Source organism: Mesorhizobium hawassense (assembly GCF_003289945.1).
GTDB classification, from domain to species: Bacteria; Pseudomonadota; Alphaproteobacteria; order Rhizobiales; family Rhizobiaceae; genus Mesorhizobium; species Mesorhizobium hawassense.
Genome location: NZ_QMBP01000014.1, coordinates 113,354 through 203,979, shown reverse-complemented (window position 1 = coordinate 203,979; position 90,626 = coordinate 113,354). Strand labels below are relative to the sequence as shown.

General features: G+C 63.8%; 91 protein-coding genes, 3 tRNA genes, 1 pseudogene and 1 riboswitch. Of the genes and pseudogenes, 65 read left to right on the top strand and 30 right to left on the bottom strand.

Going from position 1 to position 90,626, the window contains the following annotated elements:
• From DPM33_RS37495 to DPM33_RS25810, 4 genes are all read left to right on the top strand, one after another.
• Positions 1 to 1,778: DUF5801 repeats-in-toxin domain-containing protein (locus DPM33_RS37495; protein ID WP_146770319.1), on the top strand; the 1,778-nt coding region annotated here is incomplete at its 5' end.
• A 72-nt stretch (positions 1,779 to 1,850) separates the two neighbouring features.
• Positions 1,851 to 2,219 carry a hypothetical protein gene (locus DPM33_RS25820; protein ID WP_112100207.1) on the top strand — a complete coding sequence of 123 codons (369 nt, stop codon included), beginning with the start codon at positions 1,851 to 1,853 and terminating at the stop codon, positions 2,217 to 2,219.
• 293 nt (positions 2,220 to 2,512) lie between these two features.
• Positions 2,513 to 3,106: a lytic transglycosylase domain-containing protein gene (locus tag DPM33_RS25815; protein WP_342634370.1), complete on the top strand. Its 594-nt coding sequence runs from the start codon at positions 2,513 to 2,515 to the stop codon at positions 3,104 to 3,106.
• Positions 3,107 to 3,308: 202 nt separating this feature from the next.
• The gene (locus DPM33_RS25810; protein ID WP_167449213.1) at positions 3,309 to 4,610 is read left to right on the top strand and encodes an ABC transporter substrate-binding protein; all 1,302 of its coding nucleotides are present in this window, start codon (positions 3,309 to 3,311) and stop codon (positions 4,608 to 4,610) included.
• Between the two features lie 7 nt (positions 4,611 to 4,617).
• Here DPM33_RS25810 and DPM33_RS25805 read toward each other — a convergent pair whose 3' ends face one another.
• The 7 genes from DPM33_RS25805 to DPM33_RS25775 all read right to left on the bottom strand — a co-directional run bounded on the left by DPM33_RS25805 (position 4,618) and on the right by DPM33_RS25775 (position 10,920).
• Complete coding sequence (locus DPM33_RS25805) at positions 4,618 to 5,286, bottom strand: methyltransferase family protein (RefSeq protein ID WP_112100204.1); 669 nt, start codon at positions 5,284 to 5,286, stop codon at positions 4,618 to 4,620.
• A gap of 89 nt (positions 5,287 to 5,375) precedes the next feature.
• Positions 5,376 to 6,410: a phosphatase PAP2 family protein gene (locus DPM33_RS25800; protein WP_146770318.1), complete on the bottom strand. Its 1,035-nt coding sequence runs from the start codon at positions 6,408 to 6,410 to the stop codon at positions 5,376 to 5,378.
• A 48-nt stretch (positions 6,411 to 6,458) separates the two neighbouring features.
• Positions 6,459 to 6,989 carry a prepilin peptidase gene (locus DPM33_RS25795; RefSeq protein WP_112100202.1) on the bottom strand — a complete coding sequence of 177 codons (531 nt, stop codon included), beginning with the start codon at positions 6,987 to 6,989 and terminating at the stop codon, positions 6,459 to 6,461.
• Positions 6,986 to 7,540: a tetratricopeptide repeat protein gene (locus DPM33_RS25790; RefSeq protein WP_167449221.1), complete on the bottom strand. Its 555-nt coding sequence runs from the start codon at positions 7,538 to 7,540 to the stop codon at positions 6,986 to 6,988. The genes DPM33_RS25795 and DPM33_RS25790 overlap by 4 nt, the downstream gene beginning before the upstream one ends.
• A gap of 54 nt (positions 7,541 to 7,594) precedes the next feature.
• Positions 7,595 to 8,545, bottom strand: a complete 951-nt coding sequence (locus tag DPM33_RS25785) for a type II secretion system F family protein (protein ID WP_112100201.1) — start codon at positions 8,543 to 8,545, stop codon at positions 7,595 to 7,597.
• Between the two features lie 18 nt (positions 8,546 to 8,563).
• Positions 8,564 to 9,535, bottom strand: coding sequence for a type II secretion system F family protein (locus DPM33_RS25780; RefSeq protein ID WP_112100200.1), 972 nt, complete (start codon positions 9,533 to 9,535; stop codon positions 8,564 to 8,566).
• Positions 9,535 to 10,920: a TadA family conjugal transfer-associated ATPase gene (locus DPM33_RS25775; protein WP_112100199.1), complete on the bottom strand. Its 1,386-nt coding sequence runs from the start codon at positions 10,918 to 10,920 to the stop codon at positions 9,535 to 9,537. Before DPM33_RS25775 ends, DPM33_RS25780 begins: the two co-directional genes overlap by 1 nt.
• Before the next feature lie 499 nt (positions 10,921 to 11,419).
• Between DPM33_RS25775 and DPM33_RS25770 the strand changes: the two genes are divergently transcribed.
• From DPM33_RS25770 to DPM33_RS25725, 10 genes are all read left to right on the top strand, one after another.
• Positions 11,420 to 11,635: a Flp family type IVb pilin gene (locus DPM33_RS25770; RefSeq protein ID WP_112100198.1), complete on the top strand. Its 216-nt coding sequence runs from the start codon at positions 11,420 to 11,422 to the stop codon at positions 11,633 to 11,635.
• Between the two features lie 89 nt (positions 11,636 to 11,724).
• Entirely contained in the window at positions 11,725 to 12,765 is a 1,041-nt protein-coding gene (cpaB, locus tag DPM33_RS25765; RefSeq protein WP_112100197.1) for a Flp pilus assembly protein CpaB, read from the top strand.
• 53 nt (positions 12,766 to 12,818) lie between these two features.
• Positions 12,819 to 14,264, top strand: a complete 1,446-nt coding sequence (locus DPM33_RS25760; RefSeq protein WP_112100196.1) for a type II and III secretion system protein family protein — start codon at positions 12,819 to 12,821, stop codon at positions 14,262 to 14,264.
• Positions 14,251 to 14,553, top strand: coding sequence for a hypothetical protein (locus DPM33_RS25755; protein WP_112100195.1), 303 nt, complete (start codon positions 14,251 to 14,253; stop codon positions 14,551 to 14,553). The genes DPM33_RS25760 and DPM33_RS25755 overlap by 14 nt, the downstream gene beginning before the upstream one ends.
• Before the next feature lie 68 nt (positions 14,554 to 14,621).
• Positions 14,622 to 16,181, top strand: a complete 1,560-nt coding sequence (locus tag DPM33_RS25750) for a TadE/TadG family type IV pilus assembly protein (RefSeq protein WP_112100194.1) — start codon at positions 14,622 to 14,624, stop codon at positions 16,179 to 16,181.
• 5 nt (positions 16,182 to 16,186) lie between these two features.
• A complete protein-coding gene (locus DPM33_RS25745) occupies positions 16,187 to 16,717 on the top strand; it encodes a TadE/TadG family type IV pilus assembly protein (RefSeq protein ID WP_281004815.1) in 531 nt (176 codons plus the stop codon).
• 2 nt (positions 16,718 to 16,719) lie between these two features.
• Complete coding sequence (locus DPM33_RS25740) at positions 16,720 to 17,358, top strand: TadE/TadG family type IV pilus assembly protein (protein ID WP_112100233.1); 639 nt, start codon at positions 16,720 to 16,722, stop codon at positions 17,356 to 17,358.
• Positions 17,355 to 18,518 carry a CpaE/TadZ family protein gene (locus DPM33_RS25735; RefSeq protein ID WP_112100192.1) on the top strand — a complete coding sequence of 388 codons (1,164 nt, stop codon included), beginning with the start codon at positions 17,355 to 17,357 and terminating at the stop codon, positions 18,516 to 18,518. Before DPM33_RS25740 ends, DPM33_RS25735 begins: the two co-directional genes overlap by 4 nt.
• Positions 18,505 to 19,098, top strand: coding sequence for a L,D-transpeptidase (locus DPM33_RS25730; RefSeq protein WP_112100191.1), 594 nt, complete (start codon positions 18,505 to 18,507; stop codon positions 19,096 to 19,098). Before DPM33_RS25735 ends, DPM33_RS25730 begins: the two co-directional genes overlap by 14 nt.
• Entirely contained in the window at positions 19,095 to 19,655 is a 561-nt protein-coding gene (locus DPM33_RS25725) for a hypothetical protein (RefSeq protein ID WP_112100190.1), read from the top strand. The genes DPM33_RS25730 and DPM33_RS25725 overlap by 4 nt, the downstream gene beginning before the upstream one ends.
• 42 nt (positions 19,656 to 19,697) lie before the next feature.
• Here the strand turns inward: DPM33_RS25725 and DPM33_RS25720 are convergent, their stop codons facing one another.
• Complete coding sequence (locus DPM33_RS25720) at positions 19,698 to 20,234, bottom strand: hypothetical protein (RefSeq protein ID WP_112100189.1); 537 nt, start codon at positions 20,232 to 20,234, stop codon at positions 19,698 to 19,700.
• Between the two features lie 204 nt (positions 20,235 to 20,438).
• Between DPM33_RS25720 and DPM33_RS25715 the strand changes: the two genes are divergently transcribed.
• The gene (locus tag DPM33_RS25715; RefSeq protein WP_245442375.1) at positions 20,439 to 21,149 is read left to right on the top strand and encodes a thermonuclease family protein; all 711 of its coding nucleotides are present in this window, start codon (positions 20,439 to 20,441) and stop codon (positions 21,147 to 21,149) included.
• Positions 21,150 to 21,410: 261 nt separating this feature from the next.
• Positions 21,411 to 22,157 (top strand): GGDEF domain-containing protein, encoded by a 747-nt coding sequence (locus DPM33_RS25710; RefSeq protein ID WP_245442374.1) that lies wholly within the window; start codon positions 21,411 to 21,413, stop codon positions 22,155 to 22,157.
• A 67-nt stretch (positions 22,158 to 22,224) separates the two neighbouring features.
• On the opposite strand, the gene DPM33_RS25705 is transcribed toward DPM33_RS25710, so the two are convergent.
• Positions 22,225 to 22,299 (bottom strand) — tRNA-Cys (locus DPM33_RS25705).
• A gap of 75 nt (positions 22,300 to 22,374) precedes the next feature.
• A tRNA-Thr gene (locus DPM33_RS25700) sits at positions 22,375 to 22,449 on the bottom strand.
• Between the two features lie 222 nt (positions 22,450 to 22,671).
• On the opposite strand from DPM33_RS25700, the gene DPM33_RS25695 reads away from it, so the two are divergent.
• From DPM33_RS25695 to DPM33_RS25575, 25 genes and pseudogenes are all read left to right on the top strand, one after another.
• On the top strand, positions 22,672 to 22,872 hold the full coding sequence (locus DPM33_RS25695; RefSeq protein WP_112100188.1) for a hypothetical protein: 201 nt from the start codon (positions 22,672 to 22,674) through the stop codon (positions 22,870 to 22,872).
• 139 nt (positions 22,873 to 23,011) lie between these two features.
• Positions 23,012 to 24,304: a UDP-N-acetylglucosamine 1-carboxyvinyltransferase gene (gene murA, locus DPM33_RS25690; protein ID WP_112100187.1), complete on the top strand. Its 1,293-nt coding sequence runs from the start codon at positions 23,012 to 23,014 to the stop codon at positions 24,302 to 24,304.
• A gap of 197 nt (positions 24,305 to 24,501) precedes the next feature.
• The gene (locus DPM33_RS25685) at positions 24,502 to 24,936 is read left to right on the top strand and encodes a DUF2948 family protein (protein WP_112100186.1); all 435 of its coding nucleotides are present in this window, start codon (positions 24,502 to 24,504) and stop codon (positions 24,934 to 24,936) included.
• 6 nt (positions 24,937 to 24,942) lie between these two features.
• On the top strand, positions 24,943 to 26,235 hold the full coding sequence (gene hisD / locus DPM33_RS25680) for a histidinol dehydrogenase (protein ID WP_112100185.1): 1,293 nt from the start codon (positions 24,943 to 24,945) through the stop codon (positions 26,233 to 26,235).
• 2 nt (positions 26,236 to 26,237) lie between these two features.
• Positions 26,238 to 26,723 carry a UPF0262 family protein gene (locus DPM33_RS25675; protein ID WP_112100184.1) on the top strand — a complete coding sequence of 162 codons (486 nt, stop codon included), beginning with the start codon at positions 26,238 to 26,240 and terminating at the stop codon, positions 26,721 to 26,723.
• Between the two features lie 100 nt (positions 26,724 to 26,823).
• On the top strand, positions 26,824 to 27,273 hold the full coding sequence (locus DPM33_RS25670) for an arsenate-mycothiol transferase ArsC (RefSeq protein ID WP_281004814.1): 450 nt from the start codon (positions 26,824 to 26,826) through the stop codon (positions 27,271 to 27,273).
• Between the two features lie 88 nt (positions 27,274 to 27,361).
• Entirely contained in the window at positions 27,362 to 27,580 is a 219-nt protein-coding gene (gene infA, locus DPM33_RS25665; protein WP_006200926.1) for a translation initiation factor IF-1, read from the top strand.
• Between the two features lie 28 nt (positions 27,581 to 27,608).
• The gene (locus DPM33_RS25660) at positions 27,609 to 28,235 is read left to right on the top strand and encodes a Maf-like protein (protein WP_112100183.1); all 627 of its coding nucleotides are present in this window, start codon (positions 27,609 to 27,611) and stop codon (positions 28,233 to 28,235) included.
• Positions 28,232 to 28,453, top strand: a complete 222-nt coding sequence (yacG, locus tag DPM33_RS25655; RefSeq protein WP_112100182.1) for a DNA gyrase inhibitor YacG — start codon at positions 28,232 to 28,234, stop codon at positions 28,451 to 28,453. Before DPM33_RS25660 ends, yacG begins: the two co-directional genes overlap by 4 nt.
• A gap of 245 nt (positions 28,454 to 28,698) precedes the next feature.
• Positions 28,699 to 28,774: transfer RNA gene (locus tag DPM33_RS25650), tRNA-Phe, on the top strand.
• A 171-nt stretch (positions 28,775 to 28,945) separates the two neighbouring features.
• Positions 28,946 to 30,133, top strand: a complete 1,188-nt coding sequence (locus tag DPM33_RS25645; RefSeq protein ID WP_112100181.1) for a tyrosine-type recombinase/integrase — start codon at positions 28,946 to 28,948, stop codon at positions 30,131 to 30,133.
• A gap of 344 nt (positions 30,134 to 30,477) precedes the next feature.
• Positions 30,478 to 30,807, top strand: a complete 330-nt coding sequence (locus DPM33_RS25640; protein WP_112100180.1) for a hypothetical protein — start codon at positions 30,478 to 30,480, stop codon at positions 30,805 to 30,807.
• 85 nt (positions 30,808 to 30,892) lie between these two features.
• Positions 30,893 to 31,165, top strand: a pseudogene (locus DPM33_RS25635) (IS110 family transposase); the annotation flags it as partial.
• A 671-nt stretch (positions 31,166 to 31,836) separates the two neighbouring features.
• Positions 31,837 to 32,058, top strand: coding sequence for an antitoxin MazE family protein (locus DPM33_RS25630; RefSeq protein ID WP_112100179.1), 222 nt, complete (start codon positions 31,837 to 31,839; stop codon positions 32,056 to 32,058).
• Complete coding sequence (locus DPM33_RS25625; RefSeq protein ID WP_112100178.1) at positions 32,055 to 32,414, top strand: type II toxin-antitoxin system PemK/MazF family toxin; 360 nt, start codon at positions 32,055 to 32,057, stop codon at positions 32,412 to 32,414. The genes DPM33_RS25630 and DPM33_RS25625 overlap by 4 nt, the downstream gene beginning before the upstream one ends.
• A gap of 183 nt (positions 32,415 to 32,597) precedes the next feature.
• Positions 32,598 to 32,813, top strand: coding sequence for a helix-turn-helix transcriptional regulator (locus tag DPM33_RS25620; protein ID WP_112100177.1), 216 nt, complete (start codon positions 32,598 to 32,600; stop codon positions 32,811 to 32,813).
• Positions 32,814 to 33,255: 442 nt separating this feature from the next.
• Positions 33,256 to 34,224, top strand: coding sequence for an NUDIX hydrolase (locus DPM33_RS25615; RefSeq protein ID WP_112100176.1), 969 nt, complete (start codon positions 33,256 to 33,258; stop codon positions 34,222 to 34,224).
• A gap of 66 nt (positions 34,225 to 34,290) precedes the next feature.
• Complete coding sequence (gene nadA / locus DPM33_RS25610; protein WP_112100175.1) at positions 34,291 to 35,265, top strand: quinolinate synthase NadA; 975 nt, start codon at positions 34,291 to 34,293, stop codon at positions 35,263 to 35,265.
• Positions 35,262 to 36,815 (top strand): L-aspartate oxidase, encoded by a 1,554-nt coding sequence (locus DPM33_RS25605; RefSeq protein ID WP_112100174.1) that lies wholly within the window; start codon positions 35,262 to 35,264, stop codon positions 36,813 to 36,815. Before nadA ends, DPM33_RS25605 begins: the two co-directional genes overlap by 4 nt.
• Positions 36,816 to 36,817: 2 nt before the next feature.
• Positions 36,818 to 37,666, top strand: coding sequence for a carboxylating nicotinate-nucleotide diphosphorylase (gene nadC, locus DPM33_RS25600; protein WP_112100173.1), 849 nt, complete (start codon positions 36,818 to 36,820; stop codon positions 37,664 to 37,666).
• A gap of 133 nt (positions 37,667 to 37,799) precedes the next feature.
• Entirely contained in the window at positions 37,800 to 38,798 is a 999-nt protein-coding gene (gene bioB / locus DPM33_RS25595) for a biotin synthase BioB (RefSeq protein ID WP_112100172.1), read from the top strand.
• Between the two features lie 11 nt (positions 38,799 to 38,809).
• Positions 38,810 to 39,937 (top strand): 8-amino-7-oxononanoate synthase, encoded by a 1,128-nt coding sequence (locus DPM33_RS25590; protein WP_167449212.1) that lies wholly within the window; start codon positions 38,810 to 38,812, stop codon positions 39,935 to 39,937.
• Positions 39,934 to 40,572, top strand: coding sequence for a dethiobiotin synthase (bioD, locus tag DPM33_RS25585; protein WP_112100229.1), 639 nt, complete (start codon positions 39,934 to 39,936; stop codon positions 40,570 to 40,572). Before DPM33_RS25590 ends, bioD begins: the two co-directional genes overlap by 4 nt.
• Positions 40,569 to 41,834, top strand: a complete 1,266-nt coding sequence (locus DPM33_RS25580; RefSeq protein ID WP_112100170.1) for an adenosylmethionine--8-amino-7-oxononanoate transaminase — start codon at positions 40,569 to 40,571, stop codon at positions 41,832 to 41,834. Before bioD ends, DPM33_RS25580 begins: the two co-directional genes overlap by 4 nt.
• Positions 41,831 to 42,814 carry a beta-ketoacyl-ACP synthase III gene (locus DPM33_RS25575; RefSeq protein ID WP_112100169.1) on the top strand — a complete coding sequence of 328 codons (984 nt, stop codon included), beginning with the start codon at positions 41,831 to 41,833 and terminating at the stop codon, positions 42,812 to 42,814. Before DPM33_RS25580 ends, DPM33_RS25575 begins: the two co-directional genes overlap by 4 nt.
• A 108-nt stretch (positions 42,815 to 42,922) precedes the next feature.
• Here the strand turns inward: DPM33_RS25575 and DPM33_RS25570 are convergent, their stop codons facing one another.
• Positions 42,923 to 44,578: an NAD-dependent succinate-semialdehyde dehydrogenase gene (locus DPM33_RS25570; protein ID WP_245442373.1), complete on the bottom strand. Its 1,656-nt coding sequence runs from the start codon at positions 44,576 to 44,578 to the stop codon at positions 42,923 to 42,925.
• A gap of 43 nt (positions 44,579 to 44,621) precedes the next feature.
• Positions 44,622 to 44,733, top strand: a riboswitch (TPP riboswitch).
• A 112-nt stretch (positions 44,734 to 44,845) separates the two neighbouring features.
• Here DPM33_RS25570 and thiC point away from each other — a divergent pair.
• The 6 genes from thiC to thiD are packed head-to-tail and all read left to right on the top strand — an operon-like array spanning position 44,846 to position 49,944.
• The gene (thiC, locus tag DPM33_RS25565; RefSeq protein WP_112100168.1) at positions 44,846 to 46,663 is read left to right on the top strand and encodes a phosphomethylpyrimidine synthase ThiC; all 1,818 of its coding nucleotides are present in this window, start codon (positions 44,846 to 44,848) and stop codon (positions 46,661 to 46,663) included.
• The gene (gene thiO / locus DPM33_RS25560; protein ID WP_112100167.1) at positions 46,660 to 47,643 is read left to right on the top strand and encodes a glycine oxidase ThiO; all 984 of its coding nucleotides are present in this window, start codon (positions 46,660 to 46,662) and stop codon (positions 47,641 to 47,643) included. Before thiC ends, thiO begins: the two co-directional genes overlap by 4 nt.
• Entirely contained in the window at positions 47,627 to 47,824 is a 198-nt protein-coding gene (gene thiS / locus DPM33_RS25555; RefSeq protein WP_112100166.1) for a sulfur carrier protein ThiS, read from the top strand. Before thiO ends, thiS begins: the two co-directional genes overlap by 17 nt.
• A 4-nt stretch (positions 47,825 to 47,828) precedes the next feature.
• Positions 47,829 to 48,602, top strand: coding sequence for a thiazole synthase (locus DPM33_RS25550; RefSeq protein WP_112100165.1), 774 nt, complete (start codon positions 47,829 to 47,831; stop codon positions 48,600 to 48,602).
• Complete coding sequence (locus tag DPM33_RS25545; RefSeq protein WP_112100164.1) at positions 48,599 to 49,204, top strand: thiamine phosphate synthase; 606 nt, start codon at positions 48,599 to 48,601, stop codon at positions 49,202 to 49,204. Before DPM33_RS25550 ends, DPM33_RS25545 begins: the two co-directional genes overlap by 4 nt.
• Entirely contained in the window at positions 49,174 to 49,944 is a 771-nt protein-coding gene (gene thiD / locus DPM33_RS25540; RefSeq protein WP_245442371.1) for a bifunctional hydroxymethylpyrimidine kinase/phosphomethylpyrimidine kinase, read from the top strand. Before DPM33_RS25545 ends, thiD begins: the two co-directional genes overlap by 31 nt.
• A gap of 223 nt (positions 49,945 to 50,167) precedes the next feature.
• Here thiD and DPM33_RS25535 read toward each other — a convergent pair whose 3' ends face one another.
• The 4 genes from DPM33_RS25535 to DPM33_RS25520 form a co-directional block, all read right to left on the bottom strand.
• Positions 50,168 to 51,268, bottom strand: coding sequence for an alcohol dehydrogenase family protein (locus DPM33_RS25535; RefSeq protein WP_112100163.1), 1,101 nt, complete (start codon positions 51,266 to 51,268; stop codon positions 50,168 to 50,170).
• 8 nt (positions 51,269 to 51,276) lie between these two features.
• Entirely contained in the window at positions 51,277 to 52,656 is a 1,380-nt protein-coding gene (locus tag DPM33_RS25530; RefSeq protein WP_112100162.1) for an aspartate aminotransferase family protein, read from the bottom strand.
• Positions 52,657 to 52,686: 30 nt separating this feature from the next.
• Positions 52,687 to 54,180: an NAD-dependent succinate-semialdehyde dehydrogenase gene (locus DPM33_RS25525; protein WP_112100161.1), complete on the bottom strand. Its 1,494-nt coding sequence runs from the start codon at positions 54,178 to 54,180 to the stop codon at positions 52,687 to 52,689.
• A gap of 130 nt (positions 54,181 to 54,310) precedes the next feature.
• Positions 54,311 to 54,802 carry an Lrp/AsnC family transcriptional regulator gene (locus DPM33_RS25520; protein ID WP_112100160.1) on the bottom strand — a complete coding sequence of 164 codons (492 nt, stop codon included), beginning with the start codon at positions 54,800 to 54,802 and terminating at the stop codon, positions 54,311 to 54,313.
• A gap of 84 nt (positions 54,803 to 54,886) precedes the next feature.
• Here DPM33_RS25520 and ehuR point away from each other — a divergent pair, with 84 nt between their 5' ends.
• The 10 genes from ehuR (at position 54,887) to doeB (ending at position 64,644) form a co-directional block, all read left to right on the top strand.
• Positions 54,887 to 56,272, top strand: coding sequence for a MocR-like ectoine utilization transcription factor EhuR (ehuR, locus tag DPM33_RS25515; protein WP_112100159.1), 1,386 nt, complete (start codon positions 54,887 to 54,889; stop codon positions 56,270 to 56,272).
• Between the two features lie 125 nt (positions 56,273 to 56,397).
• Positions 56,398 to 57,183, top strand: a complete 786-nt coding sequence (gene ehuA / locus DPM33_RS25510) for an ectoine/hydroxyectoine ABC transporter ATP-binding protein EhuA (RefSeq protein ID WP_112100158.1) — start codon at positions 56,398 to 56,400, stop codon at positions 57,181 to 57,183.
• Between the two features lie 92 nt (positions 57,184 to 57,275).
• A complete protein-coding gene (gene ehuB / locus DPM33_RS25505) occupies positions 57,276 to 58,127 on the top strand; it encodes an ectoine/hydroxyectoine ABC transporter substrate-binding protein EhuB (RefSeq protein ID WP_112100157.1) in 852 nt (283 codons plus the stop codon).
• 209 nt (positions 58,128 to 58,336) lie between these two features.
• The gene (gene ehuC / locus DPM33_RS25500) at positions 58,337 to 58,996 is read left to right on the top strand and encodes an ectoine/hydroxyectoine ABC transporter permease subunit EhuC (protein ID WP_112100156.1); all 660 of its coding nucleotides are present in this window, start codon (positions 58,337 to 58,339) and stop codon (positions 58,994 to 58,996) included.
• On the top strand, positions 58,996 to 59,655 hold the full coding sequence (ehuD, locus tag DPM33_RS25495; protein ID WP_112100155.1) for an ectoine/hydroxyectoine ABC transporter permease subunit EhuD: 660 nt from the start codon (positions 58,996 to 58,998) through the stop codon (positions 59,653 to 59,655). The genes ehuC and ehuD overlap by 1 nt, the downstream gene beginning before the upstream one ends.
• Positions 59,656 to 59,660: 5 nt before the next feature.
• Entirely contained in the window at positions 59,661 to 60,437 is a 777-nt protein-coding gene (gene eutA, locus DPM33_RS25490; RefSeq protein ID WP_112100226.1) for an ectoine utilization protein EutA, read from the top strand.
• 5 nt (positions 60,438 to 60,442) lie between these two features.
• Positions 60,443 to 61,432, top strand: coding sequence for a hydroxyectoine utilization dehydratase EutB (gene eutB, locus DPM33_RS25485; protein WP_112100225.1), 990 nt, complete (start codon positions 60,443 to 60,445; stop codon positions 61,430 to 61,432).
• Positions 61,429 to 62,421, top strand: coding sequence for a cyclodeaminase (locus DPM33_RS25480; RefSeq protein WP_112100154.1), 993 nt, complete (start codon positions 61,429 to 61,431; stop codon positions 62,419 to 62,421). The genes eutB and DPM33_RS25480 overlap by 4 nt, the downstream gene beginning before the upstream one ends.
• A 37-nt stretch (positions 62,422 to 62,458) precedes the next feature.
• The gene (doeA, locus tag DPM33_RS25475; protein WP_112100153.1) at positions 62,459 to 63,637 is read left to right on the top strand and encodes an ectoine hydrolase DoeA; all 1,179 of its coding nucleotides are present in this window, start codon (positions 62,459 to 62,461) and stop codon (positions 63,635 to 63,637) included.
• Between the two features lie 5 nt (positions 63,638 to 63,642).
• Complete coding sequence (doeB, locus tag DPM33_RS25470) at positions 63,643 to 64,644, top strand: N(2)-acetyl-L-2,4-diaminobutanoate deacetylase DoeB (protein ID WP_112100152.1); 1,002 nt, start codon at positions 63,643 to 63,645, stop codon at positions 64,642 to 64,644.
• Positions 64,645 to 64,658: 14 nt separating this feature from the next.
• Here doeB and DPM33_RS25465 read toward each other — a convergent pair whose 3' ends face one another.
• The 7 genes from DPM33_RS25465 to cyoA are packed head-to-tail and all read right to left on the bottom strand — an operon-like array spanning position 64,659 to position 71,517.
• The gene (locus DPM33_RS25465; RefSeq protein WP_167449210.1) at positions 64,659 to 65,192 is read right to left on the bottom strand and encodes a response regulator transcription factor; all 534 of its coding nucleotides are present in this window, start codon (positions 65,190 to 65,192) and stop codon (positions 64,659 to 64,661) included.
• On the bottom strand, positions 65,182 to 66,528 hold the full coding sequence (locus tag DPM33_RS25460) for an ATP-binding protein (protein ID WP_112100150.1): 1,347 nt from the start codon (positions 66,526 to 66,528) through the stop codon (positions 65,182 to 65,184). The genes DPM33_RS25465 and DPM33_RS25460 overlap by 11 nt, the downstream gene beginning before the upstream one ends.
• Positions 66,525 to 67,325: an SURF1 family protein gene (locus DPM33_RS25455; protein ID WP_112100149.1), complete on the bottom strand. Its 801-nt coding sequence runs from the start codon at positions 67,323 to 67,325 to the stop codon at positions 66,525 to 66,527. The genes DPM33_RS25460 and DPM33_RS25455 overlap by 4 nt, the downstream gene beginning before the upstream one ends.
• Entirely contained in the window at positions 67,322 to 67,696 is a 375-nt protein-coding gene (gene cyoD, locus DPM33_RS25450; RefSeq protein ID WP_112100148.1) for a cytochrome o ubiquinol oxidase subunit IV, read from the bottom strand. Before cyoD ends, DPM33_RS25455 begins: the two co-directional genes overlap by 4 nt.
• Positions 67,693 to 68,319, bottom strand: a complete 627-nt coding sequence (gene cyoC, locus DPM33_RS25445; RefSeq protein WP_112100224.1) for a cytochrome o ubiquinol oxidase subunit III — start codon at positions 68,317 to 68,319, stop codon at positions 67,693 to 67,695. The genes cyoD and cyoC overlap by 4 nt, the downstream gene beginning before the upstream one ends.
• Before the next feature lie 9 nt (positions 68,320 to 68,328).
• The gene (cyoB, locus tag DPM33_RS25440; protein ID WP_112100147.1) at positions 68,329 to 70,326 is read right to left on the bottom strand and encodes a cytochrome o ubiquinol oxidase subunit I; all 1,998 of its coding nucleotides are present in this window, start codon (positions 70,324 to 70,326) and stop codon (positions 68,329 to 68,331) included.
• 9 nt (positions 70,327 to 70,335) lie between these two features.
• On the bottom strand, positions 70,336 to 71,517 hold the full coding sequence (cyoA, locus tag DPM33_RS25435) for a ubiquinol oxidase subunit II (RefSeq protein WP_112100146.1): 1,182 nt from the start codon (positions 71,515 to 71,517) through the stop codon (positions 70,336 to 70,338).
• Positions 71,518 to 71,757: 240 nt separating this feature from the next.
• Between cyoA and DPM33_RS25430 the strand changes: the two genes are divergently transcribed.
• A complete protein-coding gene (locus DPM33_RS25430) occupies positions 71,758 to 73,065 on the top strand; it encodes an MFS transporter (protein ID WP_112100223.1) in 1,308 nt (435 codons plus the stop codon).
• Between the two features lie 21 nt (positions 73,066 to 73,086).
• On the opposite strand, the gene DPM33_RS25425 is transcribed toward DPM33_RS25430, so the two are convergent.
• Positions 73,087 to 74,106, bottom strand: a complete 1,020-nt coding sequence (locus DPM33_RS25425) for an NAD-dependent epimerase (protein ID WP_167449209.1) — start codon at positions 74,104 to 74,106, stop codon at positions 73,087 to 73,089.
• A gap of 406 nt (positions 74,107 to 74,512) precedes the next feature.
• On the opposite strand from DPM33_RS25425, the gene DPM33_RS25420 reads away from it, so the two are divergent.
• The gene (locus tag DPM33_RS25420; protein WP_112100145.1) at positions 74,513 to 74,953 is read left to right on the top strand and encodes a hypothetical protein; all 441 of its coding nucleotides are present in this window, start codon (positions 74,513 to 74,515) and stop codon (positions 74,951 to 74,953) included.
• 7 nt (positions 74,954 to 74,960) lie between these two features.
• Here the strand turns inward: DPM33_RS25420 and DPM33_RS25415 are convergent, their stop codons facing one another.
• Positions 74,961 to 76,103 carry an NAD(P)/FAD-dependent oxidoreductase gene (locus DPM33_RS25415; protein WP_112100221.1) on the bottom strand — a complete coding sequence of 381 codons (1,143 nt, stop codon included), beginning with the start codon at positions 76,101 to 76,103 and terminating at the stop codon, positions 74,961 to 74,963.
• A 138-nt stretch (positions 76,104 to 76,241) separates the two neighbouring features.
• Positions 76,242 to 76,907, bottom strand: coding sequence for a peroxiredoxin (locus DPM33_RS25410; RefSeq protein ID WP_112100144.1), 666 nt, complete (start codon positions 76,905 to 76,907; stop codon positions 76,242 to 76,244).
• A gap of 114 nt (positions 76,908 to 77,021) precedes the next feature.
• Between DPM33_RS25410 and DPM33_RS25405 the strand changes: the two genes are divergently transcribed.
• From DPM33_RS25405 to DPM33_RS25395, 3 genes are all read left to right on the top strand, one after another.
• Entirely contained in the window at positions 77,022 to 78,725 is a 1,704-nt protein-coding gene (locus DPM33_RS25405) for an AfsR/SARP family transcriptional regulator (protein ID WP_112100143.1), read from the top strand.
• Between the two features lie 31 nt (positions 78,726 to 78,756).
• The gene (locus DPM33_RS25400; RefSeq protein ID WP_245442370.1) at positions 78,757 to 79,299 is read left to right on the top strand and encodes a hypothetical protein; all 543 of its coding nucleotides are present in this window, start codon (positions 78,757 to 78,759) and stop codon (positions 79,297 to 79,299) included.
• An 88-nt stretch (positions 79,300 to 79,387) separates the two neighbouring features.
• Positions 79,388 to 80,152 carry a pseudouridine synthase gene (locus tag DPM33_RS25395; RefSeq protein WP_112100142.1) on the top strand — a complete coding sequence of 255 codons (765 nt, stop codon included), beginning with the start codon at positions 79,388 to 79,390 and terminating at the stop codon, positions 80,150 to 80,152.
• A gap of 6 nt (positions 80,153 to 80,158) precedes the next feature.
• Here the strand turns inward: DPM33_RS25395 and DPM33_RS25390 are convergent, their stop codons facing one another.
• The gene (locus tag DPM33_RS25390) at positions 80,159 to 80,740 is read right to left on the bottom strand and encodes a histidine phosphatase family protein (protein WP_112100141.1); all 582 of its coding nucleotides are present in this window, start codon (positions 80,738 to 80,740) and stop codon (positions 80,159 to 80,161) included.
• A gap of 131 nt (positions 80,741 to 80,871) precedes the next feature.
• Entirely contained in the window at positions 80,872 to 82,209 is a 1,338-nt protein-coding gene (locus tag DPM33_RS25385; protein WP_112100140.1) for a dicarboxylate/amino acid:cation symporter, read from the bottom strand.
• Between the two features lie 237 nt (positions 82,210 to 82,446).
• On the opposite strand from DPM33_RS25385, the gene DPM33_RS25380 reads away from it, so the two are divergent.
• From DPM33_RS25380 to DPM33_RS25370, 3 genes are all read left to right on the top strand, one after another.
• Positions 82,447 to 84,312, top strand: a complete 1,866-nt coding sequence (locus DPM33_RS25380) for a sensor histidine kinase (protein WP_245442368.1) — start codon at positions 82,447 to 82,449, stop codon at positions 84,310 to 84,312.
• A complete protein-coding gene (locus tag DPM33_RS25375) occupies positions 84,309 to 85,664 on the top strand; it encodes a sigma-54-dependent transcriptional regulator (RefSeq protein ID WP_112100138.1) in 1,356 nt (451 codons plus the stop codon). Before DPM33_RS25380 ends, DPM33_RS25375 begins: the two co-directional genes overlap by 4 nt.
• A 158-nt stretch (positions 85,665 to 85,822) precedes the next feature.
• On the top strand, positions 85,823 to 86,170 hold the full coding sequence (locus DPM33_RS25370; RefSeq protein ID WP_167449208.1) for a hypothetical protein: 348 nt from the start codon (positions 85,823 to 85,825) through the stop codon (positions 86,168 to 86,170).
• 156 nt (positions 86,171 to 86,326) lie between these two features.
• On the opposite strand, the gene DPM33_RS25365 is transcribed toward DPM33_RS25370, so the two are convergent.
• The 3 genes from DPM33_RS25365 to rhaI form a co-directional block, all read right to left on the bottom strand.
• Positions 86,327 to 86,959 (bottom strand): hypothetical protein, encoded by a 633-nt coding sequence (locus DPM33_RS25365; protein WP_112100137.1) that lies wholly within the window; start codon positions 86,957 to 86,959, stop codon positions 86,327 to 86,329.
• Positions 86,960 to 87,492: 533 nt separating this feature from the next.
• Positions 87,493 to 89,232, bottom strand: a complete 1,740-nt coding sequence (ggt, locus tag DPM33_RS25360; protein WP_112100136.1) for a gamma-glutamyltransferase — start codon at positions 89,230 to 89,232, stop codon at positions 87,493 to 87,495.
• 99 nt (positions 89,233 to 89,331) lie between these two features.
• Positions 89,332 to 90,624, bottom strand: coding sequence for an L-rhamnose catabolism isomerase (gene rhaI / locus DPM33_RS25355; protein WP_112100135.1), 1,293 nt, complete (start codon positions 90,622 to 90,624; stop codon positions 89,332 to 89,334).
• Positions 90,625 to 90,626: the final 2 nt, after the last annotated feature.

Here is a 90,626-nt window from a genome sequence, read left to right as displayed (position 1 = left end):
GCCAGGCCGTGGTGCTGTCGCAGAGCGGCAACACGGTGTCGGGCTATGTGACCGGCCACAGCGGCGACCCGGCCTTCCTGGTGTTCACGCTTTCGGTCAACGCCTCGACCGGCGCCGTGACGCTGACGCAGGACCGCGCGGTGCACGAGAACACGATCGACAATCCGACCGACAGCTCCGAAGGCATCAGCCTGACCTCGGGCCTGGTGACGCTGACGGCGACCGTGACCGACAATGACGGCGACAAGGCTTCGCAGTCGCTCGACCTCGGCTCCAAGGCCACCTTCCACGACGACGGCCCGGTCTTCAACTCCGTGATGGATGCGATCGTGGCCAACCAGGCCGGCACCAGCTTCACGGGGAGCTACAACGCGGCTTTCGGCGCCGACGGGCTCGATCACCTGTCGCTCGCGCTGCTGGCGAGCGGCACGTATAGCGGCAGCGCGGTCACTTTCGCCCAGGCCACCAGCGCGGGCGTCACGACCGTTCAGGTTCAGGATGCAACCACGCACGCCGTGATCTTCACCTTCTACTACACCGAGACCGCACAGGCCGACGGCGGTGTGCTGATGCATGCCTATTCGGACTCGAGCAATCCAGCAGGCAGCGCCTTCTTCACGCTCGATCTCAACGCGAACGGCACCTACGACTACACCTTGAACTCGCCGTCGGTGATCACCACGACGACCGTGACCGGGGATTCCGCGTTCTCGTCTTCCGGCGGTAGTCAAAATTCGCTTACCTCGCCGGACGGCCAGCTCGTCATCACCGGCGATCTCAACGGCGTTGCGACGCAGGTCAAGGCTTCCAACGTGGGCATCGCGGTCGGCAGCAGCGGGCAGCAGATGGATCCGCATGAGACGCTGCACCTCAACTTCACGCAGGATCAGACGGCCGTCAGCTTCGTTCTCAACAAATGGGGCGGGAGCAACGGCAGCGTCGCCGACATCCAGTTCCATGTTCTCGACAATGGCGGCTCCGTGAAGGATTTCGATCTTCAGATCACGAAGCCCTCTACCGACATCACGATCAAGATCGTGGAGACCTCGGACAACACGCTTCTGACCACCAATGGCGGCGTCGCCTTCAACGCAGCGACCAGCACCTATACGCTCTATGTCAACCACGCCTACGACGACATCAACGTCACCTATGACCATTCGGTCAGCGGCAATGCGACCTTCGCCTTCAACAACATCACCTATGGCGAGGTGACGACGATCCACGATCTGACGATGAACTTCGGCCTGTCGGCAACCGACCGCGACGGCGACACCTCGACGCTTTCCGATCCGCTGACGATCGCCACAACCTCCGCGCTGACGCTCGATGCGCATAACGCAGCCTTTGCCCCTGTCGACGGCAATGACGGCGTCGTCATTGCCGGCAGTTCAGGCAACGACACGCTGATCGGCGGTGACGGCAACGACCTCCTGATCGGCGGCGCCGGCCAGGATACGATGACCGGCGGCGCGGGCGCGGACACGTTCAAGCTCGATCATCTCGACATCAAGGATCTGATCACCGACTATAGCGGGGCGGGCGGCCAGGGCGACAAGATCGACCTGACGGCGTTGTTCGACACAGCACTCAACGGCAACATCAACAACTACGTGCATTACAACAGCACGACGCACGCCGTTAGCGTGGACACCAGCGGCTCCGGCAACGCGGCCAACTTCGTCGATGTTGCCGTGCTGCAGAACGCACCAGCCGCCGGCACGATCAACATTCTGTACGACGACACGAACCATGTGCAGCACACGGCCACGATTTAGCACTTATGCGTGGCCGTGCTTCCATGCTATGCATTAGCGAACCGTGAATTCGCAGTTTGGAGAGGGACTTACATGAAGCGTTGTGCAAGATCGCTGGCTTCGGCCACGGCGCTGCTGCTCGCCGGGTCGACGGGCTTCGCCGCCGACATCATCGGCGAACCGGCGATAAACTATTGCCGCACCGTCGGCACCTCGGACCTGGTGCTGACCGACAATATGGTCGAGCTCAAGGACCATGTGGTGAAGCTGATGGACGAATCCGTCGCCGTCGCGAACAGCCCGGAATGGATCAACTCGTCGCGCCCCGCCTTCGTCTGGGCTTCGGAAGCCAAGGTCGCCTGCGGCATGGCCTATGGCTACCTCAAGACGAACTACAAGGACGAGGATACGCTCAACAAATGCGAGTGCTTCCACGACCGCATGGTCGAGTATATGCACTGAGCTGACGGCCCATAGAGCACCAGCTGGCTGCGATGGTGGCCGACGGAAAGCTGCTCAAGGGGATCGCGCTAGATCGTTTCGGCGTTTCACGCAAACGGCGAAACGATCTAGCTTTTTGTTTTGACGCAATTCCGAACGGAAGGCTACGGCGAAGTCGCCGAGCCCAACCACTAGGCACTTTTCCTGGAATTGCTCTAGCGGTCGGCTTGTTTGGTGCGGGTCAGACTCCCGTCCACGCCAACTGGCTCGAACGGCCGCAATTGCAACAGGCTCGGCCCGTGCAATGTAGCGCGGTGCCGGAGCGGACCCGCGAGACATTCAAGGCATTCGCAACCTGTCAGGCGTCGCGCTATGGCCTCGAGCCGGTGCTGGCGCATGCGGTGATGGAGATCGAAAGCGGCTTCGATCCCGGCGTGCGCGGCGCCGACGGCGAAGTCGGCCTGATGCAGGTCATGCCGGCTACGGCGCGGATGCTCGGCTTTCGCGGCTCGCTCGACGAACTCGGCGAGCCGGCGACCAACATCGCGCTCGGCGTCAAATATCTGGCGCGGGCGAACAGGCTCGCCGCGGGTGATCTTTGCACCACCGTGATGAAGTATCGGGCCGGGCACGGGGAAACCCGCTTTTCGGTCCGCTCGGTCAATTACTGCCAGCGCGCCCGCTCGATCCTGGCAAGGGAAGGTTTCAATGTGGCCGGGCCGTTGCCGGTGGCGACGATCGGCTTTTCCGACGGTCCGGTGGACGAGGCTGTCGCCGGCGAGGGGAAACGCGTTTGCGTGCGCCGCTTCTTCGTGCCGGGGCCGCGCTACATGAGATGCGCCGAGTATCGCAGCCCGGCGCAGGCAAGGACGATCAAGGCGCTCAGGGCGCGGCTGTTCGACGGCTAGGCCGCGGCTCAAGAATTACGCGGCGGCCGGACTAGAGCGTTTCACCGTTTCGCGGAAACGGCGAACCGCTCTAACTCTTTGTTTTTGCGCAATTCCGACCGGAAAACCGCTCACACTTTTCCTGGAATTGCTTTAGCAAGACGTTAAGACCAAATTGAAGATAGACCGGGACAATACCTGGCGACACTCGGGTGGAAGCATGATGAGACTTGATCGGCACGATCCGCGAATCTGGGCCATTGCTTTCGGCCTGGTTGCGACGCTGAGCGGATGCCAGTCCAAGAGCGGCGCGTCGGATGTGCTCGATCCGTCGGCGATTGCGGCACCCGCCGGACAAGCCAGCAGCCCGGCGGCGCCCGCTCAGCAGGCAAGCAGCCCGACCCAGGGCAGCCCGACCCAGGGCAGCCCGACCCAGGGCAGCCCGACTCAGGGCACCACAACCGTGGGCGGCCCGACCTCGGTCGCCGCCGCGCAAGCCAACCTGACGCTCGGCTCAGGGCCGACCAAGGTGGCCATGCTGCTGCCGCTTTCGGCGCCTGGAAGCACCGGCGAGAACGGCCGCAAGATGTATGACGGCGCGCGGCTCGCGATGGTCGATCTCGGCGACAAGCTGTTGACGCTGACGATCCAGGACACGCGCGGCGACAGCGCCTACGCCAAGGACCTCGCGGTGAAGGCGATCACGTCGGGCGCGGCCAGGGTCATCATCGGACCGTCCGAGCTTGCGGCCACGCAGCATCTTGCCAAGCTCTCCGGCTCGAAGCGGCCGCCGGTGCTGGCACTAGCCGACAATTTCGCCGGCGGCCCCGGCGTCTATTCCGTGCGGCTGAGCGAAGCCGACAGCGCCGCGGCGGGCGCCGCGGCAATCGCCAGCAAGGGCGCCAAGAAATTCGTGCTGATGGTGCCGGCAGGCACCGACGGCAGCGCCATCGAATCGCGAGTCGCCAACGCGCTCAGCATCTATGGCGCCGCACTTGCGGTGACGCTGCCCTATTCCGTGGCGGACGGCGCCAAGGTGGTGTCCGACATGGGCTCGCTGGTCGACGCGCCCGACGCCGTGGTCGTGGCCAGTGGCGACGGCAGCCCGGCCCCGGTGCTTGCCGCGCTCAAGGCGAAAGGCATTCCGGGCAAGGCCGTGACGCTGATCGGCACCGACCGCTGGCTCGAACGCCCGATGGACCCGCTCTACGAAGGCACCTATATCGCGACCCTCGACCAGAGCGAGACCGGGCCGATCGCCGACCGCTTCAAGGCGACCTACAACTACCAGCCGGACATGAACGTGGCCTATGCCTACGACATGGTGGCGCTGAGCGCGGGCATCGCCAGCTCCGTCGGGCCTGACGGCTTCAGCAAGCAGGTGCTGGAAAACGCGAGCGGCTTCCGCGGCTCGACCGGCCTGTTCCGCTTCCGCGCCGACGGCTCGAGCCAGAGGTCGATGCCGTTCTTCAAGGTGGAAAAAGGCCAGCTGAAGCTGGTGGAGAAGTCGATTTCGGGGTTTTGAGGATCAGCTAATCCCGGGAAGACGCAGGCCGCGCCGCAGGAAAGAACCTTGGCACCAGCATCGGCACGCGACGGGCATATTCTTCATATTCAGGAAAAGTCTGCCGCAGAATCGCTTCCTCGTGCCTGGCGCGGCGATATTGCAGCGAAAACTGCAGAATGCCCAAGGCAATCATCAACATCGAAAAGTGCGAGAGGATCATACCAGAAACGAAGACGGCTTCGCAGATGTACAGCGGATGGCGCACAATCGAGTAGGGGCCTGAAGTAACCAGGCGGCGCGCCGTTGCCATGATCGAGAACGAACGACCGAGCCAGTAGAGGCAGAAAATCGAACAGACCGTGCCTATGAAGACCAAGCAGAGAGCTATCAGTTGGACAGATTCGCTCTCCACCGCAGGCGTTAGAAACAGCGCCACCAATATCAAGAAGGCGCCAGCTATCGACGTCAGCCTCGGCTCGATCCCCTTCGCCGTTCCTTTTGGAGGGATGCGGCCAACCGTCATAACAAGCTGCAACGCAAGAAAAGCCGTAGAAGCGACCTGAGTGAAAACGGCAAGGGCATCTGCCGAAATGTCCCGGTAGAAATGAGCCAACAGAGGCGCACCGCTAAATATCACCAGGACCGTCATGACGATCACGATGGCAATCCGACCAAGGAAGTCTTCCGTGAGCATCTTTCTCTCCGAATGAGGCTCAGCGAGGCCTATTGCTTCGCCAGAAAATCCAATCAACGACTGATGATACGATACGAACGTTACCGTATTTATTTCAGCTGAGCCCGACAGAACCAGCCGGCGAACACCCAAATGATTGGCGTGGCGAGGAGCGAGGCATAGCCGTCGATCCCGTAGTGCCAGGCAAGGTGCACGGATCCCAATTGAATCAGGAGCAGAAAGGCAATGCCGGCCCACCGCAGGAAGCCGCCGAAGCGCCAAAAATAGATGGCATTCAGGGTCGCCACGGCGACGTGAATCGAAGGAAACGCCGATATTCCGCTTCCCACCCTCGGGCCAATCGAAGCTGCATTGGCGAGCAGCAGCTTCTGCGTCCTGAGCGCCCAGACGGGATAGTTCATGTCAGTCGCCTGGAGAAAGTTCATCAACGGTGAGAAGGTCTCGTCGCCGTAAAACGGACTGACGTAGACCGGGCCGACCGACGCGAATAAGGTTGCGACGAAGTTTCCCAGCAGGCCCCACACGATCACGAAGGCCACCAGATACTGTGCCCTGGCTCTCTCGTTTCCTATCGAGAACGCCACGCAAAACAGCACGACGAACATCACGATAAACCAGCTGTTGTAGACAAAATTCAATGCGAATATGGCCGGTCCATTCCCCAATAGCGGGTGCAATGTCTGCCAGGCATCCATGCCGCCATGGATCTTCCGATCGATGGTGATCAGCGCAGGGTCGGCATAAAAAGGCACCATCTTGCTGAGGCCGTTCTTCACGCTGGTGAACAGCGAGAAGAAGATAGGCAACGCCAGCGCCACGGGCAGGCCGATCACGAGGCGATTGGGAAAATCGTTTGCAAAGAAACTATCGACGAGGGCGGGAAGCAGACGCTTCGGCTTCTGCAACATGACCCCGACCGACATCACGACAAGCACGAGGACGGAAATTGCAACCCCGAACAGGACGAACAGCATGCCGTAGAGTTCGGGGTCGAGCGCAAGGTGCCAATGCATCGCGGCGACAAGCACCGTCAACGCATAGAAAATGAAGACCAGGAAAAATGGCTGATTGCTGCGCCAAGCTGCCGGGCTTCTGCGAACTTCAGTTTCCACTTTCGGCGTCATCGGCGAGAACTTCGGAGCCAAGTCAGTTAACGTCCGGAAGGGCGATTTTCAGATCGCGGGGCCTGGGTGCGGCATTAGATTTGCGTAGATCTGAAACGCTATCGTGCAGATCGACGCCATCGAAATCACCACGCCAAACGGCACAACGCGCTTGCGATCCAAATGCTCGACATAAAAGCGAAAAGCGCCTTCGGGCAGCAGGAAAGGGTTTTTCACGATCACCGCCACGGCAATGGCGAATACGAGCAGGAGAATGGAAAACACGGTCAGATCGCCACTCCCGATCAGGAGTGGCATAACCGCCATCAGCTTGACGTCTCCGGCACCGACCTTGCGCAGGGCCCAGAACGGGAACAGAACGACAAACAGGAACAGTCCGGCAAACGCACTCAGCCCCATGTTCCACCAGGATCCGAGGTGGAGTGACAGGAGCAGCAGCGATCCGAGCGCGATACCAAGCAGCAAGAGCACGGCGCGGTTGGTTATCTTCTGCGTCGTAAAATCGACCCAACCGATTCTTGCCAGCAGCGGGATAGCCAGCGCCTTCAGTACAAGCGATGCCGCGAGCAAAAGGCTCATGACCGCTCTATGTTGCGCACGCTGGAAGACAGAAGCTTCAGATTGTTGGCCACGGTCGGATCGTTAGGCGCGAGTTCATAGGCCTTGAGGAAGTTGCTGCGCGCATCCTGCAGCTTACCGCGCAGCAGATAGGAATAACCGAGATTGTTGTAATATTCCGGGGTTGCGCCGAGCAGCCGATAGGCCTTGGCATAAGCCATGTCGGACAGATCGAAACGCCTGATGCGATCGCAGGAGGCGGCGAGGCCCAGCCAAGCCACCCCGTCATTGGGTGCAAGGCGGGTGCCCTTGTAGAACAGCGCGCCGGCATTGCCATAGTTTTCCGACCGGAACTGGGTCTTGGCCTCGGCAACCGCCTGATCCGACGCATAGTAGTCGACATCGCTGACGGTCTTCAGCCCGTCGAAAGCATCGCCAAAGGCGGTGTAGTCACCCTTGGCGGGCTCGTTGGTCCGCACGACGCCGTTGCCCTTGTCATCGACCGACTGGCAACCGGCAAGCAGGACCATCAGCACGCTGGCTGCGGCGGCGAGGCGCAACGGCCTTGTCAATTTCTGCCCCAAGGAGCCCTCCGATTCTATTTTAGAACCTAATCATACGACAGCTTAGAAGAAAATGCCTCTCATGCGAATGATCACCGGAAGCATGATGATCATAAGCACGACAGGGAAGATGCATAGCCCCAAAGGAACCATCATTTTGACGGGCAGCGCATTGGCACGCTCTTCAGCCCTCAGGATTCTCTGGCTGCGCATCTCGTCGCTGTAGACGCGCAGTGCCTCCGTCAGGCTGGTGCCGAGCTCCTCGGACTGCCGAAACAGCACCGCCAAGGCCTTGGCTTCCTCAAGTCCGATACGGTCGGCGAGTTCGCGCAATGCGTCACGCAGTGGCTTGCCGGCGCGCAGCTGCAAATTCATGATGGCAAGCTGAATGCCGAGCCATTTGTGTGTGCCCGCCAGTTCATTGCTGACCCGCTCGACCGCGGCCTCCAGGCTCATGCCCGCGTCGGCGCAGGTGATCATCATGTCCATGAAATCGGGAAAGCCACGTTGATAGATCTGCTTCTGGGCATTCTCGAACCGGTCAAGCATGATGCTCGGGACAACCAGGCAGGCGAGCCCGAAGAGAGCGGCGGCGGCCAATGCAATGAAACCAGGAACCTGCGGGGGAATGATCCTGGACAGGAGTGCGTAGATCAGAAGAAAGCCAACGCCGACCGCGCAGATTCGCGCCAGGGTATAGATCAGGGGCGCGCTCGAATGATAGAAGCCGGCCCGAAAGAGCTTGGCCTCGAGGGCGTTCGGCTCGCCCCGCTCCTTCTCGACAGTGCGGAAATAGGCGTCGATCGGCCGTTGCGCGGAAATCCTGGCAAGCTGCTCTTGGCCGGCAAGCGACCGACGATCGGTGATCCCCTCGGCCATCAGGCTCCGCGTGACCAGCCTTCGCGTCTGTAAGGCCGGCGAGAGGATCAGCGCACCGACCAGGAAAAGCGCCACTGCCGCCAGGAAGACCGCGATGGAGATCAGGAAGCTTAGATCCGGTGTATTTGAAAACAGGCTGATGGCGAGCTCCCGTCAGAAATCGAAATTGACCATTCGGTACATGATGTAGTCGCCCAAAAGCGCCCAGACCCCGAAGACCACGAACACCGGAAAGACGACCGGGTTGTGCCAGATCGTGCCGTAGTAAGCCGGCGCAAGGACCTGGAGGATCAGGAACATGACGATCGGGAACAGTGAGATCATCCAGGCGGAGAGCCGACCTTCGGCCGACAACGCCTTGATCTTCATTCTGAGTTTTTGCCGCTCGCGCAGCACCTTGGCCAGATTGTCGAGTATCTCGGTGAGATTGCCGCCGGTCTTCGATTGAATGGACAGCGAGATCGAAAGCAGGTTCAGACCCTCGAAGCCCACGCGCTGCGACAGCTTGCGGACAGCGTTTTCGAGACTGAGGCCAAACGTAATCTCATCGGAAACGATGCCGAATTCGGTCCCAAGCGGGTCGGGCATCTCTCGAGCGACAAGGCTAATCGCCACCGATGCCGGATGTCCGGCCCGCAAAGAACGAACGATCATGTCGAGCGCGTCGGGCAGTTGCCTGGCGAATTTTTGAATGCGCTTGTTGCGGGAACGCCGAAGCACGAGCAACGGCAGCACGACCGCGACAAAAAGGAAAATGAGCAGCGCCAGGCCGATGGAGAAATCGAGAAGGAGCGAAGACGCAAGCGCCAGCACGAGGCCCGCCAGCGCGAACATCCCGGCAAAGGCGACAGGACTGCCTGTGATGCCGGATTGCGTATAGAGCCGGTTCAGGCCGATCATGCGAAAGACAAAGTCGCCTTTTTCAGTCAGGCCACGCTCGCGCAACAGACCCTGCAAGGTCTCCACCGCGGGCGCCTCCTCCGCGAGACGCTTGAGCCGCCGGTTGATCGTGCCAGCCCTGGTGCGTCGACCGGCATAGGATACGTAGAGCGACTCAGCTGCCAGGATCACCGAGGCAGCCGCCAGAACATAGATAAGATAAAGCAACGACTGGCCGGTCGGCATCAGAGTGGCACCTGCGGATTGAATGCGTCCTTGCCGAAGTGAAGGCCGAGCGTGGCCGCTTCCTGGGCAAAACGCGGGCGGATGCCGGTGGCGCGGAATTCGCCAACGATCTTGCCCTCCGACGTCACCTCGCGGCGGACGAAATGATAGAGTTCCTGGAGCTGAACGACGTTGCCTTCCATGCCGGTCAATTCGGATATGGAGACCACACGCCTGCCCCCGTCCGAGAGACGTTGCGTCTGCACGATGATGTCGATGGCGGAAGCGATCTGCGCCCGGATCGACTCATGGGTCATGGGCATGCCGGCCATGCCGACCATCTGTTCCAAACGAGACAAAGCATCGCGCGGCGTGTTGGCATGGATGGTGGTCATCGAGCCTTCATGGCCGGTGTTCATGGCCTGCAGCATGTCGAAGGCCTCTTCGCCGCGCACTTCGCCGACGACGATGCGGTCCGGCCGCATGCGCAGCGCATTCTTGACGAGTTCGCGCTGACGCACCTCGCCTTTGCCCTCGACATTGGGCGGGCGCGTTTCCAGCCGGCCGACATGCGGCTGCTGCAACTGCAGTTCGGCCGCGTCCTCAATGGTGATGAGGCGCTCGGTGGCCGGAATATAGCTCGACAGCGCGTTGAGCAGGGTCGTCTTGCCGCTGCCGGTGCCGCCCGAAACCAGGATCGACTTGCGCGTCTGCACGGCGATCCGCAGCAAATCGACCATCGGCGGGCGGATGGAATTGAACGCGATCAGCCGCTCCAGCGAATAAGGATTCTTGGAGAATTTTCGTATCGACACCAGTGGACCGTCGACCGAGATCGGCCGCACCGCGATGTTGACGCGCGAGCCGTCCTCCAGGCGGGCATCCGCCATCGGCGATGATTCATCGACACGCCGGCCAATGGCCGACACGATCTTGTTGACGATCCGCAGCAGATGCGCCTCGTCGCGAAAGCGGATCGAGGTTTCCTCGATCACGCCGCGCCGCTCGATGAACACGCGCTTGTGGGTGTTGATCAATATGTCGGCGATCGAATCGTCCTTGAGAAGTGGTTCGATCGGACCGAGGCCGAGCATCTCGTCGGCCGTGTCGCTGGTCAGCTGATCGAGTTCGCGCGCGTTCAACGGCACATTTCGGCCGCGAACGAATTCGCGCACGATCGGCCGGATCTCATTGAGGATCTCGTCCTTGGAGGCGGTTTCCAGGGCAGAGAGGTTGAAACGGTCGATGAGATGGCGATGCAGGTCGACCTTGAGCGTCAGGAAATCGTCGCCTTGCATTTCGCCATCCGCGACGGGAGCCGCAGGCAAACTATGCACCGTCACAGCTCCCGCCGACGACTGCGCTGTCTTCTGCTCGTTCGATCCTTTGATGAAGCGACCCAGCATGCTGCCATGCCCCCTTGCAATTTCCCCCGACGTCGAAACTAAGCGTTAACCACGAGAGGCACAAGCAGCGGCGGTGCCCCAAGCGTGTATTACTTGCAACATAGTTAAAAAATCGACTTCCCGAAAAATCGTTTTATTTCCATAACATCCCATCCATGGACCAAAGTCCTACGACTTATGTCGCAGCACAAGCGAATATGCACTCCTAAGCCATTAGATATAAACAGCTATGTAACCTTACTAATGGAATCCGGCCAAAGGCGCATGTGTGGCCAAATTGTGAATGAATGGTTAAGAAGGGTTGAAAAGTGAGGCGAATCAAGCTCTTGTCGAAGCTTAAAATCCTTTTGCCTAGGTATTGAAAGGTTAAGGGACTGTTAATCCGTTTGACTTCGCTTTTTCACGCGACCTAGGATTGAATTCGACGGGGGATGCTATGGTATGGGTTCATCCTTGGCTCTGTCTCGTCGGGTTCAAACCTCCAGAGGGAGAAATTGGCATGAAAAAGCTCATGACGATGGCCCGGCAGTTCCGCGACGATGATAACGGCGCTGCTATGGTCGAATATTCGATTCTCATCGGCATCATCGCTGCGGCCTCGATCCTGGTGATCATCGCCATCGGCGGCTGGGTCGGCGGCCAGTTCACCGGCCTCTGCGCCTCACTGAACGGTCACGGCGCCACCGGCCACACCGCCTGCGCGGCGGCGACTTGATTTTTTTGAATTCAGGCCCGGGTCGGGCGACCCGGGCCTGAAGTAAGCGGGCAAAGCGCCCGCATCATGGATATGGGGCTTTGGGGTCCATGCGCGCAAACACACTCATAATGATTGTCCTCGCCGGAGTGTTCGGCATCCTGGCGGTCGTGCTTGCCAATATCTGGCTTGCCAATCAACGCAGCGCGATGGCGCGGACTGAAGACGTTCCGCGCGACACTGTGGTGGTGGCGGCGGTGCCGCTCAAATTTGGCGACACGCTGACCTCCGACAAGCTGCGCGAAATTCCATGGCCCGCGGGCGCCGTTCCCGCAGGGTCATTCAAAACCGCAAAGGACCTGCTTGCCGGCGACGGCACGAAGCAAGCTTTGCAGGCGATCGGCCCCAACGAGCCCGTGCTTGCCAGCAAGATTACCGGTCCCGGCCAGCGCGCTACGCTTTCAGCGGTACTGACCGAGGGCATGAAAGCGGTTTCCATACGAGTCAACGACGTGCTCGGCGTGGCCGGCTTCGTGTTTCCCGGGGATCGCGTCGACATATTGCTGACACGCACCCAGCATGACAGCGAGGGAGCGGACAAGAGCTTCGTCGACGTGCTGTTGCAGAGCGTGAAGGTTCTCGCGGTCGACCAGGTCGCGGACGAAAGCAAGGACAATCCGACGGTCGTGAAAGCGGTGACGGTTGAGGTCAGCACCAAGGATGCGCAGAAGCTGACGCTTGCCGCCGGCGCGGGCCAGTTGTCACTGGCGCTCCGCCAGGCCGCGGCCAACAAGGGGGAGAGCACCGAGCGCATCACGCTTTCGGATCTGACCGGCGAAACGCCGGAAGACGTCGCCAAGAGGCAGGCGGAACTCGAGAGGCAGAAGGCCGCCGACGCGGCCGCCGCCGAAGACAGAAAGCGTGCCGACGCCAAGATCGATGGATTGGCCCACGCCGTGGAGCGGGTTGGAAGCCAGATCGACGAGTTGAGCAAGGTCAAGCCTGCGCCGGTTGTTGCTTCGGCGCCGCAGCCGCAGGAAGTCGTAAAGGAAGTGGTCAAATTTGTGCAGCCGGAACCACCGGCGCGTGCTACGGTGGGTGTGTTCCGTGGCGTGAAGCTGGAAACTTACGACGTGCCGCGACAACACTAGAAGCCAAGCGGCAAGACGAGGGTCGCCATTTGGCGGCAAGAGGGGAGACTTGGATGCAGCGCTTTTGGGTAAGGATGGCGGCGGCTGCGCTATCCTTTGTGTCGTTGGCAGCGATCTCGGATTATCCGGCCAGGGCGGCCGATCGCTTCGTCGACGTGACCAGTCCTTCTCTCCACCGGGTTTTCGTGCCGATATCGCAATCGATCACTCTCCAGGTGAATGCTACCCTGGGCGATATCGTCGTCGGTGACGAGAAGATCGCCGACGCCCAACCGATGACCGACAAGACGCTCTACATCATCGGCAAGAGCGTCGGCACGACCACCGTCAACCTTTTCTCCGACGACAAGCGATCGCTCGGCACCATCCAGATCGAGGTCGGCCAGGACGTCAGCGACATGGCGGCCGCGATCCGCCAGGTGGCGCCGCGGGCGCGTATCGAGATCGGTTCTATAAACGGCAAGATCAGGCTTTCCGGCCACGTCAAGGACGCCGCGACGCTGGCGCAGATCGTCGAGGTGACCCAGCAGTATGGCCCGGATTCCATCATCAATGCCGTGACGATCGATGATAGCGAGCAGGTCAATCTGTCGGTCCGTATCCTGGAGGCCAAGCGCAACGCGGGCCGCGATCTCGGGGTGTCGATCAGGAGCACAAACTCGAGGGGTACGACGCGAACCGGAACCGGCATTGCCGCAGTCGACAAGGACAATGTGGTGCTCGGTCCGGGCGATCTTGTGAGCGGCCTGCTGTCGACGGCAAGTCCGTTTGGAGCACTGATCACCCGAGTTATCGACAGCAACATCAAAGTTGACCTGATCATTGAAGCGCTTGAGTCCAAAGGTGTCGTTCGGCTGCTGGCGGAACCCAATCTAACAACCGTTTCAGGTGAAACCGCCAGCTTCAACGCTGGTGGCGAGGTGCCCATCCGCAGTGTCAATGCACAAGGCGAAGTCGAGATCGTCTTCAAGCAGTTTGGCGTTAATTTGAACTTCACGCCGGTGGTGCTGGATGACGGCAAGATCCACATTAAGCTGGCGCCGGAAGTCAGTGACTTAACCGGCTTCACCGCAGCTGGCGATCCGATCTTCACCAACCGCAAACTGTCGACCGTAGTTGACCTCCGCGACGGTCAGAGCTTCGCCGTAGGCGGTCTGCTCTCCAGCAAGAACACCAGGCTGCAAGATCAGGTGCCGTGGCTCGGCCAGGTTCCGATTATCGGGGCACTGTTCCACAATTCGAGCACGCAAAAGGAAGAAACCGAACTGGTGGTGATCGTCACGCCGCATCTCGTGCGGCCGGTGAAGCCCGGCGAGCAACTGGCGACACCTTTCGACAAGACGAAGCCAGCCAACGACCCGGAGCTCATGCTGCTCGGCCAGCTCGAAGTCAGCAAGGACATGATTCGGATGTATGAGCACGGCGACGGCGTCACCGGGCCTTACGGCCACATGCTGGATGTCAAATCGAAGGACAAGCTGGTCTATGTCAAGAAATAAGCTCCTGTTCGTCCTTCTCAGCTCGAGCCTGCTTGCGGGCTGCGCGGCCGACTATCTGAACAACTACGACACGATGACGCTGGCGTCGGGTGACTCGCAAAGAGCCAACGAGCTGCTGCAGACGGTCAACCCGTACAATCCGGCTTCGAACAACACGAAGATAGAAGGCGACGGCGCGCGTTCGGTTGGCGTCGTCCAGAAATACAAGATTCCACCAACTCCGCCGGCAACGACAACAAGCATGACGGTCAACACCAGCCCGGCGGCAGCAGGCACGGCAACGCAGTAAATAAAGCGAAAGGAAGCGGCGTATCGGGCAGGCGAGGAGCCCGACACGAAGGGGTAAGGGGTAGGGCCATGTTGGGAATCGTTCGCGCGTTTTGGAACGATCAGAGAGGCGTTGCGCTGATTTTGCTCAGCATCATGCTGCCTGCGATCATTGGCTTTTCGGCACTCACCATCGATATGAGCAGGGTCAACAACCTGCACAACGACATGCAGAAGGCCACCGATGCGCTGGCGCTAGCCGCCGCGGCCGAGTTGAACGGCAGGACCGACGCATGGACCCGGGCCGAGAACGCCCTTGCCAATTTGCTTTCGAACGACACCACCTTTTCGGACGCGGGAATCGTTACCCTGCCCGGAACCGGAACAACGACAGTCGACGCAACCTATTCGGCCTGCCGTTCGAGGGGACAGATATCCTGGTGCTTCCTCGCCAGCATACCCGCAAGCGATGCCTCGATGATTACGTCGGCGAACTATGCGGCCTCGGCTTCCCTGACCCGGTTCATCATGGTGGAGGCTCAGCCGGAGACGTTCTCCACCATCTTCCCGGCCTCGTTCCTTTCGGGGAACACGGCTGACGACCGCATCCGTTTCGGTGCTGTTTCGGTGGCCGGCTTCACGTCCGGGGTCTGCAACTACACGCCTGTGTTCATGTGCAACCCGTATGAGATGGTGAACGGCACCAACAGCGCGGGCGGTGTAACCCTCGAACAAGCAGTCACGGATCCGGCGGCGCACCGACGACTGATCGAACTTCGGCTGGTGGGAAACAACGCCGCCTACGGCCCGGGCAATTTCGGCTTCCTGCAGCCGCCGGACGGCGTCGGCAATGGCGCCCAGGCACTGGCGCAGACGATTGCCACGTCCAGGCCGCAAGGTTGCTACTCCGCGCAGGGCGTCAGCACCAAAACCGGCCAGAACAACGGCCCGGTCCAGGATGCCTTCAACGTGCGCTTCGGAATCAATGCCAGCGGCAATGCCTTCAACAGCGCCGAGTATGGCCCGGCCTCGAATGTGCGAAAAGGAGCATCCACTGGAGGCAATGGTAACGGAAACGGGAATGGCAACGGGAACGGGAACGGGAACGGGAACCAGTGCCCAAATTACAATCAGCTGACGTTCAATGGGACGGGCAATATGGGCCTGCCGCGCGACGCCACCACGCCGTATATGGGCGGTCGGATGGGGGACGGAAACTGGAACCTTTCCGGCTACTGGAGCACCAATTTCCAATCCACCAGCTACCCTTCTTCGTGGGACACCACCAAGCCAACCCGATACCAGGTTTACAGATACGAGATCGCGAACAATCTGGTTGGGCGCGCCTCGACGGGTGGAGAAGTGGGTACGCCGCCGAGCTCCTGCCAACCGCCCGTCACCACCGTCGACCGCCGGTTGATCTATGGCGCGATCCTGAACTGCAACGCGCTGCAGGCGGCCGGAAACAACCTTAATGGCAACAGCACCAACCTTCCCGTCGAGGCCTTCGCCAGCTTCTTCATGACGGAGCCTGTTCCAGGCGCCAATGCGGGCGGCTCCGTCTTCGTCGAGCTCGTCGACATAACGGGTCGCGGCGGCGCTGGAACGCTGGACAATTTCCTGCGCAACGAAGCGCAGCTCTATCGGTGACGGCAATGAGAAAGACGCTTTCACATTGCCTTCGACACTTCCGCCAGGACCAGGGCGGCACGGTCCTGGTCGAGATGGCGCTGATCGTTCCGCTGATGGTTGTGCTATCCGCCGGCATATTCGAATTCGGCCGGTTTCTGCACGACAAGCTGCTTGTCGAGGCCGGACTGAGCGACGCAGCCCGCTTTGCTGCGCGTTGCAACAGCCAACTCTATACCGACAATGGGCTCACCGCGATCAACTGTGCGACGCTTGCGGCAAGCATCGCCGTGTACGGAAAGATCGGCGGCACGACAACGGATACGCCGCGCGTCGTCGGCTGGCAGGCTTCCGACGTGACGATCAACAGCAGCACTTGCGTGAATGCGGTCGATCCGGGCACCGGCACGGTGCTTTATCTCTCCACCACCTCGCAGGTATGCGTCGTAACGGCCTCGACCAATTTTCACTATCAGGACCTGGGCATGCTTTCGCTCGTCGGCGTCAGCTCCATCACGGTCGGTGGCCAGCATCAGGAGCGGTTGATCCGGTTTTGATGATGTTCAAGCGTTTCACGACATCAGAGGACGGTACCACGATGGTCGAGATGGCCATCGCGATGACCCTGCTTTTCACCATAACCCTGGGCTTCGTCGACTACGGCTACGCGCTCTACCAATGGAACGCGGCAACCAAGGCCGTGCAGGCGGGCGCGCGGATCGCCTCCATTTCCGACCCGATTGCTCCGGAGATTTCGACGGCCGGCGCCACGACGTCGCCGGGAGCGCCGATTGTCGCGGGGTCCTATGACTACACCTGCAACGGCGCCACTTCGACCTGCAGCTGCGCGGGGGCAAACTGTGTCAACGGCACCTGGACGGCGGCGAATTTCAACCGGATCTTCCAGGGGGATGCGAGCGGCACGGGCACCTGCCCCGCGCTGGCGGCGAACCAGCGGCCGGGCATGTGCCACTTTTATCCCTTCCTGACCCCCGCGAATGTCCTCATCCACTACACGGCCACCGGCCTGGGCTATCAGACGCGCCTCGGCGGCGCCGTGCCGACAATCACCGTCAGCCTCCAGAACGTGAACTACCACTTCTTCTTCCTGGGCGGACTGCTTGGGCTCGACGATATGGCAATGCCCGACATGCTGAGTACGGTAACGGGTGAAGATTTGAAGAGTACATCGCCATGAACGCCATCGACACCAGAGTTCTCCCAACGAAGCGAAAGCAGGTGGCGCTGTTTTCGTCGGATCCGAATTTCAAGCGCGATGTGACGACACGCCTCGACGCACTGGCGATCTATGACGTCAAGGTGTCAGACGCGGCCGAGTTCCTGAAGGGGCCGCCGGTCGACAGCCGGCCCGGCATCATCATCCTCGATCTCGGCAATGGCGAGCTGCTCGGCAATCCGGGGATCGTCGAGGCGCGCACGGCCTGGTCCTCGGTGCCGCTGATCGCAATTTCCGACGAGCTAACCTCCGAGCAGACGCGCGTTCTGGTGCGCATGAACGCTTCCGACTGGCTGCACAAGCCGCTCGATCCAAAGGAACTGCTCAACGCCGTCACCTTCCACGACACCGGCAACCAGGGCACAAAGAGCCGCATCGTCACCTTCATCGCCGCCAGCGGCGGCGCCGGCGCCACCACGCTGGCGATCTCGGCCGCGGAGCACCTGGCCTCGAAGTCGGCCGAGCGGGCGGCCTCGACCTGCCTCGTCGACCTCGACTTCCAGAGCGCCAATTGCGGCGCCTATCTCAACCAGTTCAACCAGTTCGACCTCGCCGGCATCATCGGCCAGCCGGACAGGCTAGACGTCGAGCTCATGGACGTCATCAAGCTGGAACGGCCGTCCGGCCTCACGCTCTATTCCTTCGAGCGGCCGCAACTGCCGTTCGAGCCGCACGGCTCCGACTTCGTCTTCCGGCTGCTCGATCTCGTCGCCTACCGCTTCGACGACATCGTCATCGACCTGCCCAACATCGAGACGCCGTGGCATGATTCGGTGCTGCGCACGAGCGACGAGATCTTCATCGTCTTCGAGCTCAACGTCGCCTCGCTCAGACAAGGCAAGCGGCTCTACAAGAAGATCCGCGAATTGCGCGGCAACAAGGTCAGCATCACGCTGGTCGCCAACAAGCACAAGCGCAAATGGTTCGGCAACCACTTCTCGCGCAGCGAGCTGGAGAAGATCTTCAAGGCGCCGAACATCAAGTCGCTGGCGTTGGACAATGCGCTCTTGGCCGACGCGCTGAATCGCGCCATCCTGCCTTCCGAGGTGGACAAGCGCGCGCGCTTCAACAAGGATCTGAAGGCGATGTTCAAGGAACGGCTGGACAATGCCCAGCGCTAGAACCATCGCCGGGAAAGCGCGCGGCGGCAGCGCCGGCTTGGCCGGCGCCTTGCTGATCGGGATCGTGCTGGCGTCGGGTTGCGATGTGGCGATGGCCGGATCGGGCCTGCCGCCGTTGCCGGCCATGGGCCCCAGCCTGCGCAAGGCGGTTGCCTTGCAGACCAGCGAGCAACCCGGCACGATCATCATCCGCAAGAACGAGAAGGCGCTCTATCTGGTGACGGGCCAGGGCCAGGCGCTGCGCTACCAGATCAGTGTCGGCCGCGACGGCTTCGGCTGGACCGGAACGGTCAAGGTTGCCTCCAAGACCGAATGGCCGGAATGGCGCCCGCCCAAGGAGATGCGCGCACGGCAGCCGGAATTGCCAGCGATGGTGCCAGCCGGTCCCTACAATCCGCTCGGCGCCAGGGCGCTTTACCTTGCGCGCGACGGGCGCGACACGCTCTATCGTATCCATGGCACCAACGATCCCAAGGGCGTCGGTTTCGACGGCACGTCCGGATGTTTTCGGTTGACGAACACCGATGTGATCGATCTCTTCAAACGCGTCGCGGTGGGCGCAAAGGTGGTGGTTGAATGACGATGATCAGCGCGCCGGACGCTCCGGCAATCGAACTCGGTCTACGGGAAGCCGCTCCGGAAAAGCCCAGCCGGGCCAAGCTCATCGCTGCCGTCGCGGTTGGCGCTGCGCTCGTCACCGCCGTCAACGTGACGGCCGCCGTCTATCTCTACCGGGGCGTCAACGACCTCAGGACGATGGAGGCGCGGCTGGAACAGCTCGGCCAGTTCGAGCAGCGGATCGGCGCCCGCATCGATACCGTCAACAACGGTTTCCAGAGCCGGTTCGAGACGCTGGACCGCCAGTTGCAGGCGAGTTTCGGCCAGATCAACGGCAACCTTGCCAAGCTGGAGCAAGGCCAACCCGTTGCAGCGAGCGAGCCGGCGCCCAGCGCGCCCGAGCCGACCATGCTTAGCAATACTACGATGGCGGAGGCTTCCGCTGTAGACGACAGCAGCGCCGATCCTGTCGATGGGCAGCGCTCGTTCAAGAGGAAGGTCGCGCCTCCCGGCCCCAACCCGTCCTACCAGCGCATCCAGCAGGCGGACGGCAAGGTCTATTACAAGAAGATCAACTGAGCCGCCGACGAATTGGCCATTTCGACCTGTGATGGCCGGGTGTCAGAGATCGCGCTGCAGCGCCAGGATGTGGATGGCGCGGGCTTCGGCGCGCAGCCTCGCTTCGCGCAGGAAGGCGACGTGGCAATAGGCGCAGGCGGCGAGGCCGAGGCAAAGCACCAGGCTGTTCTCCCAGCTGAAATCGATCATCAGCGAGAATTGCATGCCGCGCGGCGCGGTGAACGACGCGATCGTGCTCGCCGTTTCCGAATGGCTGCCTAGCGCGATCATCAGCCCGGCGAAAAGCAGGGCGACGTGATTGGCCAGGAAGAAGCCGGTGGACCGCTTTGCCTGGCAGGCCATCCAACAGGCGGTCGTAGCGACAAGGATGACAGCGGCATTGAGGACCATCGATCCACCGAGGTAGAAATCCGCCTGCTGCCAGAACATCGTCGAGAACGGGCGCAGTTCCAGCCAGGCATGCCACACCGCGGGGCTCGCCGGATAGAAGCCGAGAAGCATTGCCGCCATTCGCTCCGCCGCCAGCAGAAGCAGCATCAGGGCCGGAAAGGCAAAGAGCAGTATCGGCTTGCGCGTCATATCATCCCCTCGAAACCCGATGGCCGATTCTATGCCGCATTCGTTGCCCGACACTTAACGCAACGCCTTGCTTTTCAAGCGATGTCGCTCGCGTCTAATGTATGATCGGGTTCAAAGAGCGGGGGGCGCCGTGTTGACAGGATCCAGCGGATTGGGCTCGGGCGCCATCACCGGCAATCGGCGCGGCCCCGCGAAGGTCCGCGCGTGAGCCAGGCGAAACCGCCCGGTCGCCCGCGGCTGGCGCCGGTGCTCGGCGGGCTCGGGCTGCTCGCCGGCATGTTGCTGATCGCCGAGAGCGCGCGCTGGCTGCCGCCCGAGCCGCTTTCGAGCACGCCGGCTCAGAACGATGGCGAGATGACACCGGCCCCCCAGGGCCCGATCCACGACGCACGGCCAAGCCAACCGGCGCGCAGGATCGCCGAGGATCTCATCGCGCCGCCGCCGCTCGACCCATCCGGGACCCAACGCATCGAGCCGCGCCCTCCGCTCGGCGAACTCGGGCTCGCGCAATGGCCGAAGACGCCGATGCCGCAGGATTGGCGCGAGACGCTGCTTTTCCGGCCGGTCGCGACCTCCTCGGCGGTCTTCGAAGCCATGGGACGCACGGTCGCCATCAGCGGGACGGTCGACATAGACCCGGGCAGGACCTGCTCGTTCGACAACAGCGCCTGGCCCTGCGGCCAGCGCGCCCGCGCCGCCTTCAACGCCTGGCTGCGCGGCCGGGCACTCAAATGCCTGCTGCCGCCGGATGTCGATCGCTTCGCCATCGCCGCGCCCTGCGTGCTCGGCAAGCAGGATGTCGGCGCCTGGCTGGTTTCCAACGGCTGGGCGATGGCCGCGCCCACCGGCATCTATGGCAAGGCGGAAGCGGTGGCCAGAGACGCCAGGATGGGCATCTTCGGCCCGCCGCAATAGCGCAATTTGCATGAAAATCCGCGGCTGGTTCCGCTCCCGAATTGCGTGAAAGCAGAATGGTCAGAGCGCTTCCGTTTTCCTAAAGACCGTAGACAGTTCCAACGTCCGGGCGGGTCATCGAACGCGGAAGCCGCGGCGCCCGCCGGATCCAGCGCTTCCCGTGGAGAAGATGCCGATTTTGCATCAAATTGTACGTTTTCCTGACACCGAAATCGTAACGGACCTCCTGTAAAGCCAGTGCGTCGAACAGGAGATTGGCCCTTGCCCACGAAAACGCAGACCGCACCGGTTCGGACATGGACGCAGGTCATCTGGCTGGCCGTGCTTGGCACCGCCGCCTGCGTGGCTCTTTCACTCGCATTGAACTACCTGCTGATGTTCAGCGACAGCCTGACGCCGTTCGTGCGCGGGGCGGTTACGGCCATTGTCGTGCCGATCGCCATAGGCCTGCCGCTGTTTGCCCTGCTCGGCTGGCAACAGATCGAGATCCGCCGCTACCGGCAGGAACTCACCAGGTCCGGCACCTTTGACCAGTTGACCGGTTGCCTGAACGGCAAGGTGTTCACGTCGATGGTCGACAGGAGGGCGGCGAGACCGGTCGGTCCGCGCTCCGGCGCCTTTCTGGTCATCCATCCGGAGCATCTGGCATCGATCAACCTGCGCTTCGGTCTCGAATGGGGCGACGAGGCCTTGCGGCTGATCGCATCGGCCATCCGGTCCGCGGTGCGCAAGGACGATCTGATCGGCCGGCTCGGAACCTCGATGTTCGGCGTCTTCCTCCCGGGCGCGAGCGACCAGGATGCCAAGGAGATCGGCGAGCGCATTCGCGGCGCGGTCGGCGAGATCTATTTCGCGCCGAAAGGCGACAAGGACGTCCTTGCGATCAGCGTCGGCGGCGTCGTTTTCGAGCATGAGCTGGATTTCGAGGACATGTACCGCTTCGCGGAGGAAGGCATGGCCGAGGCCCCGGACGAAACCGGCATGCGGCTGTCGCATGTCAACAACTGAGCCGGCGCGATCCAGTTCGCGTGTTGGCCCGGCTAGCGAATTCGGCCGGGCAATTGTGGGCGGGAACTGGAGTCCTCGCCCGGAATCGAACCGGGAATGAAGGATCTGCAGTTCTCCGCGTGAACCATTCCGCCACGAGGCCTGAATGCGAGGCATCGCAATAGGTCGGCGCCAGACCATCGTCAAGCGCCGCGCAATCAAGCAGTTGCGGGAATTCTGGTGCTGCGAGAGAGGATTGAACTCTCGACCTCTCCCTTACCAAGGGAGTGCTCTACCACTGAGCTACCGCAGCCTGCGATGGCGGCTTCTGCCATATCGAACCGGCAAGCGCAAGGCCAAGAAAAACCCAAAGCGTCGCATGTGATTCCAGGCAACCGTCTGGCCTTTTACGGCGGCGTGCGCGGTTGATCCACAGCGCAGAACCGGCTCCCGGCCTGCTTTCATGACATGGCCGCGCTAAAATGCTAGCGATTGCGGATTCGCGGGCCGGCTGACACCGGTCAGGAATTGGACGATGAACGACAAGGCAAATCCACCGAAAAAAGGCGACGGACAGCGCAAGGACCGGCTGGCCGAGGCGTTGCGCGCCAATCTGCAGAAACGCAAGGCGCAGGCCCGCTCGCGACGCACAGGCGACACTGAAAGCCAGCGCGCCGGCGGTGCCGATCAGCGGTCGGAAGGGTTGCCGGCTGCTGGAAAAATGCACAAGGACTGACCAAATCAGCCATACTGGCCGGTCATGGTCGGTTCGGTTTTAAGAAAATCCTATTTCTTGAACCAAGCCGGCCAATGGTCTAAGCCGGGCACACTCAACCGATTGAAGCGGCCCGTTCGGGCCGAGGGGACGTTTTCTCATGGATCGCATCAGAATTGTCGGCGGCAATGAGCTTGCCGGTACCATTCCGATCTCGGGCGCCAAGAATGCGGCATTGCCGCTTATGATCGCCTCGCTGCTCACCGACGACACGTTGACCTTGGAAAACGTGCCGCATCTGGCCGATGTCGAGCAGCTGATCCGCATCCTCGGCAATCATGGCGTCGACTATTCCGTCAACGGCCGGCGCGAAAAGCAGCAGGAAGGCTATTCGCGCACCATCAATTTTTCCGCCCGCAACATCGTCGACACCACCGCTCCCTATGAGCTGGTCTCCAAGATGCGCGCCTCCTTCTGGGTGATCGGGCCGCTGCTTGCCCGCATGGGCGAAGCCAAGGTGTCGCTGCCGGGCGGCTGCGCCATCGGCACGCGCCCTGTCGACCTGTTCCTCGAAGGCCTGCAGGTGCTGGGCGCCGATCTCGACGTCGACAACGGCTATGTCATGGCCAAGACCAAGAATGGCCGCCTCACCGGCAACCGCTATGTCTTCCCGAAGGTCTCGGTCGGCGCCACGCATGTGCTGATGATGGCGGCCTCGCTCGCCAAGGGCGAGACGGTGCTGGAAAACGCCGCCCGCGAGCCGGAGATCGTCAATCTCGCCGAATGCCTCATCGCCATGGGCGCCAAGATCCATGGCGCTGGCACCTCGACCATCACCATCCAGGGCGTCGAGGCTCTTTCCGGCGCCCGCGTGCGCGTCATTCCGGACCGTATCGAGACCGGCACCTATGCCATGGCGGTCGCCATGACCGGTGGCGACGTCATGCTCGCCGGCGCCCGGCCCGATTTGTTGCAGAGCGCGCTCGACATTCTCGTCCAGACGGGCGCCGAGATCACGCCGACCAACGAGGGCATCCGCGTCAAGCGCAACGGCGCCGGCATTGCGCCGGTCGACGTCGCGACCGCCCCCTTTCCTGCCTTTCCGACCGATCTGCAGGCGCAGTTCATGGGCCTGATGACCATGGCCAAGGGCAAGTCGCGCATCACCGAGACCATCTTCGAGAACCGCTTCATGCATGTGCAGGAGCTAGCTCGCCTCGGCGCCCACATCACGCTTTCCGGCCAGACGGCGATCGTCGACGGCGTAGCCAAGCTGAAGGGCGCGCCCGTGATGGCGACCGACCTGCGCGCCTCGGTGTCGCTGGTCATCGCCGGCCTTGCGGCAGAGGGCGAAACCACGGTCAACCGCGTCTACCACCTCGACCGCGGCTTCGAGCGGCTGGAAGAGAAGCTCTCCGGCTGTGGCGCGATGATCGAGCGGATTTCGGGCTGACGCTTTGCGGGCAATCCTGTCGGGCGGTTGCACCGACGGCAAAGACCCACTAGAGCGTGGTTGAACTCGACCTAGCCGAGTTCAACCACGCTCTAGCTTTTTGTGTGAGCATGATCTTTGCCGAAAACCGGTTTCCACTTTTCGGGGTCATGCTCTAACAGAACGCTGAATTGTCAACGTTCAGGTGCGCATTCCGCATGGCAGCTCTCAAGCTCATCGCGCTCGACGACCAGGATCTGAGCATCGTCTCGGCGCATGTACAGGACGCCGTGATGAAGGTCTCGGACCTCGAATACCTGCCGGCGGCCAAACGCTTCGTGCTGACCATGAACCGCTTCGTCTGGGAAGCGAAGTCCGGCTTGTTCCGCCAGCACAATGAACGGCGGCAGGCCGTCCTGCATTTCGACCGCGTGCTCGGCGCCAAGACCAACGGTATTCCGAGAGACAAGCCGGCCGAGGTGCTGTCGCTGCTGGCGGTCAGCTTCATCGCCATCAGCAAGCCGGCCGGGATCGTCGAGCTGGTGTTTTCCGGCGGCGGCACCATCATGCTCGACGTCGAATGCATCGAGGCGCGGCTTGCCGATATCGGCGGCTCCTGGGAAGCCACTTCACGACCGGCGCACAGGGGCTGAGCCGCAATGGCTATTACACTCCGCCAGCAGGACGCCGATTTCGAACAGCGTTTTTCGGCCTTCCTCACCACCAAGCGCGAGGTGTCGGCCGATGTCGAGGCCGTGGTGCGTGACATCATCGCCCGCGTGCGCGCCGAAGGCGACAAGGCGCTCGTCGACTATACGTTGAAGTTCGACAAAGCCGATCTCGGCGCGCTCGGTATCGCCGTGTCCAAGGACGATATCGCCAAGGCCTATCAAACGGCCGATCCGGCCACGATCGAGGCGCTCAAATTCGCGCGCGACCGTATCCGCTCGCATCACCAGCGGCAGAAGCCGAAGGACGACCGCTACACGGATGCCGCCGGCGTCGAGCTCGGCTCGCGCTGGACGGCGATCGAAGCCGTCGGCCTCTACGTGCCGGGCGGCACGGCAAGCTATCCGAGCTCGGTGCTGATGAATGCCGTGCCGGCCAAGGTCGCCGGCGTCGAGCGCATCGTCATCGTCGTGCCGGCCACGCGCGGCGTCATCAACCCGCTGGTGCTGGTGGCCGCCGACCTGGCCGGCGTTTCCGAAATCTACCGCGTCGGCGGCGCTCAGGCCGTCGCCGCTCTCGCCCATGGCACCGAGACGATCATGCCGGTGGCCAAGATCGTCGGGCCGGGCAATGCCTATGTCGCGGCGGCCAAGCGGCAGGTTTTCGGCACGGTCGGTATCGACATGATCGCCGGGCCGTCGGAAGTGCTGGTCGTGGCCGACGCCGACAACGATCCCGACTGGATTGCCGCCGACCTGTTGGCACAGGCCGAGCACGACGTTTCGGCGCAGTCGATCCTGATCACCGACAACGCCGAATTCGGCAAGGCGGTCGAGCAGGCGGTCGAACGCCAGCTGAAGGTGCTGCCGCGCGCCGAAACGGCGGCCGCGAGCTGGCGCGATTTCGGCGCGGTGATCCTGGTGCCTGCGTTAGAGGCCTCGCTGCCGCTGGTCGACAGGATCGCGGCCGAGCATGTCGAGCTCGCTTTCGACGATGCCGAGAGCTTCCTTGGCAGGATGCGCAACGCGGGCGCCGTGTTCATCGGCCGCCACACGCCGGAGGTCATCGGCGACTATGTCGGCGGCTCCAACCACGTCTTGCCGACGGCGCGCTCGGCGCGTTTCTCGTCGGGACTGTCCGTGCTCGATTTCGTCAAGCGCACCTCGATCCTGAAGCTTGGCCCGGAGCAGCTCAAGCTGCTGGCGCCCGCCGCGATCGCGCTTGCCAAGGCGGAAGGGCTCGACGCGCATGCCCGCTCCGTCGCGATCAGGTTGAACATGTAGCGATGTCCGGCCACCACCAAACCCGCAACAGGCTGATCGACGTCGAGCTCGACGAGACGATCGGACGTTCGACGCCCGACGTCGAGCACGAGCGGGCGGTGGCCATCTTCGACCTCATCGAGGAGAACAGCTTTCGGCCGGTCAGCGACGACGGCGCGGGCCCCTACAAGCTCAAGCTGTCGCTGGCAGAGTCGCGCCTGGTCTTCGCCGTCAGCCGCGAGGATGGCGCCGACGTGGTCACCCACATCCTGTCGCTGACGCCGCTGAGGCGCATCGTCAAGGACTACTATCTCATCTGCGAAAGCTACTACGAGGCCATCCGCTCCTCGACGCCCAGTCATATCGAGGCGATCGACATGGGCCGACGCGGCCTGCACAATGAGGGCTCGCAGACGCTGATGGACCGGCTCGCCGGCAAGATCGAGATCGACTTCGACACGGCGCGCCGGCTGTTCACGCTGGTCTGCGTGCTGCACTGGCGGGGTTAGATCAGGATGATGTTTCGTTGAAACACCATCCTGGTCCAGCTCTCTGTTGGAGCATGATCTTTCCCAAAAACCGGTTCCCACTTTTTGGGATCATGCTCTAGTGGCCGCCCTGCCGCATTCGATCCTGTTCCTGTGCGGCATGAACGCCGTGCGCTCGCCGATCGCGGAGCAGCTGGCGCGCCGCATGCTGCCCGCCACCTCTTTCGTCGCCTCGGCCGGCGTGCGCGCCGGCGAGCGCGACCCGTTCGTCGATGCCGTGCTGGCCGAGGAAAGCCTGTCGCTCGGCGAACGCCAGCCAAGGGCGCTGGAAGAGCTGGAAGACGATTATTTCGACCTGATCGTCACGCTGGCGCCGGAGGCGCATCATACAGCGCTCGAGCTCACCCGCTCGCTCGCCGTCGAGGTCGAATATTGGCCGATGCCCGACCCGACCGACACCGGCGGCACCCGCGAGCACATCTTGGCTGCCTATCGCGACGTGCGCGAGCGGCTGAAGGCGCGCATAAGCCGACGTTTCCTGCTTCCAGAGGCAAAAAACGCCACGGATTAAGCGTGTTCACAAGCGGACGATTATCATATAGGTTCCGCCGCAAATTCCGGCCGGATTGCCGGAACGCCCATCCAAGCAAAGGTATCGAATGCCGAAGGAAGAAGTCCTCGAGTTTCCAGGTGTGGTCACCGAACTGCTGCCCAATGCGATGTTCCGCGTGAAGCTCGAAAACGAACACGAAATCATCGCCCACACGGCCGGCCGCATGCGCAAGAACCGCATCCGCGTGCTGACCGGCGACAAGGTCCTGGTCGAGATGACGCCTTACGACCTGACCAAGGGCCGCATCACCTACCGTTTCAAGTAAGACCGCCAGGTTTCGACCGGGAAGCGCGATGAGCCTTTTGCAGAAGCTGGTGCTTGCCTCTGGTTCGCCGCGCCGCATCGAATTGCTTCAGCAGGCCGGCATCGAGCCGGACCGGGTGCTGCCAGCCGACGTCGATGAGACACCGTTGCGCGCCGAGCATCCGCGCTCGCTGGCCAAGCGCCTGTCCAAGGACAAGGCCGAGAAGGCGCTTGCCTCGCTGAAGAGCGAGGACGATTACGCGCCCGCCTTCATCCTCGCCGCCGACACGGTGGTGGCGGTCGGGCGGCGCATTCTGCCCAAGGCGGAGACGATCGACGACGCCATCAATTGCCTCGGCCTGCTTTCCGGCCGCTCGCACCGGGTCTATTCCGGCATCTGCCTGATCACGCCGGGCGGCAAGCTGCGTCAGCGGCTGGTGGAGACCAGGGTTCGTTTCAAGCGGCTGCCGCGCGAGGAGATCGACGCTTATGTCGCCTCGGGCGAATGGCGCGGCAAGGCCGGCGGCTATGCCGTACAGGGCCTAGCCGGCTCGTTCGTCGTCAAGCTGGTCGGCTCCTACACCAACGTCGTCGGTCTGCCGCTCTATGAAAGTGTCGCGCTGCTTTCGGGCGAAGGGTTCAAAGCGCACCAGAACTGGCACGCTGCGCGCTCATGAGCCTGGACGACAAGGTGACGCCGCTTCGGCCAAAGCGGCCCTGCCCCGAATGCGGCAAGCCCTCGGCGCGCGAGCACTACCCGTTCTGCTCGACGCGCTGCAAGGACATCGACCTCAATCGCTGGCTGAAGGGCGCCTATGTCATTCCCGGCCGCGACGGCGAGGAGGACGAAGACGACAGCCCGAGGCCGGGACCCTCGCCTAAGGACGAGGGGTGAGCGCTGGCGACAAGCCGCCGTTCCGAGGTGCTGGCGGGTAATCAGATCCCGGCTTTGCCGGCAACGAGATTGCTCCTTTGCCGACGTCGCTTGCGTCCTGTCATGTGCCTGCGACAATTGCCCCGGAAAATCGCCCCTTAGGCGCTGGACAGCCAAGATTCCCGTGCTATAACCCACGCGCTTTCAAGGGGCGCCACTTGGCGCTTCCCTGAAATCCGGCGGGCGGACCCCGTTAGCCGGCACAGGCCCAGATAGCTCAGTTGGTAGAGCAGCGGACTGAAAATCCGCGTGTCGGTGGTTCGAATCCGCCTCTGGGCACCATTTGCCTTTCCCAGGACTTCCCACCACTTCTCATAGCGCTCCACATATCTAGATAAATCAAATACTTGACTGGTCCAGCCTGCTCATGGCGACCCGCCGTGTACCGTTGCAACGCATCAGTTTGTGGGTAACGATCCGGGTATTACCCATTACCCGGGAGGCCCGTTACCCATGTCGCTCTCCGATTTAGCCTGCAAAAACGCGCAGCCCAAAGACAAGCCGTATCGCCTTGCTGATGGCGACGGGCTCTATCTACTCGTCCAAAAAGGCGGCTCGAAGCTCTGGCAGCTGCGTTATCGCTATCTGGAGAAGGAAAACATCCTATCCTTTGGCAAATATCCGCTGGTGTCGCTTCTCGACGCGAGAGAGAGGCGGGACAATGCCAAAAGATTGCTGGCCGCCGGTATCAACCCCTCCACCAAACGCAAGGAGGAGAAGGTCACGGCTCTCACAGAAGCGCGCACCACTTTCGGCCTGATTGCCGAGGAATACGTCACACGGATGAAGGAACGGGACGCCGCGACGGCCACCGTCACCAAAACCAAGTGGCTACTCGAAGACCTGGCCAGCCCGCTCGCCAAGCGTCCCATCAAAGAGGTCACCGCAGCCGAAATTCTCCAACTCCTCCAGAAGATCGAGAAGAGCGGCCGACGGGAAACGGCGCGACGTTTGCGCGGCGTGATCGGCAGTGTCTTTCGGTTGGCGATTGTCACCCTCCGGGCCGAGACCAACCCCACCTTGGCCCTCCAAGGCGCCCTCCAGCCGCCGAAAGCCAACGGCCGTGCTGCGATCACCGATGCGAAGAAATTCGGCCAGCTCCTCGTCGCGATCGATGAGTACGACGGTTGGCCGACCCTCAAAGCCGCGCTCCAGTTCCTGGCTCTTACGTGTGTCCGTCCCGGGGAGGTGCGGGGAGCGACCCGCGACGAGTTCAACCGAGAGGAGGCTGTCTGGCACATCCCAGCCAAGCGCATGAAGATGCGTGCTCCGCACGATGTGCCGCTATCCAAACAGGCGCTCCGGGTCTTGGGAGAGGTCTGGCCGCTTTCCGAACACGGCAGCCTGGTCTTTCCTTCGATCCGGTCGACCAAGCGTCCGCTTTCCGAGAACTCTATGAATTCCGCCCTGCGGCGCATGGGTTACGGCAAGGACGAAGTGACAGCCCACGGCTTCCGGGTGACCGCCAGCACCATCCTCAACGCCAACAACTGCGATCCAGATGTAATTGAGGCGGTGCTGGCGCACCAGGACAAGAACGCAATCCGGCGGACCTACAACCGCGCCACCTATTGGGAGCAGCGAGTGACTCTGATGCAGGAGTGGGGCGATTTGCTAGACGCAGTAAAGGCAGGCGGTTAGACAAATTCTGCGGCCGCCTTGACAGGTGATGACGAGAACTATGTCTACGCTATAGCCCTCCCTTGAACGAGGGATGCAGTGGGAGGGCGCAGGACCGGCTGGTCGCCGGATACGGACACGGCCCCGGTCGGGGCCGTGAGCTATCTCTCTCTGACTGCCCATTGTGGCACCGCCTCTCCGGCGTCAAGGACGAGCGGTCCCCCCAATTTTGCCACCGGACGCTGAAGCGCGCCCGCCGACAAAATCGGCTCCCCCGCTCGCCGCGTAGCGGTCGCTAACGCGATCCTTGACCCCTCGATGCGCCGGTGCGGGCTCCTTCCGTCAGAGATCGAAAGGAGACTTCCATGACACATCGCGACATCGTCACCATCGACGGCGGCAGCGCAGAATACTGGCGGCAACGCAAGCAGGCCTTCCGACTCATCCACGAGGCGGAGTGGGCGCTTTCGCGCCTGACGCGGGAGCCGATGTATCTCCACGGCGGCTACGACGAGAACGGCGACGTCATCCCCATCGAAAACCTCGGGCCGTATGACGACATGGAGGACGCGGTCCGGGCGATCGAGGCGAATGAGACGGCCGTCAGCATCCTGGTCGCGCAGCGCCGCACCAAGATTGGCGACTATGAGCTCAAAGCGGTGATCCGGGAGCTCAAGGATCCGGACCGCGGTTAAGTCGAGAAGAGAGGCGGCATCCGCCGCCTCTCTGAAGCTCTCCCCGTGAAGGGGTGGCGCAGCCCCTGAGACGATGCATGTGCAGGGCGGCGCCGACGTGCGAGCGCGCTCTACGAGGCCGCGTCGGATCTGATGGCGCGCTTCAAGGGCTCCGACAACGTCAAGAGTTGGGGCCAGGCGATCGCCAAGCGCTTCCTGTCACCGCGAGGCCTGCGTCGCGGTAGCGCGCAAGCTGCCGTGATCATGCACGCGATCTGGACCGACGGGGCGTTCTACGTCGGCGATCCGGCGGGAAGCCAAGCGGACGCTGGGCGGCGCGCATGGCAAGGCCCGCAAGCTTCTGGGAGCGCATCAATGAGCAGATGACCGACAGTTAAAACGCATGGCACCGGCACTCTGACCGGCGCCGTCTAAGCTAAGGAGATCCGCTCCGGCGGATGGATGAGGAACGACGGAACGCACGTTACCCTGCCTGCTGCCGCGCCGATCGACGGACGGCCGGACCACGCTCGACTGCCTTTGATGATGCTCTGTCAGTCCGACGGAAAAGTGCGCCGCGACCGCTCGAGCGCTGCCTTCGTGCAGCCACAACACCCCCAAGCAAAGCGCGGAAGACTGCACGGCACATCGGAACCTGACGCCAAACGGTGGAATCGTAGCCTGGAGAATAGAATCGTGCATTATCGCAATATTGAGGAGTAATTTCGATATCGGCGAAGTCTCCCAAGGCACCACAGACTAGGATGGCTAGATAAAAGCGCGCACATTGCGCGTCGGTCGGTCGGTTGATTTTGTCGGCTTTTCTGGTGCCATGCGCACATTGCCGCCGTTCGGCGCAATGTGCGTCGAACGCCTAAGGGTTTGTACCTGCGTCCTGTTTTCCACATTGTAGGATCCAGGCATGACAGGTGAGCGACTTGCGTACTCGGCTTGGCCACACCGTTCGCAAGGCTCGGGCTTGCGAGAAAATTCTGGCTGCGGAGAGAGTCGCGTGATAGGTTACATGTAACTATTGATACGCAGGCCGATATGACCACAGCACCGAAGCCGAAGGCGGTCCGCGTGAAGGTGCGCGAGCATCGCGAGCGGCTGCGCGCGCAAGGGCTGCGGCCGATCCAGATTTGGGTGCCGGACGTCCGTTCTTCCTCTTTCCGGGCACAGGCACATCGCCAGTCGCAGGCAGTCGCCTCCAGTGCTCACGCTCGCGAGGATCAGGACTTCATCGACGCTGTGTCGGATTGGAACGAATGAGGCGCGGCGAGGTCTGGACGGTCTCAGGCGCTAAGGACTATGCGGGCAAGCCGCATCCCGCCGTCATCGTCCAGGATGACAGCTTCGATGCAACCGACTCGATCACGATCTGCGTCTTTACGACCGACACGACCGAGGCCCCCTTGTTCCGTCTGGTCGTGGACCCGAGCGAGCGCAATGGCCTGCGCGCGACCTGCCGACTGATGGTGGACAAAATCACCTCCGTTCCGAAGGCGAAGATGGGGATGCAGATCGGACGGCTTGATGACGAGGACATGTTGCGGCTCAATCGAGCCATGACCGTGTTTCTCGGCATGGCGGCTTCTCCCCGAATTGGAAGGGGGGAGGCGCCCTGAGAAGGCGAACCGCGCTCCGGTCAGGCAAAAGGACTGCAAACAGCGGCACATGGGCCGAGCAAGAGTTCCGCCTATTTTCCGACGCTCCTACGCCACTGTGCGACGCCAGTTGAATACCTCTTGCACGACCAGAAATCCTTAGTCTGTCTGGATCAGGAGTAACCAACAAGAGGCAAGACGGCTATGCAACAACCAGACCGTATCATCCGCCTGGGAATCGTCCTCGCCCGCAGCGGTCTCTCTCGCTCCACCATCTATCGCAAGATCGCAGAAGGCTCGTTCCCCGCCCAGATCAAGATTAGCGTCCACGGCGCAGGGTGGCGGGAATCCGACATCAATCGCTGGATCGAAGATCCCGTGTCGTGGAGACCGAGGCGAGAAGAGGATGAAGTCCGATAAGGCCCCGAGGTTGCGGGGCGATAGTATCATGCAATCCAATTTCCTGTGGAAAATGGAATCGAACCCGGCGGCAATATTTTTGGTTGGGTAATTTTGCGGGTATCAGTGGTTTCTCGCACTGAAGATTTATCAATAAATTCAATCCAATACGCCAAAATTTCGAATCCGCCTCTGGCACCATCCTCTCTTCTCCCGAGATTTCCTTTCGCCGAAGCTCGTACGCTTCGGTCGCCGTAAATAGCTGAATTTGCTTATCTTTTCGGCACGGAAAGTGCATTTGAGCGAATTTCGCCGCGGTTCGGCAGATTTTACCAACGGGGCGAGGTGTTGATGGCATGGCCTCGCTTCGTCCTGAAACATTGACGGGTGAATAAGCGCAGTCCAACTTCGCGCGATCTGATTCAGCCTCCCAGACCGGGTCGGCTGAACAGCCCGGGGCACAATGAAAGGCCAAGCAGCAGCAGGCGGAAAAGAAGCGCCCTCAGGCAAGGCCCACGATGCGAACGTGGACCTGATCGCGGTCGTGGTGGCTGTGACCGATCACGCACCGAGCGTTCTCACCGTCGGGCCGGCCAACGCCCTGCCCTCTGGTCCGTTCGAGCTTGGGCATCGTTCCCTTCAGTTCGGCCTGAGGACCTGGGTGGAACAGCAGACCGGCCATCAGCTTGGCTACATCGAGCAGCTCTACACGTTTGCCGACCGCGACCGGATCGGCGAAGAGCGCCAACAGCGGGTGATTTCGATCAGCTATCTTGCTCTGACGCGCGCGGAGCATGCCGCAGGCTCAGCCAAGCGCGCCTGGCGGAGCTGGTACGATTACTTCCCCTGGGAAGACCACCGTTCTGGCGCCCCCTCGCTTATTTCGGGCATTCTGCAACCGCGCCTGCTGGCCTGGGCGAACGGAGCTGGCCAAGACGTTGAGAGGCGCGAACGCCTGCAGCGGGCAGCAATCGCCTTTGGCTTCGACGGCCGCGACTGGAACGAGGAACTCGTCCTGCAGCGCTACGAACTCCTCTACGAGGCAGCCCTCGTCGAAGAGGCGACGCGCGCGTCGGAGCAAGGCGGCTCTATCCTGATATCCGGAACCTCGATGATCGCCGACCATCGCCGCATACTGGCGACGGGGATCGCGCGGCTGCGCTCGAAGATCAAATACCGGCCCGTGGTGTTCGAGCTGATGCCACCCGTCTTCACCCTGCTTAAGTTGCAGCGCACCGTGGAAGCGCTCTCCGGACGGCTGCTCCACAAGCCGAACTTCCGGCGCCTCGTCGAGCAGCAGGATCTGGTCGAGGAGACAGGTGAGACGACCGCCGATACCGTCGGACGGCCGGCGAAGCTGTTTCGCTTCCGCCATGCCGTCCTGGACGAGCGGGTTGCCGCGGGGACGAAATTGCCACTATCGCGGGCTTGACATCCCTTATTCTCAAAGTAAGTATATATCTCTATTATACTCACTTGGAGCATAATTGAAGCGCCGATGTCCGTTTCGCTGCCTACCGCCGCATCGCTCTATGACCGTGTTCGACGGGTCATCCCGCCGATCGAATGGCCTGTTTTCACCGACGACATCGAAGCCATCCTGGCGCTGAAGCGCGAACGCAACGCCGTCATCCTGGCGCATAATTACCAGACGCCGGAGATCTTCCATTGCGTGGCCGACATCGTTGGCGACAGCCTGGCGCTCGCCCGCAAGGCGATGACGGTCGATGCGGATGTCATCGTGCTCGCCGGCGTGCATTTCATGGCTGAGACAGCCAAGCTACTCAACCCCGGCAAGAGCGTGCTCATTCCGGACCTCGGCGCCGGCTGTTCGCTGGCCGACTCGATCACGGCCTCGGATGTGCGGCTGATGCGGCAGCGCTATCCCGGCGTTCCGATCGTGACCTACGTCAACACCTCCGCAGCCGTGAAGGCAGAATCCGACATCTGCTGCACGTCGGGCAATGCGCTGGCAATCGTGGAATCGCTCGGCGTGCCACGGGTGATCATGCTGCCCGACGAATATCTGGCCAAGAACATTGCGGCGCAGACAAAGGTCGAGATCATCGCCTGGAAGGGGCATTGCGAGGTGCATGAGCGCTTCAGCCCCGCCGACATACGCGAACTGCGCGAGGCGCATCCGGGCGTCACGGTGCTTGCCCATCCCGAGTGCCCGCCGGAGGTCGTCGCCGAAGCGGATTTCGCCGGCCCGACGGCGGCGATGTCCGACTATGTCGGACGGCACAAGCCGGCACGCGTCGTGCTGATGACCGAGTGCTCGATGAGCGACAACGTCGCCGTCGAGCATCCCGAAGTCGAGTTCGTGCGCCCATGCAATCTCTGCCCGCACATGAAGCGCATCACGCTCGCCAACATCCGCGCGGCACTCGAGGAGAGCCGCCACATCGTGACCATCGATCCTGGCGTCGCGGATCGGGCGCGCCGGGCCGTGGAGCGGATGCTCGCCATATGACCATAAACGACCTCCACGGCCGGCCGGTCATCATCGGCGGCGGCATTGCGGGGCTAATGACGGCGCTCCATCTCGCCCCGGAACCGGTGGTCCTCATCTCCAAGGCCACTTTGGGAGACGAAACCTCCAGCACGCTCGCGCAGGGCGGGATTGCAGCGAGCCTCGGCAGCGACGACAGCCCGGACCTGCATCTTGCCGACACGCTCGCGGCCGGCGACGGGCTTTGCGACGACATCGCAACGCGCCGCGTCGTCGAGGCCGCGTCCCGGGCGATCGAACATCTGGAGCGGCTGGGCGTCGCCTTCGACCATGCGCCAGACGGCACGCTGCTGCTCGGGCTGGAAGCCGCGCATTCGCGACGCCGGATCGTGCATGCAGGCGGTGACGGCACCGGCCGCGAAATGGTCCGCGTACTTACGGCCGCGGTACGACAGACGTCTTCGATCACGGTTCTGGAGGGCGTCGAAGTCCGACGCCTGCTCGTCGAGGACGGCGAAATCGCCGGCGTGCTGGCCGTCGGCAACGGCGAGGCGATGACGCTTTCGACGAACCGCGTGGTGCTGGCGACCGGCGGCATCGGGGGCCTTTTCGATCATACGACGAACCCGCTCGGTTCGTTCGGCCAGGGTCTGGCGCTTGCCGCGCGTGCGGGCGCCGACCTCAGCGATCTCGAATTCGTCCAGTTCCACCCGACCGCGCTCGACGGGTCGCTACGCCCGATGCCGCTGATAAGCGAAGCGGTGCGCGGTGAAGGCGCGGTGCTTGTCGACGAGCGCGGCGATCGCTTTCTCGCCGATACACCGGGCGGCGAACTCGCGCCGCGCGATGTCGTGGCACGGGCGGTCTGGCGTCAGCATGTCTCGGGGCACCGCGTGTTCCTCGACGCGCGGCGGTGTCTCGGATCGAGGTTTGCCGGGCGCTTCCCGGCGATTGCTTTGCTTTGCCGCGCGGCTGGCATCGATCCTGCCGTGGAGCCGATCCCCGTCCGTCCGGCGGCGCACTATCACATGGGCGGCGTGGCTGTGGATGCAGAGGGCCGCAGTTCGCTGCGCGGCCTGTGGGCCTGCGGCGAAGTCGCCCGCACCGGGCTGCACGGCGCCAACCGGCTAGCCAGCAACTCGCTGCTTGAAGCCATTGTGTCGGCCGCATGGGTAGCGACCAGCGTTACCGCCGCGCCGCCGTTCAGATCCAGACGGCTGAAGCCCGCGATCGTGCCGCCGCGTCCGGATGCCTCGCGCATCCGTCCAATTGTTTCGCGCGCGCTCGGTATCGAACGCGACGGCGAGATGCTGTGCAAAGCGGCAAAGAGCCTGGTTTCGATTGCCTCCGGCCATGATGCCGGCGCCGACCCTGCACTGGTCGCGCTGACGCTGACGATCGCGGCCCTGCGTCGCGAGGAGAGCCGAGGCTCGCATTTCCGCGCCGATTTTCCGCGACGAGATGGCCGGTCTCAATCGCTGCGGCTGACGCTGGACGAGACCATCAAGGCCGCAACGGCCTTCTCAGACACTGCATTTGCCGCCGAAGCGCTGCCCGTCAGGAGGGCTTGATCATGATGCCGACGCCACTGCCGCGCGTGATGGTCGAGCCGCTGGTGCGCGCCGCCCTGCTCGAGGATCTGGGGCGCGCCGGCGACCTTACCACCGACGCGTTCGTTCCGGCGGATGCAACCGCGACGATGGTGCTCGCGGCAAGACAGCCGGGCGTGATCGCCGGCCTCGATGTCGCTGCCCTCGCCTTCGAACTGATCGATCCACGAACAGGGATCACGGTGGACAATGCTGATGGCTCCGCTGTCTCGGGCGACGATGTCGTCGCGACGGTGTGCGGACCTGCGCGCGCGCTGCTGACCGCCGAGCGGACGGCGCTCAATTTCCTCTGCCATCTCAGCGGCATCGCGACGCAAACCGCCACGGTCGTCGAAGCCGTGCGGGATTATAGGGCCAAGATCGTCTGCACGCGAAAGACCACACCTGGCCTGCGCGCCCTGGAGAAATATGCCGTGCGCGCCGGTGGTGGCGCCAATCATCGCTTCGGCCTCGACGACGCCGTGCTCATCAAGGACAATCACATCGCGATCGCAGGCGGTATCCGCACGGCAATAGAGCGCGCGCGGGCGGCGACAGGCCACATGGTGAAAATCGAGGTCGAGGTCGATACGCTCGATCAACTCGACATGGCGCTGGCGGCAAACGTCGATGTCGTACTGCTGGACAACATGTCCGTCGAGCAACTGACAGAGGCGGTGGCAATGGTCGGCGGCCGCGCGATTACCGAGGCGTCGGGCCGGGTGACAGCTCAGACGGCGCGTGCGATTGCCGCGACGGGCGTCGACCTGATTTCAGTCGGCTGGGTCACGCATAGCGCGCCGATCCTTGATATTGGACTGGATTGCCGGTAGCGAAACATGCCCTTGACCGGCGCGCGCGGCCTTGAACAGAAACCGGCGCTCGTGAGCCGGCAAAAACTGGTCGGGTTGGCCAATGGTTTCGATGCTCGTTGGTCGAAATGGATATCCAGACGATGGAGGTGGCATGAACGCCGAATTGCACCTGAACGCGGACGCCGGATCGATCCAGGGGGCCTCGCCGCAATGGAACCGTGAAGCGGCGCAGGCTGTCTACGACCTGCCCTTCAACGACCTGCTGTTCCGGGCCCAGACCATTCATCGCGAGAATTTCGATCCCAATCGGGTGCAACTGTCGCGCCTGCTCTCGATCAAGACCGGTGGCTGCCCCGAGGATTGCGGCTATTGCAGCCAGTCCTCGCATCACCAGTCCGGCCTCAAGGCCTCGAAGCTGATGGAAGTCAAACGCGTCATCGCCGAGGCGACGAAGGCGCGCGACGCGGGCGCCACGCGCTATTGCATGGGCGCCGCCTGGCGCAACCCCAAGGAGCGCGACATGGAAGCCGTGGTCGCCATGGTCGAAGGCGTGAAGGCGCTCGGCATGGAGACCTGCATGACGCTCGGCATGCTCGACCTCGGCCAGGCACAGCGCCTCAAGCAGGCTGGCCTCGACTATTACAACCACAACATCGATACCTCCGAGCGCTACTACTCAGAGGTCATCTCGACCCGGACCTTCACTGAGCGGCTGGATACGCTGGCCAACGTCCGCGACAGCGGCATGAAGGTCTGCTGCGGCGGCATCGTCGGGATGGGCGAGGAGAAGGTCGACCGCATCGACATGCTGGTGACTTTAGCCAACCTGCCGGAGCCGCCCGACAGCGTGCCGATCAACATGCTGATCCCGATCGAAGGCACGCCACTCAGCGAGGCCGACCCCATCGAACCGATCGAATTCGTGCGCACCATCGCGCTGGCCCGCATCATGATGCCGAAATCGCATGTGCGGCTTTCGGCCGGCCGCACGGCGATGAGCGACGAGATGCAGGCGCTGTGCTTCTTCGCCGGCGCCAACTCGATCTTCGTCGGCGACACTTTGCTGACCGCCGGGAACCCCGGAGAAGACAAGGACAGCGCGCTGTTTCGCCGGCTGGGCATCAAGCCGATGGAGCGCGACGCCCAGTGAATGGGCGAGCCATGCTCGACCGCTACGAGACCAGCCTGCGCGGGCTGGCCCGCAAGGACCGGTTACGGAGCCTCAGCGGCCGCTCAGGCGCCGACTTCGCCTCCAACGACTATCTCGGCCTCGCGGGCTCGAAGCGCATGGCCGAGGCGGTCTCGGCCGCGCTCGCCGCAGGCACGCCCGTCGGGGCGACCGGCTCGCGGCTGCTGCGCGGCAACGACCCCGAACACGAGGCGCTCGAAGCCAAGGCCGCCAACTTCTTCGGCGCCGAGCGCGCGCTGTTCTTCGGCGGCGGCTATGTCGCCAATTTCGCCGTGCTCACGACCTTGCCCCAGAAGGGCGATCTAGTGGTACTCGACGAACTCATCCATGCCAGCGCGCATGAGGGGGCGCGAGCCGGCCGCGCCGAAGTGGCGCAAGCCGCGCACAACGATGCGAACGCCGTAGACGACGCGATCCAGACCTGGCGTGAGAGAGGCGGAGTGGGCCACGCCTGGATCGTGGCCGAGAGCCTCTACAGCATGGACGGCGACCAGGCTCCGCTCGGCGGATTGATCGAGGTCGCGGACCGCCACGATGCATTCCTGTTCATCGACGGAGCGCATGCCACGGGCGTCTACGGCCCGAATGGGCGGGGCCTCGCACACGATCTCGAAGGCCGCGACAATGTCGTGGTGCTGCATACATGCGGCAAGGCGCTGGGCGCCTCCGGCGCGCTCGTCACGGCGCCTGCGGTACTTTGCGACTATCTGGTCAACCGCTGCCGGCCCTTCATCTACGCCACCGCGCCCTCGCCGCTGATGGCGGTGGCGGCGGCAACGGCCCTCGACATCGTCGCCGATGAACCGGAACGTCGCGAGCGGCTTGCGAGGCTGGTCGCGCTTGCAGGCAAGAAGGCCGAGAGCCTTGGCTTGGCTCCGAGCGGTTCTCAGATCCTGCCGATCATCGTCGGCGACAATGCCCGCGCCATGGCGCTGGCGGCGGCGTTGCAGTCGCGCGGTTTCGACGTGCGCGGCATCCGTCCGCCGACCGTGCCCGAGGGTACGGCGCGGCTGCGTATCTCTTTGACGCTCAATGTCGGCGAGGCCGACGTTTCGGCGCTGTTCGATGCGCTGGCCGAAGAATGGGAGCGCGCGCGATGACGCTTCAAGTCGTCGTGACCGGCACCGACACCGGCATCGGCAAGACAGTGTTCGCGGCCGGCCTGACCGGCCTGCTCGACGGCATCTATTGGAAGCCGGTGCAGGCGGGCATCCAGGAAGGGACCGACAGCGAAACCGTCTCCAAGCTCGCGGGATTGCCGGCGGCTCGGGTGCTGCCGGAAGCCTGGCGCCTCAACGAACCGCTCTCGCCGCACCGCGCCGCCGAGCTGGATGGCGTGGAAATCGATGCGGAGACACTCGCACTGCCCACGACCGACCGGCCGCTTGTCGTCGAAGGCGCCGGCGGGCTGATGGTACCAGTCAACAGGCGCGCGCTCTATATCGACGTCTTCGCGCGATGGCATGCACCGGTGGTGCTCTGCGCCCGCACCGGGCTTGGCACCATCAACCACACTCTGCTCTCGATCGAGGCGTTGCGCGCGCGCTCGATACCCCTGCTCGGCGTCGCGTTCATCGGCGAAGAGATGGCGGATACGCAAAGGACGATCGGCGAGATTGGCAAGGTGCGCGTGCTCGGCCGCCTGCCACGTCTCGACCCGCTGACGCCCGAGGCGCTTTCCGCGGCCATGCGGACCGCGTTCAATGTCGCCGACTTCATGGAGGTCCGGCAATGAACCGCTCCGCTGTCTGGCATCCCTTCACCCAACATGCCACCGAACCGGTGCCGCCGACGATCGCGCGCACTGAGGGCGCCTATGTCGAGACGCGCGAAGGCAAGCGCATACTCGACGCGATCTCCTCCTGGTGGGTCATTACCCACGGCCACCGCCATCCGAAGATCGTGGAGGCGATTCGGCAAGCGACCGAGGCACTCGACCAGGTGATCTTCGCCGGCCTCAGTCACGAGCCGGCCGAGCGCTTGGCGTCCGCATTGGTCGACATGGCGCCGGCGGGCCTCGACTGGGTCTTCTATTCCGACAGCGGCTCGACCAGCGTCGAGGTGGCGCTGAAGATGGCTCTCGGCTTTCATCGCAACAACGGGACGCCACGCTCGCGCATCGTCGTCATGGAACACAGCTATCACGGCGACACCATCGGCACGATGAGCGTCGGCGCGCGCGGCGTCTTCAACGCCGCCTACGAGCCGCTGCTGTTCGAAGTCGACACCATCCCCTTCCCCGCTACGGGCCGCGAGCAGGAAACGCTCGACGCCTTCGAGCGGCTGGCGCGCGACCGTGGGGTGGCCGCATTGATCGTCGAGCCGCTGGTGCTCGGTGCCGGCGGCATGCTGATGTATCCGGCTTCTATTCTCGCCGAACTCAAGCGCATTGCCGAGCGCTCCGAAACACTTTTCATCGCCGACGAAGTCATGACCGGCTGGGGCCGCACCGGCACCCTATTCGCCTGCGAACAGGCGGCGATCGCTCCCGATATATTGTGCACCTCCAAGGGGCTCACGGGCGGCTCGCTGCCGCTCGCGGCCACGCTTGCCACCGACGCGATCTTCCGCGCGCATTACGCTAGCGATCGGTCCAAGACCTTCTTCCATTCGAGTTCCTACACGGCAAACCCGATCGCCTGCGCTGCGGCGCTTGCCAATGTCGGTATCTGGAACGACGAGCCTGTGGCCGAGCGCGTGGCCGCGCTGTCGCGGATGCAGGCGGAGAAAAGTGCGCGGTTCAACGGGGATCCGCGTTTCGAGAATGTGCGCACGGCCGGCACCATCGCCGCGCTCGACCTCAGCGTCGGCAATGCCGGCTATCTTGCCGAGGTCGGCCCAAAGCTGCGCGCCTTCTTCCTCGAGCGCGGCTTGCTGGTGCGACCGCTCGGCAACGTCATCTACCTGCTGCCGCCCTATTGCGTGACGTCCGACGAGCTTGACCACCTCTACGATGCTATCGACGAGGCGGCCGGCCTTGCGAGCGACAAAAGATGAACCGCACGGCGCGCATCGTGGGCCTTGGCCATCACGTCCCGGCCCGAAAAGTCGGCAATGCCGAGATCGAGGCAAGCCTCGGACTGGAGGCAGGCTGGATCGAGGGGCGCACCGGCATCCGGACGCGGTTCTGGGCGGAGCCAGGCGACACGCTTTCCGGACTGGCGGCCAAGGCAGGCGAGATGGCGCTGCAGGCAGCCGGCATCGACCGCAAGGAGATCGGCCTGCTTTTGCTCGCCACGTCGACGCCTGACCATCTCCTGCCCCCGAGCGCGCCGCTGGTGGCGCACAGGCTCGGCCTCGAAAAGGCCGGCGGGGTCGACCTGGCGGGTGCCTGCGCGGGGTTCATCTACGCCATGACCTTCGCCGACGGCTTTGTTCGCCTGCACAACAAGCCGGCCATCGTGATTGCCGCCAACATATTGAGCCGTCGGATCAATCCGGCCGAGCGGGCGAGCGCCGTGCTGTTCGCCGACGCCGCCGGCGCTGTGGTGCTTGCCCCCTCCAGCGATCCCGGCCACGGCATTCTCGGCTCGTCTTTTGCCTCGGATGGATCCGCCTACGGCCTGATCCACATCCCGGCGGGCGGCAGCAACCGTCCGTTCGCGCAAGAAATCGACATTGCCGAAACCCGCATGACCATCGCGAATGGCCGCGACGTCTTCGCCAAGGCTGTGGATATGATGAGCCGCTGCTCCGTCGAGGCGCTGGAAGCGGCCGGCCTTTCAGCGCCGGAGATCGCCCGTTTCGTGCCGCACCAAGCGAATGCCCGCATCTTCAACGCGGTCGGCAAGTCGCTCGGCATCGAGGACGGACGCATCGTCAAGACCATCGCCGACTATGGCAACTCGTCGGCGGCAACGATCCCCCTATCCCTATCGGTGGCGCACGGGGCAAAACCCTTTCGACCGGGCGAGAAGCTGCTGCTGGCAGCCGCCGGCGCAGGCCTTACCGGCGGGGCGCTGGTGGTCGGCATTTAACTTTGCGTTAGAGCAATTCCAGGAAAAGTGTGAGCGGTTTTCCGTCCGGAATTGCGCAAGAACAAAGGGATAGAGCGGTTCGCCGTTTCCGTGAAACGGTGAACCGCTCTAGAGTCCGCCCATACAGAGATACTTCATCTCGAGATATTCCTCCAAGCCGTGGCGCGAGCCTTCGCGACCAATCCCCGATTGCTTCATGCCACCAAAGGGAGCGGCTTCCGATGACATCCGGCCGGTGTTGATGCCAATCATGCCGTATTCGAGCTTCTCGGCCACATGCCAGACGCGCTTGAGATTGGAGGCATAGAAATAGGCGGCGAGGCCATAGATCGTATCATTGGCCTCTCGCACGACCTGATCGGGATCCTCAAAGCGGATGATCGGCGCGAGCGGCCCAAAGGTCTCTTCCTGCGCGAGCAGCATTTCACTGGTGATATCCGTCAGAACCGTCGGTTCGAAAAAGGTGCCGCCGTGACCTGCCTGGCGTCCGCCGCAGCAGATCGCCCCGCCTTTCTGGATCGCATCAGCAATGTGAGCCTCGATCTTGACGAGCGCCTGAGTGTCGATCAACGGTCCGATGGCGATACCTGGTTCGAAGCCGTCGCCGACCGAGAGCGAGCGAACCCGCGCCGTAAACTTCGCGGCGAATTCATCATGCACGCCTGATTGCACGTAAAGCCGGTTGGCGGAGACGCAGGTCTGCCCGGCATTCCGGAACTTTGCCTGGATTGCACCGTCGACGGCAGCGTCGACATCGGCATCATCGAAGACGATGAACGGCGCGTTCCCGCCCAGTTCGAGGCTGACCTTCTTCACCTGATCCGAGCACTGGCGCATGAGCAGCCGCCCGACTTCGGTCGAGCCCGTGAAACTGATCTTGCGCACTTTCCGATTGGAGCAGAGCTCCCGGCCGACCGCTGCACCGTCCGACGCATAGATCAAATTCACCACGCCATCCGGGAAACCCGCCTCTGCTGCCAGCGCGAACATCGCGCCGGCGACGAGTGGGGTTTGCTCGGCCGGCTTCAGGACGATCGCGCAACCGGCCGCCAGTGCCGGTGAAATCTTGCGGGCCACCATCGAAGCGGGAAAGTTCCACGGCGTGATGGTGCCGACAACGCCGATCGGCTGCTTGATGACCAGCATGCGCCGGTCCGTCGACGGCGCGGAAATCGTCTCGCCGTAGATGCGGTTGGCTTCTTCCGCGTACCATTGCAAGTAGGCGGCGGCATGGGAGACTTCCGATACTGCCTCGGGCAGCGGCTTGCCCATTTCGGCGGTCAGAATTGCAGCAAGGTCGTCGGTGTGATCGAGGATCAGCTGGTGCCAGCGCCACAACGTGTCGCTGCGATCCCGGGCGGTCCGAGCCGCCCATTCGGCTTGCGCGACATGGGCCCTGTCGATCGCAATCCTGGTTTGCTCGACTCCCATATCGGGGAGCTCGGCGAGCAATTCGCCGGTCGAGGGATTGGAGACCCGGAAGACGCGTCCATCCCACCGATCGCCCTGGCGTGCCACGCGATCCAGCGCGGCAAACCGCTCCGGCTGTTTGAGATGGCGAAGCAGCGAACTGTTTATGCCCGGCACAGAAGAGCTCCTCAGGATAAGGCGACATCTCGTCTTAGAAACATCGCGGAAAGCAGCGTAGCTGCAGCGTGACACTCGGCATTTGTCCAGCGCATCGTTTTTATCCGACCTAGGCGACAATGCCTGCGGATTTCGATCCAACCTTGATGCCGGCAGCCGATTGTCGAACAGGACCATCGTCACAAGAGTTGACAGGGCGGCTTCGCATCGTCCACCTTGGGTGCCTCACCAGGGGAGTCCCGGCAAGGGGCTGAGATACTGCTATCGCGCGCAGTGACCCGTTGAACCTGATCCAGTTCATACTGGCGTAGGGACGGTGCGAGGTTTCGCGGGTCGGCAATCCGACTTCGGTATTCGGGCAGTGCCCGCATCCTGCGCGAAGCGTCACTTCCTCCTCATCGCGTGGACTGGGTCTCCGTTGCACTCGAGCAAGGAGGCTCACTCATGAATGCCCACACCCCGACCGTCACCGTCGGCGAATTGCCCGCTTCGAAGAAAGTCCACAAACCCGGCCAGCTTCACCCGGAGCTGCGGGTGCCGATGCGCGAGATCTCGGTCCATCCGAGCGCCGGCGAGCCGCCGGTCACGGTGTACGACTCGTCCGGTCCCTACACCGACGCGATGGGGAAGACCGAGATCGAGCGCGGCTTGCCGCGGTTGCGCGAGGCGTGGATCGAGGCACGCGGCGATGTCGAGCGCTACGAGGGCCGCACGATCAGGCCCGAGGACAACGGCTTCGTCTCGGCTGATCGCGTAACGCCAGAGTTCCCGGTGCGCAACAGGCCGTTGCGCGCCACTGGCGGCCGTGCCGTCACCCAGCTTGCCTACGCACGCGCAGGCATGATCACGCCGGAAATGGAGTTCGTCGCCATCCGCGAAAACCTCGGCCGTGAGCAGTTGCGTTCGAAACTTCAACGCGATGGCGAGAGCTTCGGCGCGGCGATCCCGGACTTCGTCACCCCGGAATTCGTGCGCGAGGAGGTGGCGCGCGGCCGCGCCATCATCCCCTCCAACATCAACCATCCTGAAAGCGAGCCGATGATCATCGGCCGCAACTTCCTGGTCAAGATCAACGCCAATATCGGCAATTCCGCCGTCACCTCGTCGATGGCCGAAGAGGTCGAGAAAATGGTGTGGGCGATCCGCTGGGGCGCCGACACGGTGATGGACCTCTCCACCGGGCGCAACATCCACAATATCCGCGACTGGATCGTGCGCAACGCGCCGGTGCCGATCGGCACGGTGCCGCTCTACCAGGCGCTGGAGAAGGTCGGCGGGATCGCCGAGGATCTGACCTGGGAGGTCTATCGCGATACGCTGATCGAGCAGGCCGAGCAGGGTGTGGATTATTTCACGATCCATGCCGGCGTCCGGCTGCCCTACATCCCGCTGACCGTCGACCGCGTCACCGGCATCGTGTCGCGCGGCGGCTCGATCATGGCCAAATGGTGCCTGCACCATCACCGGGAGAGCTTCCTATACGAGCATTTCGAGGAAATCTGCGACATCTGCCGCACTTACGACGTCGCGTTCTCGCTCGGCGACGGCCTTCGCCCCGGCTCGATCGCCGACGCCAACGACCGGGCCCAGTTCGCCGAGTTGGAAACGCTTGGAGAGCTGACGAAGATCGCCTGGGCCAAGGACTGCCAGGTGATGATCGAGGGCCCCGGCCACGTGCCGATGCACAAGATCAAGCAGAACATGGACAAGCAGCTCGCGGTCTGCGGCGAAGCGCCGTTCTACACATTGGGGCCGCTCACCACCGACATCGCGCCGGGCTATGACCACATCACGTCCGGCATCGGTGCGGCGATGATCGGCTGGTTCGGAACGGCGATGCTTTGCTACGTCACGCCGAAGGAGCATCTCGGCCTGCCCGACCGCGACGACGTCAAGACCGGCGTCATCACCTACAAGATCGCCGCTCACGCCGCAGACCTCGCCAAGGGCCATCCGGCCGCCAAGGTCAGGGACGACGCGCTGTCTCGCGCGCGCTTCGAGTTCAGGTGGGAGGACCAGTTCAACCTGTCGCTCGATCCCGAGACGGCGCGCGCCTTCCACGACGAAACCCTGCCCAAGGAGGCGCACAAGGTGGCGCATTTCTGCTCCATGTGCGGCCCCAAATTCTGCTCGATGCGGATCTCGCACGACATCCGCGCGGAAGCGCAGAAGGAAGGGCTCGCGGCCATGGCGGCGAAGTACCGGGACGGCGGCGACCTCTACATGCCGGTCGAGAACTCTACAGAGAGCACGACCACATGAAGGTGCTCATTCGCGGCGCGGGCGTTGCCGGCTTGACGCTCGCGCACGAGTTGGCAACGCGCGGCATCGACGTGACCGTGGTCGAGAAGCGCATGGAGATCGCCGGCAATGCCTCCTGGCAGGCCGGCGGCATGCTTGCGCCCTGGTGCGAGCGCGAGAGTGCCGAAGAGGCGGTGCTGACGCTGGGACGTGGCGCGGCCGACTGGTGGGACGCAGCATTGCCCGGCCATGTCTCGCGCAGCGGCACGCTGGTCGTGGCGCCTGCGCGCGATGCCGGCGAGCTGGACCGGTTCGGCCGCCGTACATCCGGCTTCGGGCCGCTCGACGCCGATGAGATCGCGGCACTGGAACCGGCCCTCGCCGGCCGGTTCGGGCGCGGCCTGTTCTTCGGCGAGGAGGCGCATCTCGACCCACGCAAGGCGCTGCTTGCGCTAAGCGACAAGCTGCTCGGCATCGGCGTTGGGCTCGAGTTCGGCAGCCGAGTGGTGTCCGTCGTCGCGAATATCGAGGTGGACTGCACCGGCATCGCCGACAAGCGCCCGGAGCTGCGCGGCGTACGCGGCGAGATGCTGGTGCTGCGAACCAGCGAGATCTCGCTGGCCCGGCCGGTGCGGCTGCTTCATCCGCGCATCCCGGTCTATGTCGTGCCACGCGCAGAAAATCTGTTCATGGTCGGCGCGACAATGATCGAATGCGATGCCGCAGGCCCGGTCACCGTGCGCTCGGCCATGGAGCTGCTCAGCGCCGCCTACACGCTGCATCCGGCGTTCGGCGAGGCCGAGCTGGTCGAGACAGGCGTGGGCGTGCGCCCTGCCTTTGCCGACAACTTGCCGCGCGTCGAGTGCGACGGGAAGCACCTTCGCATCAACGGCCTCTATCGCCACGGCTTTCTGCTCGCGCCGGCCATGGCGCGGCGGGCAGCCGACATGATCCTGGGAAATCCCGCAGCAAAGGAGTTCGCCCTTGAAGCTCACCGTTAACGGCCAGAGCCACGACGTCGCGGCCGGGACGCTTTCCGCGTTGCTCGCAGAACTCGATTTTCAGGGCGGCTGGCTCGCCACCGCGCTGAACGGCGAGGTCGTGCCAACGAAGGAGCGCGACCGCTGCGTGCTCACCGAGGGCGACCGTATCGAAATACTCTCACCGATGAAGGGAGGCTGATCCAATGCTCGACCTCTACGGACAAGGACTCTCGTCACGCCTGCTGCTGGGAACCGCGCTCTATCCCTCGCCCGTCATCATGGCCGAGGCGGTCAAGGCGAGCGGGACGGAAATCGTCACCGTGTCGCTCCGCCGCGAGACCTCCGGCGGCAAAGCCGGCGGTCAGTTCTGGTCTCTGGTCCGGTCGCTCGGGGTTCGGGTCCTGCCCAATACCGCAGGCTGCCATTCGGTGAACGAGGCGGTGATGACGGCGCGGATGGCGCGCGAGGTGTTCGGCACCAACTGGATCAAGCTCGAAGTGATCGGCAACCACGACACGCTCCAGCCCGACGTGTTCGGACTGGTCGAGGCGGCAAGAATCCTTGCCTCGGAAGACTTCGAGGTCTTTCCCTACACCACCGACGACCTGATCGTTGCCGAGCGCCTGCTCGAAGCCGGCTGCAAGCTGTTGATGCCCTGGTGCGCGCCGATCGGCTCTGCGCGTGGGCCGCAAAATCCCGAAGCGCTGCGAAGCCTGCGCGGCCATTTCCCGGACGTTCCGCTGATCGTCGACGCCGGCGTTGGCCGGCCGTCGCATGCCACGGCCGTGATGGAGCTCGGCTACGACGCCGTGCTGCTCAACACCGCAGTCGCCAAGGCAGGCGATCCCGTGGCGATGGCCACGGCTTTCGGCAAGGCGGTGCAGGCGGGCCGCGAGGCCTATTGCGCCGGCTTGCTCGAGCCGCGCGACATGGCTGTCCCCTCCACCCCCGTTATCGGCATGCCGGCGTTCTCATGAAGCTCGATCCGTTCTACCTGATCGTCGATTCCCTCGCCTGGATCGAACGCCTGGTGCCGATTGGCGTAAAGCTGGTGCAACTGCGCATAAAGGATCTGGACGAAGCTTCGCTGCGCCGCGAGATCCGTGCTTCGAAGGCGGTATGCGACCGCCATGGCTGCCAGCTCATCGTCAACGATTACTGGCGCCTGGCGATCGATGAGGACTGCGATTTCGTCCATCTCGGCCAGGAGGATCTGGCGGAGGCCGATTTGAGGACGATCCGCAGAGCGGGGCTGAAGCTCGGCCTGAGCACCCACGACGACGCCGAACTGGAAACCGCGCTTGAAGCCGAGCCCGACTATATCGCGCTTGGCCCGATCTACCCGACCATCCTCAAGGCGATGAAATGGGCTCCGCAAGGGCTGGATCGCGTCGCTGTCTGGAAGAGGCGCGTCGGCGGCCTTCCGCTCGTGGCCATCGGCGGGCTCACCGTCGAGCGCATTGCCGGCGTCTTCGCCCAAGGCGCTGAGAGCGCCGCGGTGGTGACCGACATCACCCGGAACGCGCACCCCGAGGCGCGCGCGCTGGAATGGCTGGCGGCGACGGCGCCATGGCGATGACGCCGCATGTCTTGATTGTCGCCGGCTCCGATTCGAGCGGCGGCGCGGGAATAGCCCGCGATGTCGAGACCGTTTCGGCGTTCGGGTTGCGCAGCTGCCTCGCCGTCACGGCCGTGACGGTGCAGACGCACGACACCGTCGAGCAAATCGAGCATATGCCGCCGGAACTTGTTGCCGCCCAGATGCGCGCTGCCTTTGCCGCCAACCAAGTCGCGGCGGTCAAGATCGGCATGCTGGGGACGGCGGCGGCGATCGAAGCGGTCGGCTCCGTCCTGGCGAGCAGTCCGAAAGTACCGGTGGTGCTCGATCCGGTATTGGTCTCAACCTCGGGACGGCTGCTGCTGGAGGAAGATGCCATCGATGTGTTGCGCCGCGACTTGATGCCGGTCTGCCGGCTCGTCACGCCCAACCTGATCGAGCTCGCAACATTGAACGGATCGGCGCCAGCGCCGGACGAGGAAGGCGCTCGGCATCAGGGGAAGGAACTGTCGAGGCGTGTGCGGACGGCCGTACTCGTCAAGGGCGGACACTCGGCAGGGAGCCAGTCGATCGATGTCCTGTTGCAACCGAACTGTCCCGCGGTTCGGTTCGAAGCGCCACGCTTGCCGCGAGGGATGCGCGGAACGGGCTGCATGCTATCCAGCGCCATCGCCGCCTCTCTTGCCCTCGGCCTATCGCTGGAAGACAGCGTCCGGAGCGCCAAGCAGTATGTTTTCGACATCATTGCCCGGCCGCGGTGACAGCGGCGCATTCATGATCCGTCATTATAATCGTATAACTTCCAAATCGGGCCGCGATCTCTCTCCACCATTTTCAAAGGCAGACAGGAGGCGGAGCGCAGTCGGCCAGCGATGACACTGGACAGCCAGCGGGGGCAGGACAGGCGGGGCGCTCGTCTTCTCGCCGTAGCCATTGAATCTCAGCTGCCGCAGAGAACTGACGCTGTCAGCAACTCCGTCCTGCTCAGTCGCCGCCCCACATCGCGTCCGGCACCACCACCAGCTTGCCGACGAAGTCCTTGCCCATGAAGTCGGTCTGGGCGCGGTGGAAGTCCGACAGTTTGTAGACGCCGCCGACCAGGGGCTTGATCTTCTTTTCCTCGATGTAGCGCACGATACGGCGGAAGTCGGCGCGCGTGCCTTGACTCGAACCGTGGAGCTGCAACTGCTTCAGATACATGGTGCGGAGGTCGAGTTGCACGACCGGTCCGGCGATGGCGCCCGCCGTGGTGTAGCGGCCCTCGGGGCGCAGGATGCGCAGCAGGTCGTTGAAGATGGCGCCGCCGACCAGATCAGCGACCACATCGATAGGCTTGCCGCCGGTCGCTTCGTTCACGGCCGTGAGCAGGTCGGCCACGCCGCGCGTGATCACCTTCTCGGCGCCGATGGCGAGCACGGCCTGCTCCTTGCCCTTGCCGACGACCGCATAGGGGATGGCGCCGCGCGCCTTTGCCAGCTGCACGATGCCGGAACCGACGCCGCCCGACGCGCCGGTGACCAGCACCCGTTCGCCTGCCTTCAACCCTGCGCGTTCCAGCATCTGCTCGCCGGTGAGATAGGCGCAGCAGAAGGTGGCGAGCTCGATGTCCGTCAGACCGGTGTCGACGACATGCGCGTTCTCGGCCGGCAGCGCCTGGAATTCGGCGTAACCGCCATCGCGGCCGTGGCCCATATAGTCGATGTCGGCCAGCGAATCGTCGTCGCGGTTGTAGATCGAGAAGTCGACCATGACGCGTTCGCCGATGCGGTCCGTGGACACGCCGTCGCCGACGGCGACGATGGTGCCCACCGTGTCGGTGCCCTGGATGCGCGGGAAGGTGAGCGTGTTGCCCTGCCGGCGCCAGGTCGAGACCGCCCCGGCATCCTCCTCCGTGCCGTAGGCGCCCTGCCGCACCCAGACATCGGTGTTGTTCATGCCGCAGGCACTGACTTTGACCAGCACTTCGCCGGCGGCCGGCGCGGGCACCTTCACGTCGGTGCGGTAGACGAGCTTCTCCAGGCCGCCATGGCCGGTGAGCTGCACGGCGGCCATCGTGGCCGGGATGGTTCTGGTCATGGCATTCATATCGCTTCTCAAATGTTGGCGAGGACGCTGTTCACGGCGTCGGCGGTCCTGGCAACGATGATGTCGGCCTCCTCGCGCGTCAGGCAGAGCGGAGGCGCAAAGCCGAGGATGTCGCCCTGCGGCATGGCGCGGCCGATTACGCCGCTGGCGGCGAGCGCCGTGGCGATCTGCGGCCCGACCTTCAGTGCGGGATCGAAGAAGACGCGGTCGTCGCGATCCTTGACTAATTCGATGGCGGCCAGCATGCCGTCACCGCGCACTTCGCCGACGTGCTTCTGGCCGCCAACGGCTTTGGCCAACTCGCTGCGGAAATAAGCGCCAGTCTCGCCGGCGTTCTTCACCAATTCCATCTCGTCGATCAGTTCGAGGTTGGCGACGCCGGCGGCAACGCAAATGGGATGCGCCGAATAGGTCCAGCCATGGCCGAGCGAGCCGAGCTTGTCGGAACCCTTGACCAGCACCTGCCAGACCTTGTCGGCGACGATGACGCCCGACAGCGGCGCATAGGCCGAGGTCAGGCCCTTGGCGATGGTGATCAGGTCCGGCTTGATGCCGTAATGGTCGGAGCCGAACATGGAGCCGAGACGGCCGAAGCCGGTCACCACCTCGTCGGCGACGAGCAGCACGTCGTACTTCGTCAGCACAGCCTGGATCTTTGCCCAGTAGCCGGCCGGTGGCGGCACGATGCCGCCGGTGCCGAGGATCGGCTCACCGATGAAGGCCGCGACCGTCTCCGGGCCTTCGGCAAGGATCATCTCTTCGAGCTTGTCGGCGCAATGCTGCGAGAACTGCTCTTCGCTCATCGAACGGTCGGCGCGGCGGAAGTAGTAAGGCGCCTCGGTGTGCAGGATCGGCGCGCGCGGCAGGTCGAAGGCGTTGTGGAACAGCTCCAGCCCGGTCAGCGATCCCGTCATGACGCCCGAGCCATGGTAACCGCGCCAGCGCGATATGATCTTCTTCTTCTCAGGCCGGCCCAGCACGTTGTTGTAGTACCAGATCAGCTTGATGTTGGTCTCGTTGGCGTCGGAGCCGGAGAGACCGAAATAGACCCTCGACATGCCCTTCGGCGCACGGTCGATGATCATCTTGGCAAGCGTGATCGAGGCCTCGGTGCCGTGCCCGACATAGGCGTGATAGTAGGCGAGGTTCTTTGCCTGTTCGGCGATGGCATCGGCGATCTTCTGGCGGCCGTAGCCGACATTGACGCAATAGAGGCCGGCAAAGGCATCGATGCTCTTCTTGCCGGTGTTGTCCCAGACGGTGACGCCTTCACCGCCGGCCATGATGCGCGCCGGCGATTCACCGCGCGCATGCGTGCCCATATGCGTCGAGGGATGGAAGAAGTGGTCACGATCCCAGGCGGAGAGTTCGTTTGATTGTTCGAGCATTTTTCTGACTCCTGTAAATTCCGGGATGGCTTACGCAACATCCAGACAAAGGTACTTGAGATCGGTGAAGGCTTCGAGGCCGTGGCGTGAGCCTTCGCGGCCGATGCCGGATTGCTTGACGCCGCCGAAGGGGATCGGCGCGCCGGTGATCTTGACGCGGTTGATCGCGACCATGCCGTAGTCCAGGGCGCGGCCCATGCGCGCCTGCCGGGCGCCGCTCTCGGTGACGACATAAGCGACGAGCCCGTATTCCGTGGCGTTGGCGCGGGCGACGACTTCCGCCTCGTCGTCGAACGGCGTGACGGCGGCGACCGGGCCAAAGGTTTCCTCACGCATGATCAGCGCTTCGTCCGGCACGTCGACCAGCAGGGTCGGCTGGTAGAACAGCGGGCCGGCCTGGTGGCGCTTGCCGCCCACGAGGCAGCGCGCACCATGCGTGAGCGCATCGGCCACCTGTTCCTCGACCTTCTTGACCGCGCGCTCATGCATCAGCGGCCCGATCTCGGCGTCCGCGGATAGCCCGTTGCCGATGCGGAGCTGCCCGATACGGCGCGCGAAAGCAGCGCAGAAGCGATCATAGACCGGGCGCTGCACATAGATGCGGTTGGCAGCGAGGCAATCCTGGCCGGAAGTGGCGAATTTGGCGTCGAGCGCGATCGTCACCGCCTTCTCGATATCGGCATCGTCGAACACGATCAGCGGCGCGTGCCCGCCGAGCTCCATCACCAGCCGCTTCATCGTCGGGGCACTCTGCGCGGCAATCAGACGGCCGACTTCGGTCGAGCCGGTGAAGCTCATGGCGCGGACGCGGGCATCGGCGCACATCGCGCCGACGATCGTTCGCGCATCGCCGGTGACGATGTTGAAGACGCCGGCCGGAAGTCCGGCGCGCTCGCCAAGCTCGGCCAACGCAAGCGCCGACAACGGCGTTTCGGAGGACGGATGCGCCACCACCGTGCAGCCGGCGGCAAGCGCGGCCGCAGCCTTGCGGGTGAGCATGGCCGACGGGAAATTCCATGGCGTGACGACGCCGACGACGCCGAGCGGTTCGCGGCGCACACTCATCTCAGCATTCGGCAGGTGGCTGGCGACGCTTTCGGCGTTGAGGCGTTTCGCTTCCTCGGCGTACCACTCGACGAAGGAGGCCGCATAGTCGATCTCGCCGAGCGATTCCTTCAGCGGCTTGCCCTGTTCGAGCGTCATCAGCAGGGCCAGGTCGTCCTTGGCGGCGATGATCAGATCGAACCAGTTTCGCAAGATCTTGGAGCGTTCCTGCGGCAGCGCCGAGCGCCACACGGGAAGCGCGCGCGATGCGGCGTTGATTGCCTTCGTCGTCTGGGCGGCATCGAGCGCGGCCACGAACGCGACGGTCGCCCCGGTCGCCGGATCGGTGACTTCAAAACTTGCCGCCGCATCGCTCGCCGTCCAGTGGCCGTCGACATAGGCGAGCGCGCGCAACAGCCGGCGATCGGCGAGGCGATCGAGCGCTTCGTGGTGGTTGGTGCGGGCAAAATGCGCGGACATCGATCAGGTCTCCCGGTGCCGAGGCGATATGGAGAGACTAGTCGCGCGGTCGAGACAGAGAGGCTGTTTCGGCCGCACCATGCAGAGAGTTTGTCTCTAATGGCCGGCCGACGCAGACAATCTCTCTAGCTCAGGGTTGCTCAGGCAGCAGGTCGGTCACGGGCAGCACGGTCTCGTCCTTGACCGTCTTGGTGACGATGTAGGTGAAGTAACGGTCGATGCCGATCTCGCGTTCGAGCAGGCCGTCGACCAGCCGCTGATAGGCGTCGATGTCGCGCGCCATCACCTTCAGCACATAGTCGACGCCGCCACCCACCGACCAGCAGGCGACGATCTCAGGGACATCGCGCACCACTCGCTCGAACCGGTCGAAATCAGCCTGGCGGTGGTTGGCCAGGGTCACCTCCATCAGCACGGTCGCCACCGGCGCGATGACCCGCATGGCGATCGCGGCGTGATAGCCGGACACGATGCCGGCTTTTTCCAGCTTGCGCAGCCGCATCCAACACGGCGTCGGCGACAAGCCGACCTTCTCGGCCAGCGCCAGCTTGGTGATGCGCCCGTCGCGCTGGATGGCGTCGAGAATCCGGAGGTCGATCGGGTCGAGTTTAAGTGCCGCCATGCGGGGCTCCGCCTTTCGTTCGCGACACCATGAGGGTGCATTATTTCGATTGTCAATTGCACTGATTTCGATCTCTAATAAGTCATGACATTATGGCAGCCAGATCCTGCTCTCATCCGCCGCCCGGCCTATCTCTCGCTGGCCGACCAGTTCGCCCGCGCCATCCATGACGGACGGCTGGCCAATGGCGTGCAACTGCCGACGCATCGCCGCCTCGCCGACGACCTGAAACTTTCGGTGCAGACGGTCAGCCGCGCCTATGAGGAGCTGATCCGACGCGGCCTGATTTCCGGCGAGGTCGGTCGCGGCAGCTTCGTGCAGACGCAGCGCCGCGAGCCGGAGCCGCCTTACATCCCGGAGCGGCTTGGCGAGGTCATCGACCTTTCGATCCTGAAGCCGGTCTGCGAGCCGATGCATCTGGAGAAGATGAAGCAGGCGCTGGGCTGGCTGGCCGAGAACCTGCCGTCGAGCTCGGCGCTGTCGTTCCGGCCGAACATGGTTTTTCCGCGCCATCGCGCGGTCGCGGTCGAGTGGCTGAAGCTTTGCGGGCTGGAAGCGTCGCCGCAGAACATCAGCCTGACCAACGGCGCCACCGCCGGCATGACCGTGGCGCTGATGAGCGTGGCGCCGCCCGGCTCGACCGTCGCCACAGAAGCGATCGGCCACCACACGCTGGTGCCGCTTGCCCGCTACCTCGGCTTCAACCTCGAAGGCCTGCCGATCGACGGCAACGGGCTGATCCCCGAGGCGCTCGACGAGGCTTGCCGCCTCTCGGACATCCGCGCCGTCTTCGTCCAGCCCTCGGTGATCAACCCGACGGCGACGCTGATGGACGCCATCCGTCGCGAGCAGATCGCCGCGGTCGCCCGCAAGCACGACATCGCCATCATCGAGAACGACGTGCTCGGGCCGCTGGTCGAAGGCCGGCCGCCGGCGGTTGCCGCCTTTGCGCCGGAGCGCACGCTCTACGTCACGTCCTTCACCAAGATCACCGTGCCGGGCTTGCGCATCGGCTATCTCGCGGTGCCGGACCGCTATGTCGCAGCGGTCGCCAACCGCCACCTCGTCTCGAACTGGATGGCGACGCCGATGGTGGCGGAGATCGCGACGCGATGGGTCAATGACGGCACGGCGATCGAATTGGTCAACTGGCAGCGCGCGGCGCTAAGACGCCGCCAGGAGATCGCCGCCGAAATGCTGGCGGGCGTCGACTATCGCGTCCACCGCGACGGGCTGCATCTGTGGCTCGAACTGCCGGGCGACCGCTCGGAAGAGAGCTTCGTGTCGCAAGCGCGCCTGCGCGGCGTGGCGATCGCGCCGGGCACCTCGTTCCGGATCGCCGACACGCCCTGGCATCCGGCCGTGCGCATCTCGCTCGGATCGACCACCGAGGGGGAACTGCGCGCAGGCTTGAGCGTTGTCGCCAAGCTGTTGCTTGGCGATCCGGAGCATCTCCTGCTCGCCATCTGATTCAAAAATTGCCCTGAAATCGTACCGTGTCGGAAATATTGTCATGATATTATTTTCCTAATTGACATGATTTGACGCGTTTCGCATCGTTAAGGGCATAGGCTTCTCCAGAACGGGGAAATGAATTGCCCGCGCCCATCATCAAGGTTGATGCGATTTCGAAGAGCTTCGGCGCCTTCAAGGTGCTGGACGGCCTGTCGATGCAGGTCATGCCCGGCGAGAAGCTGGCGCTGATCGGTCCGTCCGGCTCCGGCAAGACGACGATCCTGCGCATCCTGATGACGCTGGAAAAGATCGACGGCGGCCACATCCAGGTCGACGGCGAGCAGCTCTACCACATGGAACGCAACGGGCAGCTGCTGCCGGCCGACGAGCGGCACCTGGCCAAGATGCGTCAGAAGATCGGCATGGTCTTCCAGCTGTTCAATCTGTTCCCGCACAAATGCGTCATGGACAACGTGACCCTGGCGCCGATGCTGACCAAGGGCACGCCGCGCGCCGCCGCAGAGAAGCGGGCGATGGAACTGCTCGACATGGTCGGCCTCGCCGATAAGGCGAAGAGCATGCCGGCTCAACTTTCCGGCGGCCAGAAGCAGCGCGTGGCGATCGCCAGGGCGCTGGCGCTGTCGCCCAAGATCATGCTGTTCGACGAGGTCACCTCGGCGCTCGACCCGGAACTGGTCGAGGAGGTGCTCAACGTCATGCGCAAGCTCGCCGCCGAGACCGACATGACGATGCTTCTGGTGACCCATGAGATGGGCTTCGCTCACGACTTTGCCGACCGCGTGCTGTTCTTCGACCGCGGCAGGATCGTCGAGGAAGGCAAGCCCGATGAGATTTTCCGCCATCCCAAACAGGAACGCACGCAGGGCTTCCTGAAGAAGATCATCGCGGCCGGACATCGCGTCTGACCGCAATGCAAATGGGCGGCGCAAGCCGTCCCAAGGCGACGAGAGCCGTCGCAAAACCAAGCAAACCAAGAAAGAACAAGGAGTTGGGAACAATGAAGAAACTTGGCATTCTGGCTGGCGTCGCCGGCCTTGCGATCTCCACGATGCTGCTCGCTTCCGGCGCGCAGTCGGCGGATGACGCCAAGCTGGAGCAGCTCAAGCAGCAGGGCTTTGCCCGCGTCGCCATCGCCAACGAGCCGCCCTATACGGCAGTGGCCGCCGACGGCAAGGTTTCGGGCGCGGCGCCCGACGTGGCGCGCGAGATCTTCAAGCGTCTCGGCGTCAACGACATCGTCGCCTCGATCTCCGAATATGGCGCCATGATCCCCGGCCTGCAGGCCGGCCGCTTCGACGTCGTCACCGCCGGCCTGTTCATGAAGCCGGAGCGCTGCGCGGCGGTCGCCTATTCCGAGCCGGTGCTTTGCGATGCCGAAGCGATGCTGGTGAAGAAGGGCAATCCGAAGGGCTTCAAGAGCTACGAGGACATCGCCAAGGACGCCTCTGCAACTGTCGGTGCGCCCGGCGGCGGCACTGAGGAGAAGCTGGCGCTCAATGCCGGCGTGCCGCGCGACCGCGTCATCGTCGTGCCGGACGGCCAGAGCGGGCTGAAGATGGTGCAGGACGGCCGCATCGACGCTTATTCGCTCCCCGTTCTGTCTATCAACGACCTGATGAAGAAGGCGAATGACCCGAACCTCGAAGTGATCGCGCCGGTGCAGGGCGCGCCGGTCTATTGCGACGGCGCCGCCTTCAAGAAGGGCGACGAGGCGCTGCGCGATGCCTATGACGTCGAGCTCGCCAAGATGAAGAAGTCCGGCGAGTTCGCCAAGATCATCGAGCCCTACGGCTTCTCCGCCAAGGCGGCGATGTCGACGACGCGCGACAAGCTCTGCGCCGCGAAGTGAGGCGCGGCCTTTGCCTTCTCCCCGTTCACGGGGAGAAGGTGGCCCGAAGGGCCGGATGAGGGGCGGCGCCGAGTTTAGAGAAGCTAGCGCTGCCCCTCATCTGCCTGCCCGTCCTCCGCATCAGCTACGCTGCAGCTACGGAGGGTGAACCGGCATCTTCCCCCCGTTGATCGGGGAGAAGCACCCAAGAACGCAAACGTTGGAACCCTATGACCCAGTGGTCCGGCTATCTCGGCCTGATATTGCAGGGAGCGCTTGTCACCATCGAGCTGACGCTGATGGGGTCGGTGCTGGCGCTGATCATGGCCTTTCTTGCCGGGATGGGGCGCGTGTCACGCTTCTTCATCGTGCGCGCCTTGGCCACGACCTATATCGAGTTCTTCCGCGGCACCTCTATCTTCGTCCAGCTGTTCTGGGCCTATTTCGTGCTGCCTTTCGCCGGCCTGTCGCTGACGCCGCTGCAGGCTGGCGTGCTGGCGCTGGGCTTGAATGTCGGCGCCTATGCGGCGGAAGTGGTGCGCGGCGCCATCCTGTCGGTCGGCCGCGAGCAATATGAGGCCTGCACGGCGCTCAATCTCGGCCGCTGGCAAGGCATGCGCCACGTCATCCTGCCGCAGGCGCTGCTCGTCATGCTGCCGACCTTCGGCAACAACGCCATCGAGCTGCTCAAGGCGACCTCGGTCGTCTCGCTGATCTCGCTCGCCGACCTGACCTTCCAGGCGCAGGTGGTGCGTTCGCAGACCGGCAGCACGCTGATGCCGTTCCTGTCCGTGCTGATCATCTATTTCGCGCTGGCGCTGATCATCTCGTGGGGCGTGCGCACGCTGGAGCGCCGCATGGCGCGCGGCCTTGATGGAGTGCGTGTCTGATGGCCTGGGATTGGGATTTCGTCCGGGAGATCATGCCGACCCTGATCCAGGGTGTGAAGATCACCATCCTGGCCACCATCCTCGGATCGATCCTGGCCGCGATCGTCGGGCTTGGGATAGCGCTGGCGCGGCGCTCGGAGAACCGGTTCGTCTCGCGCAGCGTCGGCTGGTTCGCCGAGTTCATCCGTGGCACGCCGCTGCTGGTGCAGCTCTATTTCATCTTCTACGTCCTGCCCGATATCGGCATCCTGTTGCCGCCGCTGGTGGCGGGCGTGATCGGGCTCGGCCTGCACTACGGCACCTATACGGCCGAGGTCTACCGCGCCGGCATCGACAATGTGCCGCGCGGCCAGTGGGAGGCGGCAAAGGCCTGCAATCTCAACGGCCGCCACACCTGGACGCATATCATCCTGCCGCAGGCGATCCCGCCGATGATCCCGGCCTTGGCCAATTATTTCATCGCCATGTTCAAAGAGACGCCGCTGCTGTCGGCGATCACCGTGCTGGAGCTGATGAACCAGGCCAAGAGCGTCGCCAACACCTACTACCGCTATATCGAACCGATGACGCTGGTCGGCGCCTTCTTCCTCGTCATCAGCCTCTGCTCCGTCGTGCTCTTACGCTGGCTGGAGCATCGCTACGGCAGGATCGAAAGATGAAAGTGATGAGACCGCTGCCCGAGATTCGCCTCGAAACGGCGCGCCCGAAACTCGATCAGCGCCCGCTGGAAAAGCGCGTCGGCCTGATTGCGCTCGCGACCGACCACACCAGCGAGGTCGACTTCCGCCGCATGGTGGCGAGCGAGCGCATCGGCGTCTATGTCGCGCGCATCCCCTACGCCAATCCGACCACACCGGAGAATTTGCGCAAGATGCAGCCGTCGCTTTCGGCAGGCGCGGCGCTCATCCTGCCGGACGAGCCGCTCGATGCCGTCTGCTACTCGTGCACGTCTGCTTCCGTGGTGATCGGCGACGCCGAGATCGAAGCTGCGATCCAGGCGGCCAAACCGGGTGTGCCTGTGGTCACCCCGCCGATGGCCGGCGTTCGCGGCCTGAACGCTTTTGGGGTGAAGCGCATCAGCATCCTCACCCCCTATACAGTCGAAACCAGCCGGCCGATGGCCGCCTATTTCGCGGCGCACGGCTTCGACATCCAGAGCTTCACCTGCCTCGGCTTCGAAGACGACCGCGAGATGGCGCGGATCACACCGGCGTCCCTGGTCGAACTGGCGCGCAAGGTCATGCATCCGCAGGCCGATGCGCTGTTCGTGTCGTGCACGGCGTTGCGCGCCGCGCTCGCCGTCCCCGGCATCGAAGAGGCGATCGGACGTCCCGTCGTCACCAGCAACCAGGCAAGCGCCTGGAATTGCCTGCGGCTTTGCGGCGACGAGGCGTCGCGGCCGGAATTCGGCCGGCTGTGGACGAAGCCGCTGGCGCAGTGAACGAAATGACAGTCGAGCTTCAGCATATTCGTGCTGCACGCGAACGCATTGCCGGAAAGGTCGAGCGGACACCCTGCGTGCTGTCGCAAAGCCTGTCGGAGCGTGTGGGGCACCCTGTTCACCTCAAGCTGGAACATCACCAGACCACCGGCGCCTTCAAATTGCGCGGTGCCTCCAACGCCATCGCAGCGTTGACCCCGGAACAAAAATCGCGCGGCGTCGTCGCCGCATCAACCGGCAATCACGGCCGCGCGCTGGCGCTTGCGGCGAAGCTCGAAGGCATTCGCGCGGTGATCTGCATGTCGAAGCTGGTGCCAGAGAATAAACTCGACGCCATCCGCCGCCTCGGCGCGGATGTCCGCATTGTCGGCAACAGCCAGGACGACGCCCAGCAGGAAGTCGACAGGCTGGTAGCCGAGGAAAGGATGGTCATGCTGCCGCCTTTCGACCATCCCGATATCATCGCCGGGCAAGGCACGCTCGGGCTGGAGATCATGGAGCAGGCGCCGGATGCCGCGGCGGTGTTGGTCCCACTCTCCGGCGGCGGGCTCGCATCCGGTGTCGCGGCTGCTGTCAAAGGTATCAGCCCGAATACCAAGGTCATCGGCATCTCGATGGCGCGGGGCGCGGCGATGAAAGCAAGCCTCGATGCCGGCCGTCCGGTGCAGGTCGAGGAACTCGCGACATTGGCGGACTCGCTCGGCGGCGGCATCGGTCTCGACAACCGGCTGACCTTCGCCATGTGCCGTGACCTGCTCGACGACGTCATACTGCTTTCCGAGGACGAGATCGCGGCCGGCATCCGCCATGCCTATGAGCAGGAACGCGAGATCGTCGAGGGCGCCGGCGCCGTCGGAATCGGCGCGCTGCTCGCCGACAAGGTCGGCGTAAGCGGCCCAACCGTGCTCATCCTCTCCGGCCGCAACATCGACATGGCCCTGCATCGTCGCATCGTCTGCGGCGAGGCGGCCACAGCAACGGAGCGCGTCGCATGAGCCGCATGACCATCCTCACAGAAGCCGAGCTACGCAAGATCGTGACGCTCGACCTGGACGCCATCGCCTGCGTCGAGAGCGCTTTTCGCGCCTTGGCGACGCTGCCGGTGGCGATGCCGCCGATTCTGCGGCTCGACATCCACGAGCATCGAGGCGAGGTCGACGTGAAGTCGGCCTATGTGCCCGGCATAGACGGTTTCGCCGTCAAGATAAGTTCCGGCTTCTTCGACAATCCGACGCTCGGCTTGCCGAGCGGCGGCGGCATGATGGTGCTGCTTTCAGCCAAAACCGGCGTGGTCGAGGCGTTGCTGCTCGACAATGGCTATCTGACCGATATCCGCACGGCCGCCGCCGGCGCGGTCGCGGCCAAGCATCTGTCGCGCGAGGACTCCAAAGTAGCGGCGATCTTCGGCGCCGGCTTGCAGGCCGGCTTGCAATTGGAAGCGCTGCGTCTCGTTAGGCCGATCCAGGAAGCGCGCATCTGGGCGCGCGACGCCGCCAAAGCCGAGGCAACCGCTGCCCGCCTGCGCGACAAGCTCGGCATCATGGTGCGGGCCGAACCGGATGCGGCGAATGCGGCAGCCGGCGCCGACATCATCGTCACCACCACGCCGTCAACCGAGCTGCTGATCAAGCCCGGTTTCATTTCCGCCGGCCAGCACATCACCGCCATGGGCTCGGATGCCGAGCACAAGAACGAGATCGCGCCGGCCATCCTGCGCATGGCCGATCTCTACGTCGCCGACAGCGCCAAGCAGACGCGGCGCCTCGGCGAGCTCCATCACGCAATCGAAGCGGGCGTGATGGCGGCCGACGCCGAGATCACCGAGCTCGGCCAGATCATTGCCGGGGAGAAACACGGACGACGCTCGGCAAGCGACATCACCATCGCCGACCTCACCGGCACCGGCGTGCAGGACACCGCGATCGCTACCCTGGCTCGCGACCGCGCGCGGGCAGCCAATGCCGGGACCATCTTTGAAAGCTGATGCTGGCCGCAAGGCCCAACAAACGAGGACCAACAAAATGCAACCAGACCTCAAATTCTCGCGGAGCGAATTTGCCGATCGCCTCGCCAAGACGCGGAAGGCCATGGAGGCCAAGGGCGTCGATCTTTTGATCGTCAGCGATCCTTCCAACATGGCCTGGCTGACGGGTTACGACGGCTGGTCCTTCTATGTGCACCAGGCGGTGATCGTACCGCCTTCGGGCGAGCCCGTCTGGTATGGCCGCGGCCAGGACGCCAACGGCGCCAAGCGCACCGCTTACCTCGCGCATGACAACATCGTCGGCTACGCCGATCATTATGTGCAATCGACCGAGCGGCACCCGATGGACTACCTCGCCAAGGTGCTTGGCGAGCGCGGCTGGGACAAGCTCACCATCGGCGTCGAGATGGACAATTACTGGTTCTCGGCGGCCGCCTTCGCGGCACTTCAGAAGTACCTTCCGAATGCCCGCTTTGCCGACGCCACCGCGCTGGTGAACTGGCAGCGCGCGGTGAAGAGCGCGACCGAGATCGGCTACATGCGCAACGCCGCCCGCATCGTCGAGGCCATGCACCAACGGATCGTCGACAGAATAGAAGTCGGCATGCGTAAATGCGACCTGGTCGCCGAGATCTACGATGCCGGCACGCGCGGCGTCGACGGCATCGGTGGCGACTATCCGGCGATCGTGCCGCTGCTGCCGTCGGGCGCCGATGCCTCGGCTCCGCATCTCACCTGGGACCACAAGCCGATGAAGGTGAACGAAGGCACGTTCTTCGAGATCGCCGGCTGCTACAACCGCTATCATTGCCCGCTTTCGCGCACCGTCTTCCTCGGCAAGCCGACGCAGGCCTTCCTTGATACCGAAAAGGCGACGCTGGAGGGCATGGAGGCCGGCCTCGCCGCCGCGAAACCCGGCAACACCTGCGAGGACATCGCCAACGCCTTCTTCGCCGTCCTGAAGAAGTACGGCATCGTCAAGGACAACCGCACCGGCTATCCGATCGGTATTTCCTATCCGCCGGACTGGGGCGAGCGGACCATGAGCCTGCGCCCCGGCGACCGCACAGAGCTCAAGCCCGGCATGACCTTCCATTTCATGACCGGGCTGTGGCTGGAGACGATGGGGCTGGAGATCACCGAGTCCATCCTGATCACCGACAGCGGCGTCGAATGCCTGGCCAATGTGCCGCGCAAGCTCTTCGTGAAGGACTGAGGCCGATGTCAGCTTTGCGTCCGTCGCCGATCGCGCCGACCGTCGACTTCGAGCACGACGGCGTGCAGCACGGCTTCCTGCGCCTGCCTTACAGCCGCGACGATTCGGCCTGGGGTTCGGTGATGATCCCGATCTGTGTCGTGCGCAACGGCAAGGGCTCGACGGCACTGCTCACCGGCGGCAATCACGGCGATGAGTATGAGGGGCCGCTGGCGCTCTACCAACTCGCCCGCACTCTCGATCCCAGCCAAGTTTCCGGCACGGTCATCATCGTGCCGGCGATGAACTATCCGGCCTTCCGCGCCGGCACGCGCACCTCGCCGATCGACAAGGGCAACATGAACCGCTCCTTTCCCGGTCGCCCCGACGGCACGGTGACGGAGAAGATCGCCGACTATTTCCAGCGCGAATTGCTGCCGCGCGCGGACCTCGTCTTCGACTTCCACTCGGGTGGCAAGACATTGGATTTCGTGCCGTTCTGCGCGGCGCATACGCTGCCCGACAAGGCGCAGGAGAAAAAGGCTTTCGCAGCGGTCGAGGCCTTCTCGGCGCCGTTCTCGATGCGCATGACCGAGATCGATGCGGTCGGCATGTATGACACGGCCGCCGAGGAGATGGGCAAGGTGTTCGTCACCACCGAGCTCGGCGGCGGCGGGACGTCGCGGGCCGAGACGGTGCGGATTGCCCGGCGCGGCATCCTCAACGTGCTTCGCCATGCCGGTATTGTGTCTGGTGCGGTCGAGAAGACTCGAACAAAATGGCTGGACATGCCGTCCCGCGATTGCTTCGCCTTCGCCGAGGATGACGGGATGATCGAGACCATGGTCGATCTCGGCGAGACGGTGAAGGACGGCCAGGCTATTGCGCGCATCTATCCGGTCGGCCGCACCGGCCAGGCGCCGCAGGAGATCAAGGCCAGGATGTCCGGGCTGCTTGCGGCACGTCACTTCCCCGGCCTGGTCAAGGCAGGGGATTGCGTCTCGGTGCTGGGCGTGGCCGTCGGGTAGTTGCCGACCCTCGCCTACTGCACCACGCGCTTCTCGAGCTTGCGGGCAAGGGTGCGCCGGTGCAGGCCGAGCCGGCGCGCGGTTTCCGAGATGTTGAAGCCGGTCTCGACCAGCGTCTCATGGATGCGCTCCCATTCGAGGTTCTTGATCGAGGTGGGACGGCTGGTGAGCGCCACCGAAACGTCGCCCTCGGCGCGGCCGAAGGCGGCTTCGATGTCGTCGGTGTTGGCGGGCTTGGCCAGATAGTGGCACGCGCCCAGCTTGATCGCCTCGACCGCCGTGGCGATGCTGGCAAATCCCGTCAGCACGACGATCCGCATCGACGGATTGCGGGCGCTGAGAAGCTTGACGCATTCGAGCCCCGATCCCGCTCCGAGCTTGAGATCGACGACCGCGTAGGCAGGCACGGCCGTCTCCAGCGCGGCCAGCAGCGCGTCGCGGTCGTGGCAGGCCACGACGTCGTAGTCGCGCTTTTCAAACGAGCGTTTGAGCGTGCGCGCGAAAGTCGCGTCGTCCTCGACGACGAACAGGGATCGATCAGGCTTCACGGTCGCCTCCATCGGTCAGCGCCGCCAGCGGCAGCGAAAGGGTAACGCAGGCGCCCTCGCCCGTGTTGCGCGCCGAAACGTCTCCGCCGAGCTTGCGCACCACGTTGAACACCAGGAAGAGGCCCAGGCCGCCGCCCGGACGCCCCTTGCTCGACATATAGGGCTGGCCGAGCCCGGTCAGAATATCCATGCCGAAACCCGGCCCGCGATCCTTGACGGTGAATACCAGCTTCTCATCCTGCCGCTCGGCGGTGATGCCGACCCAATCGTGTGATGCTTCCTGGGCATTGTCGAGCACGTTGAAGATCACCTGTCTCAGCGCCGTGTCGGACACGATCGGCTCGTCGGGCTCGAAACCGTTGCCGTAGTCCAGTTTGACAGGCTGGCGGCTGACGCGCCACTCCTGGACGAGATCGTCGAGGAACTGGCGGATCGTGGTGCGGATGGTGCCCTCGCCCCGCGCCTGGCCGGAGGACATGAGGATCCCGGTCACGATGCTCTTGCAGCGCTCGATCTGCGCCTGCATTTCAGCCACGTCCTCGGCAAGCTCGCGGTTGCGCTTGACGCCCTGCATCTGGCGCCAGTCGGACAGGATGACTGATATGGTCGAGAGCGGCGTGCCGAGTTCATGCGCGGCGCCGGAGGCCAGCAGACCCATGCGAACGATGTGGTCCTCTTCGGCCGATCGCTGACGCAGGTCGGAGAGATAGGCATCGCGTTCGCGCAGGTTTCGGTTGATGCGCGTCATGAAGATCACGATCAGGCCGGCCGCCAGCACGAAGCAGATGAACATGCCACGCAGATGCAAGGCCAGAAGGTCGCTGCCGCCGTGATGTGGAATGGCGATCGGCTGGAAAACGAAGATGAGGAAGACGAAGCAGGCCGAGGCGGCGACCACGAGGATCCAGGTCGACCAGGGCGCCAGCAGCGCGGCCCCGAGCGTGATCTGCAGCAGATAGAGCGACACGAACGGGTTCGAGGCGCCGCCGCTCAGGTAGAGCTGCGTCGTCAGCGCCGCCATGTCGAAGATCAGCGCGACGAACAGCTGCGTGTTGGAGATGCGGCGGTCGCCGCGCAGGGCGAACAGGCTGAAGATGTTCAACCCGACGAGAAACAGCACCACGCCCGCCATCTCGGCCAGCGGCAGCGGGATGGCGAACCAGTATTGCGTCGCCAGAATGGTCAGCACCTGCCCCGCAACCGCCAGCCAACGCAGTTGGACGAGCAGGAGAAGGTTCTTGCGGTTCGTCGCTTCGGAATTCGAGGCGGCACCGCCCTGGCCGGCGAGGGGTGCCGCCAGGAACGGCTTGTCGTGATGGGGCCACGCGATGTTCATCGCGCTGCGTTCCGATTGCGGCGGGCGATAATCGGCCTGGCGAGGGCGAACGCCAGCATCGCCGCCAAGGCGAACCAGGTCAAAGCATAAACGAGATGGCTGTTGCGGAAGGTGACGACGGTGAGCCCGCCGCGCGGCCAGCTGTCCGCGTCGGATGCCCCGGCATCGATGAAGTAGGGCGCGACATCGGTTAGGCCGCGCGCCCTGGCGATTGCCGCGACGTCGCGCGAATACCAGCGGTTGGCCGCCGGATCGTTGCTGCGCAGGAAGCCGCCGCCGGGCTCGCTGATGCGCAGCAATCCGTCGACCACCGTCGGGGATGTCAGGCCGCCGCGCTCTTGCTGGAACTCCGCCTTGCGTTCCTGCGGAACGAAGCCGCGGTTGACCAGAACCGTGAAACCGCGGTCGCTGCGCATCGGCGTCAGCACCCAATAGCCGCCGCCAAGCTCGGTCACCGCCTGCACCAGCGTGTTGGCGCCCTGGAACTGGCCTGCCAGCCTTACATGGCGGTACTCGGAGGAGGCAGCGTTGATATCACCCCAGTTGGCTGGACCAGGGGCATCTGCAACCGGTGCATGGATGCGCTGGTCGACGCGGGCGATCAGGTCGAGCTTCCAGACTCGCCTTTCCAACTGCCAGATGCCAAGGCCAACAAACACCAGGATGCCGAGAAGCCCGAGCAGGACGAGAAGCAGTCTCGACGCGCCGCTCCTTGACGGCGCGGCGCCAACACCGGCGCGTTCAGTTACGCGCTTTGCCCCGACGTCGGTCCTCCCCGCGCCTGACACACGGCTCATGGCATCTGCCGCATCTCGTGCAGGCCCGGCATCATGTTGGCGTTGAGGTGGTACATCACCCAGAGCGAGCCGCTCAAAACGATGACGACGAGGATCACCGTGAAGATGAGCGCCAGCATCGACCATCCGCCTTCCGAGGCTGGCGTCATGTGCAGGAAGAAGACCATGTGGACGATGATCTGCACCGCCGCGAAGGCCATGACGATGACGGCCGTGGCCTGCTTGTTGTCGATGACGCCATCCATCACCAGCCAGAACGGGATGGCGGTGAGGATCACCGACAGGACGAAGCCGATCAGGTAGCCCTTCAGCGAGCCGTGCGCGGCGCCGCCATGAGTGTGGTCGTGACCGGCATGATCCTGAGCGCTCATCGCAACGTCCCCATCAGATAGACGAAGGTGAAGACGCCGATCCAGACGACGTCGAGAAAGTGCCAGAACATCGAGAGACACATCAGCCGGCGGCGGTTGGCCTCGATGAGGCCGTGCCTCGCGACCTGCACCATCAGCGTCACCATCCAGACGATGCCGAAGGTGACGTGCAGGCCGTGCGTGCCGACCAGCGTGAAGAAGGAAGACAGGAAGGCGCTGCGCTGCGGCGTCGCGCCTTCATGGATCATGTGGGCGAATTCGTAGAGCTCTATGGACAGGAACGCCAAGCCGAACAGCATTGTCACCGCGAGCCAGGATTGCGTCTCGCCGACGCGGCCCTTGTCCATGGTCAGCATGGCAAAGCCATAGGTGATCGAGGAGAGCAGCAGCATGGTGGTGTTGACCGCCACCAGGCCGAGATCGAACAGGTCCTTCGGCGCCGGACCCGCCGCGTAATTGCCGCCCAGCACGCCAAAGGCCGCGAACAGCATGGCGAAGATCAGGCAGTCGCTCATCAGATAGAGCCAGAAGCCGAGCATGGTGCTGCCGCCTTCGGCGTGCGCGTGCTCTTCTTCGAGGTGGAAGACCGGCTCGGCGCCGGCCGTGATTGCCGTCGATGTCATGCTCAAACCCTAGCCTTGGGCGGCGAGGAGCGTCGTCCTCGCCTCCTCCGTCTGCGCGACCTCGGCCGCCGGGATGTCGAAGTCGCGGTGATAGTTGAAGGTATGGCCGATCGCGGTTGCGATCAGGCAGACGAAGCTCAGCGCCGCCAGCCACCACATGTACCAGATCAAGCCGAAGCCGAGCGCGACGCTTAAGGCGGCCAGGATCACCCCGGTGCCCGTGTTCTTCGGCATATGGATCGGCTTGAAGCCCGAGAGCGGGCGACGGTAGCCTGCTCTCTTCATGTCGAACCAGGCGTCATTGTCGCGAATGACCGGCGTGAAGGCGAAGTTGTAGGCCGGCGGCGGCGAGGAAGTGGACCATTCGAGCGTGCGGCCATCCCAAGGATCGCCGGTGTGATCGGCCAGCGCTTCGCGCCTGCGGATGGAGACGAAGATCTGCACCAGGAAGGCGGCGATACCACCGGCGATCAGCACCGCGCCGAAGGCGGCGATGACGAACCAGATCTGCAGCGAGGGATCGTCGAAGACCCGCATGCGGCGCGTCACGCCCATCAGGCCGAGTATGTAGAGCGGCATGAAGGCGAACCAGAAGCCGAGCACCCAGCACCAGAACGAGACCTTGCCCCAGAACGGATCGAGCCTGAAGCCGAAGGCCTTGGGCCACCAGTAGGCGATGCCGGCGAACAGGCCGAAGAGCACGCCGCCAATGATGACGTTGTGGAAATGCGCGATCAGGAACAGGCTGTTGTGCAGCACGAAGTCGGCCGGCGGCACGGCAAGCAGCACGCCGGTCATGCCGCCGACGACGAAGGTGAGCATGAAGGCCAGCGTCCACATCATCGGCAGCTCGAAGCGGATGCGGCCGCGATACATGGTGAACAGCCAGTTGAACATCTTCGCCCCGGTCGGGATCGAGATGATCATCGTGGTGATGCCGAAGAAGGAATTGACGCTGGCGCCGGAGCCCATGGTGAAGAAGTGGTGCAGCCAGACCAGGTAGGACAGGATGGTGATGACCACCGTGGCGTAGACCATCGAGGTGTAGCCGAACAGGCGCTTGCCGGAGAAGGTCGAGGTGACCTCGGAAAAGACGCCGAACAGCGGCAGGATGAGGATGTAGACCTCCGGGTGACCCCATATCCAGATGAGGTTCACATACATCATCGGGTTGCCGCCGAAGTCGTTGGTGAAGAAGTTGGTGCCGACATAGCGGTCGAGCGCCAACAGCGTCAGCACCGCCGTCAACACCGGGAAGGACGCCACGATCAGCACGTTGGTGCAAAGGGAGGTCCAGGTGAAGATGGGCATACGCATCATCGTCATGCCGGGGGCGCGCATCTTGATGATGGTGCAGATGAGATTGATGCCGGACAAAGTCGTGCCGACACCGGCGACCTGCAGCGCCCAGATGTAGTAATCGACACCGACGTCTGGACTGTAGTCGATGCCCGAGAGCGGCGGATAGGCCAGCCACCCGGTGCGGGCGAACTCGCCGACGAATAGCGAGGCCATGACCAGGATGGCGCCGCCGACCGTCATCCAGAAACTGAAATTGTTGAGGAAGGGGAAGGAGACGTCGCGCGCGCCGATCTGCAGCGGCACGACGAAGTTCATCAGCCCGGTGACGAAAGGCATCGCCACGAAGAAGATCATGATCACGCCATGGGCGGTGAAGATCTGGTCGTAGTGATGGGCGTTGAGATAGCCCTCGGACCCGTTGAAGGCGATCGCCTGCTGCAGGCGCATCATAATGGCGTCGGAGAAGCCGCGCAAAAGCATGACGAGGCCGAGCGCCATGTACATGACGCCGATCTTCTTGTGGTCGACGCTGGTGAACCATTCGCGCCACAGATAACCCCAGAGCTTGAAATAGGTGATGGCGCCGAGAACCGCGAGGCCGCCCAGCGCCACCACGATGAAGGTGACGACGACGATCGGCTCGTGCAGCGGCAGCGACTCCAGAGTGAGGCGGCCGAAGATGAATTTGGTCAGCGACTCAGGCATCCGCGATCCTCACAATTCCAAGCGCAACAAGCCGAGCGACGGCGCCTCGGCGTCGGCGCGGCGGGTGCCCGTACCGGGGCCGAGCAGCCCTGCCCCGCGCAACGGGGAAAGATCGCGCACCGGCCAGTATTTCGCGTCCGTATCGCGGGCCGCGCGCGAGGAGGCGGCCGCCTCCTCCGCGGTGCAGATGCTCGCGACATAGGCCGGATCGTTGCCGAACACCGCGCCGCGCCGCGAAAGCTCGTCATATTGCAGCGGCAAGGTGTTGCGCACGCCGGCGAGCCCGAGGCCGCCCTTGGCGTCGATCGACATCATCTCGTTCATGCACATCTTGCCGCGCTCGACGCACAGATTGAGAATGGCGCCATAGAGGTCGGGATCGACGGAGGCATAGTGGCGCACCGGTTCGTTCTCGCTCGGGCGTTCGAGCTCAAGATAGGTCTCGCGGCTGAGCGTGCCCTGCGCGCTTTTGGCTTGCGTCACCCACTCGCCGAAGGCCTGGTCGGAGAGGCCGTGGAACGCAAAGCGCATGCCGGAGAAGCCGGCGCCGCTGTAATTGGCCGAGAAGCCGGTATAGGTGCCCGGACGGTTGATGACGGCGTGCAGCTTGGTTTCCATGGCAGGCATGGCGTAGATCTGCCCGGCAAGGGCCGGAATGTAGAAGGAGTTCATCACCGTCGACGAGGTGATGCGGAAGTCGATCGGCTGGTTGACCGGCGCGGCCAGCTCGTTGACGGAGGCGATGCCGTAATCCGGATAGATGAACAGCCATTTCCAATCGAGCGCGACGACCTCGACCTTGAGCGGCTTGTGGTTCTGCGTGACCGGCTGTCCGGGCTCGATGCGGTCGATGCGCCGGTAGGGATCGAGCAGATGGGTGCCGAGCCAGGTCAGCGCGCCGAGGCAGATGATGACGAGCAGCGGCGCTGCCCAGATCACCAGCTCCAGCTTGGTCGAATGGTCCCAGTCGGGCGTATAGGTCGCCGTGGTGCTGGATTGCCGGTAGCGCCAAGCAAACAGCACGGTCAGCGCCATGACCGGCACGATGATGAGCAGCATCAAAAGGGTCGAAGCGACGAGCAAGTCGCGCTGCTGCACTGCCACGTCGCCCGCGGGCGACAGCACGACGAGGTCGCAGCCGCTCAGCAGCACGGCCAGGGGAACAAGAAGCAAGGCTCCGGATCGTTTCATCAACGCTGCCCTCGATGGCGCCGCAACAGGCTTTCGCAGGTTACGACGCGTTATGAGCCAACGGCTACTGCCGCCGGCACGGGGACGACATTGGACAATTTGTCCAATGCCCAGTTACCATGGCTTTCGCGAAACTGTGCACGCATAATAGGATGACGACAACCGCATCCGGATGACGACAAGTCGCATCGTGATGACGGCAATCGCATCCTGAACCCGAGCTCGGTGGCGACGGACAAGATGGCTGAAACTTCGACTACCGAAACGGACAGCAGGCTGATCGGGTCGCATCACGGCCAGGTCAGCGCCGGCGATATCGCGGTCGGCGTCATTATCGGCAGGACGTCGGAGTTCTTCGATTTCTTCGTCTACGCGATCGCTTCCGTGATCGTCTTCCCCAAGCTTGTGTTTCCAACGCATGAGCCACTGGCCGGGACGCTTTACTCCTTCGCCATCTTCGCACTGGCCTTCATCGCGCGCCCGTTCGGCACCGTGCTGTTCATGGCGATCGACCGCGCCTATGGCCGCGGCGCCAAGCTGACGATCGCGCTGTTCCTGCTCGGCACCTCCACCGTCGCCATGGCGTTCCTGCCCTCCTATGAAGACGTCGGCGCCGTCGCCGCCTGGCTGCTGTCGCTTACCCGCTTCCTGCAGGGCCTGGCGCTCGGCGGCACCTGGGACGGGCTGCCCTCGCTGCTGGCGTTGAACGCGCCGCAGAACCGACGCGGCATCTATGCCATGATCCCGCAGCTCGGCGCGCCGATCGGGCTGATCGTTGCAAGCTCGCTTTTTGCCTTCTTCGTCGCCAATCTTTCGGCCGACGATTTCTTCTCCTGGGGCTGGCGCTATCCCTTCTTCGTCGCCTTCGCCATCAACGTCGTGGCGTTGTTTGCCCGGCTGCGCATCGTCGTCACGCCCGAATTCTCGAAACTCTACGAGAGCGGCGACCTGCAGCCGACCCGCATCAGGGACATGGTCAGCACCGAAGGCCGCAATGTCGTGGTCGGCGCCTTCGCGCCGCTGGCGAGTTTCGCGCTGTTCCATATGGTGACGGTGTTTCCGCTGTCCTGGGTGTTCCTGTTCACCAATGAGGGTCCGGAGCGCTTCCTGATGATCGAGGCGGTGAGCGCGCTGTTCGGCATCGCGGCGATCGTCGCATCGGGTCCACTGGCCGACCGCGTCGGACGCCGCGCCCTGCTCGGTGGCTCCGCCGTCACTATTGCCGCATTCAGCGGCTTTGCCCCGCAGCTTCTCGATGGCGGCACTGTCGGCGAGGCGCTGTTCATGGTGCTTGGCTTCATCCTGCTGGGCTTAAGCTTCGGGCAATCCTCGGGCGTCGTCGCATCGAGCTTCTCGCGCCAGCACCGCTATACCGGCTCGGCGGTGACGTCGGACCTCGCCTGGATGTTCGGCGCCGGCTTCGCGCCGCTTGCGGCGCTGCTTCTGGCCGGTAATTTCGGCCTCATCGCCGCCGGCGCCTATCTGCTGTCGGGCGCCGCCTGCACGCTGATCGCGCTGTGGATCGACCGGCAATCCTCCAGGAGCTAGCGGACTGGCGCGGGCATCCGATCAAACCCGGTAGAAATGCCGATACCATTCCACGAAACGCGGGATGCCGATCTCGATCGGAATCTCGGGCTTGAAGCCGGTCACCTCTTCGAGCGAGGTGACGTCGGCGTAGGTCGCCGGCACGTCGCCCGGCTGGATCGGCATCAGGTTGCGGATTGCCTTGCGCCCCAGCGCGTCTTCGAGCACGTCGATCAGCCGGCTCAGCTGAACCGGCGAACTGTCGCCGATATTGTGGATCCTGTAGGGCGCGTTGCTCGTCGCGGGATCAGGCGCGGCGCTCGTCCAGTCGGGGTTGGGCGTCGCGGGATGTTGCATGACGCGGACCACCCCTTCGACGATGTCGTCGATATAGGTGAAGTCCCGCTGCATGTTGCCATAGTTGAAAACGTCGATCGGCTGGCCGGCGAGGATGGCCTTGGTGAAGATGAACAAGGCCATGTCGGGCCGCCCCCACGGGCCGTAGACGGTGAAGAAACGCAGGCCCGTCGTCGGCAGTCCGAACAGATGGCTGTAGGTGTGCGCCATCAACTCGTTTGCCTTCTTGCTGGCGGCATAGAGGCTGAGGGGATGGTCGGCGGAATCATGCACCGAGAACGGCATGCGCAGGCTGCCGCCATAGATCGAGCTCGACGATGCATAGACGAGATGACCGACAGAGGCATGCCGGCATCCTTCCAGGATGTTGAGGAAGCCGTTGAGATTGCTTTGCGCATATGCGTGCGGATTGATTAGCGAATAGCGAACGCCTGCCTGCGCGGCGAGGTTGACGACGATCTCCGGCGCGGCCGACACAAACAGCGACGAGATACGGTCGCGATCGATGAGATCGACATGCTCGAAACGAAAGTTCGCGAATTCTTTCAACCGATCGAGCCGCGCCTGCTTCAGGGCGACGTCGTAATACTCGGTCATGGAATCGAGGCCGACGACCTGCCTGCCTTCAGCAAGCAGCCTGTGGCAGAGATGAAAGCCTATGAAGCCGGCTGCGCCGGTGATCAGTATCGGCCTGCTCGACGTCACTCTGTGCCCCCCAACGTTTCAGTCAGACCACTCACACACTAGTCAGACCGCTCACACACCGATTGTTCGTCCAGAGCCCGCGATCACGCCTGGACTTCTTCAAGCCGGTCGAAAACTTTTATGGCAGGCAGTCGACGAATTCAACGACACGCAAGCCGTCTCGGCATTGCCTCCCGGTGATTGGGAGGGTCTTCTGGTAGGTAGAGGTTTTCAGCAAGGCACGCGAAGGCAATCTGCTTTCGACAGCGGAAGTTCTATCTCAAGCAAGCGCTTATGTATGAGCCTGGCATGGGTCGATCACACTTGTTGCGGAATTGTTTTGCGCGCATTGGCGCAACGGGGATTCAAATTTCTTGGTGATCCCCCTTCATTGGGGCAAACTGCTACCGGGCTGTCAGGAGGAGAAATGAGAGCACGCGCAGCGACGGTCGGAGACCTCGAAGATGTTTTCCACGGCCTGTCCAAGCGAATGTCGGACGAATATGTGGCGGCCGGCAAGGACAGCAAAAGCGCCTACGACAATCTGATGATGAACCTGAAGGAAGGCCGGGCGCATGCGCTCGTGCAAGACGACAGGACCATGGCGATCATCGCCTGGCATGAGGACGCGGATGCCGCCGATACGCTGTTTGCCGCGCAAGAGGATTTCTTCAACGCCGCGACGGTCCGCTTCTGCAAGCGGCATATCCGCCATGTCCAGGCGCTTGCCGGCAACCTCCCGATACATTCGCGCAGCTGGCTGGAGCGGCCCGACGTCGCGAGATGGTTCCGCGTGATCGGCTATATCGACCGAGGGCGGGAGAACGGCGCCACTTTGTTCGAGCTCCCGCCCTCTCGCAACGGCTGAAGGCGGCTCACGAGCCGAACCAGCGCGACCGTCGACTCGAGCCGAACTTTTCCTTGTCGGCGCGCAGCGCCACCGACGGCTCATAGTAATTGCCGGTCGGCGCGGGGCCTGAGAAGAAATCGACCTCGACCTTGCCGATGCGGCCGCCGCCGAATTCGATGTAGCAGGTGCCGAAGCCGTCATAGAGCGTGCCGCTGCCGCTTTGGCGCAATTTTGCGACGAGGGCGGTGGCCACCGCCCGTGCCGCGCCTTCGGCGAACACGCCGGCCTTGGGCGTTCCGGTGTTGGCGCCGTCGCCGACCGCGTAGACATTCGCATATCTGGTTTCGAGCGTGCGCGGATTGACCGGGATCCAGCCGTTCTCCGACATGCCGCTTTCCAGCACCACCGGCGGCACGCGATGTTTGGGAACGCCGAGGAAGAGGTCGAACGGCATTTCGCTGCCGTCATCGAGCACCGCCACGTTGCGGGCATTGTCGACCGAGACGACGCGACGGCTCGGGATGAACTTGATGTCGCGCTCGGCAAAGGCGGCAAGCAGTGCCCGCGAGGTGTCGGGCGAAGGCGGTACCGGGCTGCCAAGCGGCAGCACCAGCGATATCTCGCAGGCCTCGCGCACACCCTGCCGCGTCAGATAGTCGTGCAGCATCAGCACGCATTCGCTCGGCGCCGGCGGGCATTTGTAAGGCGCGCCGCAGACGCCGACCATCGCCCTGCCCTTCTTGAAGGTGGGCAGCACGTCGCGCAGCCGCTCCGCGCCGGCAACCGAATAGAACTCGTTGGTCCCCGACAGCCCGGGCGTGGCGTCGAAATCATATTCGGCGCCAAGCGCCACGATCAGGTAGTCGGCATCGAAGACGCCGTCATCGGTGGTGACTTGCCGCATTTCCGGATCGATCGCGGTGACGGTCCGCTTCAGCAGACGCACGCTAGGCTTGGCGTAGTTCTTGTAAGGCAGACGCACAGCCTCCGGCGCCTTCAGGCCGAACATCACGTCGAGCTTCGAAAAGCCGAAGATGAAGGCTTCGCTCTTGTCGATGAGCGTGACGTCGATGGCGTCGCCCATGGCCTCGGACAGCAGCGTCGTCAGTTCCAGGCCGCCAAAGCCCGCTCCCAGAACGACGATGCGTGGTTTTTCTGCAGTGCTCATCTCGGTTCCCCAGGTCTTGGCGCCAAGCCGTGGCGCCGGATTGAACTCGTTCAATGCCTTCCCAGTGGCGGCGAGGGCGCGTCTCTCGTACGCCCTCGTCGCCGATGCCCCGCCGCCCCAGGCAGGTCGTCTGGTCTCTCAGGTCAACACAGGCTGCGGCACGATGCGGATGTAGGGCTTCGGTTCCTTCCAGCCCTGCGGATAGAGCTGCCTGGCCTCATCGTTGGACACCGAACCCGCGATGATGACGTCGTCGCCGGGTTTCCAGTTGACCGGTGTCGCCAGGCGGTGCTTGGCCGTGAGCTGCAGGGAGTCCACCACGCGCAGCACCTCGTCGAAGTTGCGGCCGGTCGTCATCGGGTAAGATATGACCAGCTTGATCTTCTTGTCGGGGCCAATGACGTAGACATTGCGCACCGTCTGGTTCTCGGCGGCGGTGCGGCCGTCGGCGCTGTTGCCTGCCGAGGCCGGCAGCATGTCGTAGAGCTGCGAGACGGCGAGCGTCGGGTCGCCGATCATCGGGAAGTTCGGCGCCATGCCTTGCGTCTCGGCGATGTCCTTCGCCCAGCCGGCGTGCTTGTCGACCGGGTCGACGGAAAGGCCGATGACCTTGACGCCGCGCTTGTCGAATTCGGGCTTGAGACGGGCCATGTAGCCGAGCTCCGTGGTGCAGACCGGCGTGTAGTCCTTGGGATGCGAAAAGATGATGCCCCAGTCCTTGCCAAGCCATTCGTGGAAGGAGATCGGACCTTGCGTGGTCTCGGCGGTGAAGTCGGGGGCGACGTCTGCGATACGGAGTGACATGGTTGTGTTCCTTTCCGGTTGGAATTCGATTGCGAGGGCATATTGGGAAATCTATGTTCCGCCAGCGTTCCCAGGCGTTCCCTGCCTGGAGACGGCCTTCCTGATGGTGCCCCCATGCGCGTTTCCATCCATCTGCTCGGTCGTTTCGCCGTTAGCGTCGATGACCGGCCGATCCCGGCGGCCGACTGGCGGCGTGACCGTGCTGCGGCGCTGGTCAAGCTGCTCGCGCTGAAGCCCGCGCATCGCATGCATCGCGAGCAGGCGATGGAGACTTTCTGGCCGGACGCCGATCCGGAGGCGGCAGGCGCCAGCCTGCGCAAGGCCGTGCATTTCGCGCGACGCGCGCTCGGCGCCCACGACCTCATCACAATCAGCAACGACGTCATCGCGCTCGCACCCAATGCCGAGCTCGATATCGATATCGAAGGTTTCGAGGCCGCCGCCAAGACGGCGTTGCGCGGCAGCGAGAAGAGCGCTTTCGAACGCGCCGCCGACCTCTATGGCGGCAGGCTTTTGCCGGACGATATTTTCGTCGAATGGCTCGACGCTCCCCGCGCGCAGATACAGCAGCGCTACAGCGACCTGTTGCGCGCCGGCGAGTTGTGGCAGCGGCTGATCGCGCTCGACCCGGCCGACGAGCAGGCGCAATGCGCGCTGATGCAGACGGCGCTCGACGCCGGCAGCCGGGTCGAGGCGATCCGCCAGTTCAACCAGCTTCGCGACAATCTGCATGCCGAGCTCGGTGTCGGGCCGAGTGCCGCGACCATCGCGCTTTACGAGAAGGCGCTGGCGCTGTCCGGCGCGGAGACGGTCAACCCCTCGGAACGGATCCGCACCTCGCTGGCCTGGGGGCTGGTGCATCTGCAGAGCGGCGAGTTCGACAAGGCGAGCGAGATCGCACGGCAGACACGTGATCTGGCGCTGGGCGCCGATCTGCCGCGCGAGGTCGGCGAGGCGAGCGCGCTGCTAGGGCTTGCTTCGATGATGCAGGCGCGATGGCCACAATTGTTCCGGTCCGAATTCATCGAATGGGTCCGCGCCAAGCCGGCCTTCGTGCAACATGTCTTCGACGGGCATCTCTGCCTGTCCGAGTTCTGCCTGTGCAGCGCCAAAGGCCATGCCGAAGTCGCGGGACTGGCCCAGGAACTGCTCGCTGTCGCCGAGGAAGCGGAATCGAGTGCCGGGCGAGGTCTCGCCTGCCTTCTTCTTGGAGAAGCCGCGCTTTTTTCGGGCGAGCTCGACAGGGCCGAGCAGTTCCTCACCGAAGCCGAAAAGCTGCTGCTCGCCGCGGATGCGGTCGCCGGCCGTGTGCTGGCCATCGAGCGACTGGCCGAGATCGCCCTGGAGCGCGGCCAGAAATGGCGCGCCAGCCGGCTGATCCAGCGCGGCCTCGGCGATGCCGAACGTACATGGCTGTCGCCGCACCTGATCATGCGCATGCAGGCGCTGGCCGTGCGGGCGGCAGCGACGCCGAAGATGGTGGCCGAAGAGATCCTCGCCGGCGACCGGCTGTTGACGCCTGGCGCCTGCCAGCCCTGCTCGATGGCGCTGCGCACCGCCTCGGCGATCGCGCTTGCCGAAGCGGGCGAGTTGGAACAGGTCGACCGCCGCCTGAACGACGCCGAGCGCATTGCCGGCATGTGGCAAGGCGGCCCTTGGGCTGCAGCCCTTTGGGAAGCGCGCGGCGTGCAGCGGCGTGCACAAGACAAGGAAGTGCGCGCGCTCGCCGCCTTCGAAGAGGCCGCCAGCCGTTACGAGGAGCTCGGCCGGCCGCGCGACCAGGCGCGATGCCTGGCGCGAATGGGAAATCACGGCTGAGCTTGCGCCGGAGGCCAATCGGCGGGATGGTATGGAAGGCAGCCGGGGGCGCTGGCAGCCCGGATATGCATGGCTGCTGGAAATCGAGATGGTGCGCGCTAGCCTGGCCTTCGTCGCCTTGGTTGCCCTGATTGGGCCGACAGCGGCGGACGCGCGCGCGTCCCATCTTTTCGACCGCCCCGACCTCGCAACCACTTATTCGGGTGAGTCCGACCTCGTGACCGCCTATACGACCGGAATGGCGCGCTATCGTCTGTTGCTCACCGGTGTCATCGGCACAGCCAATCTCGCCGCACCGCTCGAACCTCTCCAGCTGCGGCCGGAATTCCAGCAACGGACATGGCGCTCGGCGGATGGCAGCCTGCTGCAGGGCTTTGCCGGCAAGGGTGGCTTCCGGTTGACCGCCGGCAACTGCGTGGCCCGCGTCTGCCAGGCCAGCGAGTGCAGCGAAGCCGGCTGGCCGCTCTATGCCTGCAGCGACGGGCGCAAGCGCAAAATGTCGGTGAAGAGCTTCGTGACGGCAACGTTCGATGACGTCCCCTACCGGCGGCTGAGCGCGCCGAAGGATCAATGACGTCGCGCCGCGCCGAGCAGTCCCCAAAAAAACATCTTACTTCACCCGAGGTTGCGCATGCGCCGCGCCGCATGGCATCTGTCGGCCGATGACACGCAAGCCCGCACGACAGCCTCCCGAGCCTGCGCGGCAGTCCGCCGCCGGGAAGGTCAGCCTCAACCGGGCACTGTCGAAGCTCGGGCTCTGCTCGCGCAAGCAGGCCGAGTTGCTGATCGCCGAAGGACGCGTGAGCGTGGCGGGCGAGGTGGCGCGCGATCCTGCGCTGTGGGTCGACCTCGAGCGTGACAGCATCAGCGTCGACGGCGCGCGGGTCGCCGCCGAGCGCAAGGTCCATCTCATGCTCAACAAGCCGCGCGGGCTGGTCACCACGCGTGACGATCCGGAAGGCCGTGGCACGGTCTATGGTTGCCTGGAAGGGCTGGACCTGCCTTTCGTGTCGCCGGTCGGCCGGCTCGACAAGGCAAGCGAAGGCCTGCTCCTGATGACCAACCACACGCGCTGGGCGAACGGCCTGCTCGACCCCGCCTCGCATGTCGCCAAGACCTATCACGTGCAGATCGCAAGCGTGCCCGACGAGGCGATGCTGGAGCGCTTTCGCCAAGGCGCTGCCGTCGATGGCGAGTTGCTCACTGCAAGCTCGATCGCGCTCTTGCGCAGCGGCGGCCGCACGGCCTGGCTGGAGATCGTGCTGGACGAGGGCCGCAACCGGCAGATCCGCAGGCTGCTCGGCGCCTTCGATATCGAGGTTCTAAGGCTGATCAGGGTAGCGATCGGCGGTCTTCAACTCGGCGAGCTTGCCAAGGGCAAGGCGCGGCATCTGACGGCAGAGGAACTGGCGATGCTGGGGGGATAGCGAAGCCTATCTCTGGTTCCAGCGGCGGATGACCGGCTCGGTCAGGTCGTGCTCGTAGCCGAGGACGCTGAGGCTGGCGGTGTCGAGCACGAAATGCTCGCCGCCTTGCGGCGGCAGGCCGACCCAGCGCGCCGCGAAGACGCGCAGGAAATGCGCGCTGGAAAAGACGAGCACGTTGCCGGCAATGGCCCGAAGTCCGGCGATGATGGCATCGGCCCTGGCGCCGACATCGGCGGCCATCTCGCCGGCCGGACAGCCGTCACGGAATACGTTCCAGCCGGGATGCTTGGCGAGAATTTCCTTCGTCGTCACGCCTTCATAAGCGCCATAATCCCATTCCTGCAGATCCAGATTTTTAACCGCGCGTTCGCCGAAGCCGGCGAGGCGGCAGGTGTCGAAGGCGCGCTGCGACGGGCTCGACCAGACCGCCTGGAAGGTCAGGCCCTCGAGCCGGTCGGCAAGGCCGCGCGCGGCCTCTTCGCCTTTCGCGGTCAGCGGGATGTCGGTGCGGCCGGTATGCCGGCCTGAGGCGCTCCACTCCGTCTCGCCATGGCGAACCAGGTAGATTTCGGGAAACTCGCTGCTCATCGGCGGCCCTCGCGGCTGAAAGTTGCACCGGGGAGAGCCGGCGGCGCCACCCTATGCGGCAGCCGGCAAAAAGAACAGGCCGCGGCTAAGCCGCGGCCTGCACAGGCTCGGGAGGTGCCTAGAACCGCCTGTCACTCGGCGGGCTGGAAGCCGCCGGACAGCGCGAGGTCGGCCTCTTCCGGCAGCTGGCCGGCCATGGCGGCGGCGAATTGCTTCTGGTCGAGCTCGCCTTCCCAACGCGCCACGACGATGGTCGCGACCGCGTTGCCGACGAAGTTGGTGAGCGCCCGGCATTCCGACATGAAGCGGTCGACACCGAGGATCAGCGCCATGCCGGCGACCGGCACGGTCGGCACCACCGACAGCGTCGCTGCCAAGGTGATGAAGCCGGCGCCGGTGATGCCGGCGGCACCCTTCGAGCTCAGCATGGCGACGAGCAGGAGCAGGATCTGGTCGCCGAAGGTCAGCGGCGTGTCGGTCGCCTGGGCAATGAATAGGGCGGCCAGCGTCATATAGATGTTGGTGCCGTCGAGGTTGAAGGAATAGCCGGTCGGGATGACCAGGCCGACCACAGATCGGTTGCAGCCGGCGCGCTCCATCTTGGCCATCAGGCCGGGGAGCGCCGCCTCTGACGACGAGGTGCCGAGCACCAGCAGCAGCTCTTCCTTGATGTAGCGGATCAGCGCCAGGATCGAGAAGCCGTTGTACCATGCCACGGTGCCCAGAACGACGAGCACGAAGAGCAGCGACGTCAGATAGAAGGTGCCGATCAGGAAGGCGAGGTTGGCGATCGCGCCGATGCCGTATTTGCCGACGGTGAAGGCCATGGCGCCGAAAGCGCCGATGGGAGCGGCTTTCATCAGGATGGCGACGAGGCGGAAGATCGGCGAGGTCAGCGCCTGCAGGAAATCGACGACCGGACGGCCGCGCTCGCCGACCAGCGCCAGCGCGATGCCGAACAGCACCGAGAAGAACAGCACCTGCAGGATGTCGCCCTGCGCGAAGGCGCCGGTGATGGTGTCGGGGATGATGTTCATCAGGAAGCCGACGATGGTCGTGTCATGCGCCTTCTCGGTGAAGGTCGCCACCTTCGACGGGTCGAGCGTCGCCGGGTTGATATGCATGCCGGCTCCGGGCTGGATTACGTTGGAGACGACGAGGCCGACGATCAGCGCCAGCGTCGAGAATACGAGGAAATAGATCATCGCCTTGCCGGCGACTCGGCCGACCTTGTGCAGGTCGGAAACGCCGGCGATGCCGGTCGCCACGGTGAGGAAAATCACCGGCGCGATGACCATCTTGACCAGCTTGATGAAGGCATCGCCGAGCGGCTTCAGCGAAGCGCCCAGGTCGGGATAGAAATGTCCGAGCAGGATGCCGGCGGCGATCGCCACCAGGACCTGCACATAGAGATGCCGGTAAAAGGGAACCTTGCCGCGCGGTTCGGCGGCAGCGATTGCTGTCTGCATGATGTCCTCCGTTCGGCCCCCGATCGAATTGCTCGACCTCCCAGGGGGCAGTTGACCTCCACAGCCTCGCGGCTGCTGCAGATGCATTTGCAATGAGCGTGCCAGATTGCGCCCCGCGCTTCGTTTCATTGATTTTAGTAGCTTTTTTGGCCTTACGAGGTGCATATTGCACGGCATCCGTGCGGCAATCCGCATAGGCTGAATTGCACTTTGTGCGAAATCATGCACAAATGCGGCATGCTGCAACGCCCTGCCGCTGCCCTCGCCTCGACGCCCGAATCGCTCGCCGGGCGGGCGCGACGCGCCTGGCTGCTGTTTGCGGCGGTGGTGCTTGCAATCATCGCGGCAGCGCTCTACGGCGCCGGCCTCTATGGCCGTTCGACCGAGATCGAGGCGTTGGCCACGCAAGGCCGCACGGACGCGAACCTCAAAGTCGCGCTGCTGCGCGCGGTGCTGGAAAATCCACGCGCGTTGCCGCTGCTCTTGTCGGAAGATCAGCAGGTCAATGACGCGCTGACGCAACGCAGCCCGGCCGCGATCGATGTCTTGAACCGCAAACTGGAGGGCCTGGTTTCAGGCACCAAGGCCTCGGTGCTCTACGTCACTGGCACGGATGGCCTGGCGATCGCCTCCAGCAACTGGCGCGAGCCGGTCAGCTTCGTCGGCAACGACTATGGTTTCCGCGCCTATTTCTCGGACGCGATGCAGTCCGGCACAGCCGAATATTTCGCGCTCGGCAATGTCAGCAAACGGCCGGGCCTTTACATCTCGCGCCGCGTCGACGGCGCTTCGGGGCCGCTCGGCGTCGTCGTGGTCAAGATGGAGTTCGACCAGCTCGAGGCGGACTGGCACGAAGCCAACCGGCCGGCCTATGTCAGCGATGCGCATGGCGTGGTGCTGATCACCAGCGTGCCCTCCTGGCGCTTCCTGACGACGGAGCCGCTCAGCCGACCGGTGCTCGCCGAGATCCGCGCCAGCCAGCAATTCGGCGACGCGCCGCTGGTGCCGTTGCCGATCACCAGGCCGGAGGCGCTTTCCGCCGATGTCGCGCTGGTTCACGCGCTGACGCCCGGCGGCAGCGACGCGGAATATCTGCGGCTTTCGACGGCGGTGCCATCGACGCCCTGGCGGCTCGACTATCTCGTGCCGGCCGAAGCGCCGATTGCCGCCGCGCAACGCGAAATGCGGCTTTTGGCGCTGGGTGTTCTGGTGCCCCTCATCGCCTTGGCCGCCTATCTGCTTTGGCGCCGGCAATCCGGCCAGATGCGGATTGCCGCCGAACAGGCGGCACGCACCGAGCTCGAGCGCCGCGTCGTCGAGCGCACGCGGGATCTGAGCCTGGCGCGTGACCGGCTGCAGGCCGAGATCACCGATCACCGCAGCACCGAAGCCAAGCTGCAGGTGATGCAGCAGGAGTTGGTGCAGGCCAACCGGCTCGCGACGCTTGGCCAGGTCGCCGCCGGCGTCGCGCATGAAATCAACCAGCCAGTGGCGACCATCCGCGCCTATGCCGACAATGCGCGCGTCTTTCTGGAGCGCAAGCAGAACTCCTCAGCCGAGGAGAACCTCGGCGCCATCGCGGCGCTGACCGAGCGTATCGGCTCGATCACCGAGGAACTGAAAGCCTTCGCCCGCAAGGGTCGCACCGCCGCCGAGCCGGTCGAATTGCGCGGCGTGATCGAGGGCGCGGTCGTGCTGCTCAGGAGCCGGTTCGCCGGCCGGTTGGACGCGCTGGCGATCGAACTGCCGCCGCCGGCGCTGAAGGTGATGGGCAACCGGCTGCGGCTGGAGCAGGTGCTGATCAACCTCTTCCAGAACGCGCTGGAGGCGCTCGAAGGCCGCGACGACGCGCGGGTGGAAGTCAGCGCCGCCGAAACCGCGGACGACGTGGCGCTAGTCGTTTCCGACAACGGTCGGGGCATTCCGCCCGAGATCCTGAAGTCGCTGTTCACACCTTTCAATACCTCGAAGGAGAAAGGTCTCGGCCTCGGCCTCGTCATCTCCAAGGACATCGTCGCCGACTATGGCGGCCGCATCGAGGTGGCAAGCAGCGGCCAGGGCACTCGCTTCACCATTCATCTGTCGAAAGCCGGCGCAGCATGACCAAGGACGATCCCGCGCCAGTGATCCTGATCGACGACGACAGCGACCTGCTCAGGGCGACGAGGCAGACGCTGGAGCTCGCGGGCTTTGCGGTGTCGGCCTATGCGGTGGCGAAGGAAGCGCTGGCGGCGCTCGACCGGAACTTCGCAGGCGTCGTGGTGTCCGACATCCGCATGCCGGAGATCGACGGGCTGCAGCTTTTCGACCGCGTCTTGCAACTCGACCCCGATATCCCCGTCATCCTGGTCACGGGGCACGGCGATATCGCGATCGCCGTCAAGGCGATCAAGGACGGCGCCTACGACTTCATCACCAAACCTTTCGCCGCTGAGCGGCTGGCGCAGAGCGTCGCCCGCGCCGCCGAAAAACGCCGGCTGGTGATGGAAAACCGCGCCTTGCGCGAGGCCGCCGAACAGGCGCAGGAAGGCCTGCCGCTGATCGGCCAGACGCCGGCTATGGAGCGGCTGCGGCGCACGCTGCGGCAGATCGCCGATACCGACGTCGACGTGCTGGTGACCGGCGAGACCGGTTCCGGCAAGGAAGTGGTGGCGAGCCTGCTGCACCGCTGGAGCCGCCGCGCCAAGGGCAATTTCGTGGCGCTGAATTGCGGCACGCTGCCGGAGACGGTCATCGAGAGCGAATTGTTCGGCCATGAGGCCGGCGCATTCACCGGCGCGCAGAAGAAGCGCGTCGGCCGCATCGAGCATTCGAGCGGCGGCACGCTGTTCCTCGACGAGATCGAGAGCATGCCGGCCGCGACGCAGGTGCAGATGCTGCGCGTCTTGGAAATGCGCGAGGTGACGCCGCTCGGCACCAACGAGGTGCGCCCTGTCGACCTGCGTGTCGTCGCCGCTGCCAAAGTCGATCTCGGCGATGCCGACCAGCGCGGCGATTTCCGCGAGGACCTCTACTATCGGCTCAATGTGGTGACGCTTTCGATCCCGCCGCTGCGCGAAAGGCGGGACGACGTGCCTTTATTGTTCGGCTACTTCGCCGAACGCGCCGCCGCCCGCTTCCGGCGCGCCGTGCCTGCGACTTCCGCCGCGGTCCAGCGCCATCTCAAGGAGCATGACTGGCCGGGCAACGTGCGCGAACTCGCCCATTTCGCCGAGCGCTTCGTGCTTGGGCTGGAAGCCATCGCCGAAGCGTCTTCCCCGGCGGCAGTCCGGAACGATTCCTCCGCGCCCTTGCCGGAACGGCTCGATCGCTACGAGGCCGAGATCATCCGCGAGACACTTGGTCGCAATGACGGCGACGTGCGCCGCACCATCCAGGCGCTCGGCATTCCGCGCAAGACTTTCTATGACAAGCTGCAGCGGCACGGCATCGTGCGCAGCGATTTTTCCAAATAGAACAAGCCTGTGGAACCGCAACGCCTCTATGCCGTTAAGACCGACCGGGAAACCGTGGCACGCGGGCATCAGCCGGGCGGCGAACGCATCGCCGCGGCGGCATTGCCGGGTTGCGCTCGGCAGGCGTTGATGGTTTGTTGCCGCTCAGCGGAGAACGAATGATGCGCGAATCCCTCGGTCAAGACGAATACGGCTCGACCAGCCCTTTCGACCCCGACGACCTGCCCAATCTCAATGCGATGGGGCCGGCGATGGGCGGCGGTAATGATTTCGAGAAATACGCGGTCGCCGTCATCATCGTTTTCGGCGCGCTGATCATCGGCGGCCTGATGGCCGCCTCCATGTCGTTCGGCCATCGCAACGGCTTCCTGTTCGCGCTCGGCGGCGCCACGTCGGCCTGGATTTCGGGCAATGCGCTGCTGCTCGACCGGCCGCGCATCTATGCGTTGTTCGTCGCCATCGCCGCCGTCATGCTGATCGCTTCGACGATCACGCTGGTCACCTGAGAAACAATCCAGCCGGTTGGGGAGATGATCTCCTCCGTTTCGCGGCGCAGACGGTCAAAATGGGCTCGTATTGATCGTTTGTGAAGTTTTCGGCTGGCCTGCTGTCTGCCGATAGGCCGGGCGACGGCCGCTGAAACGCCGCGAAGTGAAACGGGTTCATCGACAGGCGATCCTGCGGAAAAACCGCTTCCATCCCTTAGTTGCCTCGGCGAGTGCGGGCGGCGCTTCATGGAGCCGAAGGGTCAGGGCCGATACGTCCGAATCGTCCAGAGGGCTAAACTCATAGAGGGCCGGATCGAAGTCCTCGTAGAGATACTGATACTTCAGCAATTCGAACGCTCCCGGCTCCATCCTCTCGTAGAATTCGAGTTTGCTGGCCCGCCGCTCGCGGCTTCGTACAACCCAGTCAAAATGATAGATGTGGCACTCCGAAGGCGCGTACAAGACGTCGGATTCATCGAACGAAAAGCCCGGCGTGTGGATCTTCTTCCTGAATCTTACCGAATCGACGAGGAACCCTCTAAACTGAAGGTCTTGCGGCGGCAGATTAGGCACATTCGCAGCAAAAACAGCCATGGAATCGATGACGGCTACGGCGCGGCGCGGAACGGCGATCACCGGTTTATTTGCCGGTGCCGCAACATCGCGCAGCCAGGTCAGCAAGGCACGCGAGGGAAATTCATCGTCGTCCAACCGGAAAATACGCTTTGCGCGGGAAACGGCCGCAATCTTCGGCAGAATGCCTTCGACATAAGACCGCCCCCACCTGACGGACAGCTTGGTGGCCAAGTCTACTTTGCGAAGCACATCATCTACGTATCGCGGCGATGAACGGCTATCGACGAAATACCGAATTTCAATCCCGAGCCGTCGATATTCTTCGGCAATTATCAGACTGTACGGCGCTCCGTCACGTGTAGGGACCACCAAAGAAAAACTCTGACTCATTCATCGACTGCCGCTAGAGCGCCGCCCAAGGGGCCTTGGCATATTAAGGCATACGGGGACAGCGTCCGCTACTTCGTCTTGTAGCGATTTATCATTAATCTTCAATGACCTGAGCTATCGTGGCGCCGACGGGTCGCATTTGCTGCCGGGGGATGACAACACTGTCGCCGCGGTCGGTTGGGTGGCCCCGCCCGAGGCGGCACCCAACTGCCACGTCAAATGACCGACCAATTCATGGGCGGCCCTGAGCCTCGAGCGTTTCACCGTTTCACGGAAACGGCGAACCGCTCCATCTCTTTGTCATGACGCAATTCCGGGAGGAGGCTACGGCGAAGTCGCCGAGCCCAACCGCTCACACTTTTCCTGGAATTGCTCTAATACCCCAAAGCCTGGCCCGCGGCGGCGCGGCTGTCTATGGCGCCGTTGTAGCGCGCGCCACCGCCCTTCTCGATCTCGCTGAGGCTCTTGCCGCCGACCAGAATGCCGGCCGCCTGCCCCCAGGTCTCGTCGCTCAGATTGAGGTGGTAGCCCATGCCGGCGAGCAGCCGCTCGGTGTCCGGCGAAAGCCCGAACGGTTCGACATAGACCGTGTCCGGCAGCCATTGGTGGTGGATGCGCGGCGCGTCGACCGCCTGCTGGATGTTCATGCCGTGGTCGATGACGTTGACGATCGCCTCCAGCGTGATGGTGATGATGCGCGAGCCGCCCGGACTGCCGATGACCATGAACGGCTTGCCGTCCTTCGTCACGATCGTCGGACTCATCGAGGATAAAGGCGTCTTCTTCGGCTGGATGGCGTTGGCCTCACCTTGGACCAGCCCGTAGAGGTTGGGCACGCCGGGTTTCTGGGTGAAATCGTCCATCTCGTTGTTGAGCAGGATGCCGGTGCCGTCGGCGACGACGCCGGCGCCGAAGGAGCCGTTCAGCGTATAGGTGACGGCGACCGCGTTGCCGTCATTGTCGATGATCGAATAGTGCGTTGTCTCCTTCGACTCGCCAAAGCCTTTCGGCATCAGGTCCTTGGAGACGCCGGCGCGGAAGGGATCGATCTTGTCGCGAATGTCCTTGGCATAGTTCTTGTCGAGCAGTTTCGAGACTGGATTGTCGACGAAATCGGGATCGCCGAGCGCCGAATTGCGGTCGACATAGGCATGGCGCATCGCTTCGACCATGACATGAACCGTCTCGGCGGAACCGGCGCCGAGATAGTCGAGCGGATAGCCTTCCAACACATTGAGGATTTCGCAGATGATGACGCCGCCCGAGCTTGGCGGCGGCGAGGAGATGATTTCGTAGCCGCGATAGGAGCAGGTCACGGGTTTCAGCTCGCGCACCGCATATTGCTCGAAGTCGCCCTTGGCGAGGATGCCGCCCTTGGCGCCGCTCGCCTTGACGATTTCATCGGCAATGGCGCCCTTGTAGAAGGCGTCCGGCCCCTTCTCGGAAATGGCTGAGAGCGAGGCAGCAAGGTCCGGCTGAACGAGCCTCTCGCCGATGCCGTAAGGCTTGCCATCCTTTTTCAGGAAGATGGCAGCCGCCGCCGGATCTTTCGCCAGCCGGTCGGCGCTGCCGGCGAAAGAGGCGGCGTCGCCCTGGTTGAGCACGAAGCCGTCTTTGGCGTAGGCAATTGCCGGCGCCATCAGATCCTGCCGCGACTGCGTGCCGTATTTTTGGCGCGCCATCTCGAAACCGGCGACCGAGCCCGGCACGCCAACGGCGAGGTAACCGTCGAGGCTGGCGCCCTTCATCGGATTGCCGTCCTTGTCGAGATACATGGTTTTGGTCGCGGCGAGCGGCGCGCGCTCGCGGAAATCGAGGAAGGTCGTGCGGCCGTCCTTCATGCGCACGGTCATGAAACCGCCGCCGCCAATGTTGCCGGCATTGGGATAGACGACGGCGAGCGCATAGCCGACGGCAACCGCGGCATCGACGGCGTTGCCGCCTTTCTTCAGCACCTCGACACCGACTTCGGTGGCAAGATGCTGAGCGGTAACCACCATGCCGTGCTCGCCCTTGGCGGGAGCGGGCGACGCGGCGAAGACGATGGTCGACGGTGTGAGGGTAATTGCGAGCGAAAGGGTGACGCCGATCAGCGTCCGACGGGTCAAGGGCATGGCGGTGCTCCTGGCGTTGGGGACGCCTAGGAAAGACCCTGCCGGCGGACCTGTCCACCGCCAATGGCGCTGGACCAGATCAAATCGGATATCTGCCTGTCAGACGATGCCGCCGCCGCCGCCGGCGACAGCCGGCCGTTCCGCCGCCACCTTGGCGCGGTAGCCGGCCTCGCGATAGGCCGCGACCGGATCAATGGCGCCGCCGGCGCGCAGTCTGGCCATCGCCAGGATCGGCTCGACATCGGTGCGGTAGGCGGCTTTCAGCGTTTGCGTCGCCATCAGCGCGTCGTTCCCGTCCTGGAAAGCTTCCAGCGCCTTGCGGTCGACCAGCAGTGCCTGCGCATAGGCACGCTGCACCTCGACCGCCGACAGCATCAGGCTTTCGATCGGATCGGTGACGTTGTGGCTCTGGTCGAGCATATGCGCGGGGTTGAAACCCTTGGCGCTCGAAAGCTCGGCATCGACCAACTCGTTGAAGACGAGGAACAGCCGGTAGGGATCGATCGAGCCGGCGTCGAGATCGTCATCGCCATATTTGGAATCGTTGAAATGGAAGCCGCCGAGCTTGCCGAACTGGATCAGCCGCGACACGATCATCTCGATGTTGACGTTGGGCGCATGGTGGCCGAGGTCGACCAGGCAGAAGGCCTTGTCGCCGAGTTCCCTGGCAATGATGTAGTTGGTGCCCCAGTCCTGCACGACGGTCGAATAGAAGGCCGGCTCGTACATCTTGTGCTCGGTGAACAGCCGCCAATCGTCGGGCAGGCCGGCATAGATCTCGCGCATGGCGTCGAGGTAGCGCTCGAAGGCCTTGGCGAAATTGACCTGGCCAGGGAAGTTCGAGCCGTCGCCGATCCACACCGTCAGCGCCTTCGAGCCAAGCGCCTTGCCGATCTCGATGCATTCGAGATTGTGCTCTACCGCCTGACGGCGCGTGCCGGCATCGGCATGGGAGAGCGAGCCGAACTTGTAGGAGCGCTCCTGATCCTTCGCGTCGGAGAAGGTGTTGGAGTTCATGGCGTCGAAGCCGAGGCCGAAGCGCGAGGCCGCCTGCTTCAGCCGGTTCGGATCGGCCTTGTCCCACGGAATGTGCAGCGAGACGGTCGGCGTCGCCTGCGTCAGCTGGCTGATGACGGCGCAGTCCTCGATCTTGTCGAAGATATCGCGCGGCTCGCCGGCGCCGGGAAAGCGGGCAAAGCGGGTGCCGCCGGTGCCGACACCCCAGGACGGGATCGCCACGCCGAATTTTTCCACCTTGTCGCGGATGGCGTCGATGGCGATGCCGCGCCGGTCGAGGCGCTCGCCGAGCGAGGCGTAGTCGCGTTCGAGGTCGGCCTTGCGGGCGGCGTTGTGGCTGGCGACGAGGTCGGCCGAGATGATGACTTCAGACAATG

What these genes read in the sequence shown, in the direction of transcription:
- DPM33_RS25780 (WP_112100200.1), bottom strand. Translation starts at nt 9,535, where the DNA reads ATGCCGACCGGCCAGTCGTTGCTTTATCTTATCTATGTTCTGGCGGCT.
- bioD (WP_112100229.1), top strand. Translation starts at nt 39,934, where the DNA reads ATGACGCTTCAAGTCGTCGTGACCGGCACCGACACCGGCATCGGCAAG.
- DPM33_RS25460 (WP_112100150.1), bottom strand. Translation starts at nt 66,528, where the DNA reads ATGAACATCGCGTGGCCCCATCACGACAAGCCGTTCCTGGCGGCACCC.
- DPM33_RS25695 (WP_112100188.1), top strand. Translation starts at nt 22,672, where the DNA reads ATGAACGACAAGGCAAATCCACCGAAAAAAGGCGACGGACAGCGCAAG.
- DPM33_RS25455 (WP_112100149.1), bottom strand. Translation starts at nt 67,325, where the DNA reads ATGAGCCGTGTGTCAGGCGCGGGGAGGACCGACGTCGGGGCAAAGCGC.
- DPM33_RS25810 (WP_167449213.1), top strand. Translation starts at nt 3,309, where the DNA reads ATGAGACTTGATCGGCACGATCCGCGAATCTGGGCCATTGCTTTCGGC.
- DPM33_RS25535 (WP_112100163.1), bottom strand. Translation starts at nt 51,268, where the DNA reads ATGAATGCCATGACCAGAACCATCCCGGCCACGATGGCCGCCGTGCAG.
- DPM33_RS25385 (WP_112100140.1), bottom strand. Translation starts at nt 82,209, where the DNA reads ATGCAGACAGCAATCGCTGCCGCCGAACCGCGCGGCAAGGTTCCCTTT.
- DPM33_RS25420 (WP_112100145.1), top strand. Translation starts at nt 74,513, where the DNA reads ATGAGAGCACGCGCAGCGACGGTCGGAGACCTCGAAGATGTTTTCCAC.
- DPM33_RS25545 (WP_112100164.1), top strand. Translation starts at nt 48,599, where the DNA reads ATGAAGCTCGATCCGTTCTACCTGATCGTCGATTCCCTCGCCTGGATC.
- thiD (WP_245442371.1), top strand. Translation starts at nt 49,174, where the DNA reads ATGGCTGGCGGCGACGGCGCCATGGCGATGACGCCGCATGTCTTGATT.
- hisD (WP_112100185.1), top strand. Translation starts at nt 24,943, where the DNA reads ATGGCTATTACACTCCGCCAGCAGGACGCCGATTTCGAACAGCGTTTT.
- cyoB (WP_112100147.1), bottom strand. Translation starts at nt 70,326, where the DNA reads ATGCCTGAGTCGCTGACCAAATTCATCTTCGGCCGCCTCACTCTGGAG.
- DPM33_RS25630 (WP_112100179.1), top strand. Translation starts at nt 31,837, where the DNA reads ATGACCACAGCACCGAAGCCGAAGGCGGTCCGCGTGAAGGTGCGCGAG.
- DPM33_RS25800 (WP_146770318.1), bottom strand. Translation starts at nt 6,410, where the DNA reads ATGACGCCGAAAGTGGAAACTGAAGTTCGCAGAAGCCCGGCAGCTTGG.
- DPM33_RS25380 (WP_245442368.1), top strand. Translation starts at nt 82,447, where the DNA reads ATGCTGCAACGCCCTGCCGCTGCCCTCGCCTCGACGCCCGAATCGCTC.
- eutA (WP_112100226.1), top strand. Translation starts at nt 59,661, where the DNA reads ATGAGACCGCTGCCCGAGATTCGCCTCGAAACGGCGCGCCCGAAACTC.
- DPM33_RS25755 (WP_112100195.1), top strand. Translation starts at nt 14,251, where the DNA reads ATGTCAAGAAATAAGCTCCTGTTCGTCCTTCTCAGCTCGAGCCTGCTT.
- yacG (WP_112100182.1), top strand. Translation starts at nt 28,232, where the DNA reads ATGAGCCTGGACGACAAGGTGACGCCGCTTCGGCCAAAGCGGCCCTGC.
- DPM33_RS25530 (WP_112100162.1), bottom strand. Translation starts at nt 52,656, where the DNA reads ATGCTCGAACAATCAAACGAACTCTCCGCCTGGGATCGTGACCACTTC.
- DPM33_RS25550 (WP_112100165.1), top strand. Translation starts at nt 47,829, where the DNA reads ATGCTCGACCTCTACGGACAAGGACTCTCGTCACGCCTGCTGCTGGGA.
- DPM33_RS25775 (WP_112100199.1), bottom strand. Translation starts at nt 10,920, where the DNA reads ATGCTGGGTCGCTTCATCAAAGGATCGAACGAGCAGAAGACAGCGCAG.
- DPM33_RS25685 (WP_112100186.1), top strand. Translation starts at nt 24,502, where the DNA reads ATGGCAGCTCTCAAGCTCATCGCGCTCGACGACCAGGATCTGAGCATC.
- DPM33_RS25390 (WP_112100141.1), bottom strand. Translation starts at nt 80,740, where the DNA reads ATGAGCAGCGAGTTTCCCGAAATCTACCTGGTTCGCCATGGCGAGACG.
- DPM33_RS25820 (WP_112100207.1), top strand. Translation starts at nt 1,851, where the DNA reads ATGAAGCGTTGTGCAAGATCGCTGGCTTCGGCCACGGCGCTGCTGCTC.
- DPM33_RS25725 (WP_112100190.1), top strand. Translation starts at nt 19,095, where the DNA reads ATGACGATGATCAGCGCGCCGGACGCTCCGGCAATCGAACTCGGTCTA.
- DPM33_RS25370 (WP_167449208.1), top strand. Translation starts at nt 85,823, where the DNA reads ATGATGCGCGAATCCCTCGGTCAAGACGAATACGGCTCGACCAGCCCT.
- DPM33_RS25400 (WP_245442370.1), top strand. Translation starts at nt 78,757, where the DNA reads ATGGAAGGCAGCCGGGGGCGCTGGCAGCCCGGATATGCATGGCTGCTG.
- DPM33_RS25415 (WP_112100221.1), bottom strand. Translation starts at nt 76,103, where the DNA reads ATGAGCACTGCAGAAAAACCACGCATCGTCGTTCTGGGAGCGGGCTTT.
- DPM33_RS25675 (WP_112100184.1), top strand. Translation starts at nt 26,238, where the DNA reads ATGTCCGGCCACCACCAAACCCGCAACAGGCTGATCGACGTCGAGCTC.
- DPM33_RS25525 (WP_112100161.1), bottom strand. Translation starts at nt 54,180, where the DNA reads ATGTCCGCGCATTTTGCCCGCACCAACCACCACGAAGCGCTCGATCGC.
- infA (WP_006200926.1), top strand. Translation starts at nt 27,362, where the DNA reads ATGCCGAAGGAAGAAGTCCTCGAGTTTCCAGGTGTGGTCACCGAACTG.
- doeB (WP_112100152.1), top strand. Translation starts at nt 63,643, where the DNA reads ATGTCAGCTTTGCGTCCGTCGCCGATCGCGCCGACCGTCGACTTCGAG.
- DPM33_RS25740 (WP_112100233.1), top strand. Translation starts at nt 16,720, where the DNA reads ATGTTCAAGCGTTTCACGACATCAGAGGACGGTACCACGATGGTCGAG.
- cyoC (WP_112100224.1), bottom strand. Translation starts at nt 68,319, where the DNA reads ATGACATCGACGGCAATCACGGCCGGCGCCGAGCCGGTCTTCCACCTC.
- DPM33_RS25395 (WP_112100142.1), top strand. Translation starts at nt 79,388, where the DNA reads ATGACACGCAAGCCCGCACGACAGCCTCCCGAGCCTGCGCGGCAGTCC.
- DPM33_RS25805 (WP_112100204.1), bottom strand. Translation starts at nt 5,286, where the DNA reads ATGCTCACGGAAGACTTCCTTGGTCGGATTGCCATCGTGATCGTCATG.
- DPM33_RS25430 (WP_112100223.1), top strand. Translation starts at nt 71,758, where the DNA reads ATGGCTGAAACTTCGACTACCGAAACGGACAGCAGGCTGATCGGGTCG.
- nadA (WP_112100175.1), top strand. Translation starts at nt 34,291, where the DNA reads ATGTCCGTTTCGCTGCCTACCGCCGCATCGCTCTATGACCGTGTTCGA.
- thiO (WP_112100167.1), top strand. Translation starts at nt 46,660, where the DNA reads ATGAAGGTGCTCATTCGCGGCGCGGGCGTTGCCGGCTTGACGCTCGCG.
- DPM33_RS25580 (WP_112100170.1), top strand. Translation starts at nt 40,569, where the DNA reads ATGAACCGCTCCGCTGTCTGGCATCCCTTCACCCAACATGCCACCGAA.
- DPM33_RS25520 (WP_112100160.1), bottom strand. Translation starts at nt 54,802, where the DNA reads ATGGCGGCACTTAAACTCGACCCGATCGACCTCCGGATTCTCGACGCC.
- ehuD (WP_112100155.1), top strand. Translation starts at nt 58,996, where the DNA reads ATGGCCTGGGATTGGGATTTCGTCCGGGAGATCATGCCGACCCTGATC.
- cpaB (WP_112100197.1), top strand. Translation starts at nt 11,725, where the DNA reads ATGCGCGCAAACACACTCATAATGATTGTCCTCGCCGGAGTGTTCGGC.
- DPM33_RS25640 (WP_112100180.1), top strand. Translation starts at nt 30,478, where the DNA reads ATGACACATCGCGACATCGTCACCATCGACGGCGGCAGCGCAGAATAC.
- DPM33_RS25795 (WP_112100202.1), bottom strand. Translation starts at nt 6,989, where the DNA reads ATGAGCCTTTTGCTCGCGGCATCGCTTGTACTGAAGGCGCTGGCTATC.
- DPM33_RS25590 (WP_167449212.1), top strand. Translation starts at nt 38,810, where the DNA reads ATGCTCGACCGCTACGAGACCAGCCTGCGCGGGCTGGCCCGCAAGGAC.
- DPM33_RS25660 (WP_112100183.1), top strand. Translation starts at nt 27,609, where the DNA reads ATGAGCCTTTTGCAGAAGCTGGTGCTTGCCTCTGGTTCGCCGCGCCGC.
- DPM33_RS25730 (WP_112100191.1), top strand. Translation starts at nt 18,505, where the DNA reads ATGCCCAGCGCTAGAACCATCGCCGGGAAAGCGCGCGGCGGCAGCGCC.
- DPM33_RS25645 (WP_112100181.1), top strand. Translation starts at nt 28,946, where the DNA reads ATGTCGCTCTCCGATTTAGCCTGCAAAAACGCGCAGCCCAAAGACAAG.
- eutB (WP_112100225.1), top strand. Translation starts at nt 60,443, where the DNA reads ATGACAGTCGAGCTTCAGCATATTCGTGCTGCACGCGAACGCATTGCC.
- DPM33_RS25625 (WP_112100178.1), top strand. Translation starts at nt 32,055, where the DNA reads ATGAGGCGCGGCGAGGTCTGGACGGTCTCAGGCGCTAAGGACTATGCG.
- doeA (WP_112100153.1), top strand. Translation starts at nt 62,459, where the DNA reads ATGCAACCAGACCTCAAATTCTCGCGGAGCGAATTTGCCGATCGCCTC.
- DPM33_RS25575 (WP_112100169.1), top strand. Translation starts at nt 41,831, where the DNA reads ATGAACCGCACGGCGCGCATCGTGGGCCTTGGCCATCACGTCCCGGCC.
- murA (WP_112100187.1), top strand. Translation starts at nt 23,012, where the DNA reads ATGGATCGCATCAGAATTGTCGGCGGCAATGAGCTTGCCGGTACCATT.
- DPM33_RS25605 (WP_112100174.1), top strand. Translation starts at nt 35,262, where the DNA reads ATGACCATAAACGACCTCCACGGCCGGCCGGTCATCATCGGCGGCGGC.
- ehuR (WP_112100159.1), top strand. Translation starts at nt 54,887, where the DNA reads ATGACATTATGGCAGCCAGATCCTGCTCTCATCCGCCGCCCGGCCTAT.
- ggt (WP_112100136.1), bottom strand. Translation starts at nt 89,232, where the DNA reads ATGCCCTTGACCCGTCGGACGCTGATCGGCGTCACCCTTTCGCTCGCA.
- DPM33_RS25770 (WP_112100198.1), top strand. Translation starts at nt 11,420, where the DNA reads ATGAAAAAGCTCATGACGATGGCCCGGCAGTTCCGCGACGATGATAAC.
- DPM33_RS25750 (WP_112100194.1), top strand. Translation starts at nt 14,622, where the DNA reads ATGTTGGGAATCGTTCGCGCGTTTTGGAACGATCAGAGAGGCGTTGCG.
- cyoA (WP_112100146.1), bottom strand. Translation starts at nt 71,517, where the DNA reads ATGAAACGATCCGGAGCCTTGCTTCTTGTTCCCCTGGCCGTGCTGCTG.
- ehuB (WP_112100157.1), top strand. Translation starts at nt 57,276, where the DNA reads ATGAAGAAACTTGGCATTCTGGCTGGCGTCGCCGGCCTTGCGATCTCC.
- ehuC (WP_112100156.1), top strand. Translation starts at nt 58,337, where the DNA reads ATGACCCAGTGGTCCGGCTATCTCGGCCTGATATTGCAGGGAGCGCTT.
- DPM33_RS25735 (WP_112100192.1), top strand. Translation starts at nt 17,355, where the DNA reads ATGAACGCCATCGACACCAGAGTTCTCCCAACGAAGCGAAAGCAGGTG.
- DPM33_RS25615 (WP_112100176.1), top strand. Translation starts at nt 33,256, where the DNA reads ATGAAAGGCCAAGCAGCAGCAGGCGGAAAAGAAGCGCCCTCAGGCAAG.
- DPM33_RS25375 (WP_112100138.1), top strand. Translation starts at nt 84,309, where the DNA reads ATGACCAAGGACGATCCCGCGCCAGTGATCCTGATCGACGACGACAGC.
- DPM33_RS25745 (WP_281004815.1), top strand. Translation starts at nt 16,187, where the DNA reads ATGAGAAAGACGCTTTCACATTGCCTTCGACACTTCCGCCAGGACCAG.
- DPM33_RS25405 (WP_112100143.1), top strand. Translation starts at nt 77,022, where the DNA reads ATGCGCGTTTCCATCCATCTGCTCGGTCGTTTCGCCGTTAGCGTCGAT.
- bioB (WP_112100172.1), top strand. Translation starts at nt 37,800, where the DNA reads ATGAACGCCGAATTGCACCTGAACGCGGACGCCGGATCGATCCAGGGG.
- DPM33_RS25410 (WP_112100144.1), bottom strand. Translation starts at nt 76,907, where the DNA reads ATGTCACTCCGTATCGCAGACGTCGCCCCCGACTTCACCGCCGAGACC.
- DPM33_RS25480 (WP_112100154.1), top strand. Translation starts at nt 61,429, where the DNA reads ATGAGCCGCATGACCATCCTCACAGAAGCCGAGCTACGCAAGATCGTG.
- cyoD (WP_112100148.1), bottom strand. Translation starts at nt 67,696, where the DNA reads ATGAGCGCTCAGGATCATGCCGGTCACGACCACACTCATGGCGGCGCC.
- nadC (WP_112100173.1), top strand. Translation starts at nt 36,818, where the DNA reads ATGATGCCGACGCCACTGCCGCGCGTGATGGTCGAGCCGCTGGTGCGC.
- DPM33_RS25720 (WP_112100189.1), bottom strand. Translation starts at nt 20,234, where the DNA reads ATGACGCGCAAGCCGATACTGCTCTTTGCCTTTCCGGCCCTGATGCTG.
- DPM33_RS25570 (WP_245442373.1), bottom strand. Translation starts at nt 44,578, where the DNA reads ATGGTCCTGTTCGACAATCGGCTGCCGGCATCAAGGTTGGATCGAAAT.
- thiC (WP_112100168.1), top strand. Translation starts at nt 44,846, where the DNA reads ATGAATGCCCACACCCCGACCGTCACCGTCGGCGAATTGCCCGCTTCG.
- DPM33_RS25760 (WP_112100196.1), top strand. Translation starts at nt 12,819, where the DNA reads ATGCAGCGCTTTTGGGTAAGGATGGCGGCGGCTGCGCTATCCTTTGTG.
- DPM33_RS25620 (WP_112100177.1), top strand. Translation starts at nt 32,598, where the DNA reads ATGCAACAACCAGACCGTATCATCCGCCTGGGAATCGTCCTCGCCCGC.